The sequence below is a fragment of the Polynucleobacter hirudinilacicola genome (assembly GCF_002192535.1).
GTDB classification, from domain to species: Bacteria; Pseudomonadota; Gammaproteobacteria; order Burkholderiales; family Burkholderiaceae; genus Polynucleobacter; species Polynucleobacter hirudinilacicola.
Genome location: NZ_NAIA01000002.1, coordinates 166,154 through 280,868 on the forward strand (window position 1 = coordinate 166,154; position 114,715 = coordinate 280,868).

Annotated in this window: 115 protein-coding genes, 2 tRNA genes and 1 pseudogene (2 of these 118 cut by a window edge); 74 read left to right on the top strand and 44 right to left on the bottom strand. The window is 45.6% G+C overall.

Annotation, left to right across the window (positions count from 1 at the left end; all coding sequences use genetic code 11):
* The 4 genes from moeA to B6A14_RS03575 all read right to left on the bottom strand — a co-directional run.
* On the bottom strand, positions 1 to 178 hold the beginning of the coding sequence (moeA, locus tag B6A14_RS03560; protein WP_087909085.1) for a molybdopterin molybdotransferase MoeA. Its footprint begins 1,139 nt before the window's first position; only the first 178 of its 1,317 coding nucleotides appear in the window; it begins with the start codon at positions 176 to 178; its stop codon lies off the left edge, out of view.
* Positions 175 to 780, bottom strand: coding sequence for a molybdenum cofactor guanylyltransferase MobA (mobA, locus tag B6A14_RS03565; RefSeq protein WP_087909086.1), 606 nt, complete (start codon positions 778 to 780; stop codon positions 175 to 177). Before mobA ends, moeA begins: the two co-directional genes overlap by 4 nt.
* Positions 780 to 1,907, bottom strand: coding sequence for a GTP 3',8-cyclase MoaA (moaA, locus tag B6A14_RS03570; protein WP_087909087.1), 1,128 nt, complete (start codon positions 1,905 to 1,907; stop codon positions 780 to 782). The genes mobA and moaA overlap by 1 nt, the downstream gene beginning before the upstream one ends.
* A gap of 93 nt (positions 1,908 to 2,000) precedes the next feature.
* Positions 2,001 to 4,604: a ribonuclease E/G gene (locus tag B6A14_RS03575; RefSeq protein ID WP_087909088.1), complete on the bottom strand. Its 2,604-nt coding sequence runs from the start codon at positions 4,602 to 4,604 to the stop codon at positions 2,001 to 2,003.
* A 464-nt stretch (positions 4,605 to 5,068) separates the two neighbouring features.
* Between B6A14_RS03575 and B6A14_RS03580 the strand changes: the two genes are divergently transcribed.
* The 3 genes from B6A14_RS03580 to B6A14_RS03590 are packed head-to-tail and all read left to right on the top strand — an operon-like array spanning position 5,069 to position 7,757.
* A complete protein-coding gene (locus tag B6A14_RS03580; protein ID WP_087909089.1) occupies positions 5,069 to 6,097 on the top strand; it encodes an RluA family pseudouridine synthase in 1,029 nt (342 codons plus the stop codon).
* Positions 6,094 to 6,780 carry an HAD-IA family hydrolase gene (locus B6A14_RS03585; RefSeq protein ID WP_087909090.1) on the top strand — a complete coding sequence of 229 codons (687 nt, stop codon included), beginning with the start codon at positions 6,094 to 6,096 and terminating at the stop codon, positions 6,778 to 6,780. Before B6A14_RS03580 ends, B6A14_RS03585 begins: the two co-directional genes overlap by 4 nt.
* 29 nt (positions 6,781 to 6,809) lie before the next feature.
* A complete protein-coding gene (locus tag B6A14_RS03590) occupies positions 6,810 to 7,757 on the top strand; it encodes a S49 family peptidase (protein WP_087909091.1) in 948 nt (315 codons plus the stop codon).
* Between the two features lie 17 nt (positions 7,758 to 7,774).
* Here the strand turns inward: B6A14_RS03590 and B6A14_RS03595 are convergent, their stop codons facing one another.
* The 3 genes from B6A14_RS03595 to B6A14_RS03605 are packed head-to-tail and all read right to left on the bottom strand — an operon-like array spanning position 7,775 to position 9,871.
* On the bottom strand, positions 7,775 to 8,446 hold the full coding sequence (locus tag B6A14_RS03595; protein ID WP_087909092.1) for a DUF1345 domain-containing protein: 672 nt from the start codon (positions 8,444 to 8,446) through the stop codon (positions 7,775 to 7,777).
* A 37-nt stretch (positions 8,447 to 8,483) separates the two neighbouring features.
* Positions 8,484 to 9,254 (bottom strand): SAM-dependent methyltransferase, encoded by a 771-nt coding sequence (locus tag B6A14_RS03600; protein ID WP_087909093.1) that lies wholly within the window; start codon positions 9,252 to 9,254, stop codon positions 8,484 to 8,486.
* A gap of 20 nt (positions 9,255 to 9,274) precedes the next feature.
* Positions 9,275 to 9,871: a Maf family nucleotide pyrophosphatase gene (locus tag B6A14_RS03605; protein ID WP_087909094.1), complete on the bottom strand. Its 597-nt coding sequence runs from the start codon at positions 9,869 to 9,871 to the stop codon at positions 9,275 to 9,277.
* Positions 9,872 to 9,912: 41 nt separating this feature from the next.
* On the opposite strand from B6A14_RS03605, the gene B6A14_RS03610 reads away from it, so the two are divergent.
* The 17 genes from B6A14_RS03610 to nagZ all read left to right on the top strand — a co-directional run bounded on the left by B6A14_RS03610 (position 9,913) and on the right by nagZ (position 25,222).
* Complete coding sequence (locus B6A14_RS03610) at positions 9,913 to 10,491, top strand: YceD family protein (RefSeq protein WP_087909095.1); 579 nt, start codon at positions 9,913 to 9,915, stop codon at positions 10,489 to 10,491.
* Positions 10,492 to 10,605: 114 nt separating this feature from the next.
* Complete coding sequence (rpmF, locus tag B6A14_RS03615; protein ID WP_011902241.1) at positions 10,606 to 10,785, top strand: 50S ribosomal protein L32; 180 nt, start codon at positions 10,606 to 10,608, stop codon at positions 10,783 to 10,785.
* An 84-nt stretch (positions 10,786 to 10,869) separates the two neighbouring features.
* Positions 10,870 to 11,883, top strand: coding sequence for a phosphate acyltransferase PlsX (gene plsX / locus B6A14_RS03620; RefSeq protein WP_087909096.1), 1,014 nt, complete (start codon positions 10,870 to 10,872; stop codon positions 11,881 to 11,883).
* Entirely contained in the window at positions 11,880 to 12,866 is a 987-nt protein-coding gene (locus B6A14_RS03625) for a beta-ketoacyl-ACP synthase III (RefSeq protein ID WP_087909097.1), read from the top strand. The genes plsX and B6A14_RS03625 overlap by 4 nt, the downstream gene beginning before the upstream one ends.
* Before the next feature lie 27 nt (positions 12,867 to 12,893).
* Positions 12,894 to 13,829 (top strand): ACP S-malonyltransferase, encoded by a 936-nt coding sequence (fabD, locus tag B6A14_RS03630; RefSeq protein WP_087909098.1) that lies wholly within the window; start codon positions 12,894 to 12,896, stop codon positions 13,827 to 13,829.
* A gap of 42 nt (positions 13,830 to 13,871) precedes the next feature.
* A complete protein-coding gene (gene fabG / locus B6A14_RS03635) occupies positions 13,872 to 14,615 on the top strand; it encodes a 3-oxoacyl-ACP reductase FabG (protein ID WP_087909099.1) in 744 nt (247 codons plus the stop codon).
* Positions 14,616 to 14,717: 102 nt separating this feature from the next.
* Entirely contained in the window at positions 14,718 to 14,957 is a 240-nt protein-coding gene (acpP, locus tag B6A14_RS03640) for an acyl carrier protein (protein WP_028819177.1), read from the top strand.
* A 21-nt stretch (positions 14,958 to 14,978) separates the two neighbouring features.
* The gene (gene fabF / locus B6A14_RS03645; protein ID WP_087909100.1) at positions 14,979 to 16,226 is read left to right on the top strand and encodes a beta-ketoacyl-ACP synthase II; all 1,248 of its coding nucleotides are present in this window, start codon (positions 14,979 to 14,981) and stop codon (positions 16,224 to 16,226) included.
* A gap of 51 nt (positions 16,227 to 16,277) precedes the next feature.
* Complete coding sequence (locus tag B6A14_RS03650) at positions 16,278 to 17,726, top strand: DegQ family serine endoprotease (RefSeq protein WP_087909101.1); 1,449 nt, start codon at positions 16,278 to 16,280, stop codon at positions 17,724 to 17,726.
* 136 nt (positions 17,727 to 17,862) lie between these two features.
* Positions 17,863 to 19,668, top strand: coding sequence for a translation elongation factor 4 (gene lepA / locus B6A14_RS03655; protein WP_087909102.1), 1,806 nt, complete (start codon positions 17,863 to 17,865; stop codon positions 19,666 to 19,668).
* On the top strand, positions 19,668 to 20,474 hold the full coding sequence (gene lepB, locus B6A14_RS03660; RefSeq protein WP_087909103.1) for a signal peptidase I: 807 nt from the start codon (positions 19,668 to 19,670) through the stop codon (positions 20,472 to 20,474). The genes lepA and lepB overlap by 1 nt, the downstream gene beginning before the upstream one ends.
* A gap of 6 nt (positions 20,475 to 20,480) precedes the next feature.
* Positions 20,481 to 21,272, top strand: coding sequence for a ribonuclease III (gene rnc, locus B6A14_RS03665; protein WP_087909104.1), 792 nt, complete (start codon positions 20,481 to 20,483; stop codon positions 21,270 to 21,272).
* Positions 21,273 to 21,316: 44 nt separating this feature from the next.
* Positions 21,317 to 22,210, top strand: coding sequence for a GTPase Era (era, locus tag B6A14_RS03670; protein WP_236635658.1), 894 nt, complete (start codon positions 21,317 to 21,319; stop codon positions 22,208 to 22,210).
* Positions 22,211 to 22,216: 6 nt separating this feature from the next.
* The gene (gene recO / locus B6A14_RS03675; protein WP_087909106.1) at positions 22,217 to 22,951 is read left to right on the top strand and encodes a DNA repair protein RecO; all 735 of its coding nucleotides are present in this window, start codon (positions 22,217 to 22,219) and stop codon (positions 22,949 to 22,951) included.
* A gap of 12 nt (positions 22,952 to 22,963) precedes the next feature.
* A complete protein-coding gene (gene pdxJ, locus B6A14_RS03680) occupies positions 22,964 to 23,704 on the top strand; it encodes a pyridoxine 5'-phosphate synthase (RefSeq protein WP_087909107.1) in 741 nt (246 codons plus the stop codon).
* 14 nt (positions 23,705 to 23,718) lie between these two features.
* Positions 23,719 to 24,111 (top strand): holo-ACP synthase, encoded by a 393-nt coding sequence (gene acpS, locus B6A14_RS03685; RefSeq protein ID WP_087909108.1) that lies wholly within the window; start codon positions 23,719 to 23,721, stop codon positions 24,109 to 24,111.
* 34 nt (positions 24,112 to 24,145) lie between these two features.
* Positions 24,146 to 25,222, top strand: coding sequence for a beta-N-acetylhexosaminidase (gene nagZ / locus B6A14_RS03690; protein ID WP_087909202.1), 1,077 nt, complete (start codon positions 24,146 to 24,148; stop codon positions 25,220 to 25,222).
* Here nagZ and B6A14_RS03695 read toward each other — a convergent pair.
* From B6A14_RS03695 to earP, 4 genes are all read right to left on the bottom strand, one after another.
* A complete protein-coding gene (locus B6A14_RS03695) occupies positions 25,197 to 25,871 on the bottom strand; it encodes a hypothetical protein (protein ID WP_129560405.1) in 675 nt (224 codons plus the stop codon). The genes nagZ and B6A14_RS03695 overlap by 26 nt on opposite strands.
* A gap of 43 nt (positions 25,872 to 25,914) precedes the next feature.
* On the bottom strand, positions 25,915 to 26,232 hold the full coding sequence (locus tag B6A14_RS03700) for a GNAT family N-acetyltransferase (RefSeq protein WP_087909110.1): 318 nt from the start codon (positions 26,230 to 26,232) through the stop codon (positions 25,915 to 25,917).
* 87 nt (positions 26,233 to 26,319) lie between these two features.
* The gene (gene efp, locus B6A14_RS03705; protein ID WP_087909111.1) at positions 26,320 to 26,880 is read right to left on the bottom strand and encodes an elongation factor P; all 561 of its coding nucleotides are present in this window, start codon (positions 26,878 to 26,880) and stop codon (positions 26,320 to 26,322) included.
* Between the two features lie 86 nt (positions 26,881 to 26,966).
* The gene (gene earP, locus B6A14_RS03710) at positions 26,967 to 28,037 is read right to left on the bottom strand and encodes an elongation factor P maturation arginine rhamnosyltransferase EarP (protein WP_087909112.1); all 1,071 of its coding nucleotides are present in this window, start codon (positions 28,035 to 28,037) and stop codon (positions 26,967 to 26,969) included.
* Here earP and uvrC point away from each other — a divergent pair.
* The 5 genes from uvrC to B6A14_RS03735 all read left to right on the top strand — a co-directional run bounded on the left by uvrC (position 28,036) and on the right by B6A14_RS03735 (position 31,432).
* Entirely contained in the window at positions 28,036 to 29,958 is a 1,923-nt protein-coding gene (gene uvrC / locus B6A14_RS03715) for an excinuclease ABC subunit UvrC (RefSeq protein WP_087909113.1), read from the top strand. The two genes, earP and uvrC, sit on opposite strands and share 2 nt — an antisense overlap.
* A gap of 34 nt (positions 29,959 to 29,992) precedes the next feature.
* Positions 29,993 to 30,568: a CDP-diacylglycerol--glycerol-3-phosphate 3-phosphatidyltransferase gene (gene pgsA, locus B6A14_RS03720; RefSeq protein ID WP_087909114.1), complete on the top strand. Its 576-nt coding sequence runs from the start codon at positions 29,993 to 29,995 to the stop codon at positions 30,566 to 30,568.
* A gap of 116 nt (positions 30,569 to 30,684) precedes the next feature.
* A tRNA-Gly gene (locus B6A14_RS03725) sits at positions 30,685 to 30,760 on the top strand.
* A gap of 51 nt (positions 30,761 to 30,811) precedes the next feature.
* Positions 30,812 to 30,885 (top strand) — tRNA-Cys (locus B6A14_RS03730).
* 85 nt (positions 30,886 to 30,970) lie between these two features.
* On the top strand, positions 30,971 to 31,432 hold the full coding sequence (locus B6A14_RS03735; protein WP_087909115.1) for a hypothetical protein: 462 nt from the start codon (positions 30,971 to 30,973) through the stop codon (positions 31,430 to 31,432).
* 61 nt (positions 31,433 to 31,493) lie between these two features.
* On the opposite strand, the gene lexA is transcribed toward B6A14_RS03735, so the two are convergent.
* A complete protein-coding gene (gene lexA / locus B6A14_RS03740) occupies positions 31,494 to 32,213 on the bottom strand; it encodes a transcriptional repressor LexA (protein ID WP_087909116.1) in 720 nt (239 codons plus the stop codon).
* Positions 32,214 to 32,276: 63 nt separating this feature from the next.
* Here lexA and B6A14_RS03745 point away from each other — a divergent pair, with 63 nt between their 5' ends.
* The 6 genes from B6A14_RS03745 to dnaB all read left to right on the top strand — a co-directional run bounded on the left by B6A14_RS03745 (position 32,277) and on the right by dnaB (position 37,487).
* Complete coding sequence (locus B6A14_RS03745; RefSeq protein ID WP_087909117.1) at positions 32,277 to 33,353, top strand: asparaginase; 1,077 nt, start codon at positions 32,277 to 32,279, stop codon at positions 33,351 to 33,353.
* Between the two features lie 134 nt (positions 33,354 to 33,487).
* Positions 33,488 to 33,862 carry a 30S ribosomal protein S6 gene (gene rpsF / locus B6A14_RS03750; RefSeq protein WP_087909118.1) on the top strand — a complete coding sequence of 125 codons (375 nt, stop codon included), beginning with the start codon at positions 33,488 to 33,490 and terminating at the stop codon, positions 33,860 to 33,862.
* A gap of 59 nt (positions 33,863 to 33,921) precedes the next feature.
* Entirely contained in the window at positions 33,922 to 34,215 is a 294-nt protein-coding gene (gene priB / locus B6A14_RS03755) for a primosomal replication protein N (RefSeq protein ID WP_087909119.1), read from the top strand.
* Positions 34,216 to 34,228: 13 nt separating this feature from the next.
* Positions 34,229 to 34,501: a 30S ribosomal protein S18 gene (gene rpsR / locus B6A14_RS03760; protein WP_028819198.1), complete on the top strand. Its 273-nt coding sequence runs from the start codon at positions 34,229 to 34,231 to the stop codon at positions 34,499 to 34,501.
* A 13-nt stretch (positions 34,502 to 34,514) separates the two neighbouring features.
* A complete protein-coding gene (gene rplI / locus B6A14_RS03765; RefSeq protein ID WP_087909120.1) occupies positions 34,515 to 34,967 on the top strand; it encodes a 50S ribosomal protein L9 in 453 nt (150 codons plus the stop codon).
* 69 nt (positions 34,968 to 35,036) lie between these two features.
* Positions 35,037 to 37,487, top strand: coding sequence for a replicative DNA helicase (gene dnaB, locus B6A14_RS03770; RefSeq protein ID WP_407947032.1), 2,451 nt, complete (start codon positions 35,037 to 35,039; stop codon positions 37,485 to 37,487).
* 98 nt (positions 37,488 to 37,585) lie between these two features.
* On the opposite strand, the gene B6A14_RS03775 is transcribed toward dnaB, so the two are convergent.
* Positions 37,586 to 37,852, bottom strand: coding sequence for a hypothetical protein (locus tag B6A14_RS03775; RefSeq protein WP_087909122.1), 267 nt, complete (start codon positions 37,850 to 37,852; stop codon positions 37,586 to 37,588).
* 217 nt (positions 37,853 to 38,069) lie between these two features.
* On the opposite strand from B6A14_RS03775, the gene B6A14_RS03780 reads away from it, so the two are divergent.
* A complete protein-coding gene (locus B6A14_RS03780) occupies positions 38,070 to 41,054 on the top strand; it encodes a beta strand repeat-containing protein (protein ID WP_161491103.1) in 2,985 nt (994 codons plus the stop codon).
* Positions 41,055 to 41,062: 8 nt separating this feature from the next.
* On the opposite strand, the pseudogene B6A14_RS03785 reads toward B6A14_RS03780, so the two are convergent.
* From B6A14_RS03785 to B6A14_RS03830, 10 genes and pseudogenes are all read right to left on the bottom strand, one after another.
* A pseudogene (locus B6A14_RS03785) lies at positions 41,063 to 41,464 on the bottom strand (C40 family peptidase); the annotation flags it as partial.
* A 103-nt stretch (positions 41,465 to 41,567) separates the two neighbouring features.
* Positions 41,568 to 43,214 carry a PhoH family protein gene (locus B6A14_RS03790; RefSeq protein ID WP_087909125.1) on the bottom strand — a complete coding sequence of 549 codons (1,647 nt, stop codon included), beginning with the start codon at positions 43,212 to 43,214 and terminating at the stop codon, positions 41,568 to 41,570.
* 233 nt (positions 43,215 to 43,447) lie between these two features.
* Positions 43,448 to 43,915 (bottom strand): peroxiredoxin, encoded by a 468-nt coding sequence (locus B6A14_RS03795; protein WP_087909126.1) that lies wholly within the window; start codon positions 43,913 to 43,915, stop codon positions 43,448 to 43,450.
* 31 nt (positions 43,916 to 43,946) lie between these two features.
* Positions 43,947 to 44,873: a polysaccharide deacetylase family protein gene (locus B6A14_RS03800; protein ID WP_087909127.1), complete on the bottom strand. Its 927-nt coding sequence runs from the start codon at positions 44,871 to 44,873 to the stop codon at positions 43,947 to 43,949.
* Between the two features lie 20 nt (positions 44,874 to 44,893).
* Positions 44,894 to 45,940 (bottom strand): bifunctional UDP-4-keto-pentose/UDP-xylose synthase, encoded by a 1,047-nt coding sequence (locus tag B6A14_RS03805; protein ID WP_087909128.1) that lies wholly within the window; start codon positions 45,938 to 45,940, stop codon positions 44,894 to 44,896.
* Between the two features lie 36 nt (positions 45,941 to 45,976).
* Positions 45,977 to 46,846 carry a formyltransferase gene (locus B6A14_RS03810; RefSeq protein WP_087909129.1) on the bottom strand — a complete coding sequence of 290 codons (870 nt, stop codon included), beginning with the start codon at positions 46,844 to 46,846 and terminating at the stop codon, positions 45,977 to 45,979.
* Entirely contained in the window at positions 46,847 to 47,809 is a 963-nt protein-coding gene (locus B6A14_RS03815; RefSeq protein WP_087909130.1) for a glycosyltransferase, read from the bottom strand.
* Positions 47,810 to 47,850: 41 nt separating this feature from the next.
* Positions 47,851 to 49,005, bottom strand: a complete 1,155-nt coding sequence (locus B6A14_RS03820) for a DegT/DnrJ/EryC1/StrS family aminotransferase (RefSeq protein WP_087909131.1) — start codon at positions 49,003 to 49,005, stop codon at positions 47,851 to 47,853.
* An 11-nt stretch (positions 49,006 to 49,016) separates the two neighbouring features.
* On the bottom strand, positions 49,017 to 50,708 hold the full coding sequence (locus B6A14_RS03825; RefSeq protein ID WP_087909132.1) for an ArnT family glycosyltransferase: 1,692 nt from the start codon (positions 50,706 to 50,708) through the stop codon (positions 49,017 to 49,019).
* The gene (locus tag B6A14_RS03830; protein ID WP_087909133.1) at positions 50,708 to 51,085 is read right to left on the bottom strand and encodes an Mth938-like domain-containing protein; all 378 of its coding nucleotides are present in this window, start codon (positions 51,083 to 51,085) and stop codon (positions 50,708 to 50,710) included. Before B6A14_RS03830 ends, B6A14_RS03825 begins: the two co-directional genes overlap by 1 nt.
* A gap of 79 nt (positions 51,086 to 51,164) precedes the next feature.
* On the opposite strand from B6A14_RS03830, the gene B6A14_RS03835 reads away from it, so the two are divergent.
* The 6 genes from B6A14_RS03835 to moaE are packed head-to-tail and all read left to right on the top strand — an operon-like array spanning position 51,165 to position 57,178.
* The gene (locus tag B6A14_RS03835) at positions 51,165 to 52,421 is read left to right on the top strand and encodes a pyridoxal phosphate-dependent aminotransferase (protein WP_087909134.1); all 1,257 of its coding nucleotides are present in this window, start codon (positions 51,165 to 51,167) and stop codon (positions 52,419 to 52,421) included.
* Positions 52,418 to 53,728, top strand: coding sequence for a homoserine dehydrogenase (locus tag B6A14_RS03840; protein ID WP_087909135.1), 1,311 nt, complete (start codon positions 52,418 to 52,420; stop codon positions 53,726 to 53,728). Before B6A14_RS03835 ends, B6A14_RS03840 begins: the two co-directional genes overlap by 4 nt.
* Before the next feature lie 9 nt (positions 53,729 to 53,737).
* The gene (gene thrC / locus B6A14_RS03845) at positions 53,738 to 55,180 is read left to right on the top strand and encodes a threonine synthase (RefSeq protein WP_087909136.1); all 1,443 of its coding nucleotides are present in this window, start codon (positions 53,738 to 53,740) and stop codon (positions 55,178 to 55,180) included.
* A 17-nt stretch (positions 55,181 to 55,197) separates the two neighbouring features.
* On the top strand, positions 55,198 to 56,439 hold the full coding sequence (locus B6A14_RS03850; RefSeq protein ID WP_236635646.1) for a molybdopterin molybdotransferase MoeA: 1,242 nt from the start codon (positions 55,198 to 55,200) through the stop codon (positions 56,437 to 56,439).
* An 18-nt stretch (positions 56,440 to 56,457) separates the two neighbouring features.
* Positions 56,458 to 56,715, top strand: coding sequence for a molybdopterin converting factor subunit 1 (gene moaD, locus B6A14_RS03855; RefSeq protein WP_087909137.1), 258 nt, complete (start codon positions 56,458 to 56,460; stop codon positions 56,713 to 56,715).
* Between the two features lies 1 nt (position 56,716).
* Positions 56,717 to 57,178 (top strand): molybdopterin synthase catalytic subunit MoaE, encoded by a 462-nt coding sequence (gene moaE / locus B6A14_RS03860; RefSeq protein ID WP_087909138.1) that lies wholly within the window; start codon positions 56,717 to 56,719, stop codon positions 57,176 to 57,178.
* On the opposite strand, the gene B6A14_RS03865 is transcribed toward moaE, so the two are convergent.
* The gene (locus tag B6A14_RS03865; RefSeq protein WP_087909139.1) at positions 57,175 to 57,420 is read right to left on the bottom strand and encodes a GIY-YIG nuclease family protein; all 246 of its coding nucleotides are present in this window, start codon (positions 57,418 to 57,420) and stop codon (positions 57,175 to 57,177) included. The two genes, moaE and B6A14_RS03865, sit on opposite strands and share 4 nt — an antisense overlap.
* Positions 57,421 to 57,514: 94 nt before the next feature.
* Between B6A14_RS03865 and clpB the strand changes: the two genes are divergently transcribed.
* The 4 genes from clpB (at position 57,515) to B6A14_RS03885 (ending at position 63,545) form a co-directional block, all read left to right on the top strand.
* On the top strand, positions 57,515 to 60,118 hold the full coding sequence (gene clpB, locus B6A14_RS03870; RefSeq protein ID WP_087909140.1) for an ATP-dependent chaperone ClpB: 2,604 nt from the start codon (positions 57,515 to 57,517) through the stop codon (positions 60,116 to 60,118).
* A 63-nt stretch (positions 60,119 to 60,181) separates the two neighbouring features.
* The gene (locus B6A14_RS03875) at positions 60,182 to 61,420 is read left to right on the top strand and encodes an MFS transporter (RefSeq protein WP_087909141.1); all 1,239 of its coding nucleotides are present in this window, start codon (positions 60,182 to 60,184) and stop codon (positions 61,418 to 61,420) included.
* Between the two features lie 281 nt (positions 61,421 to 61,701).
* Positions 61,702 to 63,000 (top strand): isocitrate lyase, encoded by a 1,299-nt coding sequence (aceA, locus tag B6A14_RS03880; RefSeq protein ID WP_087909142.1) that lies wholly within the window; start codon positions 61,702 to 61,704, stop codon positions 62,998 to 63,000.
* A 104-nt stretch (positions 63,001 to 63,104) separates the two neighbouring features.
* The gene (locus B6A14_RS03885) at positions 63,105 to 63,545 is read left to right on the top strand and encodes an HIT family protein (protein ID WP_087909143.1); all 441 of its coding nucleotides are present in this window, start codon (positions 63,105 to 63,107) and stop codon (positions 63,543 to 63,545) included.
* Here the strand turns inward: B6A14_RS03885 and B6A14_RS03890 are convergent.
* From B6A14_RS03890 to B6A14_RS03910, 5 genes are read right to left on the bottom strand one after another with little or no spacing between them, the layout of a single operon-like run.
* Positions 63,542 to 63,967 carry a DUF1841 family protein gene (locus B6A14_RS03890; protein ID WP_087909204.1) on the bottom strand — a complete coding sequence of 142 codons (426 nt, stop codon included), beginning with the start codon at positions 63,965 to 63,967 and terminating at the stop codon, positions 63,542 to 63,544. The genes B6A14_RS03885 and B6A14_RS03890 overlap by 4 nt on opposite strands.
* Positions 63,960 to 64,616 carry an endonuclease III gene (gene nth / locus B6A14_RS03895; protein ID WP_087909144.1) on the bottom strand — a complete coding sequence of 219 codons (657 nt, stop codon included), beginning with the start codon at positions 64,614 to 64,616 and terminating at the stop codon, positions 63,960 to 63,962. The genes B6A14_RS03890 and nth overlap by 8 nt, the downstream gene beginning before the upstream one ends.
* Entirely contained in the window at positions 64,616 to 65,308 is a 693-nt protein-coding gene (rsxB, locus tag B6A14_RS03900; RefSeq protein ID WP_087909145.1) for an electron transport complex subunit RsxB, read from the bottom strand. Before rsxB ends, nth begins: the two co-directional genes overlap by 1 nt.
* Positions 65,309 to 65,359: 51 nt before the next feature.
* Entirely contained in the window at positions 65,360 to 66,652 is a 1,293-nt protein-coding gene (locus B6A14_RS03905; protein WP_087909146.1) for a polyhydroxyalkanoate depolymerase, read from the bottom strand.
* A 40-nt stretch (positions 66,653 to 66,692) separates the two neighbouring features.
* A complete protein-coding gene (locus B6A14_RS03910; RefSeq protein WP_087909147.1) occupies positions 66,693 to 67,892 on the bottom strand; it encodes an amino acid aminotransferase in 1,200 nt (399 codons plus the stop codon).
* A gap of 159 nt (positions 67,893 to 68,051) precedes the next feature.
* Between B6A14_RS03910 and uvrB the strand changes: the two genes are divergently transcribed.
* The 9 genes from uvrB (at position 68,052) to B6A14_RS03955 (ending at position 76,186) form a co-directional block, all read left to right on the top strand.
* Positions 68,052 to 70,205: an excinuclease ABC subunit UvrB gene (gene uvrB / locus B6A14_RS03915; RefSeq protein WP_407947030.1), complete on the top strand. Its 2,154-nt coding sequence runs from the start codon at positions 68,052 to 68,054 to the stop codon at positions 70,203 to 70,205.
* A 152-nt stretch (positions 70,206 to 70,357) separates the two neighbouring features.
* The gene (locus B6A14_RS03920; RefSeq protein ID WP_087909148.1) at positions 70,358 to 70,927 is read left to right on the top strand and encodes a Fe-S cluster assembly transcription factor; all 570 of its coding nucleotides are present in this window, start codon (positions 70,358 to 70,360) and stop codon (positions 70,925 to 70,927) included.
* Between the two features lie 28 nt (positions 70,928 to 70,955).
* Complete coding sequence (locus tag B6A14_RS03925) at positions 70,956 to 72,215, top strand: IscS subfamily cysteine desulfurase (RefSeq protein WP_087909149.1); 1,260 nt, start codon at positions 70,956 to 70,958, stop codon at positions 72,213 to 72,215.
* A 28-nt stretch (positions 72,216 to 72,243) separates the two neighbouring features.
* Positions 72,244 to 72,630, top strand: coding sequence for a Fe-S cluster assembly scaffold IscU (gene iscU, locus B6A14_RS03930; RefSeq protein WP_087909150.1), 387 nt, complete (start codon positions 72,244 to 72,246; stop codon positions 72,628 to 72,630).
* Between the two features lie 5 nt (positions 72,631 to 72,635).
* Positions 72,636 to 72,959 carry an iron-sulfur cluster assembly protein IscA gene (gene iscA / locus B6A14_RS03935; RefSeq protein ID WP_012357505.1) on the top strand — a complete coding sequence of 108 codons (324 nt, stop codon included), beginning with the start codon at positions 72,636 to 72,638 and terminating at the stop codon, positions 72,957 to 72,959.
* The gene (gene hscB / locus B6A14_RS03940; RefSeq protein WP_236635648.1) at positions 72,937 to 73,464 is read left to right on the top strand and encodes a Fe-S protein assembly co-chaperone HscB; all 528 of its coding nucleotides are present in this window, start codon (positions 72,937 to 72,939) and stop codon (positions 73,462 to 73,464) included. Before iscA ends, hscB begins: the two co-directional genes overlap by 23 nt.
* A gap of 27 nt (positions 73,465 to 73,491) precedes the next feature.
* A complete protein-coding gene (gene hscA / locus B6A14_RS03945) occupies positions 73,492 to 75,357 on the top strand; it encodes a Fe-S protein assembly chaperone HscA (protein WP_087909152.1) in 1,866 nt (621 codons plus the stop codon).
* A 43-nt stretch (positions 75,358 to 75,400) separates the two neighbouring features.
* Complete coding sequence (gene fdx / locus B6A14_RS03950) at positions 75,401 to 75,739, top strand: ISC system 2Fe-2S type ferredoxin (protein ID WP_087909153.1); 339 nt, start codon at positions 75,401 to 75,403, stop codon at positions 75,737 to 75,739.
* A 9-nt stretch (positions 75,740 to 75,748) separates the two neighbouring features.
* Positions 75,749 to 76,186, top strand: a complete 438-nt coding sequence (locus tag B6A14_RS03955) for a cupin domain-containing protein (protein ID WP_087909154.1) — start codon at positions 75,749 to 75,751, stop codon at positions 76,184 to 76,186.
* Between the two features lie 159 nt (positions 76,187 to 76,345).
* On the opposite strand, the gene B6A14_RS03960 is transcribed toward B6A14_RS03955, so the two are convergent.
* A complete protein-coding gene (locus B6A14_RS03960; RefSeq protein ID WP_087909155.1) occupies positions 76,346 to 77,239 on the bottom strand; it encodes a LysR family transcriptional regulator in 894 nt (297 codons plus the stop codon).
* A gap of 82 nt (positions 77,240 to 77,321) precedes the next feature.
* Here B6A14_RS03960 and B6A14_RS03965 point away from each other — a divergent pair, with 82 nt between their 5' ends.
* From B6A14_RS03965 to B6A14_RS03995, 7 genes are read left to right on the top strand one after another with little or no spacing between them, the layout of a single operon-like run.
* Positions 77,322 to 78,053, top strand: coding sequence for a succinate dehydrogenase/fumarate reductase iron-sulfur subunit (locus B6A14_RS03965; RefSeq protein WP_087909156.1), 732 nt, complete (start codon positions 77,322 to 77,324; stop codon positions 78,051 to 78,053).
* Positions 78,050 to 78,397 carry a succinate dehydrogenase gene (locus B6A14_RS03970; protein ID WP_087909157.1) on the top strand — a complete coding sequence of 116 codons (348 nt, stop codon included), beginning with the start codon at positions 78,050 to 78,052 and terminating at the stop codon, positions 78,395 to 78,397. Before B6A14_RS03965 ends, B6A14_RS03970 begins: the two co-directional genes overlap by 4 nt.
* Positions 78,394 to 78,756, top strand: a complete 363-nt coding sequence (gene sdhC / locus B6A14_RS03975) for a succinate dehydrogenase, cytochrome b556 subunit (RefSeq protein ID WP_236635649.1) — start codon at positions 78,394 to 78,396, stop codon at positions 78,754 to 78,756. The genes B6A14_RS03970 and sdhC overlap by 4 nt, the downstream gene beginning before the upstream one ends.
* A gap of 10 nt (positions 78,757 to 78,766) precedes the next feature.
* Positions 78,767 to 79,642 carry a fumarate hydratase gene (locus B6A14_RS03980; protein WP_087909207.1) on the top strand — a complete coding sequence of 292 codons (876 nt, stop codon included), beginning with the start codon at positions 78,767 to 78,769 and terminating at the stop codon, positions 79,640 to 79,642.
* Positions 79,643 to 79,652: 10 nt separating this feature from the next.
* The gene (locus B6A14_RS03985; protein WP_087909158.1) at positions 79,653 to 80,264 is read left to right on the top strand and encodes a fumarate hydratase C-terminal domain-containing protein; all 612 of its coding nucleotides are present in this window, start codon (positions 79,653 to 79,655) and stop codon (positions 80,262 to 80,264) included.
* A complete protein-coding gene (locus B6A14_RS03990; protein ID WP_087909159.1) occupies positions 80,261 to 81,982 on the top strand; it encodes an L-aspartate oxidase in 1,722 nt (573 codons plus the stop codon). Before B6A14_RS03985 ends, B6A14_RS03990 begins: the two co-directional genes overlap by 4 nt.
* A gap of 50 nt (positions 81,983 to 82,032) precedes the next feature.
* Positions 82,033 to 82,737, top strand: a complete 705-nt coding sequence (locus tag B6A14_RS03995; RefSeq protein WP_269088042.1) for a sulfite exporter TauE/SafE family protein — start codon at positions 82,033 to 82,035, stop codon at positions 82,735 to 82,737.
* A gap of 67 nt (positions 82,738 to 82,804) precedes the next feature.
* Here B6A14_RS03995 and B6A14_RS04000 read toward each other — a convergent pair whose 3' ends face one another.
* A complete protein-coding gene (locus B6A14_RS04000; RefSeq protein ID WP_087909161.1) occupies positions 82,805 to 83,794 on the bottom strand; it encodes a Bug family tripartite tricarboxylate transporter substrate binding protein in 990 nt (329 codons plus the stop codon).
* Between the two features lie 108 nt (positions 83,795 to 83,902).
* On the opposite strand from B6A14_RS04000, the gene B6A14_RS04005 reads away from it, so the two are divergent.
* The 5 genes from B6A14_RS04005 to B6A14_RS04025 are packed head-to-tail and all read left to right on the top strand — an operon-like array spanning position 83,903 to position 88,097.
* Positions 83,903 to 84,838, top strand: coding sequence for a hydroxyacid dehydrogenase (locus B6A14_RS04005; protein ID WP_087909208.1), 936 nt, complete (start codon positions 83,903 to 83,905; stop codon positions 84,836 to 84,838).
* Positions 84,835 to 85,845: an Ldh family oxidoreductase gene (locus B6A14_RS04010; RefSeq protein WP_087909162.1), complete on the top strand. Its 1,011-nt coding sequence runs from the start codon at positions 84,835 to 84,837 to the stop codon at positions 85,843 to 85,845. The genes B6A14_RS04005 and B6A14_RS04010 overlap by 4 nt, the downstream gene beginning before the upstream one ends.
* 30 nt (positions 85,846 to 85,875) lie before the next feature.
* On the top strand, positions 85,876 to 86,157 hold the full coding sequence (locus B6A14_RS04015; RefSeq protein WP_087909163.1) for a UxaA family hydrolase: 282 nt from the start codon (positions 85,876 to 85,878) through the stop codon (positions 86,155 to 86,157).
* Positions 86,158 to 86,196: 39 nt separating this feature from the next.
* Positions 86,197 to 87,369: a UxaA family hydrolase gene (locus B6A14_RS04020; RefSeq protein WP_087909164.1), complete on the top strand. Its 1,173-nt coding sequence runs from the start codon at positions 86,197 to 86,199 to the stop codon at positions 87,367 to 87,369.
* A gap of 8 nt (positions 87,370 to 87,377) precedes the next feature.
* Entirely contained in the window at positions 87,378 to 88,097 is a 720-nt protein-coding gene (locus B6A14_RS04025; protein WP_087909165.1) for a GntR family transcriptional regulator, read from the top strand.
* Here the strand turns inward: B6A14_RS04025 and B6A14_RS04030 are convergent.
* The gene (locus B6A14_RS04030) at positions 88,090 to 89,865 is read right to left on the bottom strand and encodes a cobaltochelatase CobT-related protein (RefSeq protein WP_087909166.1); all 1,776 of its coding nucleotides are present in this window, start codon (positions 89,863 to 89,865) and stop codon (positions 88,090 to 88,092) included. The two genes, B6A14_RS04025 and B6A14_RS04030, sit on opposite strands and share 8 nt — an antisense overlap.
* Positions 89,840 to 90,823, bottom strand: a complete 984-nt coding sequence (locus B6A14_RS04035; protein WP_236635650.1) for an AAA family ATPase — start codon at positions 90,821 to 90,823, stop codon at positions 89,840 to 89,842. The genes B6A14_RS04030 and B6A14_RS04035 overlap by 26 nt, the downstream gene beginning before the upstream one ends.
* Before the next feature lie 142 nt (positions 90,824 to 90,965).
* Here B6A14_RS04035 and xsc point away from each other — a divergent pair, with 142 nt between their 5' ends.
* From xsc to B6A14_RS04055, 4 genes are all read left to right on the top strand, one after another.
* Positions 90,966 to 92,774, top strand: a complete 1,809-nt coding sequence (gene xsc, locus B6A14_RS04040) for a sulfoacetaldehyde acetyltransferase (protein ID WP_087909167.1) — start codon at positions 90,966 to 90,968, stop codon at positions 92,772 to 92,774.
* 92 nt (positions 92,775 to 92,866) lie between these two features.
* Positions 92,867 to 93,850: a Bug family tripartite tricarboxylate transporter substrate binding protein gene (locus tag B6A14_RS04045; RefSeq protein ID WP_087909168.1), complete on the top strand. Its 984-nt coding sequence runs from the start codon at positions 92,867 to 92,869 to the stop codon at positions 93,848 to 93,850.
* An 18-nt stretch (positions 93,851 to 93,868) separates the two neighbouring features.
* Positions 93,869 to 95,101: an aconitase X gene (locus tag B6A14_RS04050; protein WP_087909169.1), complete on the top strand. Its 1,233-nt coding sequence runs from the start codon at positions 93,869 to 93,871 to the stop codon at positions 95,099 to 95,101.
* Positions 95,098 to 95,505: an aconitase X swivel domain-containing protein gene (locus tag B6A14_RS04055; protein WP_087909170.1), complete on the top strand. Its 408-nt coding sequence runs from the start codon at positions 95,098 to 95,100 to the stop codon at positions 95,503 to 95,505. Before B6A14_RS04050 ends, B6A14_RS04055 begins: the two co-directional genes overlap by 4 nt.
* Before the next feature lie 5 nt (positions 95,506 to 95,510).
* On the opposite strand, the gene B6A14_RS04060 is transcribed toward B6A14_RS04055, so the two are convergent.
* Genes B6A14_RS04060 through B6A14_RS04085 form a run of 6 tightly spaced genes read right to left on the bottom strand, consistent with a single transcriptional unit; the run spans position 95,511 to position 102,335 of the window.
* Positions 95,511 to 96,086 (bottom strand): nitroreductase family protein, encoded by a 576-nt coding sequence (locus tag B6A14_RS04060; protein WP_236635651.1) that lies wholly within the window; start codon positions 96,084 to 96,086, stop codon positions 95,511 to 95,513.
* 9 nt (positions 96,087 to 96,095) lie between these two features.
* Positions 96,096 to 97,031: a dimethyl sulfoxide reductase anchor subunit family protein gene (locus B6A14_RS04065; RefSeq protein ID WP_087909171.1), complete on the bottom strand. Its 936-nt coding sequence runs from the start codon at positions 97,029 to 97,031 to the stop codon at positions 96,096 to 96,098.
* Entirely contained in the window at positions 97,031 to 97,690 is a 660-nt protein-coding gene (locus tag B6A14_RS04070; protein ID WP_087909172.1) for a 4Fe-4S dicluster domain-containing protein, read from the bottom strand. The genes B6A14_RS04065 and B6A14_RS04070 overlap by 1 nt, the downstream gene beginning before the upstream one ends.
* Positions 97,687 to 100,575 carry a molybdopterin oxidoreductase family protein gene (locus B6A14_RS04075; protein WP_087909173.1) on the bottom strand — a complete coding sequence of 963 codons (2,889 nt, stop codon included), beginning with the start codon at positions 100,573 to 100,575 and terminating at the stop codon, positions 97,687 to 97,689. The genes B6A14_RS04070 and B6A14_RS04075 overlap by 4 nt, the downstream gene beginning before the upstream one ends.
* An 11-nt stretch (positions 100,576 to 100,586) precedes the next feature.
* On the bottom strand, positions 100,587 to 101,495 hold the full coding sequence (locus tag B6A14_RS04080; protein ID WP_236635652.1) for a bifunctional enoyl-CoA hydratase/phosphate acetyltransferase: 909 nt from the start codon (positions 101,493 to 101,495) through the stop codon (positions 100,587 to 100,589).
* Between the two features lie 39 nt (positions 101,496 to 101,534).
* Entirely contained in the window at positions 101,535 to 102,335 is an 801-nt protein-coding gene (locus tag B6A14_RS04085; protein ID WP_236635653.1) for an IclR family transcriptional regulator, read from the bottom strand.
* Positions 102,336 to 102,528: 193 nt separating this feature from the next.
* On the opposite strand from B6A14_RS04085, the gene B6A14_RS04090 reads away from it, so the two are divergent.
* The 3 genes from B6A14_RS04090 to B6A14_RS04100 are packed head-to-tail and all read left to right on the top strand — an operon-like array spanning position 102,529 to position 106,513.
* Positions 102,529 to 103,515, top strand: coding sequence for a tripartite tricarboxylate transporter substrate binding protein (locus B6A14_RS04090; RefSeq protein ID WP_087909175.1), 987 nt, complete (start codon positions 102,529 to 102,531; stop codon positions 103,513 to 103,515).
* Positions 103,516 to 103,563: 48 nt separating this feature from the next.
* Complete coding sequence (gene sauS, locus B6A14_RS04095) at positions 103,564 to 104,973, top strand: acylating sulfoacetaldehyde dehydrogenase (RefSeq protein WP_087909176.1); 1,410 nt, start codon at positions 103,564 to 103,566, stop codon at positions 104,971 to 104,973.
* A 7-nt stretch (positions 104,974 to 104,980) separates the two neighbouring features.
* Positions 104,981 to 106,513: an AMP-binding protein gene (locus tag B6A14_RS04100; RefSeq protein WP_087909177.1), complete on the top strand. Its 1,533-nt coding sequence runs from the start codon at positions 104,981 to 104,983 to the stop codon at positions 106,511 to 106,513.
* Between the two features lie 5 nt (positions 106,514 to 106,518).
* On the opposite strand, the gene B6A14_RS04105 is transcribed toward B6A14_RS04100, so the two are convergent.
* From B6A14_RS04105 to B6A14_RS04125, 5 genes are read right to left on the bottom strand one after another with little or no spacing between them, the layout of a single operon-like run.
* The gene (locus B6A14_RS04105) at positions 106,519 to 107,790 is read right to left on the bottom strand and encodes a SulP family inorganic anion transporter (protein WP_087909178.1); all 1,272 of its coding nucleotides are present in this window, start codon (positions 107,788 to 107,790) and stop codon (positions 106,519 to 106,521) included.
* Positions 107,791 to 107,795: 5 nt separating this feature from the next.
* Entirely contained in the window at positions 107,796 to 109,397 is a 1,602-nt protein-coding gene (locus B6A14_RS04110; protein ID WP_087909179.1) for a GMC family oxidoreductase, read from the bottom strand.
* Positions 109,398 to 109,402: 5 nt separating this feature from the next.
* A complete protein-coding gene (locus B6A14_RS04115; RefSeq protein ID WP_087909180.1) occupies positions 109,403 to 110,233 on the bottom strand; it encodes a BKACE family enzyme in 831 nt (276 codons plus the stop codon).
* A gap of 15 nt (positions 110,234 to 110,248) precedes the next feature.
* Positions 110,249 to 110,416: an IclR family transcriptional regulator domain-containing protein gene (locus B6A14_RS10570; protein WP_407947033.1), complete on the bottom strand. Its 168-nt coding sequence runs from the start codon at positions 110,414 to 110,416 to the stop codon at positions 110,249 to 110,251.
* A 22-nt stretch (positions 110,417 to 110,438) separates the two neighbouring features.
* Positions 110,439 to 111,062, bottom strand: a complete 624-nt coding sequence (locus B6A14_RS04125) for an IclR family transcriptional regulator (protein ID WP_087909182.1) — start codon at positions 111,060 to 111,062, stop codon at positions 110,439 to 110,441.
* A gap of 113 nt (positions 111,063 to 111,175) precedes the next feature.
* Between B6A14_RS04125 and accB the strand changes: the two genes are divergently transcribed.
* The 4 genes in view from accB to B6A14_RS04145 are tightly spaced (at most 58 nt apart) and all read left to right on the top strand, a layout consistent with a single transcriptional unit that may run on beyond the window.
* Positions 111,176 to 111,745 (top strand): acetyl-CoA carboxylase biotin carboxyl carrier protein, encoded by a 570-nt coding sequence (gene accB / locus B6A14_RS04130; protein WP_087909183.1) that lies wholly within the window; start codon positions 111,176 to 111,178, stop codon positions 111,743 to 111,745.
* Positions 111,745 to 113,202: a pyruvate carboxylase subunit B gene (locus B6A14_RS04135; protein WP_087909184.1), complete on the top strand. Its 1,458-nt coding sequence runs from the start codon at positions 111,745 to 111,747 to the stop codon at positions 113,200 to 113,202. The genes accB and B6A14_RS04135 overlap by 1 nt, the downstream gene beginning before the upstream one ends.
* Before the next feature lie 58 nt (positions 113,203 to 113,260).
* Positions 113,261 to 114,544: an ABC transporter substrate-binding protein gene (locus tag B6A14_RS04140; RefSeq protein ID WP_087909185.1), complete on the top strand. Its 1,284-nt coding sequence runs from the start codon at positions 113,261 to 113,263 to the stop codon at positions 114,542 to 114,544.
* 17 nt (positions 114,545 to 114,561) lie between these two features.
* On the top strand, positions 114,562 to 114,715 hold the 5' portion of the coding sequence (locus B6A14_RS04145; protein ID WP_161491104.1) for an ABC transporter permease. It continues 602 nt past the right edge of the window; 154 of the gene's 756 nt are visible here — the first part of the coding sequence; its start codon is at positions 114,562 to 114,564; the stop codon falls past the right edge of the window.

Here is a 114,715-nt window from a genome sequence, read left to right on the forward strand (position 1 = left end):
CCTCAGCAAGGATGCGGTTGATTGCTTGGTCTAAAGAAACGATTTCAGTATCACTCGCATCACCAATTGCATTGGATTCTGCAATGAGCTCATTAACCAATTGCGCGATCGCTTTGCGGGCTTCATCTACATGCAGTGATGAAGTAAGAAGAATGGGATTATTGGGTGAGTACTTCATACAAAGGCCTCTTCTAATGCTTTTAATTCTTCTGGGGTATTGACGTTAGCAAATGCTTGCGTGTCATCAAATACCACAGTACTACTCTTCAACTCTTTAAACCAACGATCAATCTTGAGATCGCCTTTTTGTAAAAAAGCTTCTAATGATTCGTTTAGATTGGTACGCATTAAACAAAAAACAGGCTGTGCCCATACCTTGCCATCAGCCTCTTTGCTTGAGGCATATACCAATTCAAAGTCACCGCGGAGCATTTCAGCCGCTAGTCTGCTACCCAAATCTTTGGGTAGCAATGGCGAATCGCAAGGCGTAGTCAGCATATATGGTGTGTTACAAGCCTTGAGGCCCGCAGAGAAGCCGGCTAATGGCCCTGAAAAATCCGGAGTCTCGTCCATGATGACGGGATGGCTATGAATGGCGTATTTAGTAATATTGCGATTAGCATTAATCAACATTGGGCCCACTTGGTGCTTGAGCCTTGTAATCGCTGATTCAATCAGAGGTTTACCGAGGAACGGAATTAATCCTTTATCAATGCCACCCATGCGTTGGGCGCGCCCACCAGCTAGGATCAGACCGGTAATTTGATCGGAAGAAATCATTAGCCGCCGATATAAGACATTTCGACTTTACGAGAACTAGTCGATTGGTTTGTAGTATTCGAGCCGCGAATTTCAGAGTAATGATCATCACGTGTTGCCCAGGTATTCATGATGGCATTGGCAATCTCTAAATCACTTTTGCCTGAGCGTAATAAAGTTTTGAAATCAAAACCTTCATTTGCAAAGAGGCAAAGGTACATCTGGCCATCAGTAGAAATGCGGGCACGCGTGCATTCATGGCAGAAAGTTTGCGTCACACTGGAGATCACGCCCACTTCACCTGAACCATCCTGATAGCGCCAGCGCTGTGCAACCTCGCCTGAGTAGTTTGCTTCAGCTGCCTCCAGCGGAAATACTGCATTGATTCTGGCAATCACCTCTTTGGATGGCAGTACCTCTGCCATATTCCAGCCATTGGAACTGCCCACGTCCATAAACTCAATAAAGCGCAGGATGACGCCACTGCCTTTGAAGTGTCTTGCCATCGAGACGATTTCATGATCGTTCGTACCTTTTTTAACCACCATATTCACTTTGATATTTGCAAAGCCAACTTCTTGAGCGGCAGCAATGCCATCCAAAACATCAGCGACTGGAAAGTCAACATCATTCATTTTTTTGAAGATGACATCATCTAAACCATCCAAGCTCACAGTGAGTCTTTGTAGGCCAGCAGCTTTTAAGTCGGCAGCTTTCTTGCGCAGAATGCTGCCATTGGTTGTTAAGGTGAGATCAAGTGGCTTGCCCTCTGGCGTGCGCACTTGCGCCAACATGCCGATGAGCACTTCTAAATTCTTGCGAAGTAGTGGCTCGCCGCCAGTAAGGCGAATCTTCTCAACACCTAAGCTAGAGAAGATTGAAGTGAGGCGAGTGATTTCTTCAAAACTCAGAAGTTCTTTGTGTGAGAGGTAAGGGTAATTCTGATCAAAGACTTCTTTAGGCATGCAATAGGTGCAGCGGAAGTTACAACGATCAGTTACTGATATGCGTAGGTCGCGTAAGATGCGACCGCGCTGATCTTGGGTATTGCCGTGAGGCATATGGAGTTGCGTGCCAATAGACGGCGTAAGACCTCTGCCTTCGTCGATGCGTATCGGGATTACTTTTGGGATTGCTTTTTCAACCATGTTCTCAATTATGGCTATGAAACGGTGTTTCTGCCAAACCACCAAATATCCTTGTGGGATAAATGGCAGTCCGGAGAAAAGCTTAAAGCATCATTAAACCGTTTTTTCTTGGCCGCCGGTTTCAACTAAAACCATAGGACCTTCTGGTCGGGCTGCTGCGGGTTTGGGCGTTCTGCCTAAGTTGGTTGACTCAGGTTGAATCTGACTTTGGGCTTCTGCATGCTTAGAGGCATCAGTAGCAACCCAGATCATGCCAGCAGACTGCACAACGCTATGTAAAGGAGTTTCTTCAAGCGTCTGGAAGGCAACCTTTGGAAGCTCTGGCGCAGGCTTAGAAATCACTTCAACAGTTGTAGCAGTTGCTACTGCCACTGCTACAACTGGATCTGCTGCTGGAGCACTTTGAGTACCTTGCGCTGGACGATTGGATTGGCGTGGAGGGCGTGGCGCTCTCTCTTGTCTTTCCTTAGTAGGTTTTGCATTACCAAAGCTATTGGCAAGATTCTGAATTGGCATCGATGCAGATGCGCCAGCCATCCCTACAGGAGGACCTGCAAATGGACTTGCTGCCGCTGCAGTAGATGCATCACCATTCTCCGCGCGTTCGCCACGATCATTACGATTGCGACCACGACCACGACGATTGCGACCACGACCACGACGCTCTTCGCCGTCAGCAGTTGGCGCAGCTTCGCCTGGAGCAGCTTCAGTTGCAGGTGTTACTGCAGCTGGGTTTGCTTGGCGTTCTGGTTTTGGACCATTGCGATTGCCGTTACGGTTATTGCCTTGATTGCGATTGCCGTTGCGATTGTTGTTGGCTTCAGTAGTACCTTCAGCAGCAGTTACTGCTGGGCGCTCTGCACGCTCACCATTACGTTCGCCACGACGATTGCGACCACGATTACGGTCACCACCATTGCCATTGCGACCTTGGTTGCGACCACGCGCATTGCTTGGCGCTGGCTTCTCTTCTGCTGCAGGAGAGGAGGAGAACATCTTCTTAATAAATCCAAAGAAACCACCAGAGCTTTCAGCTTTTACAGTTTCAGTACGTGCTGGGCGAGGCTGGCTCATTGGCGCTGGTTGAGTTGGAGTGATGCCTTTAACAGCCGCTTCAGGACGTGCCTTCACATCAGCATCTTTTTTGCTCACTGTTGTATCAGTTTCTAATTCACGAGCAGCTTCTTCAGCCATGACATAGCTCGCCTTTTGATCATCTAAGCGCGGATCATCATGACGTAAACGCTCTAACTTGTAATGCGGAGTTTCCAAATGCTTATTTGGAACCATCAAGACATTTACCTTGAAGCGAGTTTCAATCTTGATGACTTCAGCGCGTTTTTCATTCAACAGGAATGCAGCCACTTCGACTGGTACCTGTGTATGAATCGCTGCAGTGTTCTCTTTCATTGCTTCTTCTTGAATGATGCGCAGAACTTGCAATGCTGAAGATTCAGTATCTCGAATGTGGCCAGTGCCGTTACAACGTGGGCAGGTTACATGACTACCTTCAGAGAGGGCAGGGCGCAAGCGCTGGCGTGACATTTCCATCAAGCCAAACTTGGAGATCTTACCCATCTGAACGCGTGCGCGGTCATGACGCAGAGCATCGCGCAAGCGATTCTCAACATCCTTCTGAGCCTTACTCGATTCCATATCAATGAAGTCAATCACGATCAAACCACCTAAGTCACGTAAACGTGCTTGACGGGCGATTTCATCGGCAGCTTCTAAGTTGGTGCGGGTTGCAGTTTCTTCAATATCAGAACCACGGGTTGCACGTGCAGAGTTCACGTCCACAGAAACTAAGGCTTCGGTGTGGTCAATCACGATTGCGCCGCCTGATGGCAAAGGCACAGTACGTGAGTACGCAGTTTCGATTTGATGCTCAATTTGGAAGCGTGAGAACAAAGGCACATCATCGTGATAGCGTTTTACTCTTGGCAAATTGTCTGGCATCACTACTGACATAAATGCCGCGGCTTGTTCGTAGATGTCATCGGTATCGATGAGGATCTCGCCAATATCTGGCTGGAAGTAATCGCGAATGGCACGAATGACTAAGCTGGATTCGAGATAAATCAGCAATGGTGCTGAATTACCTTTGGCAGCCTCATCAATCGCTTTCCACAACTGCATTAGGTAACTTAAGTCCCATTGCAATTCAGTAGCATCACGACCAATACCGGCGGTACGAGCAATGATGCTCATGCCATCAGCCACTTCTAATTGAGCCATGGCTTCGCGGAGTTCTTGACGGTCTTCACCTTCAATACGACGGGAAACGCCGCCTCCACGTGGGTTATTTGGCATTAATACTAAATAGCGGCCAGCCAAGGAGATAAAGGAAGTTAAGGCGGCACCTTTTTGGCCGCGCTCTTCTTTTTCTACTTGAACAATGATTTCTTGACCTTCGCGTAGTGCATCCTTAATGGAGGCATTGCGAACGTCGATACCTTCTTTGAAATAGGTTCTGGCAACTTCTTTAAATGGCAAGAAGCCATGACGCTCTTCACCATAGTTGACAAAGCAAGCCTCCAGGGAAGGCTCAATGCGGGTAATAACACCTTTGTAAATATTGCCTTTACGTTGTTCGCGACCGGCAGCTTCGATATCAATATCTATGAGTTTTTGACCATCAACGATGGCAACTCGCAACTCTTCTTGTTGAGTTGCATTAAACAACATGCGTTTCATAACACTCTCCTATGGGGGAGGATGTCGTTGCGCGCTGCGTTAGGGGACAGGTTAGATACCGCTTAAGGCATAGCCTCCGGCGGTTTAAGAGTGTGGATCATACAAATCTAGGCATTTATTACCCAGTTCACCAAGTTAACGGGTGGTTAAATCGGTGCCACACTTGACGATCGCCGCAGAGACCTCCTTTAGGTCATCAATGCAGGCGCGCGCCTGAAAACTGTCTTCTAATCGCGGGTCGCGGCATACGGCACACCAACCCTGCGCCTCATTACAACGGGGGAGGGGCAACCCCGGGAGTCTTTTAAAGGGCGACTCCAAGCTCCACGATTTAAACCTGACTTCAGGTTCGTATCGGGCCAATAAATTGGCTAGAGCGTTGATTATACGGCACAAGTTGAATGACAATGGGGTATTGTTGAGTCCCTTGTCGTCTCAGAACGAGGCGGTAAGAGAGATAAATCATGAAATCTGAACCCATTTCCAAGCCTTTGAAGGTAAAAACGCCTACAACTTCAGCGCCTGCTGCAGTGCATCTCCAGACTATTGGTCCGGAAGAGGCTGGCCAGCGCTTGGATAACTATTTGTTACGCTGGGCCAAAGGGGTCCCCAAAAGTCACGTTTACCGGATTATTCGCTCGGGCGAAGTGCGGGTGAATAAAAAGCGGGCTGAGCCAACTACCCGACTCATTGAGGGTGATGTGGTGCGCGTTCCCCCCGTCAGAATTGCTGAGCCCGCCCAAATGGCAGCAGTCAATAGCGCTCAAACCAAATCGCGGGCTCACGGTTACTCAGACAAAATGCCCATCCTTTTTGAGGATGAGGCTCTCTTAATAGTAGATAAACCTTCTGGTTTGGCTGTGCATGGTGGCTCTGGAATTGCTCTGGGGGTGATTGAGACTTTGCGCATTACTCGTCCAGAATTGAAGTTCCTAGAACTAGTACACCGTTTGGATCGAGACACCTCTGGCGTATTGCTACTTGCTAAGAAGCGTAGCGCTCTCGTGGAGTTGCACCGTCAAATTCGTGAAGGTCAAACAGATAAGCGCTACTACTTGCTAGCCCATGGCGAGATTCAGCAGGGTGCGCAAGTCATGCAACTGAAATACCCATTGCACAAATACCTCTTGGCAAATGGTGAACGCAGGGTTCGAGTCGATCCTGAAGGTTTGCCAAGTCACACCGCATTGCGCGTTAGCAAAACCATGAAGCGTGCGGATGCCGCCATCACCTTGGCGGAGGCTCAGTTAAAAACAGGCCGCACCCATCAGATCCGTGTACACCTTCAGAAGTTGGGTCATGCAATCTTGGGCGATGATAAATATGGCTTTGAAGACCAAGACAAGGTGATTAAATCGAAACGACTCTATCTCCATGCTCATCTTGCGGGTTTCACGCATCCCCGTACTGGTGAGAAGATGCGGATTGAGTCACCGCTGCCAGCTGAGTTTGCCGCGATGATGAAGAATTTTGAACCAACAGAAACATCATGAGCCAAATCCGTCAATTCGGAGATAAATCCGACCGCCGCTATGACCTGATCGTGTGGGATTGGGACGGAACCATTATGGATTCCACGCCAACCATCGTGCATTGCATTCAGCAAGCTTGTCGTGATTTAGGTTTTAAGGAGCCTGATGATGCATTGGCAAGTTCAGTGATTGGTTTGGGCATTCAGGATTCATTGCGTAGAGCAGTTCCTTGGATTGAGCCAGCACACTTTCCAAAACTGACAGATCGCTTTCGTTATCACTACCTCGCAAAAGATCATGAGCTTGATTTATTTGTAGGTATTCGTGAGTTGCTCGAGAATTTACGGGAAGATCAATATCTATTGGGCGTTGCTACAGGTAAATCTAGAGTAGGTTTAGACCGCTCTTTAAAGCACCATCAAATTGGCCATCTCTTTCATGAAACACGAACAGCTGATGAATCCTTCTCAAAGCCCCATCCAGGAATGTTGCTAGAGTTATCTGATGTGACTCAGGTGCCTACGCGCCGGATGCTAATGATTGGAGATACTACCCACGATTTAGATATGGCAGCCAATGCTGGCGTAGATGCTGTGGCAGTAACCTACGGTGCGCATCCCCCAGACACTTTAAAAACATCCCCTTCATTGGCGCATGTAGATGATGTGGCGCAACTGTCACAATGGCTCAAGCAAAATCTGTAAACCACAATAAGCAATACTAAGGAATCAAGATGGAAAACAATCCAAATCCAAACTGGGAACGTCAAGCTCTTGAGCACTTGCTCCTTGAGAATTTGAAAGAGACACGTAAAGCGCGTCGTTGGAGAGCTGTACTACGAGTGCTGACCTTGGTAGTGATTGTTGGTGTGATTCTTGCAGTGTTTGATTTTCATCTGCCGGGGCGCGGTATGGCAGGAGAAAAACACACTGCTATGGTGACTCTAGAGGGTGAGATTTCATCGAGCTCAATGGCGAATGCTTTAGATATCAACTCTTCACTACTATCTGCTTTTGAGAATGAACATAGTGCTGGTGTGGTTCTGCGCATTAATAGCCCCGGTGGTTCACCGGTTCAAGCCGGAATGATTAATGATGAGATTCATCGCTTACGCAAGCTCTATCCGAACAAACCATTTTATGTAGTGGTTGAAGATATTTGTGCTTCGGGTGGCTACTATGTTGCAGTGGCTGGCGATCAGATCTTGGTGGACAAGGCGAGTTTGGTTGGTTCAATCGGCGTGATCATGGAAGGCTTTGGCTTTACAGGCTTGATGGATAAGCTAGGCGTGACCCGGCGCATGATTACTTCGGGATCCAATAAAGGTATGCTCGATCCATTTAGCAAAGAAGATCCAAAGCAAGTTGAAATGGTGAAGACTATGATTGATGAGATTCATCAGCAATTTATTGCTGTAGTCAAAGAAGGTCGCGGGGCGCGCTTGAAAGATGTCCCAGATTTATTCTCCGGTCGCATATGGAATGGCGAGCAGGCCGTCAAAATTGGTTTGGCTGATGGTTACGGCACAGTTGAGTCCGTAGCGCGCGATATCTTCAAAGCTCCGGATATTTTGGACTACACCATGAAAGAGAATTTTGCCGAACGTGTAGCTAAGCGCTTCGGTGCAGAAGCGGGCGCAGCTGCTGGCAAGGCCTTGGTTAAGACACCAGATTTAAAGTAAGACTTAAAAGGTGGCGGCTAGCCTAGAAGGCCGCCCACTAAGCCCATCGTTAAACCTAAAAGAGTGGCATTAAAAACAAATGACAAAAGGCTGTGCGCTGTTACTAAGTTGCGAATTTTTGATTCAACAATAACAATATCAGCAGTTTGACAAGTCATTCCAATCACTAATGAGAAGTGAAAAAAATCAGAGTAGGACGGTTGCGGAGTTCCAACAAAGATGAGGGGTGGAAATTGGGCAGCCTCATTAAAGTTAGCATAGTATGCGTGAGCATAATGAAGAGCGTAGGCTGTCTGTAAAACCATCCAGGAAGCAAAAAAGGTTGCACCTGTCATCGTTACACCAAGGGTTCTATCTTTTAGAGGTATTTCGCCCATCTCACCAATATGAAGAAAAATTGCGGCAAGACTGATAAGGCATGATAGTGAAGTAATAACATACATCATTAATTGACTGTCATCTTCATACTTGACGACATTGGCAATCTTTTTTCCATTAAAAGATTGCATCATCAGGAATGCTAAAGCGAGATAGGTGACTGAAGCAGCGCTCCATACCATCAAAAAACGAATTGAGGGGGAATGACCCTCAAGCAAAATGAATGCGATGATGGCTGCAGCGATTGAACAGATTAATCTAGACTTTGCATTCAGTAAAAGCAGTCGAAGATTTGAGTGTTTATTTTCCATGGGGCCTTGATTGCGATTGAACGTAGTTGATTGAGGTCTAGGCCAACAGTAGAAATACCGTTGGCCTATTTTGTAAGGAAGCGCATGCAGCATCATTTGGGTAGCGCTTACGCCACTCTGCAATCGATAGTGTTGTGATCATTTCTGAAGTGAGACTGAGATCAACGCCTAGGCAAAGTAAAGATTGTGGTGCTAGAGAATTTAAGCACGCCATCAACATTGCGGTATTGCGATAAGGCGTCTCAATCCAAATCTGAGTTTGCTGTAATTTGCGAGACTCGACTTCGAGCTGCTTGAGCTTTGTGCTCCGCTCATGGACGTCATGCGGTAGATATCCCTGAAAGGCAAAGCGTTGACCATTGAGACCGCTAGCCATTAAACCGAGCAAGATAGAGCTTGGCCCCACTAAAGGTTTTACCTGGGCGCCCAAGCGATGTGCCGCTAGAACAAGTTCTGCACCTGGATCGGCAACACCGGGCACGCCAGCTTCGGACATTAAGCCCATGTCATTGCCAGCAAGCAATGGTTTGAGTAAGTCGGCAGGCTTTACGGCATCCCCATATTTTGCATTGCGAGCTGCACCACGCCACTCACTCATGTGCATCTCTTGAATAGTGCAAGCAAGTGGAGCAACACTATCAACGGCTTTTAATAGTGCACGTGCTGTTTTCGCATCCTCAACAATCCAGTGTTTGAGTTTGGCAGTTTGTGTCAGCGTTTCATGAGGCAATACGTGCGGCAGTTGTTCAATGCGTGCATCGTCGCCCAGGGTATTGGGAACTAGGTAGAGTGTGCCTAACTTTGACATGAATAAATTGATTCGATCTCTTAATTCTTGGATGGAATCACAAAACCAGCATCCCGTAATAAACCGGTTAAAGCAATAAGTGGCAAGCCAATGAGGGCTGTTGGGTCATCACTCTGAATGGACTCCAAAAGACTGATACCAAGACCTTCAGACTTGGCGCTACCGGCACAGTCGTAAGGCTCTTCCGCAAGCAAATAACTTTCTAAAACATCATCCGAGAGTTTTCGAAAGGTCACTTCAGTGGGAACGTTTAAGGTTGTTTGCTGCTCGCCCTTCATTAAACAAAGTGCGGTATGAAAAGTCACTGCTTGACCGCGCATGAGTTGTAGTTGAGCGAGAGCTCTTTCAAAATTTCCAGGCTTACCAATTGCGGCGCCACACAAATCCGCTACTTGGTCAGAACCAATTACCCATGCATTAGGATGATCTTTAGCAACTGCCGCAGCTTTTGCAGTGGCAAGACGTAAGGCCAATTCGAGAGTGCTTTCAGCAGTGAGTGGTGTTTCATCTACTTTGGGAGAAACGACTTCAAAAGGAATGCGTAGACGCCCCAAAAGCTCGCGGCGATATGCCGAGGTCGATGCTAGGATGAGGGGCGGATTGATTAATTTACTCATTGCTGCTGACTTTCGAAGAGGCCTTGATTTAGACTGTTGTCATGAATCGTAATCAAGTTTTACCTCAAGTCCAGCTATCGGCCGATCCCAGCGCTTTAAAAAAGGTTGATTTTTGCGCTCCCCAGTCCTATCGAGGGGCTGGCTTTTTGACTATTTCTGATATGCCTAGGCTTGCTGAAGAGGCCTCTGCCATTAATCCAGGGGATGGCTTTGATTGGCAAATGGAGACCCATTTTGAAGATTCACCGGGGAGCGAGTCTCGCCAAATCCTGGAATTAGGTCTAAAAGGGCGCCTTCAACTGGTTTGCCAGCGCTGTTTGCAGGACTGCACTGTAGATTTAGATGAAAAACGCCGTTTTGTCCTCCTTGCCACTGAAGCTGAGGCTGATGATTACCCTATGGAGGATGAGGAGCAGGAGCCTTTAGTCGCCAGCCAGCATTTCAACCTCTTGGAAACCATTGAGGATGAGGTTTTACTGTCTTTACCCTTGATTCCAAAGCATCCAGAGGGCTTTTGTGAGCCCCATGCTTCAGTTTTTGGATTAGAGGATGAGGGTGAGGTAGTTGATGAGCGCGAAAATCCCTTTAACATATTGAAAAATATGAAGAAAAACTCATAAATCGGGCTCCAAATCACCTTCCGTTACCCTTGTTGTTTTAAGTAATCTCTATCGATAAATCAAGCATTTAGCTGCATTTTCATGCTAGAATGTCGCCTTGCTTAGGAGTTCAATATGGCCGTTCAACAAAACAAAAAATCACCTTCCAAACGTGGCATGCACCGTGCGCACGACTTTTTGACCGCACCTGCTACGGCTGTTGAAGCCACAACTGGTGAGGCTCATTTGCGCCACCACATTTCACCAAACGGCTACTATCGTGGCCGTAAAGTTGTTAAAACAAAAAACGACTAATTCTTTTAGTCTAAATAGATCGAAGCGGCTCCCAAAACAGCCGCTTTTTTCTTAGATAAATCACTTGCAGCAATCAATGAGTTTATGAGCGTTACTCTAGCTATTGATGCCATGGGCGGAGATCATGGAGTCGTCGTTACGGTTCCTGCTGCCTGCGATTTTCTAGAAAAACATAGCGATGTGAGGATTGCCTTGGTGGGTGATCCCGATTTAATCAAGCAAGTTTTAGATAAATCCTCCACAGCTCACGTTGATCGTATTCAAATTATTCCCGCAAGCGAAGTGGTATTGATGGACGACCCCATCGAAGTTGCTTTGCGTCGCAAAAAAGATTCATCCATGCGCGTTGCTATTGAGCAAGTCAAAGAGGGCACGGCTGATGCCGTCATTTCCTCTGGGAATACTGGCGCACTCATGGCGATTTCTCGCTACATTCTCAAAACCCTTGAAGGTGTTGACCGTCCAGCCATTGCTACTGCTATCCCAAATGAATTAGGGGGCGGCACAACTATGCTCGACCTGGGCGCAAACGCAGATTGTGAGCCAATACATTTGGTGCAATTTGCCCAAATGGCAAACGTCATGGTGCAGGTGGTTGATGGCAAGAAAAACCCTTCAATTGGGCTTCTGAATATTGGCGAGGAAGTGATTAAGGGTAATGAGGTTGTCAAACAAACCAGCGAGTTGCTACGTCAAACTCATTTAAACTTTTACGGCAACGTAGAAGGTAATGATATTTTTAAAGGTACTACCGATATCGTCGTGTGCGATGGTTTTGTGGGTAATGTCGTTCTCAAGGCTAGTGAAGGTTTGGCAAAAATGATGAGTGGCATGATTCGTGAAGAATTTAAGCGCTCGCTGATGACTAGACTGATGGCGATTTGCGCCATGGTGCCATTGCTGCGTGTACGCAAGCGTGTAGACCATCGTCGTTACAACGGTGCGGTATTGTTGGGTCTGCGCGGTTGTGTGATTAAGAGCCATGGTTCTGCCGATCGCTTTGCCTTTGGTTTTGCTTTAGAGCGCGCATATGAGGCCGCCAAGAATCGCATGGTTGAGCGCATTGCCGCAGCCTTTGTGGTGGAGACAAAAGAATGAGTATTTTTGCAAGAGTTGCTGGCACTGGAAGCTATCTTCCCAAGCAGCGTTTAACTAATCAGGACTTAGTAGAGCGCCTCGCTAAAACAGGTCTAGAAACTAGTGATGAGTGGATTACGACTCGAAGCGGGATTTCTGCGCGGCACTTTGCTGCCGAAAATGAATTAACCAGTGATTTAGCGGTTCAGGCTGCTCAAGCTGCATTAAGTAGCGCCGGAATCACCTCGGAAGATTTGGATCTCATTATTTTGGCAACCTCTACACCCGATCATTTAGGAGGCTTTCCAAGTACAGCCTGTGTAGTGCAAGATAAATTGGGCGCTCATACCGCCTGCGCTGCATTTGATGTGCAAGCGGTTTGTGCTGGTTTTACTTACGCTCTCGCCATTGCGGATGCCTTCATTCGCTCTGGTTCATTTAAAAAAGTACTAGTGATTGGTGCTGAGACTTTCTCTCGCATTCTGGATTTCCAGGATCGCGGTACTTGTGTTTTATTTGGTGATGGTGCTGGTGCGGTAGTGCTCGAAGCCTCTTCAGAGCCTGGCATTCTTTCAACAGCGTTACATGCTGATGGCAGTCAACGCGACATTCTCTGCGTGCCTGGTCGTGCTGGTAATGGTGAGGTTCATGGTTCGCCATTTATGACGATGGATGGTCAAGCGGTGTTCAAATTGGCTGTAAAGGTGTTGGAGCAGGTCGCTCATGAAGCCCTAGGGAAGGCTAATCTCAAGCCTGAACAAATTGATTGGTTGGTGCCACATCAAGCCAATATTCGCATCATGGAGGGCACTGCCAAGAAGATGGGTATGTCCATGGATAAAGTGATTGTGACAGTGCATGAGCATGGTAATACTTCTGCTGCATCAATTCCATTGGCCTTAGACGCTGGTGTCCGCTCTGGTCAAATTCAACGTGGTCAACATCTTTTACTAGAGGGTGTTGGTGGTGGCTTTGCTTGGGGTGCAGCAGTTCTCAAGTACTAAGAGTTTATTTTTTAGTGAATTAACAATATGACATTTGCATTCGTATTCCCTGGTCAAGGTTCTCAATCTGTCGGCATGCTCAATTCGATTTCTGAGCGTCCTGAAGTACGCGCAACATTGCAAGAAGCTTCTGAAGCTTTAGGTGAGAACGTTGCCAAATTAATTGCTGAAGGTCCTGCAGAGGCCTTGTCCTTAACAACCAATACTCAACCAGTGATGCTGACTGCTGGCGTGGCTTTTTACCGCGCTTGGCTGGCAGCAGGTGGATCAGCTCCTAAGGTAATGGCAGGTCATAGCCTCGGCGAATACTCGGCCTTGGTCGCTGCTGGCGTCATTTCTTTTAAAGATGCAGTGCCGTTGGTACGTTTTCGTGCAGAAGCGATGCAAAGCGCGGTACCAGTTGGCACGGGTGGTATGGCTGCTATTTTGGGTTTAGATGATGCTACTGTGATTAAAGTTTGTGCAGAAGCCAGCGCTGCTTCTGGAGGCGTAGTTGAGGCTGTCAATTTCAATGCACCGGGACAGGTGGTGATTGCAGGTGCAAGTGATGCCGTAACCAAGGCATGCGAACTATTGAAAGCTGCTGGTGCTAAACGCGCATTACCTTTGCCCGTGTCTGCACCATTTCATTCTTCTTTATTGCAACCTGCTTCTGAAAAACTCAAAGGTTATCTTGCAAATATTGAATTCAAAACACCAACAATCTCCGTGATTAATAACGTTGATGTCCAAATCTTGAATGATCCAAACGCTATTAAAGATGCATTGGTACGTCAAGCTGCAAAACCTGTGCGTTGGCAAGAAACCATTCAAGCAATGGCTGGACAAGGTATTACGCAAGTAGTGGAGTGTGGCCCTGGCAAAGTCTTGGCAGGTTTAACAAAGCGCATTAATGAGCATGTTATTGGGCTACCCATCTTCGATGAGGTCAGTCTCAATGAGGCTTTGGCTGCAGTGAAATAATTCCAATATCAAAAGATACTCAAGAAATAACGGAAAATAAATATGAACCTCGATTTAAGCGGACAAATTGCCTTAGTGACTGGTGCTTCGCGTGGTATTGGTCAGGCGATTGCAGATGAATTGGTCAAGTGTGGCGCCAAGGTGATTGGCACAGCGACATCGGCTGATGGTGCGAAAGCAATTGATGCACGCTTAAAGCCTTCGGGTGGTTGTGGTTTAGTTTTGAATGTCACCGCACCAAATGCTTGTGAAGAAATTATTGATCAGATTGTGAAAGATCATGGCGGTATCAATGTCTTAGTTAATAACGCTGGTATTACTCGCGATAATTTGGCAATGCGTATGAAGTCCGAGGATTGGACTGATGTGATTGATACCAACTTGAGTTCAGTGTTTCGTTTATCTCAGGCTGTTTTACGCCCCATGATGAAGGCGCGTGGTGGTCGCATCATCAACATCACCTCCATCGTTGGTCACATGGGTAACGCCGGACAGGCAAATTATGCTGCTGCAAAAGCAGGCGTCTCTGGGATGACCCGTGCTCTGGCCCGCGAAATTGGCAGCCGCAATATTACCGTCAATTGCGTAGCCCCTGGATTTATTGATACTGATATGACCCGCGCCCTGAGCGAAGATCAGCAAAATGCCCTCAAAGTGAATATTCCGCTAGCCAGATTGGGTAGTCCCGAGGATGTAGCCCAGGCAGTGGCATTTTTGGCCTCTCCGGCGGCTGGCTATATTACGGGTAATACCCTACACGTCAATGGCGGACTCTATCTAGCCTAACGGCAAAGCAAGGATTTGGTCGTTTTTGGGCGAATTTGCTAATTCGGTCCACCAAACTGATAAAATCCTTTTCATCGTTTTTTACAACCCCTGGGGAAATTAATGGACAACATCGAACAACGCGTTAAGAAAATCGTCGCTGAGCAATTGGGCGTCGCTGAAGGAGATATCAAGAATGAATCTTCTTTTGTGAATGACCTGGGCGCTGACTCTCTTGACACTGTTGAGCTGGTAATGGCATTGGAAGATGAATTCGGAATCGAAATTCCAGATGAGGAAGCCGAAAAGATCACCACAGTTCAGCTCGCGATCGACTTCGCTAAATCAAAAGCTCAGGGTTAATTCCCTAGCTTAGGCATTACTGTGTCAGCATCAAATGGCCGACGCCGGGTAGTAGTCACCGGTCTTGGCCTCATCTCACCTGTTGGTAATTCAGTTGATGTAGCTTGGTCTAATTTGCTTGCGGGCAAATCAGGCATTGCTACCATCACCAAATTCGACCACGCTCCACTTAGCGTTCATTTCGCTGGAGAGGTGAAAGATTTCAATGTCGAAGAATATGTTACTGCCAAAGAAGCTCGCCATATGGATACCTTTATCCATTACGGTATTGCTGCTGGTACGCAAGCTATTCGCGATAGTGGTTTAGAGATTACTGAGCAAAATGCCGAGCGCGTAGGCGTTATGGTGGGCTCAGGCATTGGTGGTTTGCCAATGATTGAAGAAACTGGGGCTGAGCTCTTGGCTCGCGGCCCTCGTCGCATTTCTCCATTCTTTGTGCCAGGCTCAATCATCAATATGATTTCTGGGCACCTCAGCATTTTGTTTGGTCTTAAGGGTCCAAACGTAGCTGCAGTCACTGCCTGTACAACAGGTTTGCATAGCATTGGTTTAGCTGCACGCTTAATTCAGTATGGAGATGCTGATGTGATGGTGGCTGGTGGTGCTGAGTCAACTATTTCTGCTTTAGGTGTTGGTGGTTTTGCTTCAGCAAGAGCACTTTCAACTCGCAATGATGATCCAGCGACCGCTTCACGTCCTTGGGATAAAGACCGTGATGGCTTTGTTCTAGGTGAAGGGGCTGGCGTTATCGTGCTTGAAGAGTATGAGCATGCAAAAGCACGCGGCGCAAAAATTTATTGTGAGCTGCTTGGCTTTGGTATGAGCGGGGATGCGTATCACATGACCGCACCAAATATGGATGGCCCACGTCGTTGTATGGTCAATGCCATGCGCGACGCAGGTTTAAATCCTGATCAAATTCAGTATCTCAATGCACACGGCACTTCCACACCTTTGGGTGATAAGAATGAAACTGATGCCATTAAAGCGGCTCTAGGCGATCACGCTAAAAAAGCCCTGATTAATTCCACCAAGTCGATGACTGGCCACCTTTTGGGTGGCGCAGGCGGTTTGGAGTCTGTTTTCACCATTCTGGCCCTCCATAACCAGAAATCCCCACCCACCATCAATATCTTCAATCAAGATCCTGAGTGTGACTTGGACTACTGCGCCAATACCGCTAGGGATGTAAAGATTGACCACGCAGTCAAAAACAACTTTGGCTTTGGTGGTACTAACGGCACCTTGATTTTTGGTAAGCTGACCTAATATTCTCTTTATCTCCACTTTTTGGTTTTTACCAAGTAGGTCCATAGCATCATGAAAAAGTACTTTATTGCGCTCTTGGCTATTTTGAGTCTTGGGCAAACTGCATTTATTCCTACTGCCTCTGCACAAAATCCCCGGGTAATGATTCCAGATTTTGCGGATTTGGTTGAGCGTGCCAGTCCTGCTGTGGTCAATATTCGGACGACTGAAAAAGTCATGGTGCAACAAGCTCAAGGCGGCATCCCAGGAATGCCTGAGGAACAAGCAGAATTCTTTCGCCGTTTCTTTGGGGTGCCGATTCCAGGTATTCCGAATGGACCAAAACAGGCACAACCAAATTCCGGTAAACCACAAGAAGCTGATCGTGGAGTTGGCTCTGGTTTCATTATTGAATCCAATGGTTTGATTCTCACTAATGCACACGTTGTTGAAGGTGCCACTACGATTTATGTCACCTTGACTGATAAGCGTGAGTTCAAAGCCAAGCTCTTGGGGATGGATAAACGCACTGATGTAGCAGTAGTCAAAATTGAAGCGCGTGACTTACCAAAATTGCCATTAGGCGATTCTTCTAAAGTGAGGGTGGGTGAGTGGGTTCTTGCTATTGGTTCACCTTTTGGCCTTGAGAACACCGTGACGGCAGGTATTGTTTCCGCGAAGAGTCGTGATACTGGCGACTACTTGCCCTTTATCCAGACTGACGTGGCTGTCAATCCCGGTAACTCTGGTGGCCCACTGTTAAACACTGCTGGCCAAGTCATCGGTATTAACTCACAAATCTTTAGTCGCTCTGGCGGTTATATGGGAATCTCTTTTGCGATTCCGATTGATGAAGCAATGCGTGTTGCTGAGCAGTTGCGCACTAACGGAAAAATGACACGAGGTCGTATTGGTGTTGCCTTGGGTGAAATGACAAAAGATGTTGCTGAGAGTTTAGGTTTAGGTAAGCCTCGTGGCGCATATGTGCGTAACGTAGAGCCTAATGGTCCTGCAGCCGTTGGCGGCATTGAGGCGGGTGATGTGATTCTGAGTTTTAATGGACGCGACATTAATAGGTCTACAGATTTGCCACGTATTGTTGGTGAAACCAAACCTGGCACTACAGCTACAGTGCAAGTTTGGCGCAAGGGCAGTAATCGTGATTTAACGGTCACGGTTGTTGATACTGATTCAACACAGGCTGCTGCCAAAAAGTCAGATGCTCCTGCCAACAATGGCAATAGTGCAAATGCCTTGGGGGTAGCAGTAACTGACCTATCGGATGCTAAAAAGAAGGATCTCAATATCAAGGGCGGCGTTGAGGTGACGGGTTTGGGTGATGGTCCTCTGCCTAGAGCAGGAGTCCGTCCTGGTGATGTGATCATTCGGATTGCAGATGCAGATATCACCGGGGTAAAGCAGTTTGAGAGTCTCGTTAAAGCCCTGGATGCTAATAAGGCTGTTCCGGTCTTTATCCGCCGTTCTGACGGCACTTTGATCATCCCTGTCAGGCCAAAATAAGCCCTTTTTAGGCTAAAAAATGGGGTTTGGCGCCTTTTGGGCGCCACCCATTACAATCACTTTAAGACGACTTTTTGCAGCGCATCATTGTGGTGCGTTCTGACAAGGCGTTTTTTGAATGAGCTATTAAGACGCTATGGATTTAATCCGCAATTTTTCTATCATCGCCCACATTGATCACGGCAAATCTACGCTTGCAGATCGCATTATTCAGCTTTGTGGCGGTCTCTCAGATCGTGAAATGGAAGCCCAGGTTCTCGATTCGATGGATATCGAACGTGAGCGCGGCATCACTATTAAAGCCCAAACTGCAGCTTTAAATTACAAAGCTAAAGATGGCAAGATCTATAACCTGAATCTGATTGATACCCCGGGCCATGTGGATTTCTCATACGAAGTTAGCCGTTCCTTATCTGCTTGTGAAGGCGCTTTATTGGTAGTGGATGCCAGCCAAGGTGTCGAAGCGCAAACGGTAGCGAACTGCTATACCGCAATTGAACTAGGTGTTGAAGTAGTACCCGTTCTCAATAAGATTGATTTGCCCCAGGCTGATCCTGAGCGCGCTATTCAAGAAATTGAAGATGTGATTGGTATCGATGCAAAGGATGCGGCGACCTGTTCAGCAAAAACGGGTTTAGGTGTGCATGAAGTGATCGAAGAAATGATCCGTCGCGTACCTCCACCGAAAGGTGATGCGAGCGCCCCTCTGCAATGTCTCATTATCGATTCATGGTTTGATAATTATGTTGGTGTGGTGATGTTAGTGCGCGTTGTGAACGGCACACTCAAACCTAAAGATAAGATTACTTTGATGGCCAATGGCTCAAGCCACCTAGTTGAACATGTCGGCGTCTTTAGTCCGAAGTCAGTTGATCGCCCTGAGTTAAGTGCTGGCCAGGTGGGCTTCATCATTGCTGGTATTAAAGAATTAAAGGCTGCAAAAGTAGGTGATACCGTTACCCATACGACGGGTCAGCAAGGGCGCACTCCTGCTACAGCACCATTGCCTGGATTTAAAGAAGTGAAGTCTCAAGTGTTTGCCGGTTTGTATCCAGTTGAGGCGAGTGAGTACGATCAACTGCGTGAATCACTTGAGAAGTTAAAACTCAATGATGCATCTCTCTTATATGAGCCAGAGGTTTCTCAGGCTTTAGGTTTTGGATTCCGATGCGGCTTCCTGGGTCTGCTCCATATGGAGATCGTGCAAGAGCGCTTAGAGCGCCAGTACGGTATGAATCTGATTACTACGGCTCCAACCGTGGTGTATCAGGTGCAGCAATCGGATGGCACGATCTTGATGGTGGATAACCCATCGAAGATGCCTGAGACCAGCAAGGTCGACACCATCATGGAGCCGATTGTGACGGTGAATCTTTATATGCCTCAAGAGTATGTGGGTTCAGTAATCACCTTATGCGTTGGTAAGCGGGGTATTCAGACGGGGATGAACTATTTGGGCCGCCAAGTGCAGCTCACTTATGAATTGCCGATGGCAGAGATTGTGTTGGATTTCTTTGACAGGTTGAAGTCAATCTCTCGCGGCTATGCCTCTATGGATTATGAATTCAAGGAATATCGTCCCGCTGATGTAGTCAAGGTAGACATCTTGATTAACGGTGACCGGGTTGATGCCCTATCGGTGATTGTCCATAGGAGCAATAGTCAGCACCGTGGCCGTGAGGTAGTCTCCAAGATGCGCGGGATCATTCCGCGTCAAATGTTTGATGTAGCTATTCAGGCGGCTATTGGCAGTAATATTGTTGCCCGAGAAAACGTGAAAGCTTTACGTAAAAATGTGTTGGCTAAATGCTATGGTGGCGACATCTCTCGTAAGCGGAAGTTATTAGAGAAGCAAAAAGAAGGTAAGAAGCGCATGAAACAAGTGGGTAATGTGGAAATTCCACAAGAAGCTTTCTTGGCTATTTTGCAGGTGGAAGATTAATGAACTTCGCTCTGATTCTGCTGATCTTGGTCGTTCTGACAGGCATTGCCTGGGTTGCTGACAAGATGTACTTTGCCCCGCAAAGACGTCTGGCTGGTAACGATCGCATGCCTTTGTGGCTGGAATATACGGCCGGTTTCTTCCCGGTGATTTGTGCAGTATTTGTGTTGCGTTCTTTTATTGTTGAGCCTTTTAAGATCCCATCTGGCTCGATGATCCCCACTCTACAAATTGGTGATTTCATTTTGGTAAATAAATTTACCTATGGCATTCGTCTACCGGTGATCAATCAAAAAGTAGTTGATCTCGGCACCCCTCAGCGTGGCGATGTGGTGGTATTTCGTTACCCACGTGATGAGTCTGTCGATTACATCAAGCGTGTAGTAGCTCTGCCTGGTGATGTGATTACTTATCAAGACAAGCGCCTCACAGTGAATGGTCAGCCCTTGCAATATAGTGGGGGCGATTCCTATCTTGATCCGGAGAATATGCGCTATGCCAAGCGCTTTACAGAAGCTTTCCCTGCGGATTTGGGTGGTAATCGTCATGAGATCTTGAATGATCCTGATCGTCCTGCAACAGTATTTCCGACAGAGCGTTTTCCAGGCTCAGACTTCTGCCAGTACCAGCAAACTGGTCTCACTTGTAAGGTTCCACCAGGACACTACTTTGCGATGGGCGATAACCGTGATAACAGTGCCGACTCTCGCTATTGGGGTTTTGTGCCCGATAAGAATATTGTGGGCAAAGCCTTCTTTGTCTGGTTGAACTTGGGTAACTTAGGTCGCATTGGCGGCTTTGAGTAAGAGATCATGAACGCGCGCGCCGTTATCGAAACCGCACCATTGCAAGAGCATCTTGGCTATACCTTTAAGAAGCCTGAGCTTTTGAATCAAGCCTTGACTCACCGCAGTCATAGCAAAAAGAATAACGAGCGCTTGGAGTTCTTAGGCGACTCCATTCTCAATTGCGTAGTAGCTGATTTACTTTACGAGCGTTATTCCGATTTAGATGAGGGCGATCTTTCTCGTGTGCGCGCTAATCTCGTGAAGCAACAGGCTTTATATGAGATTGCGCAAACTTTGTCTCTCTCTGACTATCTCCGTTTGGGCGAGGGTGAGCTCAAGAGTGGTGGCTTTCGCCGCCCTTCAATCCTGGCGGATACTTTAGAGGCAGTTACTGGCGCAATCTTTTTAGATGGCGGATTTGATGCAGCAAAAATATGCTTGCGCAAACTCTATTCTGCAATCCTGGCACAAGTTGATCCAAAAACTTTAGGTAAAGACGATAAAACACTCTTGCAAGAATGTTTGCAAAGCTATCAATTACCTTTGCCGACTTATAACGTTACTGGCACCACTGGCGCAGCGCATAACCAGCAATTTGAAGTGGAATGCTTGATTCCGAGTTTGAAAGTTTCGGTTAAAGGTGAGGGCGCCTCACGCCGAGCTGCAGAGCAATCTGCTGCTAAGACTGCTTTACTAGCAGTGCTCAAAGCATTGCCACAAGAGTCTCGTAAACCCAAGAAAACCCGGTCGGCTAAGAAAAAAGCAGCCAAAAAAGAAGTGACCGAAGAGCAGTTAAATCTTAAGCTGAAGGGCTAATCGTGTTTAGATGCGGCACTATCGCCATTGTTGGGCGTCCCAATATGGGCAAATCAACACTGCTAAATGCCTTGGTTGGTCAAAAGATCAGCATTACCTCTCGTAAGGCGCAAACCACTCGTCATCGTATTTTGGGGATTCAGAATCGTGAAGAGGCGCAATTTATTTTTATTGATACGCCAGGCTTTCAGACGCGTTTGATGAATACGCTGAACAAAGCACTAAACCGCACAGTGACAACTGCTCTACAAGACGTTAATGTCGCTTGCTTTGTAGTTGAGGCGGGTTATTTTGGTGAAGATGATAAGAAAGTTTTAAAACTACTGCCTGAGGATTTGCCGGTAGTACTGGTTCTCAATAAGCTCGATCTTTTTAATAGTCGTTTTCAGACCCCTTCCGAACGCGATCAGGCATTACTTAATTTTATAAAAGACATGGCGCGACCATGGAGCGAGCTGGGCGGCCACGAAGATCAGAAGTGTGAGTTTGCAGAAATTGTGCCGATGAGCGCTAAAAGTCCTGGTGACGTACAAAGACTCTTAGATGTATTAGAGGGTTATCTGCCTGAAGCAGAGGCTGTCTACGATGGCGACACCATCACCGACCGTAGTGAGCGCTTTCTTGCTGCTGAAATTCTGCGAGAGAAGGTCTTTCGTTTTACAGGCGAAGAGTTGCCTTACACCTCTACAGTGGTAATTGATCAATTCAAGATGGATGGCAAGATGCGCCGCATTGCTGCAACCATTTTGGTGGATCGCGATAGCCATAAAGCCATGATTATTGGTCAAAAAGGCGAGCGTCTTAAAAAGATCTCCACGGATGCGCGGATTGATATGGAAAAGCTCTTTGACGGCAAGGTCTTTTTAGAGACTTGGGTCAAGGTGAAGCGTGGTTGGGCAGATGATCGCGCTGAATTGCGGGCGCAGGGTCTGGAATAAGTTCTCATGGCCTCGATTCGCGTTGCTGACGAGCCTGCTTTTGTATTGCATAGCATTCCCTATAAAGAGACAAGCTTAATTCTGGATGTTTTTACTCGGCAGTATGGCCGTATGGCCTTGATTGCTAAAGGTGCAAAGCGTCCACACTCTACATTACGTCCTGTGCTACAACGTTTTCAACCGCTACTAGTTTCTTGGAGCGGTAAGTCAGAGTTGCGCACTCTTACAAAATCCGAGTGGGTAGGTGGTATGCCTTCCTTAGTTGGCGATGCACTACTTTGTGGTTTCTATCTCAATGAGCTGCTAGTCAAGTTCTTGGCGCGTGAAGACGATTACGAAAAACTCTACGATCGCTATACAGAGACCATTAATTCCTTATCGAACCTGGAATTTGAATCCAAAGGCCTAGAAGAAATTCTGCGCCCATTTGAGTTATCACTCTTGCAGGAGACGGGCTATGCAGCCGCCTTGGACCGCTGTGTTGAGACTAACGAGTTCCCAGATGCTAAGACTCAGTATGTCTATCAGCCTGAACGCGGTGTTCGCCCGGCGCAAGGCGATGATCCCGGACATTGGCCAGTGTTGACTGGTAAATCACTGCTTGCAATTGCAGCCGGGGATTTTTCAGACCCAGAAACCTTGTCTGAGAGTAAGCAGTTGATGCGTTTCCTGCTTGGCTTGCACTTACAAGATCAGGTTTTGACCACTAGACAAATTCTGATTGATCTCAAAAAAATCTAGTAATCTACAGTTATGACAACCCAAGCACTAGAACTCGGCATCAATATCGATCACGTCGCTACCTTGCGCAATGCCCGTGGGACAGTCTATCCAGATCCGATTAAGGCTGCAATGCTCGCAGAGGACGCAGGCGCTGATTTAATTACTCTGCATTTGCGCGAAGATCGTCGACATATTAAAGACGCTGATTTACTGGCATTACGCCCGCTCATTAAAACGCGGATGAACCTCGAGTGTGCAGTGACTCCTGAAATGCTGAATATCGCTTGTCAGGTAAAACCACACGATGTGTGCTTGGTGCCTGAGAAGCGTGAAGAAGTTACAACTGAAGGCGGATTGGATGTTATCGGCCACTTTTCTTCCGTCAAAGCAGCCACTAAGCAATTGCAAGATGCGGGTATTCGGGTATCGCTGTTCATTGATCCTGAAGAAAAGCAATTACAAGCTGCAAAAGATACTGGCGCTACAGTGGTGGAGTTGCATACTGGACGTTATGCGGATTTATCTGGTTCAGATCAGGCAAAAGAGTTGGAGCGTATTCGTAAAGCGGCTCAGTTTGGAAAGAGCATTGGCTTGAGAGTGAATGCTGGTCATGGTTTGCATGAAGGTAACGTTATGCCCATTGCTGCTATCGCCGAATTATCTGAACTCAATATAGGTCATGCCATTGTTGCTGAGGCAGTATTTAAGGGCTGGCAAAAAGCAATTATCGATATGAAGACTCTGATGACTCAGGGTCGAAAAAACGCATAAAGCAAACACTACAAATGATCATTGGTATTGGTACAGATATCCTACAGATTGAGCGCTTACAAGCTGCTTATGACCGGACCAATGGGCGCTTAGCCGAGAGAATTTTAGGCCCTGATGAGATGTTAGTCTTTAAACATCGCCTTGCTAGAAATCACAAGCGGGGTATTGCGTTCTTAGCAACCCGCTTTGCTGCTAAAGAAGCATTCTCCAAAGCAATTGGTTTAGGAATGCGTATGCCGATGACATGGCGTTCATTACAAACCTTAAATGAGCCTAGTGGAAAGCCGGTAACTTCATATTTAGGCGCACTCGCCAAATTTATGGAAGAAAAAAATTGGGTAGCACACGTTACCGTGAGTGATGAGCAAGATATGGCAATTGCTCATGTCATCGTCACTCAAAAATAATCGTCAGAAATACAGAATTGATCAAGAGGAAGAGATGAGTAAAGCCACCATGAACCCAGGACCAGTGACATTGGATGTGCTTGGCCAGGCCTTAAATGCCGAAGATCGTCGTCGTATCCTAGATCCCCTAACTGGCGGCGTCATCTTGTTTGGTAGAAACTTTGCCAACCGTCAACAACTCACCAAACTCACCGCTGATATTAAAAAGTTACGTCCTGATGTATTGATCTCCATTGATCATGAGGGTGGTCGGGTGCAGCGCTGCAAAACAGATGGCTTTACCCATCTTCCAGCAATGCGTAAGTTGGGTGAGTTCTGGTGTGTCAAGAGTAATTCGACCCATACTGCCGAGTCTGCTGCGCTGGCTATGGCGGCGGCAACAGCTTGTGGCTATATCCTAGCTACTGAATTACGCGCTTGCGGTGTGGACTTTAGTTTTACACCAGTGCTTGATCTGGATTTTGGTCGTAGCGGGGTCATTGGCGATCGTTCCTTTAGTCGCGACCCGCAAATGGTGTTTGCCTTGGCAAAAAGCTTGAACGAAGGTTTGCGCTTAGCGGATATGGCCAACTGTGGTAAACATTTTCCGGGTCATGGTTGGGCAGAAGCTGATTCTCATGTAGCAATTCCTGTGGATGAACGTTCTCTATCTGAAATTCTGAATAATGATGCCAAGCCATATGAGTGGTTAGATCTCAGTTTGACAGCAGTGATGCCGGCTCATGTGATTTATCCGAAGGTAGATAGCAATCCCGCAGGCTTTTCTAAGATTTGGTTGCACTCTATCTTGCGTCAAGAGTTAGGGTTTGAGGGTGTAATCTTTAGCGATGACCTCTCAATGGAGGGAGCGAGTGTTGCTGGCTCTGTAGTGAAGGGCGCTGAGTTGGCCCTAGAGGCTGGTTGTGACGCTGTTCTAATTTGTAATCGTCCGGACTTAGCCGATCAATTACTTGCAAAGCTCAAAGTTACCAAGACCAAGCAAGCAGAATCTACTAAGCGTCTAAATCGCTTGATGCCAAAGTCAGCTGCTTTATCCTGGGATGAGCTACAAGGTGAAGCGCAGTATCAACATGCTAAAGGTCTTCTCAAGCAGATGAATTTGATTCATTAAATCCTTGTACATTCTTTGTAACTCTCTCCCATTCGGAGAGGACATGTTGCTTAATGCTATCTCCTTGGGCTCGCGCACAGAAAATCGTTTCTACATTGACGGGCTGATATATCTTCTGTAGTCTCAGTGAATCACCCTCTGTCGAGAAGTTGGGCATCCAAGATCCCCAGAAAAATCCGATACTTTCTAGCTCTAGATAGGCATTTGCGGCAGCTTCTTGCTCGATAGGGATGTCTAAATAAATAGAGGCTAGATTGAGAGCCTCCAACTCCCTGAGCTCATGCTTAACAGCAGGAATTAAGTCATCGCCAATACGATCTATAGAAATATTTGCAGTTTGAATGCTGGAGTTAATGACAGTATGAAAGGTGGTATTTCTGTTCGCCGTTTTTTTGGTAACGACGATATTGCGCTGTAGATTTAAGTCTTCAGCTAAAGCCTTTGCATGCTCAGTATGTTGGGAGGGTATAAAAATAGTGTGCGGACGATCATGTAATGGCAGGTAAAAAGCCAATAAAGACATTCGCGTGTCTGGATGATTTTCCAAGCCTTTCATGGAAATAGTCGCAGGCGTATCCCCAATAAACAATCCAGTCTCTTTTGCATTGAATGCAATCATTTCATGCTGACTATAAACATGATTAGTCACACATTCAGTCCAAAATCCAGGTAAAGCTAGCTCATTGGCTATATCAATTCTCTTTTTTTGCCATGGATTCTGCAATATGGTGTCCCCTGAAATTGGGATCAACCATCATCTTTCCAGCTTCTGGAGAGACGTTGTGAGCTCCATCAAACGTAAGCGCACAGTGTCCGATGATTTTCCCGTTATTCAATTTTGCAACCACCGAGTGCATCAGCTTTTTCTGGATAACTTCCTCTAGTCGTTCCACGTCATACATCAAGGTATTGGGGTAGCTTTCGCCATAGCAGTTACGAACACAGTCAATTAACTGGGGTAGATCAGCCAGCTCTAGGCGAGTAATTGCTACGGAAAGATTGTCATTCATAGTCTATCTATTATGGGGGGAAATTTAGAAATAAAAAAGCCCGGCGAATCGGGCTTTTGTGTGTTGAGCAAGATACTCAGTATTTAATTAGTTAGCGCGGCTTCGGTATTCACCAGTACGAGTATCGATCTCGATCTTGTCGCCAGTATTGCAGAACAAAGGAACTTGCAATTCATAGCCAGTAGCTAGTTTTGCGTTCTTCAAGACTTTACCGGAGCTAGTGTCACCTTTTACTGCTGGCTCTGTATAAATGATTTCGCGAACGAGTGAGTTTGGCATTGCGACTGAAAGCGCCTTGCCTTCGTAGAACACTACTTCACAAGGCATGCTTTCTTCGAGGTAATTCAATGCATCACCCATGAATTCAGCTTCAACTTCGTATTGGTTGTAGTCACCATCCATGAATACATACATAGGATCAGCGAAGTAAGAGTAGGTGCAATCTTTTTTCTCGAGGATCACAACATCAAACTTGTCATCGGCCTTGTAAACACCTTCATTTGGTGCGCTGGTTAACAAGTTCTTAAATTTCATTTTCACAACGGATGAGTTGCGGCCTGAGCGGCTGTATTCTGCTTTTAAAACGACCATGGCATCGGTGCCGATCATGACTACGTTACCAACGCGGAGTTCTTGTGCTGTTTTCATCTTGCTATTCCTGGGTGCAGAGCTATTTTTCTGCGGTTTTTATCAAAAACAAGATTGTAACCGCCCGCAGGCCTTTACTGCAGGGCTTAGGCTATAAAGCGCACTAGGCGCGCGGCTAGACCACCATCCCCCTGTGTTTTGAGGATATGGCTACGCCAAGCCTTGGAGTGGCTATCCCATGTTTCTAGTGATTTAAGCCACTCACTGGGCATGGCCCAGGTCATGGCAGCAATAGTCGCCAATCTGAGTTCTTGACTAGCATTCTCTAGGTATAAATCTAAGAAAGCGGCTAATTTAACCTCATGGGCCCGATCCTCTTGAGGATAGATATGCCAAATAAATGGTTTGCCCGCTAGTTGAGCGCGAACAAATGAATCTTCACCGCGAACAATATTGAAATCACACTGCGATAACACCCAGTCATATTCATCTTGCGACACAAACGGCATGGAAAGAAGTTGTATGTTTGAGGGTAGCGCTATGGTTTTTTCACTACAGAGGTTGAGAAGCTCAGCATGGCCATGAGTTAATAGCACATCGACACTCTCATCAATGCTAGCCAAGTCCTCAAGCCATTTGCGCAAAGGGGCTCCAGGGTAGCAAAAAACACTAATCCGTTTTGCTCCAGATCTAAGTTTTAACCAGATGGACTTTAGGCTCTGGGGAACAAGATGAGCAACTTGCCCTCCTTCTAAAGGAATCGGATCCAACAGTAAACCACCAGTATCTTCCTGAAATCCTGGGAAGAAAAAATACTTAGGAATACCGTGAGATTGTGGCGATGCTTTTGCATGAAATTCTGCGACCCATGGTTCAGCACTGAGATACTCTAAATTAATGATGATCGGTTTGATTGGGGCAATAAACAGTCCAGCCAAATAACGTTCTGGTAAATCACAGCCAAAGGCTTCAATCACCACATCTGGTGTTTCAACGGGGTGACGGGCATTGCTATAGCTAGCCTCCCAGGGTTGGATATCAATTTTGTGTCCCAGCGCTTCATCGCTGCCAGAAGCGAGTAAATTAAGAGTTGGTAAGTCATCACAGAAAATACGGACTTGTTGGCCATGAAGACTTGATAAGCTTCGGGCTAGACGCCAGCAAACACCAGCATCACCATAGTTATCTACGATTTGGCAGAAAATATCCCAACGCATGAGTAATTCTTCTTTTGAAAACCTTCAGCAAGACGTTAAACGGCTACCCGGATTGCCGGGGGTGTATCGCTTCTTTGATGAAGCGGGGCATATTCTGTATGTTGGCAAAGCACGTAACCTCAAAAAACGCGTCTCCAGTTATTTTCAAAGCAAACAACTTTCACCGCGCATAGCACTCATGGTGGGCAAAATTGCCCGCTACGAAACAACAGTAACACGGTCCGAAACCGAAGCCCTCATTCTAGAGAACAATCTGATTAAAGAGTTGGCTCCGCCATTCAATATTTTGTTCAGAGATGATAAGTCTTACCCCTATGTAATGTTGACGGGCCATCAGTTCCCAAGGTTGGCATCTTATCGAGGTAGGGTGGATAAGCGTAATCATTATTTTGGACCGTTTCCGAATTCTTGGGCGGTGCGTAATAGTGTGCAGATTTTGCAAAAGGTATTTCGTCTACGTACCTGTGAAGACTCTGTATTTAAAAATCGAAGTCGGCCATGTTTACTGCATCAAATTCATCGCTGTAGCGCCCCTTGTGTTGGTAGGCTCAGCGTAGAGCAGTATGGCCAAGATGTGGCTCAGGCAACGCGCTTTCTGGAGGGTGATCATAGTCGTGTACTGTCAGAGCTCGAAAAAGAAATGCATGTCCATAGTGAAGCCATGGAATTTGAAATGGCGGCAGTACTACGTGATCGTATTACTGATCTTTCAAGTGTTTTACAGCAGCAATCTATGGATACTGTCGCCGAAGGTGAGGGAGATGTAGATGTGATTGCTGTCGCGCAAATGGAGGGAATGGTTTGTGTGAACCTGGCAATGATCCGTGGCGGACGTCACCTGGGTGATAGGGCTTACTTCCCTAAGGGATTGCGGACTACCTCGGGCGAGCTTCCATCACCCCCAGAAATTCTGGAAGCTTTTATTGCACAACATTATTTAGAAGAAAAGATTGATGAGTCAGTATCTGGTGCAGCAACGAATTTAATTCCGCCAGTCTTAGTTCTAAATTATGCCTTGCAATCCATTAGTGACGATGTCTCTGAGTTAAGTGATAAACCACCTGAGGATTTGCACGATTTACTCAATACGCAAGCTGGCAGAAAAATTACCTTCTTGCATCAGCCGCAAGGTCAGCGTCGTCATTGGCTGGCAATGGCTGAAGGTAATGCCAAGATCGCTTTAACGAAGCGTTTAGTAGAGACTGGTGGTCAATTAGCAAGAGCACGTGCTTTGGCAGATATTTTGGCGCTTGATTTAGAAACTCTTGAGCAATTGCGTATCGAGTGTTTTGATATTAGCCATACCTCTGGTGAGGCCACTCAAGCTTCGTGCGTTGTGTATGCCAAGAATACAATGCAATCGAGCGAATATCGCCGCTTCAATATCAATGACATTACGCCGGGTGATGACTACGCAGCAATGCGCCAGGTACTGCAAAGACGCTATGCAAATTTCCAAGAGCTTCCTGTAGACAAAATTCCACAAGTGATTTTGATTGATGGCGGCAAAGGGCAAGTGGAGATGGCAAGACAAGTTCTGACTGAATTCGGCATGGATGTGGGCCTGATTGTTGGCGTAGCTAAAGGCGAAGGTCGTAAAGTTGGCCTTGAGACACTGATCTTTGCTGATGGACGCCCGGCCTTGGAGCTTGGTATTGATAGTGCTGCATTATTGTTAGTTGCCCAGATTCGTGACGAGGCTCATCGTTTCGCAATTACAGGCATGCGTGCAAAACGAGCCAAGGCAAGAACCGTATCCCGTTTGGAAGAAATCGAAGGTATTGGCGCTAAAAGACGTCAAAAGCTATTAGCCCGCTTTGGCGGCCTAAAGGGTGTTGCCAATGCCAGTATTGAAGAGATAGCAAGTGTAGAAGGGGTATCACTCACTCTTGCTGAGCAGATTTATCGTCAACTGCATTAGTAAATTAGTCTCTCACTTGGTTTATGCTTGACGTATGCCGTTTAATCTTCCTATTGCCCTAACCTGGTTACGTGTTGCAGCAATTCCATTGCTGGTGGCAATCTTTTATTTGCCTGGTGCCTGGTTAACCCCGTTTGAGAAGAATGTCATTGCAACCATCATCTTTGTATTTGCTGCGCTCACAGATTGGTTAGATGGATTTTTAGCCAGACGCATGCATCAAGAATCTGCTTTTGGACAATTTCTTGATCCAGTGGCGGATAAACTCATTGTGGCAGCTGCACTATTAGTCCTGCTGAATATGGATCGCGTTCAAGTATGGGTTGCTCTCATCATCATTGGCCGAGAAATTACGATCTCTGCTTTGCGAGAGTGGATGGCTTTATTGGGTGCCGGCAAAAGCGTTGCTGTGCACATGGTTGGAAAATTAAAAACAACCGCACAGTTGGTCGCAATTCCATTTTTGCTGCTGAATGACACTTTATTTGGATGGCTAGATTGCGCCAGAATCGGCACTTGGCTAATTTGGGTGGCTTCATTTTTAACGCTTTGGTCCATGTTCTATTACATGAAAAAGGCCTTGCCGCAATTGGCAGGCAAAATTGATTAAATCTCAAAAAGCCCAGCTAGATAAGGTTTTAGAGCGTATTTGAATAAGGTTGTTTTTGGCTTTCAAGGCCAATAATGCTTTCTCTAGGATTGTTTGTTAAACTACTGCCCTGTTATGCGGGAATAGCTCAGCTGGTAGAGCGATACCTTGCCAAGGTATAGGTCGGGAGTTCGAACCTCCTTTCCCGCTCCAAGTTCGATGGGAAGCCCTCAAAAGCTTCCCATTTTTGATTTGAGTATCTGTGGCGCGTTGGCCGAGTGGTTAGGCAGGAGCCTGCAAAGCTTCGTACGGGGGTTCGATTCCCTCACGCGCCTCCAGTAATTTCGCTTGACGAAATGGGGACATCCCCTAAAATACTTTCCAGTAATGTAAGCAATACTCATTAACTACATAAAGCGAAAAATGATCAATATTCATACCCTTAAAGTCGGAACACTCGCATTGTTCTTATCTGCTTTATTGGGCGCATGTGCCAGCTCTGGAGACTCTCCTACTGGGACTGCTAATGAGGTTCAGGAAATTCAGACTCAGCTGCTAGGCGATATGCCATTGCCAGCCGCCTCAAAAATTATTGGCGCAGATTCCTTAATCATTGGTCGTGGTGATAACTGGGTAGGCCGTGTAGTGTTGTCTGGTGTTCAAACACCAACAGATATTTATGCTTTCTTTCAGTCTGAGTATCCACGTGCAGGATGGACGACTGTCAGTGCAGTGAAATCTAAAACCAGTATTTTGGTTTTCACAAAAGGTGATCGTACGGCTACAGTTGAATTAAATGAGGGCTCATTGACTGGACCAAAAACGATTATTACTATTACCTCCTCGCCAAAGAATGCAAACGTCGTTGCACCAAGCCGCAAGTAATCAATTAGTCGCCGATTAAAAAAGGCCTCCACTGGAGGCCTTTTGCTTTATGTGGGTTGGCTTACAACCCTCCGGCCCGAATGAGACCAACAGCTTGGCCTTCAATAGCAAAGTTGGGCTGACGTCCATCTACCAGAATGTTCTTGAAGTCTGGATTCTCGGCTTGTAATTCAATCACCATGCCATTCGCTGTTTTCTTTTGTTGCCAGCGCTTTACGGTCACCTCATCATCGAGACGAGCAACCACGATATCGCCATTGCGAACCTCTGTTGTTTTGCGAACAGCTAAATAGTCGCCATCCAAAATTCCAGCATCACGCATGCTCATGCCAACCACTTTTAATAAGTAGTCAGCACCTTTACTAAATAAGCTCGGATCAATAGGAACTTGTTTTTCAATATGTTCTACAGCCATGATTGGCGAACCAGCAGCAACACGTCCAATGAGCGGAAGAGTGAGTTGTTGTAATGCGCCCGATGGTAATGACATCTGACGATATTTATTGGTGTGATGCGTTTGATTAAAACGCTGTGGAATACGAATGCCACGAGAAGTACCAGGCGTTAGTTCGATGTAACCTTTTTTCGCTAATGCACGAAGGTGCTCTTCAGCGGCATTAGCAGATGCAAAGCCGAGTTGAGTAGCAATTTCTGCGCGAGTAGGTGGTGAACCACTCTCATCGATGGCCTTGGTGATTAATTCCAAAATCTCATTCTGGCGTGAAGTGAGCTTGGGGAGGGCAGTCAGCTCCTCTGGAAAATCGACTGTATTTATGTCCATACTGGGATTGTATACAGCACTATTTGATAATTCAAGCACTTTTGCTGGGGGGATAATGGAAGAATGAGCTCCAAACTAAATTCGCTGGAAAAATCACCCCATATCTTGGTTTTGGGAATGGGCGGCACCATTGCTGGTTTAGCCCCAAATCCAGCCGATCAGCCATTGCAATATCAGGCTGGACAGCTGAAGGTGGAGTCTTTACTGACCCATATCGAATCTGCGGTTCCAAAGAGTCTCAAGCTTATATCCGAGCAAGTAGCCAATATCAACAGCCGGAACCTGACGGAGGGCTTATTAAGTAATCTTGGCGAGGTTGTTAGGGCTTCCCTTGCTAATACCGAGGTTCTGGGGTTAGTGATTACTCATGGAACCGATACGATTGAAGAGACAGGCGTCTTTTTACAGCTTACCTGCGGTAATTATGCTCAAATTTTAGGCAAACGGGTGATCTTAACCGGCGCTATGTTGCCATCAAACGCATCTCAAGCAGATGGCCCCTCTAACCTATTGGATGCCATTCGCTGGGCATCAACCCCTTTGGATAATTGCCCTGGTGGTATTTATGCAGTGATGGATGGTAGAGGCTGCATGGCGATGGATTTGGCTAAACGACATGGCACAGCTTTGAACGCACCGATTCAAGCCTCTCCTAGTAGCTCGGTTGGCTTATTTAATCCCTCATGGCTTTGGGGTGTGAAGGCTAAACAGGCAGCCTGGACTGAAGATTTGCCTATCCCTAAGGGCGATGAATGGCCTTGGGTGGAGATCTTGACGAGCCATGCGGGTGCACGTTCTGAGACGATTAATATCTGGCTTAATTCTAGGGTCAAGGGATTAGTCCTCGCTGGATCAGGAATGGGTGGCTTGCATGATGCCTGGAAGGATTCTCTGGTAGCAGCTGTAAAACAGGGTGTTGCGCTCGTGAGAACCACTCGAACCGGAGCTGGAGCTACCTTGAGTGATATTCCCGAAAAAGATCTAGACGGATGCTTGGCATCCGGTACTCTTTCTGCCCCCAGAGCCAGAATTGCGCTTCAATTAGCTCTGAATGCTGAAAAACAGGCTCAATTAACTGGTAAATCCCTGACTTGGCAGGATTTTTTTGCTAGAATAGCGGTCTTGCCTGAGTTTAGGTAAGCGCTAAAAAGCGGCATTAAAAGTGTTGTAGCAGTACCTACAATTTGTTACTACCTTGTCACACTGGCGCTAACTTTAAAAACCATCGAAAGTTAGCAAGACGCCCAGGTGACTTTATCCTTAAGGAGTGTTAGATGCGTCATTATGAAATCGTCTTTATCGTCCATCCGGACCAAAGCGAGCAAGTGCCTGCGATGATCGATCGCTACAAAGCTACATTAGCAGCTGCGGGCGGCAAAATCCATCGTATGGAAGATTGGGGTCGTCGTCAGATGGCTTACATGATCGACAAACTTGCTAAAGCCCATTACGTTTGCATGAACATTGAGTGCGACCAGAAAACTCTGGAAGAGCTCGAGCATGCGTTCAAATTTAACGATGCTGTTTTGCGACACCTCATCATCAAGACTAAGAAAGCTGAAACAGAGCCTTCCATCATGATGAAAGAAGTGCAACGTGAAGAAGCGCGCAAATCAGCTCAAACCGAAGCTCCTGTAGCGGCGGAATAAGTTAGAAATTTGAAGAGGAATACACAGACTAGAAAACGTATCAGAGAAGCGGAGCGGCGTTGAATCATTTCACCCTCACTGCAATCTTGGTATCTAAAGACGCGATTCGATTTACACCAGCAGGAATACCGGTGATGCATTGCCAGCTAGAACATAGCGGCCAGGCAAACGAGGTAGGAGTGGCAAGGAAAATTCAGATGAGTGTTGAAGCCATAGCAATTGGTCCGATACAAAAGGATCTAGAGCAAATGGATTTAGGAACTGAGGCAGTGTTTGAAGGGTTCTTAGCACCGAAGACTCTACGTAATCAAAGACTGGTTTTCCATATTAACCATATTCAATTGAAAAATTAAAGAGGAAATCATCATGGCGTTTGGAAAGAAACCCGATTTCAAAAAGAAACCAGCTCAGAACCCATTGTTCAAGCGTAAGCGTTATTGCCGTTTCACAGTTGGTGGCGTTGAGCAAATCGACTATAAAGATGTAGATACATTGAAGGACTTCATTGGCGAGAACGCCAAGATCACTCCTGCTCGTTTGACAGGCACAAAAGCAAAATATCAGCGTCAGTTAGATACTGCTATTAAGCGTGCTCGTTTCTTGGCTTTATTGCCATTCTCCGATCAACATAAGAAATAATTGGGAGCCCTCAATGCAAATCATTCTTTTAGAAAAAGTAACAAACTTGGGCAACCTCGGCGACGTAGTACGCGTTAAAGACGGTTTTGCTCGTAACTTCTTAATCCCACAACGTAAAGCGCGTCGTGCAACTGAAGCAGCTATTGCTGACTTTGCGGTTCGTCGCGCTGAGTTGGAAAAATTAGCCGCTGAGAAATTGGCTGCTGCACAAGCGGTTGGTACAAAGCTTAAGGACTTGGTTCTTGAAATCGGTCAAAAAGCAGGTGTTGACGGTCGTTTGTTTGGTTCCGTAACCAACCACGATATTGCTGATGCTCTCAAGGCTAAGGGATTTGCGATTGAGAAGTCTTCAATTCGTATGCCTACTGGCCCGTTGAAAATGGTTGGTGATCATCCTGTAGCGGTTGCGGTTCATACCGATGTAGTGACTGATATCACCATTCGTGTAGTCGGCGAGCAAGCTTAAGTTTTAAATCTGTAAACTAGCCTCATGGCTGAATCCCGTTCACGTTCCGTTACGCTGAATCCCGGCATGATGGGTTCTGGGGATGCAGTCGTGCAGGCTTTAAAAGTTCCGCCGCATTCTGTAGAAGCCGAGCAATCATTGCTCGGTGGTCTACTAATTGATAACACCGCCTGGGACCGTCTAGGTGGCGTGTTAACCGATAAAGATTTCTATCGTCCCGAACATGCTTTGATCTACAAGGTCGTTGCACGTTTAGTTGGCGACAATCACCCTGCAGACGTCATTACTGTTCATGATGCAATTAAATCTGAGCAGGGTGGTGATTTAGTGAGCGTTGATTACCTCAACTCATTAGCCCAAAATACTCCTAGTGCTGCGAATATCAAAGGTTATGCCGATATTGTTCGTGATCGCAGTATTTTGCGCCGCTTGATTGAAGTTTCAGACAATATTGTTAACTCAGCTTTTGTTCCAGAAGGTCGTTCCGTTAGAACGCTTCTGGATGAAGCAGAGTCTCGTATCTTGCAAATTGGTGAAGAGGGTAGTCGCAAAGCAGATTACCTCGAGATCGAACCACTCTTGCGTTCAGTTGTTGCTCGTATTGATGAGTTGTACAACCGCCAAGGCGGCAGCGATATCACTGGTATTGCCACAGGGTTCATTGATCTAGATAAGCAAACGAGCGGACTGCAAAAAGGTGATTTAGTGATTGTTGCTGGTCGTCCCTCAATGGGTAAGGCGCAACCACTAGATGCAAAAGTGAAAACGGTGGATGGTTGGAAGTTGATGGGCGATTTGCGTTTTGGCGATCGTCTCGCTTCTGTAGATGGCCAGCATTCCATGGTGACAGGTATTTACCCGCAGGGCATTAAGCAGATATACGAAGTTACTTTTTCTGATGGTCGTGTTGCTGAGTGTTGCGATGAGCACCTATGGCGTGTGATGTATCGAGATTGGTCTGAGCCACGCGTTATCAATACTGTTCGCTTAATGGAAATGCTGCAGTGTGTTCGGTATAAGAATAGATTATGGATAGACCCTGTCTCAGGTGATTTTGGTCACTCGAATGAATTGCCGATTCATCCGTGGGTTTTAGGAGCATTGCTAGGTGATGGCACTCTAGCGCTATCCCATGGTTCAGTTATGTTTTCAACTAAGTCACCTGAACTTGTAGAGCGCATGAATTTGCTTGCGAACTATGAGATGGAGCTGGTTCATGCAAATGCGTACGACTGGAGATTAGTCTCTAAAGCCAGAATCGCTGTAAATGGAGAGCGTCAAGCAGTTCCAGAGAATTATTTTAGGTCTGCGCTACAAGATATAGGTGTTCTGGGTTGCAGAAGTTTTGATAAATTTATTCCCGCTACTTATCTTGAGGCCAATAAGAATTCTCGTCTCGCATTGTTCCAAGGCCTGATGGACACTGATGGTTGGATTGAAAAGTGGGGTTCCATTCGCTATTGCACTGTCAGCAAACAATTGTCTGAAGACGTTGCATCTTTAGCTAGATCATTGGGTGGTTTTTGCTCAATAGCGCATAAACAGTCTAGCTACACCTATAAGGGCGAAAAGAAGCAAGGCCGTTTATGTTATGTTTTGAATATGAGCTTTAGTTCAGGATTTGAAGCTTTCACTTTGCCTGAAAAGAAAGAAAGATTAAGGTTAAGCTGGGATCGACAACGTAGATTGACCTTCAAAAGCATTGAGCCATCTAGAATTGCTCAAGCTCAATGTATCTCAGTAAGTCATCCCGATAGAACCTATGTTACTAATGATTACGTTGTGACTCATAACACTGCATTCGCCCTAAATATTGCTGAAAATGTAGCGCTTGCAGAAGGCTTACCAGTCGTAGTGTTCTCTATGGAGATGTCAGGCGAGCAATTGGCGTCACGTCTTCTGGGTTCAGTAGGGCGCGTTGATCAATCTCGTATGCGTACTGGCAAGTTGCAAGATGATGAGTGGCCACGTGTTACTGATGCCATTGCCCGTTTAAGCAATACCCAGATTTTGATTGATGAGACTGGTTCTTTATCCAGTTTAGAGTTGCGCGCACGCGCACGTCGTATCGCCAGAAACTTTGGCGGCACTCTTGGTTTGGTGGTGATTGACTACTTGCAGTTGATGAGCGGCTCTGGTTCAGAGAATCGGGCAACGGAGATTTCTGAGATCTCTCGCTCCCTCAAATCTCTCGCAAAAGAATTGCAGTGCCCAGTCGTTGCACTCTCACAGTTAAATCGTGGTCTTGAGCAGCGTCCTAATAAACGTCCTATCATGTCTGACTTACGTGAGTCAGGCGCGATCGAGCAAGATGCTGACTTAATCATGTTTATCTATCGTGATGAGGTATATCACCCGGATACGACAACTGATAAGGGTATGGCTGAGATCATTATCGGTAAGCAGCGTAATGGCCCAATTGGTACAGTGAGATTAAGTTGGCAAGGTCCGTATACCAAGTTCGATAATTTGGCGATGGGCTCAATTGGATACTCTTCTGGTGGATATGAGCCGTTCTAAGTAAAAATTAAGTAGCCAGTGGCTAACAACTAAAAGATAAAAAAGCCTCGCGATGCGAGGCTTTTTACTGACCATATATTTAACTGATCAATGTAATTTTATTTGCCACCCATACATTTTTTAATGGACGCATCTTTAGCTGCACCATACAAAGGCTTACCATCTTTGCTGACTGCTTTAGCTTCGCAATCATTTGGCTTCGCATCGCCCATGCATTTTTTAATTGAGGCGTCTTTAGCTGCCCCATAAAGTGGCTTGCCTTCCTTGCTAACTGCTTTAGCTTCACAAGCGGCTTGATCTGCAAATGCATAAGAAGGAAGTACAAAACTTAGCGCAATACTTAAGGCAATGATAATTTTTTTCATATGAATTCTCCTGGTTGATGTAATTACTATAGCTTCTAATTAAGCTTAAAACGATTATTAATGAATAATTCTAGTTAGGTATTAGCCCTAAGGTTAATTGATATTACCTATAAGGATAATTATCACTACTACCTTATTGCCCTTAATTATTTGCGCGCCAATGCCCATTCTTAAAATTCGTATTTATTTTTTAAGCTTTATTATTCTTGGTTTTATTGTGTCAAATCTAGTATTTGCGCAACCAGCCGGGTGCCCATCGGGATTTATTGGCGGCAATCAAACGGTAAATTGCAGTTCTGCCTCAACTGTGGGATCGCCTCAATCTTCGTCAACAGCCATTAGTACGCCGATAAATGTTTCGGGCACTACTAACGATAACAATACTGTAACAATTACCCAATACACAACGATACAGTTATCAGGTTCCCCAGTTGGTTTGGCTAGTGGCAATACTGTCACAAATTACGGAACGTTAAACTCTAATAGCTTTACAAATGGGTATGGCATATCTTTTGGCGCAAACGGTCGCTCAAGTACTGGTGGTAATACGGTAATTAATGAGTTAACTGGTGAAATTATTACTCGAGGCACTAATGCAAATGGTATTTATGTGGCACCAACCAACAGTGGTTCAACTGGAAATACAATAACAAATATAGGATCCGTAACTACGTATGGTAATTCTGCAGCTGCAATTAGTCTTATGTCAGGATCAACAGGCTCTTCAGTTGTTAATTCAATTGTAAATACTGGTTCTTTAACAACTTCTGGCTCTGGGAGTGCATATGGCATTGAATTTAGCTCGGTAGCTGGCACGAATACGGTGGATAACTCTGGAACTATCATTACTTCAGGAGGTGCCGCACATGCTATCAATATTACTAGCACTAGGAATGCTGTAGGCATTACTAATAGCGGAACAATTACAGCTTCAGGTGCCGGGGCAAATGGAGTGAATATTTCTGGTGCAGCAAGTATCACGAACTCTGGAACTATTGGCACCACTTCTGGGCTTGCTATTAATTTTGGGGGAGCATTACCTACGGGTACATTTAATACTCTCGTTATTAATAATGGCTCTGTAATTAATGGTGGCATTGCCTTTAATGTTGCCAGCACAAGAGAGACTCTAACATTTAACGGTTATTCTAATAGTGGCTTTAATAATGCAATCACCGGTTTAAATATTGTCAATTCAACTAATAGTTCAAGTGTTACGATGAATAGTTCAGAAGGATACGAACTAGTTTCTGGTCAAGTAGCTGTTGATGCAACATCGTCATTAACTATTAATGCAGTCGTAAAGGATCAAGTTTCTCCGGTTATAGCATCCAGCATTACAAAGACTGGCGATGGAGTTTTGACGCTATCTGGTGCCAATACTTACACAGGTGGCACCTCTATCATTGCTGGCAGCATTGCTGTAGGTAACAATGCTGCTCTAGGAACTGGTGACTTGGCAATGGCGGGAGGCACTATTCTTCAGGCTGCTTCAGCTGTCACCCTGGCTAATAATATTAGTGTTACGGGCCCGAGCACAATTAATACTAATAGTAATGATCTTGGATTAACAGGAAATATTTCGGGTACAGGTAGCGTAACAAAATCTGGTTTAGGTGTCTTGACCCTCTCAGGAGCCAATGCCTACACTGGCGGTACTACGGTATCTGCTGGCACCTTAGTCGGCAATACCACCAGCTTGCAAGGCGATATTCTTAATAATGCAGCGCTGCAGTTCAATCAAAGCACAAGCGGCTCATATTCGGGTGTTATGAGTGGAACGGGCACTCTAGATATTCTGGGCGGTGGCGTCGTAACGCTATCTGGCGAAAATACTTACTCAGGTCAAACAACGATTGGTATTGGTAGCGCATTGGCTTTGGCTAATTCGGGCTCAATTGCCAACTCAAGACCAGTGGTAAATAACGGTACCTTTGATATTCAACAAAAAACTACTAATACCAATCTAGCCGGAAATTATGTTCAATCAAGTACCGGTACATTAAAGATGGGGCTTACTACTTCCAATGTTGAAAAGTTAGTAATTACTGGAACGGCGAGTTTGTCGGGCAACTTATATGTGAACGCTACACCAGGCCGCTATAACGCAGGGCGATATACACTTATCACTACAGCACCATCAGGTCGGTCAGGCACATTTACGAGTTTTACTTCCGATTTTGATACAGCATTGTCCAATTATCGTTTGACTTACGATGGAAGTGATGTCTACCTTCTGCTGGATTCATCTTTTACTGAAGTGGATACTGCAAATACGGTTCAATCAGTACAAATTAATGCAGCTGGCTTAGCTAATATCTATAACCAACAAGTTGCCGCCTATCAGGTAGCTTTGACATATGACTGTAGTATTTATGATAAAAATAATCTTTGTATCAGTGTTGGTGGTCGTTACGCCTATGCAGGTCCATCGCCATCAGCTAATCAGCAAGCTGGTTTAGTGATTGTTGGCTATAAACCCTCTAAAAACTTTCGTATTGGAGCGTTTGCCGACCAGTCGATTAGCAATAGCATGCCCTCAGGATTTAGCCAAAGTAACGTAACTCCGATGTGGGGCCTTTTTGCGAAATGGTATATGAATCCAGATGAAACAGGACTTGGAATTCAGGCATCTGGCGTTGCTTCTTCAAGCACCTTAAATATCACTCGAACTCAGTTATCTAACACTGAAGCAGGCGCTGGCGCGACTCAATTTACTGGTCAGGGCTATCAATTGACTGCAAATTATCATCAACCGGTAACGGATTCTTTTTCAGTCTTGCCCTATGTTGGACTGCGATATACCCGAGTGAATACCAGTGCGTATACAGAAAATAGTAGCGCGAGTGTTACGCTGCCAATTTCATATAATTCAATGACACAAAACACCTTCTCCGCAATTGGCGGCATTGGATTTCGTGTTGGATTGGCAGAGAATCTCACTGGCACAGCTTCCATCGGAATTCAGCAGAACCTAAAATACTCAATGTCGAATTATCAAGCGACAAGCGCAATTGTTGGCCTCGAAAGTTTTAGTGTTGCCATGCCGGGCAATGTGAGCTCAATGGCAACAGCTACTGCCGGTCTGATATACGAGATTAATAAGCGTGAACGTTTGGGCTTAAATGTATTGTGGCAGCAGCAACCATTTATTGCCACCAATACAACTACGGCGCTGGCAACTTATACGATTGGCTTCTAATCTTATTAAGGCGCTATTCGACGTGCCTCAGTAAATTTAGCGGCCCAATAGGGCGAGGTAATGTAGTCTAGTCTTACCGTTCCACCCGCACTTGGGGCATGAACAAATCTGCCCTGCCCGACGTAGATCCCTGCATGGGAATATTTTTCACCAGTGGTATTGAAGAACACTAGGTCCCCTGGAGCAGGAGGTTGGCCTTCTATGCTTTTGCCTTTAGTGCTCATGAGTTGAATCGTGCGAGGTAATTTGACACCAGCCGCTTTGTTATAGACATAGACGATTAGGCCGCTGCAATCAAATCCACCTTTTGGGTTATTGCCACCGTAGCGATAGGGCACATCCACCAAACCAACTGCCGCAATAGAAATATCTTCCGTGCCTACGCTAGTATCTTGCTTAAATTGCGTCACTTTAGAGGTGCTGGATTTAGTGCCAAGGGTACTGCATCCAGTGATTGCTAAGACACAAATAAAAATGCCGCACCCAACAAGAGTGCGGCATGAGAGGGATTGCTTAGAGTGCGTCAGCAGCATGATCCGCAAGACGTGAACGCTCACCGCGTGCCAGGGTAACGTGGCCACCATGGCGCCAGCCTTTAAAACGATCAACGACATAGGTTAGACCAGATGAGCCTTCAGTTAAGTAAGGCGTATCAATCTGCGCAATATTACCCAAGCAAACAATTTTAGTTCCTGGGCCCGCACGAGTTACTAAGGTCTTCATTTGCTTTGGTGTTAAGTTCTGCGCTTCATCAATGATCACGAACTTACTAACAAAAGTTCTACCGCGCATAAAGTTCATGCTTTTCACTTTGATACGTGAGCGGATAAGTTCTTGAGTTGCTGCGCGACCCCATTCACCAGCATCATCATTACGTTGCAAAACTTCGAGGTTGTCATCAAATGCGCCCATCCATGGCTGCATCTTCTCTTCTTCAGTTCCTGGTAGGAAGCCAATGTCTTCACCAACAGGAACAGTGGCGCGGGTAATGATGATCTCGTTATAGCGCTTGCTATCAAGGACTTGTTCAAGGCCTGCTGCCAAAGCCAAGAGGGTCTTGCCAGTCCCCGCTTGACCCAATAGCGTGACAAAGTCGACATCTGGATTCATGAGCAAGTTCATTGCGAAGTTTTGCTCACGGTTACGTGCTGTTACGCTCCACACATTATTTTTCTGGTGTGAGAAATCCCGTAGAGTTTGTAAGAGGGCGGTTTTGCCATTGATTTCTCTGACGTGTGCATAAAAAGGTGTTGAACCGTCAGGATTCTCTTGATACACAAATTGATTGACCAACATGCTTGGCACAGCAGGGCCAGTGACTCTATAGAACATCGTGCCAGACTTAGAGTCTGACCAACTTTCCATATCCTTGCCATGCTTTGGCCAGAAGTCTGCAGATAAGGCCATAACTCCGGAATACATCAAGTCACGATCTTCTAATACTTGGTCATTGAAATAATCTTCGGCAGGCAAACCTAATGCACGTGCTTTGATGCGCATGTTGATGTCTTTGGATACCAGAACGACTTCTTGGCCATTGCGAGTCTTTTGTAGCTCGCTCACTACTGCCAAAATCATGTTGTCGCCCTTACCCTCAGGAAGACCTTCCGGCAATGCTTGGGTAGATAGCTTGGTTTGGAAGAAGAGGCGACCTGAAACATCTTGATTACCAAGCTTATTCAGTGGAATACCTTCATCTAAGGTGCCACTGGTACCGGCAACCAATTGATCTAAAGACCGGCTGACAGTACGAGCGTTACGGGCTACCTCAGTCATCCCTTTCTTATGGTTGTCCAGCTCTTCAAGCGTGGTCATTGGTAAGAAAAGATCATGTTCTGAGAAGCGGAATAAAGAGCTAGGATCATGCATGAGCACGTTCGTATCTAATACGAATAAGCTTGGAGGTCCAGTGCGAATGACACGCTTCGGTTTAGCTGGCGCAGCAGCCTTATGCTCATTCCGAGCAGGCACACGATCAGCTTTAATTTTCTCAAGGGCTAGCTCTGCTGCAGATAAATCCTCTTCTGCATCATTAGTCCAATTAGAGGCTTCCATCACTACTGGTTTTGCTGGTGCGGGACGTTTCTTTAAATCTGGAGTGTCTTTGCGGCTGAGTTTTACTTGATCAGCAATTTGAGTTGGGATGGGTGGCAGTGGCATGGACTCTCCTAAAAGAAAAAACCGCCAAGCGGAGTGCATTGACGGTTTATTACGAAACTAGTTGCAGCTGGGACTAAAAAACGGAGGGGGTTACTCTCCGAACCTGTTCTGAAATATTCAGGTTTCTGATTCAAACGGATTGTCAGACTTTCCCGTCGTTTACGGTGCATATGACTTTACTTTACCCCAAATTTTGGGGTTTGCAAGCACCTCAGAACAAATTTTTGCAAAAATTATTTAGTGGCTTGGGCTGCCTGTAATACCTCTGTCACATGGCCTGGTACCTTGAGGCCGCGCCACTCTTTAACAAGCTTGCCAGAGGAGTCAAATAGGAAGGTGCTGCGCTCAACGCCGCGGACTTGCTTGCCGTACATATTCTTCATTTTCATGACCCCAAAGATCTGACAGAGTTTTTCTTCAGTGTCGGCAACAAGCTCAAAAGGAAGTTGTAATTTGCTGCGGAAGTTGTCATGTGACTTGAGGCTATCTCGGGAAACCCCTACCACTAGAGTATTGGCTTTCGTGAATGCCTCAATATTGTCACGAAATTCACCGGACTCGGCTGTGCAGCCAGGAGTCATATCTTTTGGATAAAAGTAAAGAACCAACTTTTTACCTTCAGCTGAAACTGGAGAAAAGGTCAGCCCCGATGTTGCAGGAATAGCGCACTGAGGCATAGATTGACCGATAGCTACTGTCATGATGATCCTTTGTTATTGTCTCTAGGTTTTATTAATTTACTGCATGATTCTGAATAATTAATTCACCACTGCGATTGGGTATCTCGCCCCAAGTCAGTGGCAGTACGGCTATTTTATCGAGTTGATTGGTGGCCTTCCAAGATTGGTGTAGCTCGCCCATGGTGACTAGGTCGTGGCCTTGATTTAGCCATCCAGCCAATAGCTGTTCAAATGCTGGCAATAGCTTCTGGCCCTCAAGCTCTGCATGTAGAGTGAAGACTTGATCATTGGGGTTACTTTGAGTGATTTCTAGGAGTTTTTTAACTGCACCAAACTCATCTGCGCCATCGATGCCAATCAATTCATCAAAAGTCGGCAGTGTAGTTGGGTATTGCACATGCTTCGCTTTACCCGATAGCAAGGCCAATCGATAAGGCACTAGATTTGGCTCGGCTCTGCCATCTGAGGAGTAAGTAATACCCCATTGATCAAGTTGTTCAAACGCAGCTTCATTCATTTGCCAACCAGCAGCGCCATAAGTTACTGGTGGATGACCAAAAATTTCTATAAAGCGATCCCAGCTTTTTTGCATCATCGCTTTAGTCCATTGAGAATCTTGAGTGCGGACTGCGTCTTGCCAGGCAACATGGTCCCAGGTATGAATGCCAGTTTCATGGCCGGCTTTGTCAATCGCGCGCATTTCTGCTGCGGCTTTCTTGCCAATATCGGGTCCGGGGATGAGAACTCCATAGAGCAGTGTCTTAATTCCGTAGTGTTCTACGACGGAAGTGCGGCTGACTTTTTTCAGAAAGCCCGGACGAAAGACTCGCTTGAGTGCCCAGCCAGTATGGTCAGGGCCAAGACTAAATAAGAAAGTGGCCTTCAGGCCAAAACGCTCTAGGGCACGGGCTAAATTGGGTACACCTTCTTTAGTGCCGCGTAAGGTGTCAACGTCTACCTTGAGAGCAATCTTAGCCATGAACCCTTGAACTTATTAACTTATTCTTTATCAACTAAAGAGCGGGCTTTTTCTACATCCTGACGGTAGGCTTCAAAAATATTCTTGAGAGCATCGCCCATCGTAGTAGTAGGCTTCCAGCTCAACTCACTCATGGTGTTGTCAATTGCTGGCACACGATTTTGCACGTCTTGATAGCCTTCACCGTAATATGCGCCTGAAGTGGTTTCTACAATCTTCACTTCATTTGCAGTCTTCGCGTATTCGGGGATACTACGCGCAATCTCTAGCATTTGATTGGCTAATTCACGAACAGAATGATTGTTCTTAGGGTTGCCGATGTTGTAGATCTTGCCATTCGCAACCCCATCTTTGTTATCGATGATGCGCATCAATGCATCGATACCATCATCTATATAAGTGAAGGCGCGTTTCTGAGCACCGCCATCTACTAAGTTGATTGGCTCACCGCGAACAATATGCCCTAGGAACTGAGTTACCACGCGAGATGAACCTTCTTTTGGTGTGTAAATGCTATCTAAACCAGGGCCAATCCAGTTGAATGGGCGGAAAAGGGTAAAACGCAAACCTTCCATGCCGTAACCCCAGATCACGCGATCCATCAACTGTTTAGAGCAGGCATAGATCCAGCGTGGCTTATTGATAGGTCCGTAAACCATATTGGATTTGGCAGGATCAAACTCGCCGTCCTCACACATGCCATAAACCTCAGAGGTTGATGGAAATACCAAATGCTTTTTATATTTAACGGCAGAGCGCACGATTGGAAGGTTCGCTTCGAAGTCGAGCTCGAATACCTTTAAGGGTTGCTGAACATAGGTTGCAGGAGTGGCAATAGCAACTAAAGGCAGGATGACATCACATTTACGAATATGGTACTCAACCCACTCTTTATTGATGGTGATATCACCTTCAAAAAAGTGCATACGTGGATGATTGACTAAATCGCCTAGGCGATCGTTTTGCATATCCATGCCATAGACATCCCAATCGGTTGTCTCCAGAATGCGCTTAGAAAGATGGTGACCAATAAAGCCGTTAACACCAAGAATGAGTACTTTTTTCATCTTTACTGCCTCGTTTTAATCTAATGTTGTTGCTACTTATTTGTTGGCTGGGAACCATTCCAGGACTTCAACTACCTGGCGGTCACCGCAAATACCGAATACCCGATTATCAACCACTTGGATGCCTTGAACGCTAAGATCCAGATTGGCCGGGGGCGGCCCTTTGAGGCTGGTTCTGGCTACTGTCATTGTCTGGCCTTGGTAATCTGTAAAGGCGCCTGGATAAGGGGGTGCAACAGCTCTTACTAGGTTATGGACCTGAATTGCCTTCTGATCCCAATGAATTTGCCCATCCGCAGGCTTTCTGCCACCAAAATAGCTGCCTTTTTGGAGCTCGTTTGGTTTGCGGGGAACATTGCCCTTAATTAGGTTAGGTAGTGCCTCATGGATGACTGCTACTGCTGCTTGGCTCACCTTGCTAAAGACATCAGTAGCCGTTTCGTCGGGGCCAATGCTCACCGCAGATTGACCAACGATGTCACCGGCATCCGGTTTAGCTTCCATGATGTGCAGGGTAGCGCCCGTTTGCGTTTCTCCATGCAAAATTGCCCAGTTCACTGGAGCACGGCCACGATATTGAGGAAGTAGTGATCCATGCATATTTAACGCAGCAATCTTGGCGCAAGCCAGAATCGGCGCAGGAATCATGTAGCGATAGTAAAAAGAAAAAATGTAGTCTGGTGCTGGTACTTGTAGTTTGGGAGCTAAATCAACTAATTCAGTTGCGCTAGGTGTGATGTAAGGAATATTTTTTTCTTGGCAGAGCTTGGCAACACTACCAAACCAGACATTCTCATTGGGGTCATCTTGATGGGTAACCACCAGATCAACTTGGACGCCTGCAGTTAATAAAGCGTTAAGGCAATTGAGGCCAACATCGTGGTAAGCGAAGACGACTGCGTGCAATTATTTTTTCTCTAAAACAGTTTGCACAACGTAACGTGGACGATTACGGATTTGTTGATAGATTCGGCCAATATATTCGCCAAGAAGGCCAAGGCCAAATAGCATGACGCCAATCAGGAAGAAGGTTAAAGCGAAGAGAGTAAAGACACCCTCAACCTCAGCACCTAAGACGAAGCGACGTATCAAGAGGTAAGCAAAGAGGCTGCCTGCAGCAAGTGATAACAACATACCCAGAATGGAGAAAATCTGTAGAGGCATGATGGAGAAGCCAGTCACTAAATCAAAGTTCAGGCGAATGAGTTGATAGAGGCTGTACTTAGACTCACCAGCAAAACGCTCTTCGTGCTTGACAGTGATTTCAATGGGGTTCGCTGCAAAGGTATAAGCAAGCGCCGGAATAAAAGTATTGTTTTCATCGCATTGACGTACTAAGTCAACGATGCGACGACTATAGCCGCGCAACATGCAACCCTGGTCCGTCATCGTGATACGGGTAATGTTTTCACGCAAGCTATTCATGGCGCGTGAAGCAAATTTTCTAAAGAAACTATCACGACGATCCGCACGAATAGTGCCAACGTAATCGTGACCCTTTAATAGTTGCTCAGTTAAAGCATCTATTTCTTCAGGGGGGTTTTGCAAGTCCGCATCTAGAGTGATGATGTATTCACCTTTAGCGTATTCAAAACCGGCCATGATGGCCATGTGTTGACCAAAATTACTGTGAAATAAAACAGCGCGGGTAACGTCAGGGCGCAGTTCAACTTGCTTGGCTAAGATTCCTGCCGAGCGATCTTTGCTGCCGTCATTTACAAAAACGACCTCATAGGAAATATTGCGCTTGGCAGTTACGCCATCCAAGGCCGGGTAGAGGCGATCAAATAGGGCTTGTAGGCCGTCTTCCTCGTTGTAAACGGGAATAACAATACTGAGCTTTGGGTTAGCAACTAAATTTGCAGTCATGCCGCAATTTTGCCTGATTCTTGGGGCTTAGCCCAATTAGGCTAGTTTTTAGAGTGTTTCTTGAGGATTCCAATCAATCCACTGGCTATACGGCCAATATCTTCGTCTGCCATTCCTGGAAAAAGTGGGAGAGTGAGAATAGAACGGCCAATACGCTCTGCTATTGGTGTGTCACTTGTTTTATAGCCTTGATTTTTATAAAGGGTAAATCCAGTAATGGCTGGATAGTGCACCCCTGTGCCAATGCCTAGATCCTTTAACTCAGTCATGACTTGGGCGCGATCACAATTTAATTGCTCCAGTGGCAGCAGCACTTGAAACATATGCCAATTACTATCTGTGAAATTTTCTACCGGTAGTTCTAATTTGAGACGTTCTAATCCAGCCGCCTTCAATCCCGCACGAATAAGTTCAAAGTATTGGCGAGCAAGTGTTGCACGGCGGGTTTGGTAGGCAGGCAATTGTTTTAACTGATGAAGTCCAATCACCGCATTCACATCTGTCAAATTATCTTTACCACCAAGCACATCAACGTCCATTCCGTCCATGCCTTGACGAGTTAAACCTTGCAGACGAAATTTTTCAGCAAGTTTGGCTTCATCTGCATTGTTGAGGACTAGGCAGCCACCCTCTACAGTACTGAGGTTCTTATTGGCTTGGAAGCTAAAGCTCACTAAGTCACCGAAGCTACCAATCTTCTTACCTTTCCATTGAGAACCAAAGGCTTGAGCAGCATCTTCAATCACACGTAAATTATGCTGCGTCGCTAGTGAGTAGAGTTGGTCCATATCAACTGGTAGACCAGCCAAATACACGGGCATGATCGCTCGTGTATTTGGAGTGATTGCTGCTGTAACTTTATTGAGATCAATATTGCGTGTAACAGGATCAATATCAACAAAAACTGGCTTTGCACCAACCCCTAGGATGACATTAGAAGTGGCCACCCAAGAAATCGGCGTAGTAATGACCTCATCACCCGCGCCAATACCAGCAACTTGTAGTGCAATTTTCATTGTTGCTGTGCCGTTAGCAAAGCAGCGCACAGGACGACCGCCAAAGTATTCGCTTAGGGTTGCTTCAAACTCTGCCAGCTTGGGTCCTGAAGTCACCCAACCAGAGCGCAATACTTCTGAAACAGCATCAATGGTTTCTTGATTGAAGCTGGGGCGGGTGAAGGGAATAAAGTTTGACATGTAGTTCTATATTACCGCGTGACATTCGTTGCATCGGGGTGTTTCACGATCACTCTACGGGAATCACGATCTACTTCTTGCATAGGTAGATTTAATTCTTGGAGTGCCACATACTGCTCTGGGACCATCAAGGCGTAAGCGCTTAGATCCTCTTTCCAGCGAGTAATGAAGGCATCTAGGGTTGGCATCCAAAGCTCAGGCTCTTGGTTGACACCAAACCCAAGCTCATCCGGGGATTCAACCATGATCATCGTCCTACCAAAATAAAACGGTACAGTATGATCTAAAAGGCGAACAGAGTAGAAGTTAACCTTCTCTGGAATAGATGATTTCACTCGGTTGACAAGGTCAATACCAGAAACTGCGCGACCCAAGGTTTCATGACCCGTTCCAGCGATGATGGCGCAGAGAAAAAATCCACAAGCAAAACTCACAATACTTTGAACGCCATTGCGTTTGCTTTGCCAAGCTGCAAATGCACTAAATAGTATGAGTGCAATCAAAGCAGCAATTACCCAGTAAGTATATTGAGCGTAGGCTTCAATCTCATCAGGCCTTGCTTGTTTGCCAATATCAGACAGGAAGAAAAATCCAACGCATCCCAAGATTGCAAATCCGATGGTTTGCAGTTTCCAAGGAAGCTCCATGGAATTAGTGTGTGCTAGCAATTGATCTAAACGATTACCAATTAATAATGCGAGTGCCGGAAAAATAGGAATGATGTAGCCCGGTAATTTAGAGCGTGAAACACTAAAGAAGGCGAAGATCACAGCAAACCAACATACCAATAACCAGCCACTGGAGAAGTCGCGACGACGCTCCCCCCATGCTTGCACAACCGAGCCTGGGATTTGTAAAACCCAAGGCAGTATGCCAATGAGTAGCAATGGTACGAAGTAGTAAATAGGACCTGTTCTGCTATGGGCATCCTGAGTAAAACGCTGTAGGTGCTCGTGAATAAAGAAGAACTCTAGAAATTCAGGATTACGCTGAGCAACCAAGATAAACCATGGTGCTGTTACTACTAGAAATAAAATCGTCCCGCTGAACAAATGTAAGCGGGTCCAGATTTTCCAATCCCAAGTGCTAATAGAGTAGGCAACAAAGACCATGGCTGGAATCGCAGCACCAATTACTCCTTTGGAGAGTGTTGCCAGTGCCATGAAGATCCAGCAAGCCCACATCCAATTTCGGCAACTAGATTTATTGTTTGCATTTTGTGCTAACAGCAAGCTACAGAGTGCCGCCACTAAAAAAGAGGACAGCCCCATGTCGAGAGAATTAAAGTGGCCGCTAATAACCCACATCGGACTGGATGCGAGAGCAACAGCAGCTAGCCATCCTGCTCTAGCGCTGTAGATTCGGGCCCCAGTAAAGCCGATGAGCAAAATCGTCAGAAAGCCAGTAAGGGCGGCCCACAAGCGCGCTTGCCAATCACCAATACCAAATACTTGAAATGCTGCTGCAGTTGCCCAAGCTTGGAGTGGCGGTTTCTCAAAATACTTATAGCCGTTATAGCGTGGTGTTACCCAATCGCCAGTGACCAACATCTCTCTGGCTATTTCTGCATAACGTCCCTCATCTGATGGAATGAGGTGGCGATAGTTCAGTGTGCCAAACCATAACAAGGCATAAATTATGAACAGCAATAAAATTTTGCCAGGATGCAGTGCTGAAGACTGTCGAATTTGTCCAAACTGCATTAGTTTGGCTCCACGATTAAGGCCAGCAGAACTTGACGTCCTTCGCCCACCAAAATGTTGTAAGTTCGGCAGGCTGCCTGAGAATCCATGATTTCAAAGCCAATTTTGGCCAAAATCAGAGATTTGAGGAGTTCAGGCTTAGGAAAGCGCTGTTTATTTCCTGTTCCAATTAGAATCAATTCAGGCTTGAGATCAACCATTTGGGCGAAATGGGATGCGTCTAGGCCTTCAAATGACTGGACTGGCCATTCAGAAATTGCCCCGTCAGAGCTCAATAAGACAGCATGGGCATATGGGGTCTGGTTGATCTCGACATAGCCATCTCCATAGCCGGTGATCGTATTGGCTCCAGAATGGGGGTCAGATTGAAGCTTCAAGTGGACTCTCTGTCATAATTATGTGGATTATAGCTAGCTGTTTTTTCCAAGATTTCAAGAACTTACCCTTTAATTTATTGTGAAGCCCATCCAAAAGTCCAAAAAACTCGATAACGTCTGTTACGACATTCGTGGGCCGGTGCTTGAGCTCGCTCAGCGCATGGAAGAAGAGGGCCATAAGATCATCAAATTAAACATCGGAAACGTAGGGGTTTTCGGTTTTGATCCTCCTGAAGAAATTCAGCTGGACATGATTCGTAATTTGAGTAATGCCTCAGCATATTCTGATTCCAAAGGTATCTTTGCTGCTCGTAAAGCGATCATGCAGTATTGCCAAGAAAAAGGTATTCAAGGTGTAGCACTAGATGATGTTTACACCGGCAATGGTGTTTCTGAACTCATCGTACTTTCAATGAATGCATTATTGAATGATGGCGATGAAGTATTGGTTCCTGCACCAGACTATCCGCTGTGGACTGCTGCAGTAAGTTTATCCAGTGGTACCCCAGTTCACTATCTTTGTGATGAGTCAAAAGACTGGGCGCCAGACTTAAATGATCTGCGCAAAAAAATTACACCGCGTACCAAAGCGATTGTGGTGATTAATCCAAACAATCCAACCGGTGCAATTTATTCCAAAGAAGTATTACTTGAGATGGTGAAAATCGCTCGTGAGCATGGTTTGATTTTGTTTGCTGATGAGATATACGACAAAATGTTGTATGACGCAGAGAAACATATTTCTCTTGCATCCCTGTCTACTGATGTAGTCACCATTACTTTCAATGGCCTATCCAAGAACTACCGTTCCTGCGGCTACCGTGCGGGCTGGATGGTGGTTTCAGGTGATAAAGAAATGGTGCGTGACTATATCGAAGGCCTCAATATGTTGGCCTCGATGCGTTTATGTGCAAACGTGCCGGGTCAGTACGCAATTCAAACAGCACTTGGTGGTTATCAAAGTATTGACGACTTGGTAGGTGAGGGCGGTCGCTTAGCAAAGCAACGCGATCTTGCATGGAAGCTCATCACTGCTATTCCCGGGGTGACTTGCGTTAAACCAAAATCTGCTTTGTATTTATTTCCAAAGTTAGACCCTGAGGTTTATCCAATTAAAGATGATCAACAGTTTGTTGCCGATCTTCTCAAAGAGGAAAAAGTATTGTTAGTGCAGGGCTCTGGTTTTAACTGGGGTAAGCCTGATCACTTCCGCGTAGTGTTCTTACCTCATGAAGATGTGCTCACAGAGGCGATTGGTCGCCTTGCCCGTTTTTTAGAGCGTTATCGTAACAAGCATGGCCGTAAGGCTTCTCCAACCGCAGCAAAGGCATCATGAAACCGATTCAAGTAGGTCTATTAGGTATTGGCACCGTTGGTGGTGGCGTATTCACAGTTCTCGAGCGCAACCAAGATGAGATCACCCGTCGTGCTGGTCGCGGCATTCGCATTAATACAGTTGCCGATCTCAATGTGGAGCGTGCCAAAGAAATCGTTAAAGATCGCGCGCAAATCGTCAATGACGCTCGTGCCGTCATCAATAATCCTGAGATCGATATCGTTGTTGAGCTCATCGGTGGCTACGGTATCGCCAAAGACTTGGTTTTAGAGGCTATTGCAGCAGGTAAGCACGTGGTTACGGCTAATAAGGCCTTGATCGCCGTCCATGGCAACGAGATTTTTAAAGCCGCTCACGCTAAAGGCGTCATGGTCGCATTTGAAGCCGCGGTTGCTGGGGGCATTCCTATTATTAAGGCCTTACGTGAAGGCTTAACGGCTAATCGTATTGAGTGGATCGCCGGCATCATTAACGGTACAACCAATTTCATTCTTTCTGAGATGCGCGATAAAGGTTTGGACTTCGCAACAGTTCTCAAAGAGGCTCAACGTCTTGGTTACGCTGAAGCAGATCCAACATTTGATATTGAGGGTGTTGATGCTGCTCATAAAGCAACCATCATGAGTGCAATTGCATTTGGTATTCCAATGCAATTTGATAAAGCCCATATCGAAGGTATCACTAAGTTAGCCGCAATCGATATTCGTTATGCTGAGCAATTAGGCTACCGCATTAAGTTGTTGGGCATTGCTAAGAAAACTCCAACTGGTGTTGAGTTACGCGTTCATCCAACTTTAATCCCAACGAAGCGTTTGATTGCTAACGTTGAAGGCGCTATGAATGCTGTGCAAGTATTCGGTGATGCTGTAGGCACAACTTTGTACTACGGTAAAGGTGCTGGCTCGGAGCCAACTGCGTCTGCCGTGATTGCTGACTTGGTCGATATCACTCGTTTGCTGAGTGCAGATCCTGAACATCGCGTGCCATACTTGGCTTTCCAGCCTGATGCTGTTCAAAATACTCCAGTACTACCTATCGGCGAGATCACTACTAGTTACTACTTGCGTATGCGCGTAGCTGACCAAGCGGGCGTATTGGCTGATATCACTAAGATCTTGGCTGCGCATGGCGTTTCAATTGATGCGCTCTTGCAAAAAGAAGCTGATGAAGGTGAAAGTCAAACTGATCTAGTTGCCTTAACGCATGAGACAAAAGAGAAAAACATGCTTGCCGCTATCAAAGAGATTCAAAATCTCAAAACGGTGGATGGCGAAGTGGTGAAGATTCGTTTAGAAAATCTGTCTTAAGTAAAACTGATGCGTTACCAATCTACTCGTGGCAATAGTCCACAACAATCCTTCTTAGAAATTCTCCTGGGTGGATTAGCACCGGACGGCGGCTTATATTTGCCGACTCACTATCCACAAGTCACTCCTGTACAGTTGGATTCTTGGCGTGGCCTAACTTATGCCGATCTTGCATATGAAGTCTTGAGCCTATATTGCGACGATATTCCTGAGGCTGATTTACGTGCACTCTTGCGTAAAACGTATACCGAGCAGGTTTACTGTAATGGTCGCCCCCAAGATAATGCCAAAGACATAACCCCCTTGCATTGGTTTGGTGAAGAGCATGGCACTCGTATAGGACTTGTGAGTCTTTCAAATGGTCCCACGCTAGCTTTTAAAGATATGGCCATGCAATTGTTAGGCAATTTATTTGAGTACGCATTAAAGCGTGCTGGTCAAAAACTCAATATTTTGGGTGCTACCTCCGGTGACACGGGAAGCGCTGCTGAATATGCGATGCGCGGTAAAGAGGGCGTCAAAGTATTTATGCTCTCACCACGTGGCAAGATGAGCTCCTTCCAGTCAGCGCAAATGTACTCCTTGCAAGATCCCAATATCTTCAACTTAGCGGTTGCTGGTGTGTTTGATGATTGCCAAGATATCGTTAAAGCGGTGAGTAATGATCACGCCTTCAAGGCCAAGAGCCAAATTGGTACCGTGAACTCCATTAACTGGGGCCGGGTAGTTGCTCAAGTGGTGTATTACTTCCAAGGTTATCTCTTGGCTACCAAGTCTAGCAATGAGAAAGTTTCATTTACTGTGCCATCGGGTAATTTTGGTAACGTTTGTGCTGGCCATATTGCACGCATGATGGGTCTACCCATCGAGCATTTGATTGTTGCAACCAATGAGAACGATGTACTTGATGAGTTCTTCCGCACGGGTGTATACCGCGCACGCAAATCTGCGGAGACATTACATACTTCTAGTCCATCAATGGATATCTCCAAGGCAAGCAACTTTGAGCGTTTTGTATATGACTTTATGGGTCAGGATGGCAAGGCTACTGCAGCCATGTTCAAGAAGGTAGATGAGACTGGCGGCTTCGATATTTCGAAGGATGCTGTCTTTAAAGAACTCGGTAAGTATGGCTTCCAATCTGGTCGTAGTACTCATGAAAATCGCCTCGAGACTATTCGCGATATTGATACGCGCTATGGCGTGATGATTGATACTCACACTGCAGATGGTGTCAAAGTAGCGCGCGAGCATTTACAAGCTGGTATTCCGATGCTGGTATTAGAGACTGCGCTACCAATTAAGTTTGAAGAAACCATTCAAGAGGCCTTAGGCCGTCCCGCTGAGTGTCCATCTGCATTTAAAGATATTAAGTCCAAGCCACAGCGTGTAGAAAATATTGATGCTGATGTTAATCAGGTCAAAACATTCATCACAACGCATCTTAGTTAATACATAAGCTCATTGCCATGACTAAGCCTCCAATGTTGACTGCCCAGCAGGCCTTGGATCATTTGCTTTCTCATGCCAAGCCAGTAGCTGAGACTGAAAGTGTTCCAATGCAGGCGACATTAGGTCGCGTTCTCGCAGAAAACGTCAATAGCCTCGTTGATGTACCTCCACTTGATAACACCTCGATGGATGGCTATGCGGTACGAACAGCAGATACTCAAACTTCCGGAAGTATTTTAAAAATTGCGCAACGTATTCCTGCGGGCTCGGTTGGAACAGATCTCCAGACGGGAACTGCTGCCCGCATCTTTACTGGCGCACCAGTTCCTGCGGGTGCGGATGCCGTAGTGATGCAGGAGGATTGCGCCATCCCTGAAGGATCGACTGGTCAGGTGCAAGTCAATGTCGTACCCACAGCAGGGCAATGGATACGTCGCAGAGGTGAAGACTTAACAAGTGGTAAAACCGCCTTAACTGCAGGGACCTTTTTGCGCCCGCAAGAGTTAGGGGTTGCTGCATCTGCTGGCTTAACCCACCTAAACGTGAAGCGCAGAGTGAAGGTAGCTGCATTCTTTACGGGTGATGAGTTAGCGCTGCCTGGTGAGCCACTAAAGCCTGGCGGGATCTATAACTCTAATCGCGACACTTTATTGGCTTGTCTTAAATCATTGGGGTGTGATGCAACTGATTTAGGCATTGTTCCTGATCGGCTAGATGCGACAAAAGCGGCATTACGCACAGCAAGCAAAGACCATGATTTGATTATTACGTCTGGCGGTGCATCGGTTGGTGAAGAGGACCATATTAAACCTGCAGTGACTGCTGAAGGTCGATTAGATCTATGGCAGATTGCCATAAAACCTGGGAAGCCTTTGGCATTTGGTGCAGTCCGTAAATCAGAAGAGCCGAAAGATGGTGAGGCATGGTTTATTGGTTTACCTGGTAATCCAGTCTCCAGTTTTGTCACTTTCTTGCTATTTGTAAGGCCATTCATTCTGAAGCTACAGGGGCGAAACAGTGCACCACTCCAGTCTTACACAATGCGTGCGGATTTTGATTGGTTAAAAGCCGATCGTCGCAATGAGTTCTTGCGCGTCAAGCTCAATGGAAATGGCGGCTTAGATTTATTTCCTAACCAAAGCTCTGGGGTGCTCACTAGCGCATCTTGGGGTGATGGTTTAGTGGATTGCCCGCCAAATCAGCCCATTAAATCTGGTGATCTAGTGAAGTACATCCCTTTTGATGCACTTCTTAAATAATCGGTTTACGATTCCTTTATGAAACTTGAATTACGATTCTTTGCCTCTTTGCGTGAAGCCCTTGGTGTTTCTCAGGAAAGTATCGTCATATCTGACAGCATCAAAACGATTGCAGATCTCAGGGCCTATTTAGTTCAACGCGGTAATCCTTGGTCTGAAGTATTGGCTCAGGGCAAAGTATTGCGCTGCGCTCTGAATCAGGTGATGGTTGATGCGAGCACTCCCTTGCAAGAAAATGCAGAGGTTGCTTTTTTCCCTCCAGTGACTGGCGGTTAATATGCCAATCCGAATTCAAGAAAAAGATTTTGATATCAGCGCTGAAATAGCAGCGCTCCGTAAAGGTGATCCAAGGGTTGGCGCAGTAGTAACTTTCTTAGGCGCTGTGCGTGATATGAATGATGGCAGTCAAGTGAAAGGGATGACCCTAGAGCATTACCCTGGCATGACTGAAAAGGCCTTACAAGAAATTCTGGATCAAGCGCAGGCTCGCTGGGACATTTATCAAACACTGGTTATTCATAGAGTTGGCCCATTACTACCGGAAGATCAAATTGTTTTAGTAGTGGCTACCAGTGCTCACAGAGGTGAAGCATTTGCAGCTTGTGAGTTCATCATGGATTACCTCAAAACCGCAGCGCCATTCTGGAAAAAAGAAGATACCCCTGCAGGTGCCCGCTGGGTCGATGCCCGTGTGACTGATGATGCCGCCATGGCACGTTGGTCGAAGAAGTCAATTTAACTGCTTTTAAAAAATCCTAACTTCTCAGATCTGGGAAGTTGCTTCAACCTTGCCTCAGCTTTAGATGCCTCTGATCGATCCGGGTGCTCTTGCGTTGCCAATAGGACAACTGGTCTACGAGCTCTTGTATAGCGAGCACCCTGCCCCAAATTATGTGCTTCTAGGCGATGTTCTAGACGGTTGGTAATGCCGGCATAGTAAGTGCCATCTGCGCATTCGAGGAGGTAAACAAGCCAGGTCAAAATGGGGGTAAATTCGCTTAAAAAGTGGGTGTAAAAGCCTTGAAATCCATCATATTGCCCTTATATTCTATAGATAGATATATGGAGTGCAAAAATGAGAATAGATAAGTTAACCACTAAATTTCAAGAGGCCTTAAGTGAGGCCCAAAGTATCGCTTTAGCTAAAGATAACCAATATATTGAGCCAGCTCATGTATTACTGGCAATGTTGCGTGATTCTGATGGCGCTGCCAAGAGTTTATTAACCCGTGCCGGCGTCAATGTTTCAGGTCTTGAAAAAGGTGTTGAGAAAGTTATTGCTAATTTGCCTCAAGTGCAGGGTACTAGCGGTGAGGTTCAGGTCGGCCGTGATTTAAGCAATTGGCTCAATCTTTGTGAAAAAGAAGCCAATAAGCGCAATGATCAATTTATTGCTGGTGAATTGTTTTTGCTAGTAGTGGCTGATGACAAGGGCGAGCTCGGTAAAGTAGCTCGTGAAAATGGATTAAATCGTAAATCGTTAGAAGCGGCTATTGATTTAGTACGCGGAGGAGAATCAGTGAATAGTGCAGATGCTGAAGGTCAACGTGAAGCCCTCAAGAAATACACTGTCGATTTAACCGAGCGCGCTCGTATGGGCAAACTAGATCCCGTGATTGGTCGTGATGATGAGATTCGTCGCACCATTCAGATTTTGCAACGACGCGGTAAGAATAACCCTGTGCTCATTGGTGAGCCTGGTGTTGGTAAGACCGCCATTGTTGAAGGTCTGGCGCAACGCATCGTGAATGGCGAAGTTCCAGAAACCCTCAAGAACAAACGCGTTCTTGTCTTAGATATGGCCTTGCTATTGGCTGGCGCTAAGTACCGTGGTGAGTTTGAAGAACGTCTCAAAGCCGTTCTGAGTGACGTTGCTAAAGATGAAGGTCAAACCATCATCTTTATCGATGAGATTCATACGATGGTGGGTGCCGGCAAAGGTGATGGTGCAATGGATGCTGGCAATATGCTCAAGCCTGCTTTGGCTCGTGGTGAATTGCATTGTATCGGTGCAACTACTTTAGATGAATACCGCAAGTACATCGAAAAAGATCCTGCACTAGAGCGCCGCTTCCAAAAAGTGATGGTGGAAGAGCCAAGCGTTGAAGCAACGATTGCGATCTTGCGTGGTTTGCAAGAGCGTTATGAGCTTCACCACGGTATTGAGATTACTGATCCAGCGATTGTGGCTGCTGCAGAGTTATCGCATCGCTATATTACCGATCGCTTCTTGCCGGATAAGGCTATTGATCTTATTGACGAGGCTGGTTCACGCATTCGGATGGAAATTGATTCCAAGCCAGAGGTGATGGATAAATTAGAGCGTCGTCTCATTCAGCTCAAGATTGAGCGTGAAGCAGTGAAGAAAGAAAAAGATGATGCTTCTCAAAAGCGCCTTGGCTTGATCGAGGATGAAATTAAGCGCCTAGGCGCAGAGTACGCCGACTTAGAAGAGATCTGGAAAGCAGAGAAGGGTGCCGTATTAGGTGCTGCCAATCTAAAAGAAGAGATTGAAAAAGTACGTGCTGACATTGTGAAGTTGCAGCGTGAAGGCAAGCTTGAGAAAGTTGCCGAGTTGCAATATAGCAAATTGCCGGAGCTAGAGGCTAAGCTCAAGTCTGCCGCTGCAGCTGAAGCTAAGGGTGATAAAGATGGTGTTGTGAAGAATAAACTTCTTCGCACCCAAGTTGGCGCAGAAGAAATTGCTGAAGTGGTGTCTCGTGCTACTGGTATTCCGGTATCGAAGATGATGCAAGGCGAGCGCGATAAGCTTTTGAAGATGGAAGAACTACTACACAAGCGTGTAGTTGGTCAGGAAGAGGCTATTCGTGCGGTATCGGATGCGATTCGTCGTTCCCGTGCCGGCTTGGCTGAAGAGAATCGCCCTTATGGCTCTTTCTTATTCCTAGGGCCAACTGGTGTTGGTAAGACAGAGTTGTGTAAGGCATTGGCTGGCTTCCTTTTTGATAGCGAAGATCACCTCATTCGTATTGATATGAGTGAGTTCATGGAGAAGCATAGCGTTGCACGCTTGATTGGTGCTCCTCCAGGCTATGTTGGTTACGAAGAGGGTGGTTACTTAACTGAGCAGGTTCGTCGTCACCCCTATAGCGTGATCTTGTTTGATGAAATTGAAAAGGCACACCCCGATGTCTTTAACGTTCTTTTGCAGGTATTGGATGATGGCCGTTTAACGGATGGTCAAGGACGTACTGTCGACTTCAAGAACACGGTGATTGTGATGACCAGCAATATCGGCTCGCATCTGATTCAGTCGATGACTGATAAGAAGCAATCGGAAATCAAAGATGCTGTATTTGAAGAACTCAAAAATCATTTCCGTCCAGAGTTCTTGAATCGTATCGACGAGATTGTCGTATTCCACGGTTTAGATAAAGGTAACATCGCCAACATCGCTAAGATCCTGCTGAAGAATTTGTCTGATCGTTTGGCAAAAGTCGATATGCAGCTAGAAGTCAGTGATGCAGCCTTGAATAAGATCGCCGAAGTTGGTTTTGATCCTGTTTTTGGAGCAAGACCACTCAAGCGCGCTATTCAGCAACACATCGAGAACCCTGTTTCGAAGATGATTTTGGAAGGTAAATTCGGACCTAAGGATGTGGTGCCTGTGGATGTGGATAAAAAAGGCGATTTCAGCTTCACACGCTTAGTTCATTAAGTGTTGCTATGCAGTAATACAGATAGTTTTGCAGGAATTTGCCTGCGCCAGTAAACTCGGTACATGACTGTTGCGCTCTCAAGTGGTCGTGCCAGTGATGTCCGGGTTATTGGTCTCATGAGTCTGGCTCACGGCAGCTCCCACTTTTTTCATTTGATTCTGCCACCCATGTTCCCATGGTTGAAGGATGCTTTTGCTCTGAGCTATGCTGAACTTGGCTTGCTCATGTCGATCTTCTTTGTCGTTTCTTGTATTGTGCAAGCAGCTTCAGGTTTTTTAGTGGATCACATTGGCGCCAGACCAGTTTTATTTGCTGGTATTGGCTTGTTAGTACTCGCGGCGTTAACGTACTCACAAAGTAATAGCTATCTTATGTTGCTAGTGGGCGCAGTAATCGCGGGATGTGGTAATGGTATTTTTCATCCGGTTGATTACACCCTCATTAACCATAAAGTATCTCCACCAAACTTACCTTATGCCTATTCCATGCATGGGGTTGCAGGATACCTCGGCTGGGCTGCTGCACCAGCTTTTATGGTTGCAATTACCCAGTTGTCTGACTGGCGGATTGCTTTCTTATGTGCAGCATTATTAGAGGTTGTAATTCTCATCACTCTTTGGGTAAATAGAGAATACTTGCTTGATGATGTGAAGGAGCGACACGCAGAAAGCCATGCGAGTGATCAGGCTATAAACCCCGGGGCAACACCAGTAAGCCCGTTCGCCTTCTTAAGATTGCCTGCAGTTTGGTTGTGTTGGATTTTCTTTTTCTTCAGCATGGCCTCTACCTCTAGTTTGCAATCCTTTGCACCCAGTGCGCTTTTTGGGATTTACCAGATCCCTTTGAGTGTGGGCAGCTATTACATCACCTTATTAGCATTAGGAAGTGCTGCCGGTGTTTTGTTTGGAGGCTTCTTGGCAGCTAAGTTACAAGCACCAGAACGAATTGTTTCAACATGTTTATCAATGACGATTGCAATGTGTTTGTTGCTTGCTACTGGATTAATGTCGCTTGCATTTATTCCCATCATTTTCTTTTTCATTGGGTTTGGTTATGGGGTTGTCGCACCCTCACGTGATCTTTTAGTAAAGCGAGTTACTCCTCAAGGTGTAGCAGGGCGAGTCTACGGAATTGTTTATTCTGGGATTGATCTTGGCGCTGCAGTTGGCCCCTTTATCTTTGGATTCTTTATGGATGCTGGGCTGCCTACTGCGCTTTTCCTGGGAATTGTGTTGTTTCAGCTCACCATCATTCCGACCGTCTTCAGGGTCTCCTCTAGTTCCCGACCTAAACCTGCTTGATAGGTCCATAAATTTTCATAATGTGAAAAGTCATTACGCTGCGTAAAATGCACTGTAATAACTTATAGCTTGCCTCATTCCAATCAGTGAATCTTTTTTTCACATTATAAAAAATATAAATTAAGTCGTTGTTTTTAATGATTTAATTATTTTTTATCTATCTCTTAAATAATGCTTGCTTGCTTTTCCTAACTGGCTAAACTCTTATATAAGACATAAGACTTGAAGAAGTCTTCAGGGTCCAAAAATTTGAAGTACTTGTTTAACTTAGGGAGAAAAACATGGCAGATCGCAAAGCAGAAATCGCAGCACTACAAAAAGATTGGGATACCAATCCACGTTGGAAAGGTATTACCCGTGGCTATACAGCAGAAGATGTAATTCGTCTCCGCGGCTCATTGAAGATTGAGCACACTCTAGCAAAACATGGTGCAGAGCGTTTGTGGGATTTGGTAAATAACGAAGCTTACGTAAACTGTTTAGGTGCTTTGACTGGTGGTCAGGCAATGCAACAAGTGAAGGCTGGCGTACAGGCAATTTATTTATCTGGTTGGCAAGTGGCTGCAGACGGTAACTCCTATGCTGCCATGTATCCAGACCAATCTTTATATCCAGTTGATTCAGTTCCTAAGATGGTTGAGCGTATTAATAACTCATTCCAGCGCGCCGACGAAATTCAGACTGCTAAAGGTATTAACAAAGGTGATGCAGGTTACATCGAGTATTTTGCTCCAATTGTTGCTGATGCTGAAGCCGGTTTCGGTGGTGTATTAAACGCATTTGAATTAAGCAAGGCATTGATCAAGCAAGGTGCTGCCGGTGTTCACTTCGAAGATCAGCTATCTTCAGTAAAGAAATGCGGTCACTTGGGTGGCAAGGTATTGTTACCAACCACTGAATCTGTACAAAAATTGATCTCCGCACGTTTGGCTGCTGACGTCATGGGCGTTCCAACCATCATCTTGGCTCGCACTGATGCTGAGGCTGCTGACTTGTTGACATCTGATTATGATGCGAATGACAAGCCATTCTTGACGGGCGAGCGCACAGCAGAAGGCTTCTACAAAACACGTAAGGGCTTGGATCAAGCAATCTCACGTGGTTTAGCATATGCCGCTTACGCTGATATGGTTTGGTGCGAAACAGGTACGCCTGATCTCGAGTTTGCTCGTAAATTTGCTGAAGCAATTCGTGCGAAGTTCCCAGGCAAGATGTTGGCCTACAACTGCTCACCATCTTTCAACTGGAAGAAGAACTTGGATGACGCAACTATTGCGAAGTTCCAACGTGAATTAGGCGCAATGGGTTACAAGTATCAATTCATCACATTGGCTGGTATTCACTCTATGTGGTACAACATGTTCGACTTGGCTCAAGACTACATGCAGCGCGGTATGACTGCATATATTGAAAAAGTCCAAGAGCCAGAATTTGCTGCTCGTGATCGTGGCTATACATTCGTTTCTCATCAACAAGAAGTTGGTACAGGTTACTTTGATGACGTGACTACCGTAATTCAAGGTGGCAAGTCTTCTGTGACAGCATTGACTGGTTCTACCGAAGAAGAGCAGTTCCATTAAGAATCCCTAAGTAGTTTGTAGCAGCAGTAGCACTCATTACTGCCACGGCATCTAAATTACCCCACAAGGGTGACTTAGGTGCCGTTTTCGTATACATTCTCCCCATGGCAAATTGCACACTTTGTAAGGAAGATCTAAAGCCCGAAGAGGGTCAGTTAATTTGGCGCGGAGATGACTGCCGCGTCATTCTCGTTAATGATTCTGACTTGCCTGGTTTTTGTAGGGTGATCTGGAATCGACATGTTCCTGAAATGACTGATCTGACTTATGGTGAGCGCGAGCATCTTATGACACTGGTCTTTGCTGTTGAAGAGGCTATACGCCATGTGATGCATCCAGATAAAGTCAATCTTGCCGCCTTAGGCAATATGGTCCCGCATATTCATTGGCATATCATTCCTAGATATAAAGACGATGCGTTTTTCCCTGGCTCAGCTTGGTCCAAGCGGGTACAAGAAACTCCAACATCTGTATTGCTAGAGCGCACAAGAAAATTATCTCAATTACCAGATGCAATCAAGGCAGAAATCGCATCCCTGATTTAAACGAGCTTTTTTAATGCCTCGAGGTATTTGTCAGGGCTGAGTTGCCCACCTTCACGTTGTGCTTCCCACATCGCTTGCCCTAAGCATTCCATGATGAGATGTTGAGCTTCATGCATTGATCCTAGTTTTTGGGATAGTTTGTCTGCAATTTCTTTAATGCCGGGCGGCTGATCGATTGATATCTGCTCGCTAATCGATAGATGCATTGAGAGATGGAGGAAGGGGTTCGTCTCGCCCCGCTCAGGCGTGTAGTCTTGGGCTAATGCACCTTCGGGATCCGCAAGTAGTGAGTGGTATTCGGGGTGCTCGGCCATCCAATCTCCAGCAAGCGTTTCCATTGGATCCAAAATCTGGCCCGTAGTTTTCTTTTTCCAGACATCGCAGAAAAAGCGGCGGACTTCTTCTCGAGTTGGATTAAATATCGCCACGAACTTTTCCTTTTCCTGTTTTTTGTTTGAAGCCGCATAAAGGCTCAACAATGCATTGAGCGCAATCTGGGTTCCGGGCTTTACAAGTATATCTACCGTGCAAAATAAGCCAATGATGGGCATCTAGTAGATATTCTTTGGGAACGCGTTTCAATAATTGCTCCTCAACTTTTAGAACATCTTTTCCGGGAGCTAAACCAGTTCGATTCGAGACTCTAAAGATGTGCGTATCAACGGCAATCGTAGGCTGGCCAAATGCAGTATTCAGAATGACGTTGGCCGTTTTTCTACCAACACCTGGCAGGGCCTCTAATTCTTCGCGGGTTTGTGGAACTTTGCCGTGATGTTTTTCAAGCAAGATGCGGCAAGTCTCTTGTATATGCCTACCCTTAGAGTTAAATAAACCAATGTGCTGAATATATGGCTTGACCCCTTCTTCGCCAAGATCTAATAGGGCTTGAGGAGTATTGGCAATCTTAAATAACTTACGGGTACCCTTATTGACTGATACGTCAGTTGCTTGGGCGGATAGCAATACTGCGATCAGTAACTCAAATGGCGAGTTGTACTCAAGTTCTGTGGTCGGTTTGGGATTATTCGCTTTGAGCTGCTCAAAGAAAGTGTGCCTTTTTTCGGGGTTCATCATTTCTTTTGCTGAGCACGTGCGATTGCAGCAGCAATGATGGCGCGCTTACGCTCTTGTTCTTTTAACTGTTCATCTGATGTTGGCTTATCGGCATTCACTGCAATTAACTTAGCAGCGGCTTTTTTGGCCAAGCGTTCGTCATTATCTTTTTGCTCTCTATCGAGGCGTTGCTCTCGGTCGTGATAGCGCTGACGTGAGATATCGGCTAGATCTTGTGACCAGGCATTCCAACCGGTTTTATTATCTGTGACATCAATCATGCTGATGCAATCAACGGGGCAGGGCGGGATGCAAAGATCACAACCCGTACACCACTCAGTTAAAACAACATGCATTTGTTTTGATGCGCCCACAATGGCATCGACCGGACATGCCTGAATACAAAGCGTGCAGCCAATACATTTTTGTGGGTCAATGAAGGCTACTGGCCTGGGGCGTTCAACTCCACACTCAGGATCAAGTGTGGGATGTAAATCAAATGCATCTTGAGGGTAAATTGGCACCAGAATTTTACTAAGCCGTTTAATACCCTCAATGCCTCCTGGCGGACAGCGATTAGGCAGGGCCTCACCACTGGCCATTGCCTCAGCATAGCCTCGACAATCTGGATAGCCACATTTAGTACATTGGGTTTGAGGTAGGGCATCCTCCAAGCGATTAGAGAGTTCATTCGCTTGTGTGATTTTCATTGCTGGATATTAGCTAAAAAAGTGAGGGCCTCAGCCCCCACCCATTGATGCCTAGTTAGAGCCTTCTAGTTTAGGAGGTCTTGCCTTACTTTTTTTGTGTACACCTTGGTGATCGCGGATAAAGTTTTTGATCTTTGGATAAACCTTATCGCGCCAACGACGACCGGCAAAGATGCCATAGTGGCCTGCGCCAGCAACTTCGTAGTGATCTTTATGTTCTTTCGGGATGCCAGTGCACAAGCCGTGAGCCGAACGGGTTTGACCACTTCCAGAAATATCATCAAGCTCACCCTCTACGGTTAGTAGAGCAGTATGTTTAATGTCATGTGGTTTAACAAGATCGCCAGCCACTTGCCAGGTGCCATTTGGTAAAGCGTGGTCTTGGAAAACAGTTTTGATGGTATCGAGATAGAACTTGGCATCTAAGTCCAGAACAGCGTTGTACTCATCATAGAAACGAATGTGCCCCTCTGCATCCTCTTCGTCGCCACGAACTAGGTTTTGGAAGTAGTCCCAATGAGATTGCAAATGGTTTTGTGGGTTCATGGCAATAAAGCCAGTGTGCTGCAGGAAGCCTGGATATACACGACGACCAGCTCCAGGATAGTTTGGCGGTACCTTATAAATCACATGACTCTCAAACCACTCATGTGATTTTTGCTCGGCTAAGTTATTGACTGCCGTCGGTGACTTACGTGCATCAATTGGACCACCCATCATGATCATGGAGGCCGGAGTAACCTCACCGGCAGATGCCATCAATGAGATGGCACCCAAGGTTGGAACAGTTGGTTGGCAAACAGAAATAACGTTCAAATCTTGAGCACCAATGACGCGGATAAATTCTTGAATGTAGTGAACATAGTCGTCAAGACCAAAGTCACCATCTTCAACAGGAACATTACGTGCATCAATCCAATCGGTAATGTAAACCTTATGATCTTGCAACAGAGTGCGTACGGTATCGCGTAACAGAGTAGCGTGGTGCCCAGACATAGGGGCAACTATTAGCACGACAGGATCATCTTTGAGGTGCTTGATGGTTTCTACATCATCTGAGAAACGCTTGAAGCGAACCAGATTGCAAAAAGGTTTTGCAACGATGGTTCTTTCATGGATCGCCACTTCCTGACCATGTGCATTAACAGCGCGAATACCAAATTCTGGTTTTTTATAGTTCTTACCTAAGCGGTAAAGAAGTTCATAGCTGGCAGCTAAACGCTCAGATCCTGGAACCTTAGAGGCTGGATTGGAGGCATTGATAAAAGCCTCAGATGCAGCGCGTGCCCATGAGCTCATGGGTTGAAGTAAGGCCTTTTGGAACTCGTGTAACTGATACAGCATATTACCTCCTGTAATTCTTGATAGCCGCCTATTGTGCTTTTTAGGCCAATACGCGGGCGATTGCTTTGGCCACTTTATCAATATTTTTGGTATTGAGAGCCGCGACACAAATACGTCCAGTAGAAAGTGCGTAAATGCCATCTTCCTTCTGTAAGCGTTCAACTTGCTCAGCTGTTAGGCCTGAGTAAGAAAACATTCCACGTTGCTGCTCAATAAAAGCAAAGTCTTGCTTTACACCAGCAGCAGCGAGTTTTTCAACGAGACCATGACGCATTGCTTTAATACGATCACGCATTTCTGCCAACTCATCTTCCCAGAGCTTGCGCAATTCTGCAGAGTTCAAAACAGCAGCAGCAATTGCAGCACCATGAGTTGGGGGATTGGAGTAATTAGTGCGGATGACGCGCTTTAATTGCGAGAGTACGCGAGTGGATTCATCTTTACTTTGGGTCACTATCGACAAAGCACCTACACGCTCACCATACAGTGAAAATGATTTAGAGAAAGAGCTGGACACGAAGAAGGACATACCAGACTGAGCAAAAAGTCGAACGGCGATGCCGTCCTGCTCAATCCCAGATGCAAAGCCTTGGTAGGCCATATCCAAGAACGGAATTAACCCTTTGTTCTTACAGATATCAATGACTTGACGCCACTGAGCTTCAGTAATATCTGCGCCAGTTGGGTTATGACAGCAAGCATGCAAAAGAACGGTTGTATTCTTCGGGAAAGATTCCAGAGACTTCACCATGCCATCAAAATCGACACCGCGGGTCTTGCCATCGAAGTAGGCGTATTCGACTACCTCAAAACCAGCAGATTCAAAAATACCGCGATGGTTTTCCCAGGTTGGATTACTAATGGCGCAAGGTGCATTTAAGTTGAGGCGTTTAATGAAGTCAGCACCAACGCGCAATGCGCCCGTACCACCTAAACATTCGGCCGTTACAACGCGGCCATCTTTAATCAGCGCAGAGTCTGCTCCAAACAATAAGTTTTGTACTGCGCTGTTATAGGGATTCGGACCTTCAATCGGGATGTAGCTACGAGGTGATTGCTTTGCAACTACTGCCTCTTCAGCTTTAATCACTGCCTTCAATAAAGGTACCTTGCCTTCGTCTGTGTAATAGACGCCAACACCGAGGTTTACTTTGTCGGGACGTTGGTCTGCAACGTAGGCTTCTGTGAGGCCAAAAATAGGATCTTTAGGGGCTAGCTGGACTGAGGCAAACAGGGTCATTTGAGGTCGGAAAAGGTGGTTTAGAGGTATTTTTACTATTTAATGACGTTAAATTAAGCTTAATTGTCGGTTTTGGGGGCCAGAATCAACTATTTCTAAATAAAAACGGCAAAATCATTGTTTGTACAAAATTCGCTGTGAAGAAAACTCACAGATGAAATGATAGCCGAGATGCCCCCTAAGTCCCCCAAAACTGCCACGAATTCTGCAGTTAAAGAAGATCTCAAAAAGCCTATTGCCGATCCATTGGGCGAGGCGGGCCACGACCTAGATCCGGCTAAATTTGTCAGTTTTCCGGACTCTCCCTACCAGCTTTATCAGCCATTTACCCCTGCTGGAGACCAGCCACAGGCGATTGATGCCTTGGTAGAGGGTATTGAGGACGGATTGACCTTTCAAACCCTCTTGGGGGTCACGGGGTCTGGAAAGACCTTCACCATGGCCAATGTGATTGCCAGAACAGGTCGTCCGGCAATTATTTTTGCCCCAAATAAGACTCTGGCTGCTCAGCTTTACAGCGAATTTAGGGAGTTTTTCCCCAAAAATGCCGTGGAGTACTTCGTTAGCTACTACGACTATTACCAGCCTGAAGCCTATGTTCCTCAGCGCGACCTCTTTATTGAAAAAGACTCCTCGATTAATGAACATATCGAACAGATGCGTTTATCTGCAACGAAAAGTTTGTTAGAGCGTCGCGATGTGATCATCGTTGCAACGGTGTCTGCAATTTACGGTATCGGTAACCCTGGCGACTATCACAGCATGGTGATGACTCTGCGCCCAGGCGACAAGATGAGTCAGCGCGATATTTTGATGCGACTGATCGCCATGCAATACGATCGTAATGAAACTGATTTCAAGCGTGGTGTATTTCGAGTGCGTGGAGATACCATTGATATTTTCCCCGCTGAGCATAATGAGTTAGCAGTGCGCGTTGAATTATTTGATGATGTGGTTGAGAGCTTGCAATTTTTTGATCCGCTCACTGGCAAGATTCGCCAAAAGATTCCACGCTTTACTGTTTACCCAAGTTCGCACTACGTCACTCCACGAGACACTGTTCTCAAGGCAATTGAAACCATTAAGACAGAGTTACGCACTCGTTTAGATGAGTTTGTCAAAGATGGAAAACTGGTTGAGGCGCAACGCTTAGAACAGCGCACCCGTTTTGATTTAGAGATGCTCAACGAATTGGGTTTCTGTAAGGGCATTGAGAACTACTCCCGCCACCTCTCGGGGGCTGCTCCAGGCGAGGCCCCGCCGACTTTGGTCGACTACCTGCCAAATGATGCCCTGATGTTCTTGGATGAGAGCCACGTTCTCATTGGACAGCTCAATGCCATGTACAACGGTGATAAATCACGCAAACATACCTTAGTTGAATTTGGTTTCCGTTTGCCTTCAGCAATGGATAATCGCCCGCTCAAATTTATTGAGTTTGAAACGAAGATGCGTCAAACCATTTTTGTTTCCGCTACACCAGCTGACTATGAAAATACTCATCAAGGTCAAGTAGTTGAGCAAGTCGCAAGACCTACTGGATTAGTTGATCCAGAAATTGAAGTATTACCTGCAAGTACGCAGGTTGATGATTTACTGAGTCAGATTTATGAGCGCGTCAAAGTGGGCGAGCGTGTTTTAGTGACAGTTCTGACTAAGCGTATGGCAGAGCAATTAACAGACTATCTTTCTGATAATGGTGTGAAGGTGCGTTATGTGCACTCCGATATTGATACGGTAGAGCGCGTAGAAATTTTGCGTGATCTTCGTTTGGGCGTCTTCGATGTCTTGGTGGGCATCAATTTATTGCGCGAAGGCTTGGATATTCCAGAAGTTTCTTTGGTGGCAATTTTGGATGCCGATAAGGAGGGTTTCTTGCGTTCTGAGCGCAGCTTGATTCAGACCATCGGACGCGCAGCACGAAATGTCCGAGGTAAGGCTATTTTGTATGCCGATCGGGTGACTGATTCCATGAAACGCGCCATGGGGGAGACGGAAAGACGCCGTACCAAGCAAATTGCCTTTAATAAACTGCATGGTATTGAGCCAAAAGGGGTTCAAAAGCGCATTAAGGACATCATTGATGGCGTCTATGACGTTAAAGAGAAGCGCCAGGAGATGCAGGTGGAGCAGGAGCGGGCTCGCTATGAGGATATGAGCGAGAAAGACCTGGCTGGTGAAATTAAGCGTCTAGAGAAGCAAATGAATGCCGAAGCCAAAAATCTGGAGTTTGAGAAGGCTGCCAGCACACGGGATCGCTTAACAAAAGTCAAAGAAATGGCCTTTGGGGCAAGGTCCCGAGATTCTGTTTAAAGACCCCATCAGCTAATTCCTGACTTGCCTTGAGGTTTTTTGGGATAATTCCCGAGCGATTTGATAGGGAATATGGTAAAGTTGAGTGGAATGGTCGGGTATTACCCTGCCGACCATGAGCTGTCCATAACAATCCATTACCAAGGTGACATATGAGACTTACAACTAAAGGCCGTTTTGCAGTAACCGCAATGATCGATTTAGCCCTGCGCGAAGCGCATGGCCCTGTAACTTTGGCTGGAATTAGCCAAAGACAAAAAATCTCCCTTTCCTATTTAGAGCAATTGTTCGGCAAATTACGTCGCTTCAACATTGTTGAGAGCACTCGTGGGCCAGGCGGCGGGTACACACTCGCGCGTAAGGCTCATGAAATTAGTGTTGCCGACATTATTGTTGCTGTTGATGAGCCCTTAGATGCGACTCAGTGCGGTGGCAAAGGTAACTGCCATAGTGATGAAGATGAGCATGGCCACTGTATGACTCATGATCTTTGGAGCAATCTGAATCTGAAGATGGTTGAGTATCTCAGCTCAGTGAGTTTGCTTAATCTAGTTCAGCAACAAGAAGGACGTGGCGTTGTTATTCAAGACATGCGTCAAAAGAAAATCAAAGTTGAAAGTGCTAAGGCTGAAAAAACAGCGCCAGCACTTGCTGCGAAAAAAGAAGTTGCTCCTAAAGCCCCATTAATTAATTCTGTATTTAATTTGGCGCGCCAAAGTTAAAAAAGTAATTCATCAAAATAAGTCAATCATGAACGCACCAAAAGACCTTCCAATTCAGCCGGTTCCGATGTTTAGCCCTGAGCACTTCCCAGTGTATATGGACTACTCAGCTACAACGCCGATTGATCCACGTGTAGTCGACAAAATGTTGCCTTACTTGCGTGAGCAGTTTGGCAATGCGGCATCACGTAGTCATGCTTATGGCTGGGCTGCTGAAGAGGCGGTTGAATGGGCGCGTTCAGAAGTGGCGCAACTCGTTCATGCAGATCCAAGAGAGATTGTGTTTACCAGTGGTGCTACTGAAAGTATTAATTTGGCATTGAAGGGTGCAGCGCACTTCTATAAAGATCGTGGCAATCACATCATTACTGTTAAGACCGAGCACAAGGCTACTTTAGATACCTGTCGCGAGCTTGAGCGTGAAGGCTATGAGGTAACTTACTTAGATGTTTTGCCGAATGGCTTAATTGACTTCGCGCAGCTAGAAACAGCAATGAAGCCAGGCACGATTTTGGCATCAGTGATGTATGTCAATAATGAAATCGGTGTAGTGCAAGATATTCCAGCTATCGGTGAGTTATGCCGTTCCCGCGGTGTGATTTTGCATGTGGATGCTGCCCAAGCTACAGGCAAGGTAGAAATCGATTTAGAGAAGACTAAGGTCGACCTAATGAGTTTTTCTGCTCACAAGACTTATGGTCCAAAAGGGATTGGCGCATTGTTTGTGCGTCGCAAGCCTCGTATTCGGATTGAGGCTCAGATTCATGGCGGTGGTCATGAGCGCGGCATGCGTTCTGGAACCCTAGCGGTTCATCAAATTGTCGGCATGGGCGAGGCATTCCGCATTGCTCGCATCGAGATGGTTGAAGAAAACAAGCGTATTCGTGCGTTACGTGACCGTCTCTTGGCAGGCTTGAAAGATATTGAAGAAGTTTATGTGAATGGTGACATGGATGATCGTGTGCCCCATAACCTCAATATTAGTTTTAACTATGTTGAGGGTGAATCAATGTTGATGGCCCTGAAAGATTTGGCAATCTCATCTGGTTCCGCATGTACATCAGCGTCATTAGAGCCTTCTTATGTATTACGGGCCTTAGGTCGTAATGATGAACTAGCCCATAGCTCAATTCGTTTTACCCTCGGTCGCTTTACGACTGAAGAGGAAGTGGATTTCACAATCAAGCTGGTGAAAGAAAAGATTGCGAAGTTACGCGAACTCTCACCATTGTGGGAAATGTTTAAAGACGGAATCGACTTAAGTACGATTCAGTGGGCAGCACATTAAGAATTTGAAGGATTAAAGAGGAAATACCATGGCATATAGTGAAAAAGTAATCGACCATTATGAGAACCCCCGTAACGTAGGCTCTTTTGAGAAGGGCGACGAAACCGTAGGTACCGGCATGGTTGGCGCCCCGGCTTGCGGCGACGTCATGAAATTACAAATCCGCGTAAATGATCAAGGCGTGATTGAAGATGCTAAGTTCAAGACATATGGCTGTGGCTCAGCCATTGCTTCTTCCTCGCTGGTAACCGAGTGGGTTAAGGGCAAGACCTTGGATCAGGCTTTAGAGATCAAGAACTCTTTGATTGCTGAAGAGTTGGCTTTGCCACCCGTGAAGATTCACTGTTCTATCTTGGCTGAAGACGCTATTAAGGCAGCGGTTGCTGATTACAAAGAAAAGCATCCGGCTAAATAAAAACTATGGCAATTACCTTAACCGACAAAGCAGCTGCACACGTTAACCGCAATTTAGAAAAGCGCGGTAAGGGGTGTGGTTTGCGTTTGGGTGTGCGCACTACAGGTTGCTCTGGCTTGGCTTATCAATTGGAGTATGTCGATGAGCCAGCCGCTGAAGACCAAGTATTTGAGTCTAATGGCATCAAAGTATTTGTTGATCCAAAGAGCTTGGCGTATTTGGATGGGACAGAGCTAGACTTTGTACGTGAGGGTTTGAATGAAGGCTTTAAGTTTCAAAATCCTAACGTAAAAGATGAGTGTGGTTGTGGCGAATCTTTCCGCGTCTGACGATTACTTTCGCTTCTTTGGTCTAACTCAGCAATTCACAATCGATTTGCCTGCCTTGGATCAGGCTTATCTTGCAATTCAGAAAGAAGTTCATCCTGACCGACATGCGCGCGGCAGCGATTCAGAGCAACGCTTAGCAATGCAAATGGCTACCTTGGCAAATACTGCTTTTCAAACTCTCAAGAACCCAGTGCAACGTGGTCTCTATATCTGTCAACTGAATGGTGTAGATGCCAAACTTGAAACGAATACTGCAATGCCAGCTGCCTTTCTGATGAAACAGATGGAGTGGCGAGAGAATCTCGATGAGCAGGCCGAAGATTTGCAAGCCCTAGAGGAACTCATGGATGAGGTCCAATCTTCTAAGCAAGAAACCCTCTCTGAAATCGCACAAGCGATTGATGGTGCCAAAAATTACCAACGTGCTGCTGAGCTTCTCAGGGGCCTCCTGTTTATTGATAAGTTCGCTGTTGAGCTTGATGACGCTATTGCGGCTTTGGCCTAGGCTGCGTCGAATTAAAATTTAACCCTTATGGCTTTATTACAAATCTCCGAACCTGGTAAATCGCTAGCGCCCCATCAGCGCCGGATTGCCGTCGGTATTGATTTAGGCACTACAAATTCACTCGTGGCGATCGTACGTGATGCCTTGCCTAAAGTATTGCCTGATGCCCAAGGCAGAGAGTTACTCCCTTCAGTTGTGCGATACCTGCCAAATGGTAGAACGCAAGCTGGCTTTGAGGCGCTTGAGAGTATTGTGCTTGATCCAAAGAACACCATTGTTTCTGTAAAGCGTTTTATGGGCCGTGGTTTATTAGATATAGAGCATATTGAAAGTGCTCCGTATGACTTTGTCGACCAGCCCGGCATGCTCAAACTGAGAACAGTTGCTGGAGATAAAAGTCCTATTGAAGTCTCAGCCGAAATTCTGGCGCGTTTGCGTCAGTTAGCCGAAGACTCTGTCTCTGATGACATTGTTGGTGCGGTAATTACGGTGCCTGCTTATTTTGATGACGCTCAACGACAAGCTACTAAGGATGCGGCTAAGTTGGCGGGCATTGAAGTACTGAGATTGCTCAACGAGCCTACTGCTGCTGCCATTGCATATGGCTTGGATAATGCCTCTGAAGGTGTCTACGCTGTTTATGACTTGGGCGGCGGTACCTTTGATATCTCTATTCTGCGAATGAGTAGAGGGGTCTTTGAAGTTCTTTCGACTGGTGGTGATTCAGCTTTGGGTGGTGATGACTTTGATCACCGCTTATATTGCTGGGTCATCGAGCAGGCAAAACTACCTCCGCTCTCTATTCATGATCATCGCACTCTTTTACAGGCGTGTAAGCATGCAAAAGAATTGTTGAGTCATAACCCTTTAGCTCGCGTTCATGAGACTTTGGCAGATGGTACGGTAGTCAATGTTGGCGTGAGTCAGGCGCAGTACTTTGAAATTACCCAGAACCTCGTTGTGAAGACTTTAACGGCCTGTAAAAAAGCTTTACGTGATGCAGGCTTGAAAGCTGAGGATGTAAAAGGCGTAGTGATGGTGGGAGGCTCCACTCGTATGCCGAATGTGCAACGTGCCGTCGGCGAGTTATTTGGAACGCAACCACTCAACAATCTCAATCCTGATCAAGTAGTTGCGCTTGGTGCCGCCATGCAAGCTGACTTGCTAGCGGGCAATCAAAGCAAAGACGATGAATGGCTCTTATTAGATGTCATTCCACTTTCCCTTGGTGTTGAAACTATGGGTGGTCTGGTAGAAAAAATTATTCCACGTAATACACCAATTCCAGTAGCTAGAGCCCAAGATTTCACTACCTTTAAAGATGGTCAAACTGCATTAGCAATTCAAGTTGTACAGGGTGAGCGCGAGCTTGCCCAAGACTGTCGCTCATTAGGTAAGTTTGAATTGCGTAGTATCCCGGCAATGGCTGCGGGTGCAGCACGTATACGGGTGACTTTCCAGGTGGATGCGGATGGCCTATTGTCTGTCAGCGCAATGGAGCAAGGCTCTGGCGTCCAAGCTTCAATCGATATCAAGCCTTCTTATGGCCTAACGGATTCTGAAATTACGCGTATGTTGCAAGATGGCTTTGCCTCTGCAAAAGAGGATCTCTTAGCAAGGTCATTACGTGAAGAACAAGTGAATGCACAGCGTTTATTAGATGCAGTGCAAACAGCGCTTGATGCCGACCGTGCATTACTGAACAAAGAAGAGCAGATTGTGATTGACCAAGAGATGGCAACTCTGCAAAAGATTTTGAACGAAGAAAATGAAAGTGCGATTTTACGTAAGGCAGTTGATCATGCTGCTAAGGCTACCGATGAGTTTGCACAAATGCGTATGAATGCCAGTATTCAGAAAGCATTGTCTGGTAAGAATGTTGCTGAGATCTGAAATAATAAATACATAATCAATATCCTATAAATAGAAAAGAATCATGACTCAAATCGTTGTTTTACCTCATAGTGAGTATTGTCCAGAAGGTGCCGTTGTTGAAGTAGCGCCAGGCACATCGATTTGTGAAGCGCTATTAGAGAATGACATTCCAATTGAGCATGCTTGTGATATGGTCTGTGCTTGCACAACTTGCCATGTCATCGTTAAAGAGGGCTTTCAGAGTCTGAACTCACCAGATGAGAACGAAGAAGATATGCTCGATCGTGCTTGGGGGCTCAATCCCCAGTCGCGTTTATCTTGTCAGGCCATTGTTGCAAAACAGGATCTCGTGATTGAGATACCAAAGTACTCAATTAACCATGCTAAAGAAAATCACTAAGATTTCATCATGAGATTAGTCGGGTGCTCACTCATCTTCTTTGGATTAGTGATGGCATCGCTAGTTCCAGCTCACGCAGATGATAATCACTCTGGGGTCGTGACTAACTTGGTGATTCGTAGTGGGAATGATTGGACCGGTAGCCCTTTACCAAACTACTTATCAAGCACCCCTGAAGTTGCTGTGTTGAGATTTACTATTCCGCCACAAACTGCATTGCCTATTCATCAGCATCCCGCTATTAACGTTGCTTATGTCATGGATGGTGAGCTTACCGTTTTTCAAGAGGGCGGCATCCAGCGCACCTTTAAAAAAGGCGAGGTTGTTATCGAGATGGTTGAAAAGTGGCATCACGGCATGAATCAAGGCTCTGTACCTGTGGAATTAGTGGTTTTCTATGCAACCACTAAGGACTTGCCATTGGCAATTAGGAAGCCCCAGCCCTAAATATGAGGGATATATGCACCAACTTAATGCATTTACGCCTGCAAACATGCAAAAGCTGCAAACCCAGCGTTTCTAGAGGACTAATATGAATTTGTATTTTGTTCTTTAAGTAGTACCTCCAAAATCTCTTTCAAGCCATCCTTCGGGGTGGCTTTTTCTTTAGGGCTTCAGTTTTTTTGATGTGCCTAATAAAAAGTGTTGTTTGATAACTTGGGTGACGTTTTGACGTGTGTGTTTTTTGCGCTCAAGAAGACCAACTTTCCTATAGATAGTTTTTCCTGGAAGTTGCTGAATTGTGAGCTGTCGATCGTTAGACCATGAAATATTAGCCAATTGCGGAACGATAGAATAGCCAAGCCCTTGTCTCACGAGTTCAATGATGGCTTCTACGGAATTTAATTCCATGCCATCTTGAATGGATAGCTTGTTGGACTTAATTGTTTGGTCAACAAGATGACCTGTCCAGGTATTTCTCTCAAAGCGAATAAATGGCAGATTAGGGGCGATATTTTTAAGATCTTTTTTTCTGCTAGATATTGTATTTGGATAAATCAAAATCATGGGCTCCTTGTAGAGCTCGGTCCATTGCAGGCTTTGAGGCAGGGTATAAGGTGACTCAGTAACAATTGCTGCATCAAGAGTGCCTTCAAGAAGCTGATCCAAGAAGTTACTGGATAAGCCTGCTATTAATTTGATTTCTAACTCTGGATAGTTATGTTTGATCTCATTTAGAGTTTTTCCAAATGCGCCCATTAATGAAGAAACCAAAGCACCCAAGACAATGGTTCCGCTGAGATTAGATTGCATGTTTGAGCGAAGAGCCTCATAACGAGCCACAATTTCTTGGATAGGCTCAATCAAAGATCTGCCGTGAGTATTTAAGGTAAGAGAGCGTTTGGTTCGATCAAATAGCTCTAGCCCTATTTCTTTTTCTAGTTGTTGTATTTGCTGGCCTGCTGCAGCCGCGGTAAGTCCAATTTCTCGAGCAGCAGCTGCAACACTTTTATGACGGGTTATCGCCAAGAAGTTTTTGAGAGTTTTGATACTAGACATGAGTTTTATTATAAATAATTTCTTTATCTCAAAGAAAAATTAATTCGATTTATTTTTTACTATCTATCAATATAATGTGGAAATGTCTAATGTTGATCTAAAAGTAAGGGTATGGCGCGGCTCCCAAGAGGGGGAGTTTGTTGAGTACTTGGTGCCACGCAACCCCAATCAAACAGTTTTGGATGTGGTTACTTATATCCAAAGAAAGCTGGACCCCACCTTGAGCTATCGCTTTGCTTGTAGGGTTGGCATGTGTGGCTCATGCGCGATGACTGTCAATGGTGTGGCTCGTTGGACTTGCCGAACTCACGTCTCAAAAATTCTTGAGGGAGATTCATTAGAAATTGCCCCTCTAAATAACTTACCTGTCATTAAAGATCTCGCAACGGATATGCGAGAGTTTTTTAATAAGTGGAAAGGGGCGGTTGGATTCTTTAAAGGAGACAAAACACGTCTTGACGATTTTGCAAAGGTAGAGCCAAGTTCTAAAGAGCGCCAATTAGCCAATGCTGGAATTGAGTGCATCGGTTGCGGTGTTTGTTATGCCTCTTGTGAGGTAGTTGAATCTAGGCCAAATTATCTTGGACCTGCAGCACTAAACCGTGCATGGACCTTAACGAATGATGTGAGGGATGTTCAGCAGTTAGAGCGCATGAGTGCAGTGGCTGGTGATGCCGGTTGCCACGCATGCCATACACAAGGATCTTGTACTGAGCATTGCCCCAAGGCTATCGAGCCAACTGCAAGTATTGCTGGACTGAAGAAGCTGGTGGCAAGAGCTGCAGTGCGTGGCGGTAAGTGGGGCAAGTTATGAGCCAGGGCGTTTTACAGGCAAAACTTTGGTATGCCCAAAGAATTAGCGCAATGATTCTGGGTATCTGCGTAGCGATACACCTCCTAATTATTTTTTATGCCATTAGAGGTGGCTTAAGCGCTCAGGAGATACTAGGTCGTACTCAAGGCAATGTTCTATTTGCCATTTTTTATGAAGTGTTTGTCCTTGCATGTTTTGTCCATGCGCCAATTGGTCTTGCCAATATATTGCAGGAGACCTTTCCTAATAGCGGGTTAGCAAAACCTGTTTCTTGGGCTCTTGCGATTTGCATTCTTACCCTAGGAACAACGGCTGTCATTGGTATTTATACGGGGGGTGCATGATGAGTTCAAGACCTCACTTAGATTACCGGGCCAAGAGTCACTTATCTTATTTTGCGTATGTATGCCATCGTATCTCTGGTTTGCTGCTGGCTTGTTTTATTCCCTTGCATTTTTTAATGCTTTCTCAATCCTTGCGGGGTGTTCAAGGGTTTGACGCTTCTTTGAAGCTAACGGATTTTTGGGTATTTAAGTTTGGTGAATGGGTATTGGTCATCTTGCTAGCCATTCATCTGGCTGGAGGAGTACGTTTACTCATGATTGAGTTTGGGCCATGGAAGGGTTTGCGTAAGGGCTGGATTCAGTTCTCTATTTTGTTCGCGATCGCTTGCGGACTCCTATTTTTATATTTTGCTAATTGATGAGGCTGATATGCAATTACAAATAGATTTAGTCGAAGAAGCCTGTAAAGAGCTCTACATTCGAGCCTTGAAGGTTTTACCTGATGACATTAAGGCTGGCATTGATAGATTGGACAAAGCTGAGACAGATGCACGTGCCCAGGTGGTTCTAAAGACAATGATCACTAATATCTCAGTAGCAGAGCGTGAAGATAATCTCCTCTGCCAAGATACAGGCCTACCGATCTATAACGTGAAGATTGGTAGTAATGTGCAATTTGATGGCATGGCATTAAAGGCGGCTATTCGTAAAGGCTGTGAGCGTGCCACTAAAGAATATCCGCTCAGATCCTCGGTAGTGCATCCCATTACTCGCAAAAATAATCATACCTCTTGCGGTATTGATATGCCAGCAATTCACATTGATTTTTTTGATAAAGCAGAATCAGTTGAAATTGAAATGGTGCCAAAGGGAAGTGGTTCGGAAAATAATTCCTTTTTAAAAATGGCAATACCTGCAGATGGCATTAATGGTGTCAAGGCATTTGTGATTGAGAGTGTTGTCTCTGCTGGAGGTAAGACATGCCCACCAACCATTGTCGGTGTTGGGATCGGGGGCACCTCTGATCAATGTGTGGCCATGGCAAAGCGCGCGGCAACTCGTGAGTTAGGTAGGGTGTGTAGCGATGAAGAAGGGGCTAAGCTGGAGAAGGAGCTCAGCACTGCTGTAAATCAACTCGGAATTGGTCCACAAGGTCTAGGTGGTGATGGAACTGCATTTGCAGTGCAGGTTGAACTGGCTCATACGCACATTACATTGAATCCCGTGGCTGTTAATATGCAGTGCCATTCAGCACGCAGAGCACGTGCAACTTTTACGCCTGCTGGCGTTACCTACGGATTTTAGGAAAACGACGATGGCACACTACAACCTTGCAACACCAGTGAGCGAAGCGGATATTCGCAAGCTTCGTATCAACGATACCGTGACTTTGCAAAACACATTATTTGGTATTCGCGATGCTACTCAAATTCATATGTTTGATCATGGACGTAAAACGCGTTTCGATTTGAGCGGTCATGCAGTCATCCATACCGCTCCGAACGTTCGTAGAGTGCCGGTGAGTTCGGAGTTTCCTGCAGGATATGAGCCTATTTGCATTGGTACAACCACTTCAGATCGTATGGAGCGTTTTACGCGCCCTTTGATGGCTGAGAATGGTGTTCGCATGATTGTGGGTAAAGGGGGTATGCGTGAGGGTTCAGCAGAGGCCTTCACAGATTTGGGGGGTGTTTATTTGGCCATCATTGGCGGCACTGCTGCCCTAGAAACAACTTGGATCGAGCAGATTGAAGATGTTGATATGGATGATCTCAATCCAGAGTCTTTATGGCGTTTCAAAATTAAAGACTTTGGCCCATTGCTGGTTGCAATGGATAGTCATGGTGGCAGCATCTATCAGGAAGTAAAGAGTGATGTTGCTAGCAAAAAAGAAGCGGTACTTAAAAGCCTTGGAATTATTTCATGAGCACTATTCCAACAATCGATACGGATATTTTGATTCTGGGTTCAGGCGGTGCTGGTCTCTTTGCTGCCTTACATGCTCATCAAGCAAACCCTAACCTAAATATCACGATTGCTGTCAAAGGTTTATTAGGTAAATGTGGTTGTACGCGAATGGTGCAGGGTGGTTACAACGTCGCTTTGGCAGAAGGAGATTCCGTAGAGCGCCATTTTATGGACACGATCGAGGGCGGTAAATGGCTCTCTGACCAAGAGCTTGCGTGGACACTAGTCAGTAAAGCAGTTGAGCGAATTCATGAGCTAGAAAATGAACTCGGTTGTTTTTTTGATCGCAATCCGGATGGCACGGTTCATCAAAAGGCATTTGCCGGTCAAACATTTGATCGTACTGTCCATAAGGGTGACTTAACCGGCATTGAGATTATTAATCGCTTAGCAGAGCAAGTATGGGCCAGAGGCATCAATCGCCTTGAAGAGCATCGCGCAATTGAATTGATTCATAGTTCGGATGGTAAATCACTTGCAGGCGTCTTGATGCTTAATATGCAGACTGGCCAATTTGTGTTGGTGCGCGCCAAAGCTGTCTTATTAGCCACAGGCGGTGGACCAACAATGTACAAATACCATACACCATCGGGCGATAAGAGTTGCGATGGTTTAGCAATGGCCTTGCGTGCTGGACTCATTTTGCGGGATATGGAGATGGTGCAATTTCATCCTACGGGCTTATTAGCTGGCCCAGGAACTCGCATGACGGGGACAGTCATAGAGGAAGGCTTGCGTGGAGCTGGTGGCTATTTACTGAATGGCAATCAAGATCGCTTTATGGGCAACTATGATCCACGCAACGAACGTGCTACTCGGGATATTGTTTCCAGATCGATCAACTCAGAAATCCGCGCTGGACGTGCAACCCCCAATGGTGGTGTGTATATCCAAATGAGCCATTTAGGTCCAGAGAATGTACGAAAACTATTTAAGGGTATGGTTGAGCGTTGTGCCGATAGTGGTTTTGATCTGACCAAAGATTTGGTAGAGGTTGTACCAACAGCCCATTACATGATGGGTGGTCTAGTTTTTAAGAAAGATTGCAGCACTGATCTTCCTGGTCTATTTGCAGCAGGCGAAGACACTGGTGGGGTGCATGGCGCCAATCGTTTGGGTGGTAATGGTGTTGCCAACTCAACAGTATTTGGTGGCATTGCGGGGGAGTCAATGGCCCATTGGGTTTCTGCACGGCAGCTGAGCGAATGTAATATGGATGAAGTAGTGGCAAGTATTCAAGAGCATGAAGCGCCATTGAAAAAGATGCCTGGTGATATTGAGGCAATCCGAGATGAGCTCGCGGAGTGTATGTGGGATGATGTCGGCATCTCTAGAAACCAGCAGGGCTTATTGCGGGCGCGCCAAACTCTCAAGCAATTGGCTGCCAAGTTAAACCAAATTGGAGTGGGCGATATTCAACGGGAATACAGCAATACTTGGCAAGATTGGATGAATTTACAAAATCTGATTCTGGTGAGTCAGGCCGTCACTGAGGCGGCTATAGCTCGCGAGAATTCTAGGGGCGCTCACTATCGCGATGATTTCCCGGAGCCGGGATCTCTTGAAGACTCTTATTACACAGCCGTTCATTTCAATCATCAAGACTTAAAAATTGAAAATCGTCCCGTGCAATTTACGATGATTAAGCCTGGCCAAACTATTCTTGTTGAGGCTTAGTTATTTTTGAGTTCATAGAACCGCTGCCATTTTTTTTAGCTGCAATAGTTATCTTTGGCGCATATTTTATTTTTGGAGTATCTGGGTTCGGATCATCTATTGTTGCAGTTCCTTTACTTGTCCAGATTTACCCACTAAAGTCCGTAGTGCCGATGATGGTCATGATTGATATTTGCGGCTCTTTATATCTAGGTAAGAAAAATTCAAGTAATGCGGATATGAAAGAATTGAAGTGGTTATTTCCCTTTACATTGATAGGTATTGTTGTGGGGGGTCTAGTTTTGCTTCAAGCCCCGAGTGCTCCTTTATTAATTATCCTTGGGGTCTTTGCGGTAATCAATGGTGTGCGTGTACTTTGGCAAAGAAATCGAGAGTTACATAAAGCAATTAATAGATGGTGGGCCGCTCCATTTGGTTTTTTTGGGGGAATATTTACAGCGCTTTTTGCAACAGGCGGGGCTATATACGCATCCTATCTTGGACTTAGGATCGCCGATCCTAGGGCGTTGAGGTCAACGATGGCATTTGCTATTTTTATTCTGACTTTTTTACGACTTTGTCTTATGGTCGCGACTGGGCTCTTATTAAGTTGGCCAGTATTTGGATTGGCAATCTGTTTGATGCCTGCAACTTTTTTAGGTATATGGGCTGGTTCTCATATGCATGCGAGATTAAGCAATTCAGCAATGCGAGTAGCTTATGGTTCCATACTACTTTTTTCAGGAACTACATTACTGATGCGTCAGCTAATTTAGATTGCACTACCTAGGTTTAGGTTCAAAGTTAGGAGCCCTCATTTAATAAAGGGCTCCTGAGCAAAACTTATTGGGCGGCAATATTACGAGCCTTAATCACTTTTTCCCAAGCTGCGGATTCATTTTTGATTTGCGCATCCAACTCCTTAGGGGTATTGGCGATAGGTGTGAGGCCATTAATGTCTAGACTCTTACGCATAGCATCTGATTCAAGCGCTTTTTGAGTCGCAGCATAAATTTTATCTATGATAGCCTTCGGAGTCCCTGATGGTGCGGCTAATGCGTACCAGCCAACATTCACAAATCCAGGGATAGCTGCTTCAGAAACAGTTGGAACATCAGGCAACTGAACTACTCGTTTATTGCTTGTTATTGCCAAAGGCTTAATTTTTCCTGCTTTAGCAAATCCAGCTGCTGCCGGTAAGTTTCCAACCATGAAGTCAATTTGACCGGAGACTAAGTCATTGATGGCCGGAGCCTCGCCTTTGTATGGAATATGTGTTGCAGCAATTCCGGCTGAGTATGTGAAATTTTCACCTGCCATATGGACCTGGCTGCCAATTCCCGCTGAGCCAAAGGTTAGATCTTTGGTTTTTGCTAATGCAATTAGCTCTTTTAAATTAGTTACCGGTAAATTTGGGCTAACTGATACCAGCATTGGACCGCCTGCAACAGCAGTAATGTAGGTTAGATCAGTAGCATAATTTAAAGGAAGCTTTTTATATAAAAATGGATTTACAGTTGGCATGCTGCCAGATGAGAGCAACAGCGTATAGCCATTAGGAGGTGAGTTGGCAACTATTTCAGCACCAATATTGCCGCCTGCACCACCTTTATTTTCCACGATTACATTTTGACCGAGAATGGTAGTCATTTGCTGCGCCAAAATTCTTCCAAGAATATCGGTAGTGCCACCAGCGGCAAAAGGAATGATTAATTTGACAGGTTTATCTGGCCAACTCTGTGCCTGTGAAATTGATGGAGCGATAAAACACGCGAGAACTCCTAGACTTATGAGTACACGTCTTACAGTGGCAACTAATTCTCTTGTAAACATCTTGCTCCTCCAGTTTTTATTGATTTTTTTTAATCTTATTGCATGGTTATTTCTTTAGAAATAGATGGCTTACTTGCAAGTGATTTAAATCATCTATATGATATGAATATGTCTACTATTTTGATATCCGAGTTCATTACTAGTCAAGCCTTAGAAACCCTAAGCTCTGAGCATAATGTGATCTATGAGCCAGATTTTTATAAGAATCGAGAAGCTTTAATTGCTGCAATGCAAAATATTGACGCACTCATTGTTCGAAATCTCACTCAGGTGAATGAAGAGATCTTGCTTGCTTCACCAAGCTTAAAGGTTGTAGGTCGCTTAGGGGTTGGACTTGAAAATATTGAGTTGCCCGCCTGTGCCAAACGTCATATTAAGGTTATCCCCGCAACAGGCGCTAATGCTGAGTCAGTAGCAGAATATGTTATTGGGGCAGCAGTTACTTTAACCCGCGGTTTTATTCCTGCAACAGTTGCAACTCTTAAAGGGGATTGGCCTCGGCCGCGTTTTTCTGGGTACCATGAATTTTTAGGCCAAACATTAGGTATTGTTGGTTTTGGAAGTATTGGCAGGGTAGTTGCTAAAAAAGCAAATGCTTTTGGCTTGAAATGCATAGCATACGATCCAATGCTCTCCGGAGATTCTGTCGATTTTGATGGTTTTTCAGTTCCCCTACTTCGGTTGACTGAATTGCTCTCTGAAAGCAATGCAGTCTCCTTACACCTTCCTTTTTTACCCGAAACCAAGAATTTATTTAATGCGGTAACGCTTGATCAGATGAAAGAGGGTGCCTGTCTGATTAATACGGCTCGTGGTGGGATTGTTGATGAGTTGGCGCTTGCAGATCGACTTCGCTCAGGACGTATCGGCGGTGCGGCAATCGATGTTTTTTCTTCCGAGCCTGCTAAAGATCTAAGCCATTTCGAGGGAATTGAGAACCTCATTCTGACACCGCATATTGCGGGTGTAACGCATGAAAGTAATGAGCGTGTTAGCCAAATGATTGCCGATGAAGTGAATCGGTATTTAGGAGCTTTGAAATGAACTTATCCTATGAAAAGATGGTTCAGTTAGCCATGGCCGGCTTGAAGGCTGCGGGTATCGGCGATAAAGCTGCCTTTGAAACCGCTCAATTTTTAGCGCTCGCTGAATTGGATGGTTTGGCCTCACATGGCTTAGCCCGAGTTTCTCAATATGCAGGCCATGCAAAAAATGGTCGAGTTCAGTTAGATCCTAAAATTAAAGTTCGCCCATACAAGACCTCTGCTGCTTTAGTTGATGCTTGTGATGGCTTGGCTTTTCCTGCTCTTCGTTTTGCAACGGATTTATCAGTTAACCTTGCCTCAAAAAATGGGGTAGGGCTTGTAGCGGTCACTAATAGTCACCACTTTGGAGTTGCTGGGCATTTTTCAGAGGCTGCCGCACGTGCAGGCTATATCTCCTTATTATTTGGAAATACTCCAGCTGCCATGCCTATGGTTGGCGGTAGTAAGGCAATGTTCGGCACCAATCCTTTGGCTGCTGCATTTCCAATCGCCAATAGTGACCCATTAGTGATTGATATGTCTTTGTCGGCAGTTGCGCGCGGAAAATTATTAGTTGCCGCAAAACAAGGCAAGGCTATTCCTGAAGGTTGGGCATTAACAGCGGATGGAAAGCCTACAACCGATCCACAAGAGGGCTTAAAAGGTTTGATGGTTCCTTTGGGTGGTGACAAGGGGGCATTGCTTGCATTGATTGTTGAATTACTGGTTGTGGGCTTATCTGGCAGTAGATTCTCGTATGAGGCCGATTCATTTTTTGATGCTAAAGGAAATCGTCCGCGTATTGGTCAATTGTTACTCACTATTGATCCAGGCCTTGCTGGAAGCCAAGTTTTTGTAAATAGAATGCATGATTTTTTAAAAACTTTGGCGGCCGATACTGGAACTCGTATTCCAGGACAAAGACGCTTTAAGCAAAGGGCGGAAGGTTTTAAAGAGGGTGCAAATATTTCTGATGTGGTTGTAGAAGAAATTCAGGCTGGTATTCGTCAGTCATGGAATGGTTAGCATTCAAACAAGGTTAATAAGGAGAAACAAATGATTCATTTTGTCGTGCATGAACCAGGAGACGTCGTTGGCGTTGTCGTGGTTGAAGGTGTGAAGGCTGGCACTGATTTAATAGGTTGGGTAATGGATGGTGATAGCACTGTCAATATTAAGTCTGAAAGCGATATTCCCATTGGACATAAGATTGCATTACAGGATATGAAAGCTGGCGACACGATTATTAAGTACGGTGTTGATATCGGCAAGGTAGTTGCTCCCATCAAAAAGGGCGAGCATACCCATGTTCAAAATGTCAAAACTAAGCGTTGGTAATCGATACCTGTATTCATTACGTTATTAAGAAAGATAAAAATGATTAATTTAAAACAAGCAACTTTTATGGGCTATCGCCGTGAAAATGGTCGCATGGGTATCCGTAACCACGTTGTTATTCTGCCTTTAGATGATTTATCGAATGCCGCATGCGAAGCAGTTGCTAATAATATTAAAGGCACTATTGCCATTCCTCACCCCTATGGCCGCCTTCAGTTTGGCGCAGACTTAGAGCTGCACTTTAGAACATTGATTGGTGCCGGTTCCAATCCAAACGTAGCTGGCGTAGTGGTAATTGGTATCGAGCCACAGTGGACCAAGATTGTGGTTGATGGAATTAAAGCATCCGGTAAGCCAGTAGAAGGTTTCTGGATTGAAGGTAATGGCGATACAGCAACTATTGCAAGCGCTAGTAAAGCTGCTTACTCCATGATGAAGCATGCGTCTAAACAGCAGCGCGTATCCGCTCCGCTTTCAGAGTTATGGGTTTCAACTAAGTGCGGTGAATCTGACACCACTTCTGGTTGCGCATCAAATCCAACAGTTGGTAACGCATTTGATAAGCTTTATGAGATTGGATCTACATTAGTTTTTGGCGAAACAACAGAGTTAACTGGTGGCGAGCATTTGGTTGAGGCCCGTTGCCGCACGCCAGAAATTAAGAAAAAATTCCGTCAAATGTTTGATCGTTACCAAGATGTAGTCGAAAAAAATAAAACTAGTGATCTCTCAGACTCCCAGCCAACTAAAGGCAATATTGCCGGTGGATTGACAACGATTGAAGAAAAAGCTCTCGGTAATATTCAGAAGATCGGTAAGAAATGTGTTGTGGATGGAGTGCTTGATAAAGCTGAAACTCCAACTATTCCTGGCTTGCATTTCATGGACTCATCTTCAGCAGCTGCTGAGATGGTTACGCTTTGCGCGGCAGCAGGTTTTGCAGCTCACTTCTTCCCAACTGGGCAGGGTAACGTGATTGGTAACCCAATTCTTCCGGTGATTAAGCTCTGCGCCAATCCAAAAACAGTGCGCACGATGTCTGAACATATCGACGTGGATGTTTCAGGTATTTTGCGTCGCGAAGAGAATTTGGATACGGCCGGTGAGAAGCTTCTTGATGCTCTTTTGAGAACCGCAAATGGTGAGTTAACGGCGGCTGAGATTTTAGGTCACCGTGAGTTTGTGATGACTCGTTTGTACGAGTCTGCATAAATCTAAGTATGAAGTCCCTGACCGCTTATCAAGAAGTTAAGCAGAAGATCACTGCAGATCTGGTCAGGGGCCGATATCTGATGGGGCAGGCATTGCCTGCCGAAAAAGATTTAGCCAAAGAGTTGGATGTATCTATAGGAACTTTGCGCAAAGCGGTGGATGAGCTGGTATCGGAAGGTATTGTTGTTCGCCGTCAAGGTAGGGGCACCTATCTTGCTGAGCACGATGCTAAAAGACTGCTTTATTATTTTTTCCACGTTGTTCGTTGGGATGCCGATAAGAAAAACTACCCCCGTGTGGAGACTGCTTCTTTTGAATCTGGGCAAGCAAGTAAGGAGGAGTCTCTAAAGCTAGCCATCAAAGAAGGAGCGCCAATTTGGCGCATTGTTACTCGCTTATATTTAGAAGATGAGTGTGTGATGATCGATCATATTGCCTTGGATAAAAAAAGATTCAAGAAATTAACTCGAAGTGAGTTTGATAAGCGAAAAGGTAGCATTTACCAGCTATATCAAATGCATTATGGCCAGTCAGTCGTAAAAACGAATGAGAGATTACGGGCTGGGTTGGCTGGTAGGCAAATGTCTACTTGGTTAAAATTAAAGCCGGAGTCGCCTGTGCTTCATATACGTAGAGTGGCATTAGATATTCAAGATGAGCCGATTGAATGGCGTATTTCTACGCTTAATACCTCTCATCATGAATACTTCAATGAGCTAATTACTTAGCCTTTACGTTCTTTAATTCTTTAGCCCAATTCATTAGGTTTTCACTGAGATTGTGTATTTCATGATCCCAGCTTAAGCGGTTTGGAAAGTATGGCCTTAATTCTTCCCCAATTCCGCAGCCCCATAGCTGAAGATTAGGTTGTTGCTCACACCAAGCAATGGCTTGTAAAAGATGATTCTTCAAAAATTCTTCCCCGTTCGCTTCAATGGTAGCCCGATCCATTGGACAGCCATCGGAAAATAGAATCAGCATCTTGTGGGTATATCGGTTATCACTGCTATTTTGTAAACGTTCAGTCGCCCAGATGAGTGCCTCACCATCAATACTCTCTGCATAAATTTCAGGACGTAATAAAGCAGCTATGCCAGCTCTGGATCTTCTCCAACTGGTGTCAAAATCTTTAAAAATCCAATGAGCTCGTTCATTGAGGCGACCAGGGTTTGGTGGTTGCCCATTTTTACGCCACTCTTTAAAGGGCCTTCCGCCTTGCCATGTGCTGGTGCTGTATCCAAGCACTTCCGTTTTGATACCCGCCTGCTCCAATATTCTCACCAAAGAATCTACGCAGCTTGCAATTTTGACGCGTTGCTCTTTCATAGACCCAGAGCAGTCGATGAGAAGCGTTGTTCTGGCGTTGATTTTGCTGCTTGTTGCAAGTTGCTTGTATAGAGGCGATTGAAGTGGGGAGGTCACAGCACGCGTAAGATAACGACGATCCAGTAATCCCTCTGCTTCAGTGGTTTGCCAGCGTCTTGGTAGTTGGCTAGAGAAGATTTGCTGATAAATTCTAATGAGCTTGGCCCAAGGAATATTTTGTTTCGCGATTTCTTGATTTAACTCATCTTGATAGATCGCCAATTGCGCCGACCGAATTTTTTTCTTTGCTTCGTCTTCAGTGTCATAGCTAGAGTTATAGGTATGATATTTTTCTAGTGATTTTTTCAGTAGATAACGCTGCTCACTTAAGTGATTTGCTGGACTCTTAAAATCGGTTGCAATTTTCCCAGCATGAGGGGGCACCCATTCAATTTTGAGATGAGTAGCGCTTTGATTTTTACGTTTAGTGCGGATACTCGGATTATTGCGATATTCATCGGCGATCAATCCAGAAACTAGCTTAATGATCTCGTACGTTACCCGTGCATACGCTTCTTGATCATTGCGGTTTGCTTTGAGTTTGACTAAAAGCGGGCCCATGTTTTCTGCTATACCGGCTCTCGTAGCTTCTACGATATCTTGCATTAGCTGTGGCATTGGTTGACTGTTAAGTTTCATCCACACGGTAGAGAAGATGGTGGCTAGTAGCAGGCCAATACTTCCTTCAACGCCGCCACTAGCAATAAATTGCTGCATCCAAGCTATGAATTGAGTCTGAGTATTTTGGCGGCATCCCTTGAGCTCCTCAGGACAGTTACTTTCAACGCGGATTTGTTCTAGAACCTCAAATATCAGAGATTCAATCATTCCTTCCGGGGCGAGTGCAGCATGTAAGCTCGCATCTGAATTGCGCAGGCGCAATCCAATGCCATCCAATATGCCACGAGGATAAGCCCAGGATGCTTTTAGATTCTCAAGATTGAGGTGTGGAGCGATTGACTCGAGCGGTACTGCATTGTGAAAGAGTTGCCAATCCCGAATCTGCGCACTTTTTTCCCTAGACAATGATCTAATCATTGCCCCATATTGCTGTTGTTGCTCGAAGTCTTGATGGGTTTGGGTTTGCAAGATAAGCTTGATTGCGCTAGTTTGATTTATTGCTGATTTCAAGCTCGCTAGCAAAGCAGCGTTGGTAGTATTCGGCCACCAAAGCTTTTTCCTCTGATTCACATTTATTCAAAAATGCAAGAGAGAATGCAATCTGCAAGTCTTTAAAGATGCGCCAGTTTTCTCCCCAGGTAATTAGTGTTCTAGTGGACATTAATGTAGAAATATCACCTGCAGCAAAACCATTTCTAGTGAGATTGGCAAGGCTAATCATTGCCATTGCCTGGTTCTTGGAGAGTTCGGGTACTTTGGCAAGCAAAATCTTTTGCTCTTCCTGCGGATCTAGGTAGTTCAATGCTGCAACGATATCCCAACGATCCATTTGACCGTGATTTAGTAATTGGGTGCCTTGATATAGGCCATTCCAGTTGCCTAGTCCAACGGTATTGCTGGTAGCAAAGATTCGAAAGCCTGGATTGGGATTGATCACTCTGTTTTGATCGAGTAGGGTGAGGCGGCCTTCTCGCTCTAGCATTCTCTGAATGACAAACATTACATCTGGCTGGCCTGCATCATATTCATCGAGGATGAGTGCAATAGGGCGTTGCAAACTCCATGGAATGAGCCCCTCCTGAAAGCAGGTAATTTGTTTGCCATCTTCTAGGGCGATCACATCCTTGCCAATCAGATCCATGCGGGTGATTTGGCCATCTAAATTAATACGCAAGCAGGGCCAATTCAGGCGAGCAGCCACTTGCTCTATGTGGGTTGACTTGCCAGTGCCATGCATGCCTTGCAACATGACTCTTCGATTGAAAGCAAACCCCGCCAGAATCGCTAATGTGGCCTCTGGATTCAGTTGATAGCTTGGGTCAATAGTGGGTACTAGCTCCGTAGCTTTGATAAATGCAGGGATCTCAAAATCCGCAAAGCTAAGACATTCAGGGAAGGCCGCATGTAAGGAAACCTGCTTTTCAGGCTGTAAACCCATTAAATCAATTGAAGAAGTGCTTTCAGCCATTACCTTGCCTTTAAAAGTCTTAATACGTTGTCAAATATATTCCATATTGGGGTTTATATGCTTGACTTTACCAAAAATACGCGATTATTATTCATATTGTAGAACAAAATGTTCCGTTTAATTGAATACCTAGGAGAGCTTTATGTCTAAGTCTGGCGCTAATTTACCTACCGGCCCGCAAAAAATGACCCCTTCTGAAGCATTTGTGGAGACGATGGTCGCCAATAAGGTGAAGGATATCTTTGGAATCATGGGCTCTGCCTTTATGGATGCGATGGATATTTTTGCTCCAGCAGGTATTCGTTTGATCCCTGTTGTTCATGAACAGGGTGCAGCACACATGGCTGATGGCTATGCGCGCGTTAGCGGTAATCATGGTGTTGTGATTGGACAAAATGGCCCTGGTATTAGTAACTGCGTTACCGCAATTGCGGCGGCTTATTGGGCACATAGCCCAGTGGTGATCATCACACCTGAAACAGGAACTATGGGTATGGGCTTAGGCGGGTTCCAAGAAGCCAATCAACTGCCAATGTTCGAAGAATTCACAAAATATCAGGGCCATGTCAATAATCCTAAGCGCATGGCTGAATTTACTGGCCGCTGTTTTGATCGCGCCTTATCTGAGATGGGTCCAACTCAACTCAATATCCCTCGTGATTATTTCTATGGTGAAATCGAAGTAGAGATTCCGCAGCCGAATCGCCTCGATCGCGGTCCTGGTGGTGAAAAGAGTTTGGATGAGGCAGCTGAGCTCTTGGCTAACGCTAAGTTCCCAGTCATTATTTCTGGCGGCGGCGTAGTCATGGGTGATGCCGTTGAAGAGTGCAAGGCATTTGCTGAGCGCCTTGGTGCTCCAGTAGTGAATAGCTATTTACACAATGATTCTTTCCCAGCAAGCCACCCACTGTGGTGTGGCCCTCTCGGTTATCAGGGTTCTAAAGCTGCGATGAAGCTGATCTCGCAGGCAGACGTGGTGGTTGCACTTGGTTCACGCCTTGGGCCATTTGGTACATTGCCACAACACGGCATGGACTACTGGCCTAAAAATGCAAAGATTATTCAAATCGATGCCGACAACAAGATGCTCGGCTTAGTGAAGAAAATTTCTGTAGGAATTTGTGGTGATGCTAAGGCTGCTGCAGTTGCATTAACCAAGCGCTTAGAAGGTAAGACCTTAGCCTGTGATGCAAGCAAGGCTGAACGTGCAAAAACGATTGCAGCAGAAAAAGCAGCATGGGAAAAAGAGTTAGATGATTGGACTCATGAAAAAGACCCATTCAGCTTAGACATGATTGAAGAGCAGAAAAAAGAAGTGACTCCAACAGGAGGTCATTACTTGCACCCACGTCAAGTTCTTCGCGAGCTTGAAAAAGCAATGCCTGCTGACGTAATGGTGTCCACCGATATTGGCAATATCAATTCTGTTGCCAATAGCTATCTTCGCTTTGAAAAACCACGCAGCTTCTTTGCTCCAATGAGCTTCGGTAACTGTGGTTATGCATTACCAACCATTATTGGAGCGAAAGCAGCAGCGCCTGATCGTCCCGCAATTGCTTATGCCGGAGATGGTGCATGGGCAATGAGTATGGTGGAGATTTTGACTGCGGTTCGACACGATATCCCAGTTACTGCGATTGTTTTCCATAATCGTCAGTGGGGTGCTGAGAAAAAGAACCAGGTAGATTTCTATAATCGCCGTTTTGTAGCAGGCGAGCTGGACAGCCCAAGTTTTGCTGGTATTGCGAAATCCATGGGCGCTGAAGGCATCATAGTTGATCAGCTTGATCAGGTTGGTCCAGCCCTCAAGAAGGCAGTTGATATGCAAATGAAGGAAGGTAAGACTTGTGTCATCGAGATTATGTGTACTCGTGAACTAGGCGATCCATTCCGCCGCGATGCCTTATCTAAACCAGTACGTTTCCTGGATAAATACAAGGATTACGTATAAGACGTCATGAGCATAAAGAGAGAGTCCGGTTTAACTGGACTTTTTCTTTTGCGCTAGACTATTTCCATCCATACTTTTCTGGGGTCAGACTGATGAATAGCCTAACAATAAAAGTTTGTAAATGTTTCTTGGCATGTTTTGGATTGGTTTTGCTTTCAAGTAATGTAATGGCACAGGCCTATCCGATTAAGCCGATTCGCTTAATCGTGCCATTTCCTCCGGGAGGTCCAACCGATATTGTTGCTCGACCACTAGCCTTATTGCTTGGCGAAAGTCTTAAGGAGCAAGTAGTAATTGAGAATAAGGGCGGAGCTGGTGGCTCAATTGGTGCGGATCTCGTTGCTAAGTCTGCTCCCGATGGTTATACCTTGTTCATGGGCACTGTGGGTACAAATGCAATTAATGGCAGCCTTTACAAACAGTTGCCGTATGACATGACAAGAGATTTCACGCCTATCGCTTTAGTAGCGACCGCTCCTGTAGTGATTGTGGTGAATTCGAGTGATCGTATTAAGACGCTTGCTGAATTGATTGCAGAGGCTCGATCAAAGCCCGAGACAATTGCCTATGGAACTGCTGGAAATGGAACTCCAGGACATTTAACTGGGGCTTTATTTGAATCCACTACTCAGATTAAATTGAAGCATATTCCCTATAAAGGAAGCGCTCCTGCTGTAACTGACCTCATTGGTAATCAAATCCCATTGATGTTTGATCCAATTCAGTCTGTATTACCGCACATCACCTCAGGCAAGTTGCGTGCCTTGGCGGTGACGAGTAAAACCCGTTCACCTTTGTTGCCAAATACGCCTACTGTAGCTGAGTTGGGTTATCCGCAGTTTGAATCAACTGCATGGTGGGCTTTGTTTGCTCCGGCTAAATTACCAGAGCCAATTACAAAAAAACTGAGAACTGATACTGAGAAGATTGCACAATCAGCCGCATTCAAGGAGCGCCTGGGTAATTTAGGCGTTCAACCAAATACCGACTTTAAGGAAAGTTTGGCTAACTTCCAAACTAGTGAGATTGCTAAGTGGGCTAGAGTAGTTCGTGATTCTGGTGCTACTGTTGATTAATAGTAAATAAGAGAACAAATGAAACTGAATGCAGAAGAAAAGGCAATGCTTGCTGGTGAGTTTGGTCCAGTAAGGCAGATAGCAATTCAACATCAAATTAAGGTCGGTGAATTTTTTGGAGCCAATGACTTAGTTCCCGTATCCCAGGCTCACATCATGGCTGATACCGAGAGTTTAGGTGAGGCCGGTGTTGAGTGGTTAGAGGATCTTGCAAAATATTCCACTGCAGATCGAATGGTTCGCATTCCAACTATCACCGATCCAAGGGGTACCGATTTCACTAAAGCAAAGCAATTGGGTCAAACCGAAAAAATGCTTGAGTTGGAGAGACGGGCGATCGATGCTTTTGTAAAAATGGGGGTATCAATGACGGATACCTGTATTAACTACCAAACAATCATGGCTCCAGTTTATGGTGAGCATTTAGCATTTGGCGATACAGGTGTTGTGATCTACTCAAATAGCGTTTGTGGTGCGCGCTCTAATTTTGAGGGTGGCCCTTCGGCATTGGCGGCAGGTCTTACCGGCAGAACTCCGCGTTATGGCTATCACCTAGATGAGCATCGCAAGCCAACTCATCGTTTCAAAACTTCATGGACCCCTCAGACTCTAAATGAATGGGGCGCACTAGGTGGATTGATTGGCAAAAAATCAGGTAACTATTGGTCAGTGCCTGTGCTTGAAGGGATTGAAGGTCATCCTGGATCTGATGCTATGAAGCATTTTGGCGCAGCTATGGCTAGCTTTGGTTCTACAGCCTTATTTCATGTGCTTGGCGTGACTCCTGAGGCCTTGCGCTCGGGCGATCTGGAATATTTACATCTCCCAGAGGTTCTCATTACTAAAGAAGAGGTAATGGGTCTGCAAAACTCATACAGGATTGCAGAGGAGATTGATGTAGTTGTATTTTCAGCTCCGCAATTAAGTTTGATGGAAATGAAGAGTATTGCCGAGTTATGTAATGGCAAGAAATTTATCAAACCTTTACTTGCTATGACCAGTCCTCAGGTAAAGCCTGACTCTGATCGTATGGGTTATACCGAAATGATTGAGAATGCCGGCGGAACAGTATTTTCTGGTATGTGTTTCTATCAGTCTTACGCCAGAGAAATTGCTGAGACAAATGGATGGAAGGTGTTGGCAACGAATAGCGCAAAGATAGTTAATATTTTGGGCGGCTATGGCTATACACCAATGTTGGCATCGATGGAAGATTGTGTGCAAGCTGCTGTAACCGGGAGATTAAAGTGAGTGGAAAAATATATAAAGCGAAACACGCTCAAGGTCAGAGTATCGAAGGTGAGTGCCTCAGTGCATCCGATGGATTTTCAGCTCGTTACGATTTAGATCGTCTGAAGGGGGTATTTTCACGACCCGCTCATAAACTATTTGGCCAGTCCTATAAAGATAAAATTTTGGTGCTAGATGCCGCTAAAGGTGGCGTAGCAAGTGCCTGGATGCTTTATGAAATGAAGTCTAGAGATCTTTGCCCATCAGCGATTATTTTCAATGCTGTCAATCCAATCTTAGCTCAGGGCGCAGCCCATGCTGGTATACCCATGTTAAGTGGTTTTGATTGTGATATTACACAAGCTATTGCTAGCGGAGCTAGATTGCGAATTGATACTAAGAATCAAACCGTCGAAGTTCTCTAGCGTTCTTAAAAAATGGAGTGGTATTCAGATAAGCTTGGCCGAATTCGACCAGGCTTATTTTTTAAGACAGTGCCAATCGTAATAAAGCAGATTGGTTCCTCGTCATTTGTAAGTTTGAATAGTGATCTAACTCGGTCGCTCTGTAGAGCTCGGCCACTGGATAATCCGGAGCCAAATCCAAAGGCATAGGCAGTCAATAGAATATTTTGAATGGCGCATCCAAGAGATATCAGCTTTTCTTGCTTGCTGATATCTTCATTGCTGTCTTTGTAATTTGCTACGGCTAGCAAGAGCAGTGGGCCCCGAGAAGCTTTATCAAGCGCCTCTTGTTGTTGTATTGAAGTGGCTGCTTGATCTCGGTCTAATAGGCATTGACGGAAGACCTCCCCGAGTGCAGAACGACTACTCTCTTGAATCTCAATGAATCGCCATGGCACCATTCTGCCGTGATCAGGGGCCGCATTAGCCGCCAAGAGAATAGTCTCTTTTTGGGATGTACTGGGCTCAGGGCTACCTAGTCTTTTAGGAGATATATGGGTTCTGCCATGGATGAGCTGTTCGGCAAATTGGTCCATAGGCATCGGTTGCGCTTAAGAGACCCTTTGGTAGTACAAATTTTGTGGATGATTTGCTTCTGCAAAAAACATCCATCTTTCAGCAAGTAGACCCAGGTAGTTAATGAGCAATGCCAAAGTAATCACTAAGAAATCGGGTGAGGTGATCGCATAGGCCATCAAGATCATGGGGATGACATAGGCACAAAGCAAAATAATCTTGCGTATATTGGCAATCACTTTATCTGTTTGATGATGAAAGAATTCGCGAGTATTAAAACTGCCACCCATGAGTCCCATGGAGGTTTGGCGAATATTGTTACCCTTAATTCCAGTTGCCGTAGCCAGATTCGATTTTGGTTTTAGTTTGCGATTGCGGCTCCAAATCCAAAGCTTCAGATTCAACGATAGAAACAACAATACAAAAGCAATGACAGAGAGTGGAGCATCAATCATTTGTGCTGAGGTATCGCCCCATAGCGCAATTAGTAGTTCTAATAAAATCCAGCCAGAAGTTGCGCCCAGCAGAATAAAGTTAGTTAAGGTGGAAGGATGCGACCACTCTTGAATGAAGCGAATACATTGATAGATTTTGGCGGTGCATATCCAAAGGACTATCGTAGTCAATAGTAGAACAATCCATAGCCACTGCGGCACTTCGCCAAAGCTGGCATAAAGGAAAATTACCACTGTTACCGCCATGACTGCTGGTAGTGCGATCACCTCTCTTGATAACCAGGAGGTTCTCCACATCATGGCAGCCCGCCATGCTCTTTCTGGGTGGCCCAGGTGAAAGAATGAAGCAATTAGGCTTAAAGCCAGGATGGCAAAAGCAACTGGTAGAGCTAGATTGGCGAGAAATGCGTTGGGAATAGATTGATTATGCAAGTTTGCTAACGCTATGAAAAATAGCAGACCTTGAGCCATTCCGACCAGGGTAGTAAAGAAAATAATTGAAAATTGTGGACGCATTATTTGTCATTCCTTGCTGCATCAATCGTTTCCATAATGGAGCGTGGTAAATAGTGATTGGCTGGCTGTGTTTCCCATTCAGGCATGAGTGCATAACCAGAGCGTTCCTCGATCGCTTTGCTAGCGGCAGATTCTGGATCATGGACATCGCCAAAAATACGTGCGCTAGTAGGGCAGGCTAGTACGCAGGCAGGCTTCTTCTCAGCCTCTGGCAAAGTCTCGCTATAGATTCGATCTACGCAGAGAGTGCACTTGGTCATCACTTGGCGCTCTTCATCAAGCTCACGCGCACCGTAAGGGCAGGCCCAAGAGCAATAGCTGCAGCCAATACATTTCTCATAGTCTACGAGAACAATGCCATCCTCTTTGCGTTTATAGCTTGCACCTGTCGGGCAAACCGGAACGCAAGGAGGCTCTTCGCAATGTAAACAGGACTTTGGAAAGTGAACTGTTTGTGTATTAGGGAAGGTGCCAGCTTCAAAAGTTTGTACTCGGTTGAAGAAGGTTCCGCTTGGACTGGCGCCATAGGCATTGAGATCAGTCAAAGGACCCGCTGAGCCAGAGGTGTTCCACTCTTTGCAAGAAGTAACGCAAGCATGGCATCCCACGCATACATTCAGGTCAATAACGAGAGCTAGTTGTTTATTTTTTTTACTCATTTTGTCTCCCCCGATTTTTTGAGGGCCATTCCAGGAACTTCAAATGCTTTTACTTGCGGCCAAGTTTCTTTTGGTTCATTCTCATCAGCTGGTGCCAGTCGAACACGGACGTCATACCAGCCAGCCTGACCAGTAATCGGATCAGAATTACTTACAGTAAATCCACCCAATGGAAGCTCTTCTGAGATAAGGTGGTTTAACAGAAATCCTTTTTTAGATTCATCTGCATCGTTGGTTAAGCTCCAAGCGGATTCTGCTTTACCAATAGCATTCCAGGTCCATACTGTTCCTGGGTCAACTGCCTCGGAATGTCTTGCCATGCAGCGAACTTTCCCCCACTGAGACTCAATCCACATCCAGGCGCCATCAGCGATACCACTCTTGAGGGCAGTAGCGGTATTGACGTACAAATAGTTATGACTATGAATTTGTCTTAACCAGGCGTTTTGTGAGTCCCATGAGTGGTACATCGCCATTGGACGCTGGGTAATCGCATTCAAAGTAAATTTAGTGAGATCAGTAGCTTCATCTTCTAGCGGTGGATACCAGAAAGGCAGTGGATCGAAGTATTTATAGATACGCGCCTTTAAATGTTCTGGAGGTTGCGCACCTGGACGTTTTCCAGTGGATGCCAATCGAAAGCGTTGCAAGATATCTGAGTAAATCGCAATCATGATGGGATCGTTCTTTTGGCGTAGGGCATTCTCCTTTGAGAAGTCTAAATAGCCCTTGTTCCAGTTACGCATATATTGATGCTCCGGAGGCATGTGATATTGGTGAACGCAATTATTCTCAGCATATTTTTGCCATTGGTTTGGGTTGGGTTCACCGCGTAGTGGTTTATCACCATCTTTGCCACGCCAACCGCTTAAGAAGCCAATACCTGAGTCAGGGGTGGTTTGGAAGCGGGTAATAAAGTCTGGATAATCTTTAAACTTGCGATCCCCCTCTGGGGTGGTGAACGCAGGAAACTTTAAGCGAGAAGCCAGTTCAATCAGCACCTCCTGGAATGGTTTGCATTCGCCTAGGGGTTCGAGAACAGGGATACGAACAGAATCAACAGGACCATCAAATTCAGAGATGGGCCTATCAAGCATGCTCATCACATCATGGCGCTCAAGGTAAGTGGTGTCCGGTAGTACTAGGTCTGCAAAATCCACCATCTCTGATTGGAATGCATCGCACACAACGAGGAATGGAATCTTGAATTCGCCATCATCACCTTTTGCATTGAGATGTTCGCGAACTTCCATGGTATTCATGGTGGAGTTCCAGGACATATTAGCCATGAAGATCATCAGCGTATCAATGGAATACGGATCACCTTTAACAGCGTTAGTAATCACGTTATGCATTAAACCGTGCGCGGCTAAAGGATGCTCCCAGGAATATGCTTTATCAATACGCAGTGGTTTGCCATCAGAGTCCAACGCTAAATCTTCTGGCTGTGTTGGCCATCCCAGCGGAGGTTTAGCTAGCGGGGTGTTTGGCTTGATATCATTTTCAGAAGAAGGGGGTTTTGCATTAGGCGGAACCTGTCTTGGGTAGGGAGCTTTGTGTCTAAAGCCGCCTGGACGATCAATAGTTCCCAAGAGCGACATCAATACTGCTAAGCCTCTAGTTGTCTGGAATCCATTGGAGTGAGCAGATAAGCCGCGCATGGCATGGAAAGCAACTGGCCTACCAGTTACAGAGTCATGCTTTTCACCCCAAGAATCAGTCCATTGGATAGGCAACTTAAACTCTTGACCGAATGCAGTATCTGCCATTTCAAGAGCAAGCTTGCGAATCCGTTCTGCTGGAATGCTAGTAATGGCTGCAGCCCATTCTGGAGTAGTTTCGCTGACTTGTCTTTTTAGCAATTCAAATGCAGGCGCAACTTTTTTACCTTGATGTGGGCCTGGGCCCATCACATATTCACCGAGTAAGGCGGGTGCGGTTCCTTGCGCAAAGCAAGGTTTGGCACTTTGGGATTTTTCATCCCAGATATATTTATTATGAGGTAAATCTGTATTCAGTGGATCAGAGTCGGGGTCGTACAGAAACAAACCTTCTTCTGGTCCCGAATCCATACACACTAATTGCGCTGAGTTACTAAAGCGCTTTAAGAATTGGGCGTCGTATTTTTCAAGGCGAATAAGCTCATGCATCAAGGCCATAAACAAAGCGCCATCAGTCCCCGGTTTGATCGGAATCCATTCATCGGCAATAGCAGAATATCCAGTTCTCACCGGGTTGATTGAGATAAAGCGACCACCAGCCCGTTTGAATTTCGATAAAGCAATCTTCATTGGGTTGCTGTGATGATCTTCTGCCGTTCCAATCATGACAAACAATTTCGCTTGATCTAAATCTGGGCCGCCAAACTCCCAGAAGCTTCCGCCAATCGTATAGATCATTCCGGCCGCCATATTGACAGAGCAGAAGCCTCCATGAGCAGCATAGTTCGGTGTACCAAACTGCCTTGCAAATAAACCGGTAAGAGCTTGCATCTGGTCGCGACCAGTAAAGAGCGCAAATTTCTTGGGATCAGTGGCGCGAATTTTGGCAAGACGCTCAGTCAGAATATCAAATGCTTTTTCCCAGCTAATCGGTTCAAACTGACCATCACCTCTTTCACTGCCAGCCTTACGAAGTAGCGGCTGCGTGATGCGTGCAGGAGAATTCTGTTTCATGATTCCTGAGGCGCCCTTGGCGCAGATGACACCTTGATTTAAAGGGTGCTCAGGATTGCCATCGATATAAACTAATTTTCCATCTCGTAAGTGCGCTCTAATCCCGCAACGACAGGCGCACATATAGCAGGTAGTTTTTTTGATCTCCGTTGCTGGTGCTTGCTTGTTAATAGGGTCATGCACGGGGTCGCTAGAAAATATTTTGAACATAGGCTTCTTAATTATTGAGGGTTTTTAGCAAGTAGAATGGCCATCGCTGTAGATGCCACTCTAGAAAAAACAGAATCAGATCTGGATGTCAGTGTGATCGGAACTTGTGCGCCAAGAATGGTTCCTGCGCATTCCGCCCCAGCCATATAGACAAAAGATTTATAAAGAATATTCCCAACTTGTAAATCTGGCATTAACAAGAGATCAGGATCCCCAGCGACCTTTGAATAAATCCCTTTGGTTCTTGCTGACTGTGCTGAAATTGCATTATCAAATCCAAATGGACCTTCAATAATCGTATCCGGAAAAATCGGATGGGCAATATGCTCATCAACGATCTCTTTTGCATCAGTGGTGGAAGACATGGCTGGGTTGATTACTTCGGTAGCAGCGATAATTGCCACTTTGACATTGCTAATACTTAACCTTTTTAGGGCATCCAAACTGTTGGCTAGTATTTCTCTTTTGAGTTGAGCATTCGGCGTAATATTGACAACGGCATCAGTGACGCCAAGTAGCTTGTGGTAACGAGCCAGTTCAAATAAAAAAAGATGACTGACGCGTTTATCGGTGCGCAATCCATCTCGGTGCACAATTGGTCCCATCAGATCTTCAGTATGAAGAGATCCCTTCATCAGAACTGCTAGCTTTCCTTCTTTCACCATCTCAACCGCTTTCTTCGTTGCTAAGATGGGATCTTTCGGCGTATCGACAATCTGTATGCCATCCAAAGAGAGCTCTTCAATGGCTGCAAGTTCTTCGATTTCTTTTTTCGGGCCTATCAGGATTGGAGTGCATAACTGTCTTTTAATGAGATCAAAAACAGTTTCTAGTGCTGGTGCGCTCAGAGGGTAGACCACCCCAAGCGGCAGATCACTCTTAGCTTCCTCAATCATTTTTTCTAAGAGCGGATATTTCACGTTTAGATTTGTCCTGAGGTGACTGTAATGCTGAACTAATTAGGAGAGAGTTTGGGAAATACGCTCAGAAGCTTCTTTAAGCTTGGGAATATGTTCCATTGCTTGATTCAAGGGAAGTCTTGCAGTTGCCGCATGAACTGCTATCGCAGCTACTACCTCACCTAATGAGTCTCTGACTGGCACTGCTACACAAGAAACTCCCAATACATACTCTTCGTTATCTACCGCATAACCAGTACTCACAATTCTTTCCATCTCTGATTCCAACAGATGGCGATCAGTGATGGTTCTGTGGGTAAATTGTTGGAGCGGAAGATTTTCTAAAATCTTGGAGCGCTCATCCACAGGCTTATATGCGAGTAGTAGCTTTCCGCTGGCACTGCAATGTGGGGGCAGCACTGTGCCTGGCGGTAAATGAAGACGCAAGGCCCAGTCAGCTTCGACTCGATCTAAATAAAACAGTTCACCACGTCTCAACACAGCCAGGTTGCAGGTTTCGCCTAGATCAGCCACTAAGCCACGCAGAATGGTATGACGAATAGCGGATACGCTGTCATGTGTCAGGGTGGACATTGCCAGATGAGATAGTCGCTCACCTGGTGAATAAGTTCGTCCTCCAGGCTCTCTTGCTACTAAACCCGCCTCTTCAAAGATGGCTAATGTTCTATGCAAAGATGCTTTTGGCATTCCGGTAATTTGCATGAGTTGGGCTAGGGTGGCAGGTTGCTGCAAGGCTGCCAGGGCCTCCAAAATCACTACGCCTTTGAGCATGGAAGAGTTTTCGCTGGAACTATCTCTTTTAGCGATATCTGGCTGTTCGATGTTGTCTAGTTCAAGCATGGGCCTTAAATCTCATGAAATGTGTCATTTTGTTCATTCTAATAGAACAAGGTTGAATTTTCCAGGAAAAATGTTAGTATTTTTACTTATACGAAACAACTTGTTCCGTTTAATAAGATCATTTATGCTAACTAGAATAGCCAATAAGAGCTAATATAAGTCTAAACAGTAGTTCTATAACAGGAGATTGGGTATGCGTAGAAGCAATCTATTAGTCGCTGTTCTGTCAACAATCATCGCTTTTATGGGCTCACTTGGCATGGTGCAAGTTGCTCAGGCGCAGCAATGGCCTAATAAGCCAATTAAATTTATTGTTCCTTACCCGCCAGGTGGGGGCACCGATGTGATTGCACGTATCGTGCAGGAGCCATTAAGTCAGGCACTTGGTCAGCAGGTCATTATTGATAACCGTGGTGGTGCCGGAGGTTCGATTGGAACCGATATTGCAGCTAAGTCACCATCAGATGGGTATACCGTTTTGTTTACGCTTTCATCTCACACGATTAATCCGGCAATTTATCCAAAGCTTGCTTTTGATACTGAGAAAGATTTTTTACCGGTATCTTTAGTTGCTTCTTTGCCGCAAATCTTGGTAGCTAATCCGGATTTTCCTGCGAAGTCGGTAAAGGAAGTGATTGAAATGGCGAAGGCAAAGCCGGACTCTATTGCATATGCTTCAGTAGGCAATGGATCACCTGGCCATTTGGCTGGCGCCATGATGGCTGGATCAGCTGGTGTTTCGATGATTCATATTCCTTACCGCGGAGGTGGGCCTGCTGTCACTGATGTTATGGCTGGTCAAGTGCCACTTCTTTGGGTTTCCATTCCTGCGGCGGCAAACTATGTCAAGGCTGGCAAGCTGCGTGCATTAGCGGTATCAACCGTAAAGCGCTCACCTGTATTTCCGGACGTTCCAACTATGGCCGAGTTAGGCTTTAAAGATTACGAAGTGGACTCTTGGTACGCCATGTTTGTTCCAGCCAAAACACCACAACCCATTATTGACATCTTATACAAGGCAACAGTCAAAGTACTAGCTGAACCAGCAGTAAAAGATAAGCTCATTGCTCAAGGTGCTGAGGCAGTTGGCAGTACTCCTGCTCAATTGGGCGCAATTGTTAAAACTGAATTGGTTAAGTGGAAAAAAGTCACCAAGGATGCGGCGATTAAAGCTGAGTAAGCTTCAGAAGTTTTCAGAATTGCAGTAAATAAAAAGATAAGAGTATTAATGATGACGCCAGTAGAGGTAATTGTTGAACGTGGACGTGTAGCCCAAAAGATATTTGAGGGCTACACGCAAGCTCAGGTGAACTTGGTAGTTGAGGCGGTTGCCTGGTCGATTCTTGAGCCAAGTCGAAATCAAGAGTTGGCAGAGCTTGCTGTTCAAGATACTGGCTTAGGAGATGTAGCAGACAAGTTTAAAAAGAACTTCAGAAAAACCTTAGGCTTGGTGCGTGACTTAAGTTATGCCAAAACAGTAGGCGTTATTTCTGAAGATTTAAAGACTGGCTTGACTGAGTACGCAAGGCCGGTAGGCATAGTTGCTGCGATTACGCCATCAACGAACCCTGGCGCCACACCCATTAACAAGATCTTAAATGCTTTAAAGTGCCGTAATGCAGTAGTCGTTGCACCATCACCTAAAGGTTACTCGACTTGTGCACGTTTGCTAGAGTTTGTACACCAGCAGTTAGATCTAGTCAAAGCACCGAGAGATCTAGTGCAGATGCTGCCATCACCGATTACCAAAGATTCCACAAATGAGTTAATGCGTCTGGCAGACTTGGTTGTGGCTACTGGATCACAAGCAAATATTCGTGCTGCATATACCTGCGGCACCCCTGCTTTTGGTGTTGGGGCCGGTAATGTTCTCGTTATTATTGACGAACATGCGGATCTCAATAGTGCCGCTAATAAAATCTTGCAGTCTAAAACGTTTGATAACGCTACTAGTTGTTCTAGTGAAAATGGTGCAGTAATTTGTGCCCAGGTTTATGCAAAGGCTATTAGTGCGCTTGAAGCGGTCGGTGGCTTAATGTTAGATGCTGCCGATAAGAAGCGTCTTGAAGATGTGATGTTTCACAATGGCAAACTCACTTCAACATTGACTGCCCAGAATCCAGGGGTGATTGCTGAGCGTGCGAAATTACAAAATCCGAAGGCAAAATCAGCTAAATTCTTTATGGTTGAAGAGCAAGGATTTGGACCATCAGCACCTTTCTCTGGTGAAAAATTAAGTCCAGTCCTGACGATTTGGAAGGCTGCTGACTTTGATGCTGCAAAGCAATTGATTTCTGATGTGTATGCTTACCAAGGAGCTGGGCATTCTGTTGGCTTACATACTGCACAGAGCGGTGAAATCCTGGAATCAAGGGCTGCTGCCCTTGCGCAGCAATTGCCAGTTGCCAGAATTATTGTGAACCAGGCTCATGCGATTGCTACTGGCGGTAGTTTTGAGAATGGCTTGCCGTTTTCCTTATCCATGGGCTGTGGAACATGGGGTAAGAATAATTTCTCAGAGAATATGAACTATCGCCACTACCTCAATATTACGAGAGTGGTTAGACCAATTCCAGAGCATGTTCCCAAGGTCGAGGATTTGTTGAAAGAGTATTTCAGTCGCTATCCACAGGCTTAAGCTGAATATGACTGCTTTAAGTAAGAGCTTGGGTGAGGTACTGTTGCATTGGGAAGCGGTTCAACCTGATAAAGCATTCCTATTTGCGCCCGAGACTAGTGCCGTCCTGACTTATGGACAGCTCGCAAAAGAAGCCCGCCATTTTTCAACATGGTTGGAGCAAGAGCAAATTAGCGCACAAGGTCACGTTGGCCTCTTTATGCAAAACGGACGCCAAACGAGCACAGTTTTTTTGGCAACTATGGCATGTGGGCGCGTCATTACACCTTTAAATCTATTGGCGCCAACCGATCAACTGGCCTGGGTGTTAGATCACAGCGATATTGAGGTATTGTTTTACTCTCCTGACAAGAAGGCAGGCTTATTTCTAGCGCTTGAAAAGACTAAAAGAAAGTTCAAGGTTATTGAGCTAGATCCAGATGCGGCTGAAGGACTGTTTATGCAATGCGCCCCTAGAGCATTGCCCTCAGTTCAATCTTCGCAAGCTGCGCTCCTGATGTATACCTCAGGTACAACGGGAACTCCCAAGGGGGTATTGCTTACTCATGCTAATTTATTGCATGCTGCTCGCTCTATGGCAGCATGGCATTCATTAACGCAGTCAGACACAGTGTTGAGTTCACTCCCGATTTATCACATCAATGGACAGGTGATCTCAACAATCACGCCATTTGTATCCGGTGGGTCTGTGGTAGCCCCACATACTTTTTCTGTCTCGAGTTGGTGGGGTTTAGCAATTCAGTACCGGTGTACCTGGATCAATATGGTTCCAACCATCATTGCATATTTAATTAATGCTGCCAAGAGTGGTGGAGTATTACCAAGTCGCGAGGACTTGAAATGGATTCGATTTGGTCGATCAGCCTCTGCTCCTTTGCCCCCCGAGCATCATCGTGAGTTTGAAGCCCTATTTGGTATTACTGTCATTGAAGGTATGGGTATGACCGAGTCGGCATCGATGGTCTTTTGCAACCCCCATGATGAGAGTAGACGCTATGGTAGTCCGGGTCAGCCTTGTGGAGTAGAAGCAAAGGTAATCGATCCGGAGGGAAATCCTCTGGGTAACAATGTTGTGGGTGAGATTTGTCTGCGTGGCGGGAATGTACTTAATGCTTATTACAAAGCGGAGGCGGAAACAGTCAAGGCTTTTGATAGTGAAGGCTGGCTAAAGACTGGCGATCTGGGTATGCGTGACGACGATGGTTTTTATTTCATCACCGGGCGTCTGAAAGAATTAATTATTAAGGGCGGGGAAAATATTGCGCCCCGCGAAATTGATGAAGCGGTCTTAAAACATCCTGCAGTATTGGATGCAGCTGCAGTTGGAATTCCGGATAGTAACTACGGACAAGAAATTATGGTGTGTATTGTTCTCAAGCCAGATGCCACATGTTCTGAAGATGAAATGCGCTCATTTTGCTTAAAAGAGTTGGGTAAATTTAGAACCCCCAAAGTTATTCTCTTCATGGAAGATCTGCCACGTGGACCGTCAGGCAAAGTGCAGCGCTTAAAGTTATTGGATTTGCAAAAGGCGCACTAAGTTTTCTAGTTCTTTTGACTAAAGTGTCTGATCAGCATGGAGCTGACGATTCCAGAAAGTATTGCCCACTCCAGCGGGATGGTGATGGTGCCAATGCCGGTAATCAACATGGGAATCCATTCCCTTGACCCTCTTTGAAATTCATGGCGAATCTGTTTTATATCAATTAAGTTCCAAGCAACCACCAGTAATAGTGCTGCGATGACTACGTACGGGATATGTTTCACTAATGGTGATAAAAAGGCGAGCAATATTAGGAGAAATACTGCCGCGCAAATTGCTGAAAGAGGCGTTTTTGCTCCTGAAGCGAGATTGACGCCGGTGCGATTGAATGAGCCGCTGGCGGGGTAGGCTGAAAAAAATGATCCACATACATTGGCCAATCCTTGACCAATAAACTCTTGATTGGCATTAAATTGATCTTTTGTTTTTAATGCAATGGCTCGTGCAATTGCCATTGCTTCGGTCGATGCCAACAGCGTCATGATGAGAGCTGCACTAAATAGCTTTTGTAAAGTTTCACCACTTAAATCTGGGCTAGAAATTGGCGGGAATGCGCCTGGTATATCTTGAACCCTCTTAAAAGCGGCGATAGTAGGTAAAAATTTTTCCAACAAGACCGCTGCAATACTGCCCAGTACAACAGCAACAAGCATAGCAGGCAAGAAGCGATTCAGAGGCTTCCATAGTCTAATGGCAATTAAGGTAAAGACTACTAGCGCTGGGGCTGCCATTTGCCATTGATTATTCAAGAGTGCAGATGTAACGGCGCTAAGCGTTTCTGGAACGCCTATCCCTTTCGGGATGCTGATGCCTAGAAGGGTGCCCAGTTGACTATTGATAATTAAGATTGCTGCACCAACAGTGAAGCCAACAATCACGGAGTGAGGAATTTGCTCAACCCATTTTCCTGCCTTAGCAAATCCCAGGGCAAGTTGTAGAACACCCACCAAAAAGCTGAGCGTTAAAACATATCCAACATATTGACTTGACTCAGGGAGCGCTAATGGAGAGATTAAAGCCATTGTTGTTAAGGAAATTGCATTAGCAGGACCAGTCACCATTAAGCGACTTGAGCCAAATAGTGCTGCTACAAGACAGGGGATCATGGCTGCGTATAGACCATAGTGAGGCGGCATACCTGCTAGCAATGCAAACGCAATACCTTGAGGCATGACAACGATTGCGCCAGTCAGCCCTGCAAAAATATCTGCCCGTATCGTTCCTGGTATCTGATATTCAGGAAGCCACTTGCTAAATGGTAGTTGCCAGCGCATGGAGATTAAATGCGTCCCAAAATAAGGTCAGCAGCTCTTTCTGCAAGCATCACGGCAGGCCAATTGGTATTGCCCGATGGCAATGTCGGCATTGCTGAGCAATCAACCACCCTGAGACCTTGTACACCCCTTACTCTTAACGAAGAATCGAGCACTGCCATCGGGTCGCTGTCTGGACCCATTTGGCAGGTACCAGTTGGATGGAAAATCGTGGCGCCATTATTTCGGCAAAACTCCAAAATTTCTTCATCTGACTGCGGGTTATTTGGCTTTACCTCTCGAGTGATGAGAGATCGCAGTGGTTCAGTCTGCGCAATTTTTCTGGCGTACTTAACGGCGGCAATACTAATTTCGCGGTCGTAGGATGTCGACATATAGTTGGCAAACATTTTGGGAGGTATGAGTGGATCAGCTGACTGAATGCGAACATGGCCTCGAGACTCAGGACGTAGTTGGCACACAGACATGGTGAATCCAGAGAAAGGGTGAACCTTGCCCCCAGCCATTTCTGCGGACAGTGTTGCTAGGTGAAATTGGATGTCAGGCGTTTTGGAGTCCTTCATCACGCGTGTAAAAAGACCGCCTTGATTAATGCCAATTGATAATGGACCGCCACGGAAGAGTAACCAATCTAAGCCCATTTTGAGCTGTCCAAACCAAGATGAGAGTTGATCATTGGTTGAGATGGGTTGGTTTAGTTCGTAAATAAGGCGGTGCTGTAGATGGTCTTGCAGATTTTCACCAACACCTGGCAAATCATGCACAAGCGGGATGTTAAATTCTTGTAAGAGTTTGGCTGGGCCCACGCCTGAGAGTTGTAATAGTTGCGGACTCTGAATTGCACCTGTACTCAGGATGACTTCTTTATTGGCGCGCAATATGCTTTTGCTACCGTTACGAAAAATCTCAATTCCCACAGCCTTTTTATTTTCAAAAATAACCCTGCAGGCCTGACTATCTGTCAGGATTTCCAAATTATTTCGTTTCTTAGCAGGCTTTAAATAAGCAACTGCAGTGCTGCAACGAAAACCTTTATGGGTGGTTAACTGATAGTAGCCAACACCTTCTTGAGTTAAGTTGTTGAAATCCTCTGTTTCCGGGACTCCCAAGGCATTGGCTGTCTTCTTGAATGCTTCAACCAGTGGATGCTTCTTTGGAATAGATGATGCTTTCAAGGGGCCTTTTTGCGAATGCAGTGGTTCGCTGAGGCGATCATTTCCTTCTGCTTTTTTAAAGTAGGGCAGCACATCATCCCAACCCCAGCCCGGGTTTCCGAGATCGCGCCAGGCGTCGTAATCTTCCTTTTGTCCGCGGATAAAAATTAAGCCGTTGATTGAACTGGAGCCACCTAAAGTTTTTCCTCTAGGCCAATAAATCTGTCGATTATTTACACCTGGATCAGGTTCAGTTTGAAATTTCCAATTGACTTTGGGATCCCACATAGTTTTGGCATATCCAATCGGCAGATGAATCCAAGGGGAGCGATCTTTGGGTCCAGCCTCAATCAGACAAACAGAATTATTAGGATCCTCTGATAAGCGACTGGCTAAAACACAACCAGATGAGCCCCCGCCTACAACAATGTAATCAAACGATGTATTTGACATGTTGATTAATGCTTTCTTAATCCTAGAATTTCACGCGCCTGCGCTGGGGTTGCCACTGTTCGGTTATAGGAGGGCGCCATTTCAGCAAGCCGTGCTACTAGTTCAGCATTATCTTTTGCGGCTCGTGTTTTATCAAAGCGCGTATTGTCTTCAAGGCCGGTTCGTACATGGCCACCCAATTCGAGGGTCCACTCGTTTACAGGGAGTTGATAGCGCGCAATTCCGGCTGCACACCAGGTCGCATCAGGCATGACTGCTTTTAGCTCTGAAATGAGGAATTCTAGAATCGAGCGCCTTGCGGGCATAGCATTGGGAATACCCATGACAAATTGCACATGGGCTGGGGCTTTGAGGAGGCCACGCTCAATTAAATTTGCCGCGTTATAGAGCATGGCAAGGTCAAATATTTCTATTTCCGGCTTGATTTCATGCTTCAGCATCTCGCTTGCAAGCCCATCAACAAATTCTGGTGGATTTTCGTATATACCATTGGGAAAGTTCACAGAACCAGTAGCCAGAGAGGCCATATCAGGACGATGAAATAACATTCCGCCGCGAGCAGCTTGATCGCGTCCACGGCCGCCAGTTGAAAATTGAATAATCATTCCTGGGCAATATTTTTGAATACCTTCTTGCACAGCCGCATACAAACTAGGATCTGAACTTGGTGTTTCATCCGCGTTGCGGACATGAATATGCGCAAGAGAGGCTCCCGCTTCAAATGCTTTGTGAGTTTCTTCAATCTGTTCGCTAGTAGTCACTGGTAGCCCTGGACAATCTTTCTTACGAGGAATAGCTCCGGTCATAGCGACAGTGATGATTACAGGAGTTGTCATATGTTTTCCAATCAATTAATTACTGGTTTCGGAGAGGCTGCTTTGAATATCATTTGCAGCGTGCTTTAGTGGTTTGACATAAAAATCAATGGATTTTTCTTGCATACGCAATGCGGGACCATGTGCTGTAATCGTGGCAAATGTTTTATCTTTTGAATTGATTACAGGTACAGCAATTCCAATGAATCCCTCTAGGAAGGCTGATTCATCGAGGGCGTAGCCGTCGTGACGTAATTTTTTCTAGTTCAGAAAATAGCTTGTTGTAGCTTGTAATTGTTTTTGGTGTGTAGGTCTCGAATGGTTCATTTCCTAGTGAGCGCCGAACCTGTAATTCAGTCATACCAGAGAGAAATAATTTTCCACTGGCAGTGCAGTGCAGGGGTACGCGCATACCAAGATCTACGTGAAGACGAATAGGTGCACTTGTTTCGACGCGGTCGAGGTACATCACTTTATTGCCATCCAAGATATTGAAGTTGCAGGTTTCACCAATTTCCTCAACTAGACGTTTCATGACTGCTACACGCTGTGATCGGACGGAATCTACAGAAAGAATGTTCATTCCCATAATTCTCAGTTTTGCGCTCGGCTGAAAACGTCTGCCATTCGGGTCGCGTTCGATAAATCCTTGGGCAACCAATGTATTGAGTAATCTAAATGCAGTGGGTTTGGCTAAGCCTGTGCCGGTAGAAATTGTCTCTAGGGTGAGCGGGAACTCCGATTGGGCAATGGTCTCCAGAATGAGTAATACCTTTTCCGCCATGCTGGATTTGGCGGATTCTTCCAGGATTTCAGCTGGAGGGGTGATGCGGGAGAGCTTTTCTTGCATTTATTAGGGAATATTTGAAGATATTTGCATTTTTAAGTGTTTACCCTTAAAGCATTTCACCTGATGATACTTTAAATTTCATTAGAGAAAATATTAACTAAAAATACGAGACAGTGCAAACAAAAAAGAAAGTCGCCTCTAAAGCGAAAGTAAAGACCAAGCCTTCCAAAAAAGTTCCAGTCAAAAAAGCTGCAACTAAAGTTAAGGTGCCACCTGAATTCACAATGAAGCAGGTGAAGGAAATTGTTGCCCTCATTAAGGATGCGGGCACGTTCAATACCTTTGGTTATAAGACCGATGAATTTGAAATTGAGATTTCAGTAGGAGCACAAACCGCATTTACTCCAAGTACTTATGTTGCTCCACAAGTAGTGACGCCTACGTCCGCTAGTAGTGCTCCTGCTCCGGCTGCACCCACATCCTCATTGGCACTCTCATCATCAGAGCGTGCCATTACAAGCCCAATGATTGGTACTTTCTATCGTCGTCCTAGCCCCAGCTCTGCACCATTTGTTGAGGTGGGGGATAGTGTGTTGCCCACTACGGATGTTTGTATCGTTGAGGTAATGAAATTACTGAACACCATTCCTGCAGAATGTACCGGGAAGGTTATTCGTATCTTGGTTGACGATGGAGCAACGATTGAAGTTGGTCAACCCCTCATGGTGATTGAGCTTACTTAATGGCCACCAAAAAACCATTCGAAATGATTGATGTCACTCTGCGCGATGCGCATCAGTGCCTTTGGTCTACGCGGATGACTACGCCTCATATGTATCCAGCCCTAGCCGATATAGATCGGGCTGGGTACGGCTATATCAATATTTTAGGCGGTGCTGTATTTGACGTGATGGTGCGCTTCTTGCGCGAAGATCCTTGGAAGCGTATGGAGTTTTTAAGTAAGCAACTAAGCACTCCCACGGATGCATTAACACGTGGCCAAAGTATTTATACGTTTGAGCTATTTCCAGATGATGTTGTTGCCCTGAATGTCGAGCTCTTGGCTCAGTCTGGCGTAAGGGTACTCACTGTATATGATGCCCTTAATGACAACCGTAATATTGAATCTTCGGTAGCAGCGGGCAAGAAAAATGGCATGTTAATTAATGCCATGTTGACTTATGCCTTAAGCCCAGTCCATGACGATACTTACTTTATTGCGCGTACTCGGGAGTTGGTGAAATTAGGCGTCGACTTTATTTCAGTGAAAGACCCAACTGGTTTGCTAACGCCTGAACGAGCTGCCACTCTTTTTCCTGCTGTAGTTTCTGCAGCAGCTGGTATCCCCATTAAATTACACTCACATTGCCAGTCTGGCTTAGCGCCATTGGTTTATGAGGAGGCTATTAAGGCTGGGTTTGCTTATGGTTACGTAGCAACAGATTGCCTAGCGAATGGTGCCTCGCTACCTTCAGTATTGGATGTGTATGCCAGCGCCCAGAAATTTGGTCGAGCTCCAAAGATGGATCTTTCTGCTTTGCAAAAAGTAGATGAATACTTTGATTGGATTTGTACGCGAGATAACTTTGCTCGCGGAGAGAAGGCGACTTACGATCCGGCGCTATACGAACATCAAATTCCGGGTGGAATGATCTCCAATTTACGCGCTCAATTAGCAACCATGGGCATTTCCCACCGAGAAGCAGAAATTCTTGAGGAAACTGCTCGGGTCCGTGAAGACTTGGGCTACCCCATATTGGTGAGCCCATTTGCGCAATATATTGTGACTCAAGCAGTTCTGAATGTAATGCAGGGTGAGCGCTATAAAACGATCCCCGATGAGATTAAGCTTTATCTCAAAGGACACTATGGAAGGTTGGCCGGCACACCGAGTGCAAAAGTAATGGATCGTGCTAATGTTGATTACGACGCCTCTCGCAGACCTGGAGAATTAATTGAGCCTGCGTTACCTGGCTTAAGAAAAAAATGGGGGCGCTCAATTAGTAACGAGCAATTAAGTCTTCATGCTTTTTATCCTGAGAATCTGGCTTTGGGATTGCGGGATGGCGCTTTAGAAGCTGCAAAGCAAGGACCTGCTTTACAGCCCTTTACTGAGTTGGTGAAGTATTTGGTTATGAAAAAAGAATATAGAAGAATTAGGACTAAATTAGGCGGTGTAGAGTTAAGCTTCAGTAGTTAGTATTAGATGTTCGCGGTTTGGTATCAGTGCAGGTAATTCCAATATTAAGGAGATCGTAATGAAAGAATTTAACGTATCACGTCGTATTTTTTCAGTGCTGGCTGTTGCCATGCTCTCGGGCGCGCCAATGTTATCAATGGCGCAAGATGCCACTAAATTTACTAACTATGGCTGGCCGGAAAATGCTTATGAAAAAATTTCCCCTAAGTCCGTTGCTTGGTTGAAAGAAAAAGGCTGGTGGCCACTCCAGGTTGCATTCCAGCCGCCATGGTCAGGTCAAAATACAATCAATTTAGTCATGGATAAAACAGGGCTTTTATCCAAAAGAGGTATTGAGGCTAAGTTTCAGGCTTTCCCATCCGGACCTGCGATTAACGAGGTGATTATTTCTGGACGGTTCCAGTTTGGTAATGGTGGAAACTTCCCATTTACTACATTAATCGATAAAAACGTCCCTGTTAAAACCATCGCGATCATCAACGTCAATTTGATGCACGCTATGCTAGTACCGCTTGACTCAAAAATTAAGTCGATTGACGATTTCAAAAATCGCAAAGAACCTGCAACCATTGGCTTGGTTACAGGCTCTTCTGCTGAGTTCTATATACAGGCAGCAGCCAAAGCTCACGGACTTGTCATTGGCAAAGATATTATTCTGAAGAATATGCCTCCAGGCGAGCAAATGGCAATGCCAAAAGGTATTGATGCAGTCGTGCCATGGGATCCAACGCCAACCATTATGGTGAAAGAGCGTAAAAATGCGCGCATCATCAACGATAGCTACCCATACAACATTTACGGCTCATCATTTTACGTGCGTCAAGAGGTCATTGATAATGCGCCAGACGTGGTTCAGGCATTTACCGATGCAATTGTTGAGGCGACTCTTTGGATACGAAAAAATCCGGATGATGCCGTGAAAGCGATGCAAGAAGATCCAAACCTGAAAAATTTCTCAGCTGCAATTCTGCGCGAACAAATTAACATGTACAACAATCTGGATAAGCCAACCTATCTTTATCCGATTCCTTTGTTCTGGGGACGTGCAAATGAGCCAATTTATGAGTGGTTATATGAAAATAAACGTATCCAAAACAAAACCTCAGCATCCACATTTATTACTGCAGTAGATGCGCGTTTTATGGACAATACTTTCTCAAAGCTTGGTTGGACAGTTCCAAAACTTCCTCCATTCCTGCCTGCCAGCTGGTCAGCGCCTATGGATAAGATTCCGTATCCAAAGTATTCAACTCCGTTGAATACTACTAAGCCGCAGCCATTCCCGGAAAAAGGTGACTTAACCAAAGATTGGTCATTCGACAATAAGGTGTATAAAAAATAATGAATTACCTCCGCTCTATGTTCCAACTTCGGCGTTTGGTTTTGCTTGCGATATTACTGGCTAGCTGGGAGTTAGCTAGCCGGTTTATCTTGGATAAAACTCAGGCAACGCTACTGCCGCCGCCTTCGGGTGTTTTAAATGGTGCCATAGAGTTAAGTTCGTCCGGTGAAC

Bases quoted from the DNA above. Each gene is read 5' to 3' on its own strand.
- mobA (WP_087909086.1), bottom strand. From the start codon at position 780: ATGATTTCTTCCGATCAAATTACCGGTCTGATCCTAGCTGGTGGGCGC.
- moaA (WP_087909087.1), bottom strand. From the start codon at position 1,907: ATGGTTGAAAAAGCAATCCCAAAAGTAATCCCGATACGCATCGACGAA.
- B6A14_RS03575 (WP_087909088.1), bottom strand. From the start codon at position 4,604: ATGAAACGCATGTTGTTTAATGCAACTCAACAAGAAGAGTTGCGAGTT.
- B6A14_RS03580 (WP_087909089.1), top strand. From the start codon at position 5,069: ATGAAATCTGAACCCATTTCCAAGCCTTTGAAGGTAAAAACGCCTACA.
- B6A14_RS03585 (WP_087909090.1), top strand. From the start codon at position 6,094: ATGAGCCAAATCCGTCAATTCGGAGATAAATCCGACCGCCGCTATGAC.
- B6A14_RS03590 (WP_087909091.1), top strand. From the start codon at position 6,810: ATGGAAAACAATCCAAATCCAAACTGGGAACGTCAAGCTCTTGAGCAC.
- B6A14_RS03595 (WP_087909092.1), bottom strand. From the start codon at position 8,446: ATGGAAAATAAACACTCAAATCTTCGACTGCTTTTACTGAATGCAAAG.
- B6A14_RS03600 (WP_087909093.1), bottom strand. From the start codon at position 9,254: ATGTCAAAGTTAGGCACACTCTACCTAGTTCCCAATACCCTGGGCGAC.
- B6A14_RS03605 (WP_087909094.1), bottom strand. From the start codon at position 9,871: ATGAGTAAATTAATCAATCCGCCCCTCATCCTAGCATCGACCTCGGCA.
- B6A14_RS03610 (WP_087909095.1), top strand. From the start codon at position 9,913: ATGAATCGTAATCAAGTTTTACCTCAAGTCCAGCTATCGGCCGATCCC.
- rpmF (WP_011902241.1), top strand. From the start codon at position 10,606: ATGGCCGTTCAACAAAACAAAAAATCACCTTCCAAACGTGGCATGCAC.
- plsX (WP_087909096.1), top strand. From the start codon at position 10,870: ATGAGCGTTACTCTAGCTATTGATGCCATGGGCGGAGATCATGGAGTC.
- B6A14_RS03625 (WP_087909097.1), top strand. From the start codon at position 11,880: ATGAGTATTTTTGCAAGAGTTGCTGGCACTGGAAGCTATCTTCCCAAG.
- fabD (WP_087909098.1), top strand. From the start codon at position 12,894: ATGACATTTGCATTCGTATTCCCTGGTCAAGGTTCTCAATCTGTCGGC.
- fabG (WP_087909099.1), top strand. From the start codon at position 13,872: ATGAACCTCGATTTAAGCGGACAAATTGCCTTAGTGACTGGTGCTTCG.
- acpP (WP_028819177.1), top strand. From the start codon at position 14,718: ATGGACAACATCGAACAACGCGTTAAGAAAATCGTCGCTGAGCAATTG.
- B6A14_RS03650 (WP_087909101.1), top strand. From the start codon at position 16,278: ATGAAAAAGTACTTTATTGCGCTCTTGGCTATTTTGAGTCTTGGGCAA.
- lepA (WP_087909102.1), top strand. From the start codon at position 17,863: ATGGATTTAATCCGCAATTTTTCTATCATCGCCCACATTGATCACGGC.
- lepB (WP_087909103.1), top strand. From the start codon at position 19,668: ATGAACTTCGCTCTGATTCTGCTGATCTTGGTCGTTCTGACAGGCATT.
- rnc (WP_087909104.1), top strand. From the start codon at position 20,481: ATGAACGCGCGCGCCGTTATCGAAACCGCACCATTGCAAGAGCATCTT.
- era (WP_236635658.1), top strand. From the start codon at position 21,317: ATGGGCAAATCAACACTGCTAAATGCCTTGGTTGGTCAAAAGATCAGC.
- recO (WP_087909106.1), top strand. From the start codon at position 22,217: ATGGCCTCGATTCGCGTTGCTGACGAGCCTGCTTTTGTATTGCATAGC.
- pdxJ (WP_087909107.1), top strand. From the start codon at position 22,964: ATGACAACCCAAGCACTAGAACTCGGCATCAATATCGATCACGTCGCT.
- acpS (WP_087909108.1), top strand. From the start codon at position 23,719: ATGATCATTGGTATTGGTACAGATATCCTACAGATTGAGCGCTTACAA.
- nagZ (WP_087909202.1), top strand. From the start codon at position 24,146: ATGAGTAAAGCCACCATGAACCCAGGACCAGTGACATTGGATGTGCTT.
- B6A14_RS03700 (WP_087909110.1), bottom strand. From the start codon at position 26,232: ATGAATGACAATCTTTCCGTAGCAATTACTCGCCTAGAGCTGGCTGAT.
- efp (WP_087909111.1), bottom strand. From the start codon at position 26,880: ATGAAAACAGCACAAGAACTCCGCGTTGGTAACGTAGTCATGATCGGC.
- uvrC (WP_087909113.1), top strand. From the start codon at position 28,036: ATGAGTAATTCTTCTTTTGAAAACCTTCAGCAAGACGTTAAACGGCTA.
- earP (WP_087909112.1), bottom strand. From the start codon at position 28,037: ATGCGTTGGGATATTTTCTGCCAAATCGTAGATAACTATGGTGATGCT.
- pgsA (WP_087909114.1), top strand. From the start codon at position 29,993: ATGCCGTTTAATCTTCCTATTGCCCTAACCTGGTTACGTGTTGCAGCA.
- B6A14_RS03735 (WP_087909115.1), top strand. From the start codon at position 30,971: ATGATCAATATTCATACCCTTAAAGTCGGAACACTCGCATTGTTCTTA.
- lexA (WP_087909116.1), bottom strand. From the start codon at position 32,213: ATGGACATAAATACAGTCGATTTTCCAGAGGAGCTGACTGCCCTCCCC.
- B6A14_RS03745 (WP_087909117.1), top strand. From the start codon at position 32,277: ATGAGCTCCAAACTAAATTCGCTGGAAAAATCACCCCATATCTTGGTT.
- rpsF (WP_087909118.1), top strand. From the start codon at position 33,488: ATGCGTCATTATGAAATCGTCTTTATCGTCCATCCGGACCAAAGCGAG.
- rpsR (WP_028819198.1), top strand. From the start codon at position 34,229: ATGGCGTTTGGAAAGAAACCCGATTTCAAAAAGAAACCAGCTCAGAAC.
- rplI (WP_087909120.1), top strand. From the start codon at position 34,515: ATGCAAATCATTCTTTTAGAAAAAGTAACAAACTTGGGCAACCTCGGC.
- dnaB (WP_407947032.1), top strand. From the start codon at position 35,037: ATGGGTTCTGGGGATGCAGTCGTGCAGGCTTTAAAAGTTCCGCCGCAT.
- B6A14_RS03775 (WP_087909122.1), bottom strand. From the start codon at position 37,852: ATGAAAAAAATTATCATTGCCTTAAGTATTGCGCTAAGTTTTGTACTT.
- B6A14_RS03790 (WP_087909125.1), bottom strand. From the start codon at position 43,214: ATGCCACTGCCACCCATCCCAACTCAAATTGCTGATCAAGTAAAACTC.
- B6A14_RS03795 (WP_087909126.1), bottom strand. From the start codon at position 43,915: ATGACAGTAGCTATCGGTCAATCTATGCCTCAGTGCGCTATTCCTGCA.
- B6A14_RS03800 (WP_087909127.1), bottom strand. From the start codon at position 44,873: ATGGCTAAGATTGCTCTCAAGGTAGACGTTGACACCTTACGCGGCACT.
- B6A14_RS03805 (WP_087909128.1), bottom strand. From the start codon at position 45,940: ATGAAAAAAGTACTCATTCTTGGTGTTAACGGCTTTATTGGTCACCAT.
- B6A14_RS03815 (WP_087909130.1), bottom strand. From the start codon at position 47,809: ATGACTGCAAATTTAGTTGCTAACCCAAAGCTCAGTATTGTTATTCCC.
- B6A14_RS03820 (WP_087909131.1), bottom strand. From the start codon at position 49,005: ATGTCAAACTTTATTCCCTTCACCCGCCCCAGCTTCAATCAAGAAACC.
- B6A14_RS03825 (WP_087909132.1), bottom strand. From the start codon at position 50,708: ATGCAGTTTGGACAAATTCGACAGTCTTCAGCACTGCATCCTGGCAAA.
- B6A14_RS03840 (WP_087909135.1), top strand. From the start codon at position 52,418: ATGAAACCGATTCAAGTAGGTCTATTAGGTATTGGCACCGTTGGTGGT.
- thrC (WP_087909136.1), top strand. From the start codon at position 53,738: ATGCGTTACCAATCTACTCGTGGCAATAGTCCACAACAATCCTTCTTA.
- B6A14_RS03850 (WP_236635646.1), top strand. From the start codon at position 55,198: ATGACTAAGCCTCCAATGTTGACTGCCCAGCAGGCCTTGGATCATTTG.
- moaD (WP_087909137.1), top strand. From the start codon at position 56,458: ATGAAACTTGAATTACGATTCTTTGCCTCTTTGCGTGAAGCCCTTGGT.
- moaE (WP_087909138.1), top strand. From the start codon at position 56,717: ATGCCAATCCGAATTCAAGAAAAAGATTTTGATATCAGCGCTGAAATA.
- clpB (WP_087909140.1), top strand. From the start codon at position 57,515: ATGAGAATAGATAAGTTAACCACTAAATTTCAAGAGGCCTTAAGTGAG.
- B6A14_RS03875 (WP_087909141.1), top strand. From the start codon at position 60,182: ATGACTGTTGCGCTCTCAAGTGGTCGTGCCAGTGATGTCCGGGTTATT.
- aceA (WP_087909142.1), top strand. From the start codon at position 61,702: ATGGCAGATCGCAAAGCAGAAATCGCAGCACTACAAAAAGATTGGGAT.
- B6A14_RS03885 (WP_087909143.1), top strand. From the start codon at position 63,105: ATGGCAAATTGCACACTTTGTAAGGAAGATCTAAAGCCCGAAGAGGGT.
- nth (WP_087909144.1), bottom strand. From the start codon at position 64,616: ATGAACCCCGAAAAAAGGCACACTTTCTTTGAGCAGCTCAAAGCGAAT.
- rsxB (WP_087909145.1), bottom strand. From the start codon at position 65,308: ATGAAAATCACACAAGCGAATGAACTCTCTAATCGCTTGGAGGATGCC.
- B6A14_RS03905 (WP_087909146.1), bottom strand. From the start codon at position 66,652: ATGCTGTATCAGTTACACGAGTTCCAAAAGGCCTTACTTCAACCCATG.
- B6A14_RS03910 (WP_087909147.1), bottom strand. From the start codon at position 67,892: ATGACCCTGTTTGCCTCAGTCCAGCTAGCCCCTAAAGATCCTATTTTT.
- uvrB (WP_407947030.1), top strand. From the start codon at position 68,052: ATGATAGCCGAGATGCCCCCTAAGTCCCCCAAAACTGCCACGAATTCT.
- B6A14_RS03920 (WP_087909148.1), top strand. From the start codon at position 70,358: ATGAGACTTACAACTAAAGGCCGTTTTGCAGTAACCGCAATGATCGAT.
- B6A14_RS03925 (WP_087909149.1), top strand. From the start codon at position 70,956: ATGAACGCACCAAAAGACCTTCCAATTCAGCCGGTTCCGATGTTTAGC.
- iscU (WP_087909150.1), top strand. From the start codon at position 72,244: ATGGCATATAGTGAAAAAGTAATCGACCATTATGAGAACCCCCGTAAC.
- iscA (WP_012357505.1), top strand. From the start codon at position 72,636: ATGGCAATTACCTTAACCGACAAAGCAGCTGCACACGTTAACCGCAAT.
- hscA (WP_087909152.1), top strand. From the start codon at position 73,492: ATGGCTTTATTACAAATCTCCGAACCTGGTAAATCGCTAGCGCCCCAT.
- fdx (WP_087909153.1), top strand. From the start codon at position 75,401: ATGACTCAAATCGTTGTTTTACCTCATAGTGAGTATTGTCCAGAAGGT.
- B6A14_RS03955 (WP_087909154.1), top strand. From the start codon at position 75,749: ATGAGATTAGTCGGGTGCTCACTCATCTTCTTTGGATTAGTGATGGCA.
- B6A14_RS03960 (WP_087909155.1), bottom strand. From the start codon at position 77,239: ATGTCTAGTATCAAAACTCTCAAAAACTTCTTGGCGATAACCCGTCAT.
- B6A14_RS03965 (WP_087909156.1), top strand. From the start codon at position 77,322: ATGTCTAATGTTGATCTAAAAGTAAGGGTATGGCGCGGCTCCCAAGAG.
- B6A14_RS03970 (WP_087909157.1), top strand. From the start codon at position 78,050: ATGAGCCAGGGCGTTTTACAGGCAAAACTTTGGTATGCCCAAAGAATT.
- sdhC (WP_236635649.1), top strand. From the start codon at position 78,394: ATGATGAGTTCAAGACCTCACTTAGATTACCGGGCCAAGAGTCACTTA.
- B6A14_RS03980 (WP_087909207.1), top strand. From the start codon at position 78,767: ATGCAATTACAAATAGATTTAGTCGAAGAAGCCTGTAAAGAGCTCTAC.
- B6A14_RS03985 (WP_087909158.1), top strand. From the start codon at position 79,653: ATGGCACACTACAACCTTGCAACACCAGTGAGCGAAGCGGATATTCGC.
- B6A14_RS03990 (WP_087909159.1), top strand. From the start codon at position 80,261: ATGAGCACTATTCCAACAATCGATACGGATATTTTGATTCTGGGTTCA.
- B6A14_RS04000 (WP_087909161.1), bottom strand. From the start codon at position 83,794: ATGTTTACAAGAGAATTAGTTGCCACTGTAAGACGTGTACTCATAAGT.
- B6A14_RS04005 (WP_087909208.1), top strand. From the start codon at position 83,903: ATGTCTACTATTTTGATATCCGAGTTCATTACTAGTCAAGCCTTAGAA.
- B6A14_RS04010 (WP_087909162.1), top strand. From the start codon at position 84,835: ATGAACTTATCCTATGAAAAGATGGTTCAGTTAGCCATGGCCGGCTTG.
- B6A14_RS04015 (WP_087909163.1), top strand. From the start codon at position 85,876: ATGATTCATTTTGTCGTGCATGAACCAGGAGACGTCGTTGGCGTTGTC.
- B6A14_RS04020 (WP_087909164.1), top strand. From the start codon at position 86,197: ATGATTAATTTAAAACAAGCAACTTTTATGGGCTATCGCCGTGAAAAT.
- B6A14_RS04025 (WP_087909165.1), top strand. From the start codon at position 87,378: ATGAAGTCCCTGACCGCTTATCAAGAAGTTAAGCAGAAGATCACTGCA.
- B6A14_RS04035 (WP_236635650.1), bottom strand. From the start codon at position 90,823: ATGGCTGAAAGCACTTCTTCAATTGATTTAATGGGTTTACAGCCTGAA.
- xsc (WP_087909167.1), top strand. From the start codon at position 90,966: ATGTCTAAGTCTGGCGCTAATTTACCTACCGGCCCGCAAAAAATGACC.
- B6A14_RS04045 (WP_087909168.1), top strand. From the start codon at position 92,867: ATGAATAGCCTAACAATAAAAGTTTGTAAATGTTTCTTGGCATGTTTT.
- B6A14_RS04050 (WP_087909169.1), top strand. From the start codon at position 93,869: ATGAAACTGAATGCAGAAGAAAAGGCAATGCTTGCTGGTGAGTTTGGT.
- B6A14_RS04060 (WP_236635651.1), bottom strand. From the start codon at position 96,086: ATGCCTATGGACCAATTTGCCGAACAGCTCATCCATGGCAGAACCCAT.
- B6A14_RS04065 (WP_087909171.1), bottom strand. From the start codon at position 97,031: ATGCGTCCACAATTTTCAATTATTTTCTTTACTACCCTGGTCGGAATG.
- B6A14_RS04070 (WP_087909172.1), bottom strand. From the start codon at position 97,690: ATGAGTAAAAAAAATAAACAACTAGCTCTCGTTATTGACCTGAATGTA.
- B6A14_RS04075 (WP_087909173.1), bottom strand. From the start codon at position 100,575: ATGTTCAAAATATTTTCTAGCGACCCCGTGCATGACCCTATTAACAAG.
- B6A14_RS04085 (WP_236635653.1), bottom strand. From the start codon at position 102,335: ATGCTTGAACTAGACAACATCGAACAGCCAGATATCGCTAAAAGAGAT.
- B6A14_RS04090 (WP_087909175.1), top strand. From the start codon at position 102,529: ATGCGTAGAAGCAATCTATTAGTCGCTGTTCTGTCAACAATCATCGCT.
- sauS (WP_087909176.1), top strand. From the start codon at position 103,564: ATGATGACGCCAGTAGAGGTAATTGTTGAACGTGGACGTGTAGCCCAA.
- B6A14_RS04100 (WP_087909177.1), top strand. From the start codon at position 104,981: ATGACTGCTTTAAGTAAGAGCTTGGGTGAGGTACTGTTGCATTGGGAA.
- B6A14_RS04105 (WP_087909178.1), bottom strand. From the start codon at position 107,790: ATGCGCTGGCAACTACCATTTAGCAAGTGGCTTCCTGAATATCAGATA.
- B6A14_RS04110 (WP_087909179.1), bottom strand. From the start codon at position 109,397: ATGTCAAATACATCGTTTGATTACATTGTTGTAGGCGGGGGCTCATCT.
- B6A14_RS04115 (WP_087909180.1), bottom strand. From the start codon at position 110,233: ATGACAACTCCTGTAATCATCACTGTCGCTATGACCGGAGCTATTCCT.
- B6A14_RS04125 (WP_087909182.1), bottom strand. From the start codon at position 111,062: ATGCAAGAAAAGCTCTCCCGCATCACCCCTCCAGCTGAAATCCTGGAA.
- B6A14_RS04135 (WP_087909184.1), top strand. From the start codon at position 111,745: ATGGCCACCAAAAAACCATTCGAAATGATTGATGTCACTCTGCGCGAT.
- B6A14_RS04140 (WP_087909185.1), top strand. From the start codon at position 113,261: ATGAAAGAATTTAACGTATCACGTCGTATTTTTTCAGTGCTGGCTGTT.